The 115,343-nt window shown below is 71.0% G+C and carries 90 protein-coding genes, 3 pseudogenes and 2 riboswitches (1 of these 95 only partly in view); of the genes and pseudogenes, 57 read left to right on the forward strand and 36 right to left on the reverse strand.

Going from position 1 to position 115,343, the window contains the following annotated elements:
• Nucleotides 1–129: 129 nt before the first annotated feature.
• A riboswitch (cyclic di-AMP (ydaO/yuaA leader) is annotated at nt 130–293 on the forward strand.
• A 12-nt stretch (nt 294–305) separates the two neighbouring features.
• Nucleotides 306–1,091: a M23 family metallopeptidase gene (locus ABEA82_RS23325; RefSeq protein WP_345663561.1), complete on the forward strand. Its 786-nt coding sequence runs from the start codon at nt 306–308 to the stop codon at nt 1,089–1,091.
• Between the two features lie 188 nt (nt 1,092–1,279).
• Nucleotides 1,280–1,975, forward strand: coding sequence for a GntR family transcriptional regulator (locus ABEA82_RS23330; protein ID WP_345663562.1), 696 nt, complete (start codon nt 1,280–1,282; stop codon nt 1,973–1,975).
• A 147-nt stretch (nt 1,976–2,122) separates the two neighbouring features.
• Here ABEA82_RS23330 and ABEA82_RS23335 read toward each other — a convergent pair whose 3' ends face one another.
• Nucleotides 2,123–2,404, reverse strand: a complete 282-nt coding sequence (locus ABEA82_RS23335) for an HPr family phosphocarrier protein (RefSeq protein WP_033308341.1) — start codon at nt 2,402–2,404, stop codon at nt 2,123–2,125.
• 177 nt (nt 2,405–2,581) lie between these two features.
• On the opposite strand from ABEA82_RS23335, the gene ABEA82_RS23340 reads away from it, so the two are divergent.
• Genes ABEA82_RS23340 through ABEA82_RS23355 form a run of 4 tightly spaced genes read left to right on the forward strand, consistent with a single transcriptional unit; the run spans nt 2,582 to nt 7,930 of the window.
• Nucleotides 2,582–5,407: a bifunctional acetate--CoA ligase family protein/GNAT family N-acetyltransferase gene (locus tag ABEA82_RS23340; RefSeq protein ID WP_345663563.1), complete on the forward strand. Its 2,826-nt coding sequence runs from the start codon at nt 2,582–2,584 to the stop codon at nt 5,405–5,407.
• Between the two features lie 51 nt (nt 5,408–5,458).
• Nucleotides 5,459–6,046, forward strand: a complete 588-nt coding sequence (locus ABEA82_RS23345; protein ID WP_345663564.1) for a DUF5998 family protein — start codon at nt 5,459–5,461, stop codon at nt 6,044–6,046.
• Nucleotides 6,046–7,242, forward strand: a complete 1,197-nt coding sequence (locus ABEA82_RS23350) for an alkaline phosphatase family protein (protein ID WP_345663565.1) — start codon at nt 6,046–6,048, stop codon at nt 7,240–7,242. The genes ABEA82_RS23345 and ABEA82_RS23350 overlap by 1 nt, the downstream gene beginning before the upstream one ends.
• A gap of 37 nt (nt 7,243–7,279) precedes the next feature.
• Nucleotides 7,280–7,930, forward strand: a complete 651-nt coding sequence (locus tag ABEA82_RS23355; protein ID WP_345663566.1) for a thymidine kinase — start codon at nt 7,280–7,282, stop codon at nt 7,928–7,930.
• Nucleotides 7,931–8,082: 152 nt separating this feature from the next.
• On the opposite strand, the gene ABEA82_RS23360 is transcribed toward ABEA82_RS23355, so the two are convergent.
• From ABEA82_RS23360 to ABEA82_RS23425, 15 genes and pseudogenes are all read right to left on the reverse strand, one after another.
• A complete protein-coding gene (locus tag ABEA82_RS23360; protein ID WP_345663567.1) occupies nt 8,083–9,609 on the reverse strand; it encodes a class I adenylate-forming enzyme family protein in 1,527 nt (508 codons plus the stop codon).
• A 201-nt stretch (nt 9,610–9,810) separates the two neighbouring features.
• A complete protein-coding gene (locus ABEA82_RS23365) occupies nt 9,811–10,281 on the reverse strand; it encodes an ester cyclase (RefSeq protein ID WP_345663568.1) in 471 nt (156 codons plus the stop codon).
• A complete protein-coding gene (locus ABEA82_RS23370; protein ID WP_345663569.1) occupies nt 10,278–11,534 on the reverse strand; it encodes an MFS transporter in 1,257 nt (418 codons plus the stop codon). The genes ABEA82_RS23365 and ABEA82_RS23370 overlap by 4 nt, the downstream gene beginning before the upstream one ends.
• Nucleotides 11,535–11,544: 10 nt before the next feature.
• Nucleotides 11,545–11,988, reverse strand: a complete 444-nt coding sequence (locus ABEA82_RS23375; protein WP_345663570.1) for a 3-aminobutyryl-CoA ammonia lyase — start codon at nt 11,986–11,988, stop codon at nt 11,545–11,547.
• Nucleotides 11,989–11,997: 9 nt separating this feature from the next.
• The gene (locus ABEA82_RS23380) at nt 11,998–12,471 is read right to left on the reverse strand and encodes a holo-ACP synthase (RefSeq protein WP_345663571.1); all 474 of its coding nucleotides are present in this window, start codon (nt 12,469–12,471) and stop codon (nt 11,998–12,000) included.
• 10 nt (nt 12,472–12,481) lie between these two features.
• Nucleotides 12,482–13,324 (reverse strand): hypothetical protein, encoded by an 843-nt coding sequence (locus tag ABEA82_RS23385; protein ID WP_345663572.1) that lies wholly within the window; start codon nt 13,322–13,324, stop codon nt 12,482–12,484.
• A gap of 2 nt (nt 13,325–13,326) precedes the next feature.
• Nucleotides 13,327–13,584 carry an acyl carrier protein gene (locus ABEA82_RS23390; RefSeq protein ID WP_345663573.1) on the reverse strand — a complete coding sequence of 86 codons (258 nt, stop codon included), beginning with the start codon at nt 13,582–13,584 and terminating at the stop codon, nt 13,327–13,329.
• A gap of 47 nt (nt 13,585–13,631) precedes the next feature.
• On the reverse strand, nt 13,632–14,903 hold the full coding sequence (locus tag ABEA82_RS23395) for a type III PLP-dependent enzyme (RefSeq protein WP_345663574.1): 1,272 nt from the start codon (nt 14,901–14,903) through the stop codon (nt 13,632–13,634).
• Entirely contained in the window at nt 14,900–15,898 is a 999-nt protein-coding gene (locus ABEA82_RS23400) for a 3-oxoacyl-ACP synthase III family protein (protein WP_345663575.1), read from the reverse strand. Before ABEA82_RS23400 ends, ABEA82_RS23395 begins: the two co-directional genes overlap by 4 nt.
• Before the next feature lie 26 nt (nt 15,899–15,924).
• On the reverse strand, nt 15,925–16,878 hold the full coding sequence (locus ABEA82_RS23405; RefSeq protein ID WP_345663576.1) for a 3-oxoacyl-ACP synthase III family protein: 954 nt from the start codon (nt 16,876–16,878) through the stop codon (nt 15,925–15,927).
• Nucleotides 16,875–17,624: an alpha/beta fold hydrolase gene (locus tag ABEA82_RS38715; RefSeq protein WP_425588551.1), complete on the reverse strand. Its 750-nt coding sequence runs from the start codon at nt 17,622–17,624 to the stop codon at nt 16,875–16,877. The genes ABEA82_RS23405 and ABEA82_RS38715 overlap by 4 nt, the downstream gene beginning before the upstream one ends.
• 57 nt (nt 17,625–17,681) lie before the next feature.
• A pseudogene (locus ABEA82_RS23410) lies at nt 17,682–23,129 on the reverse strand (SDR family NAD(P)-dependent oxidoreductase); the annotation flags it as partial.
• Nucleotides 23,126–24,139 carry an ester cyclase gene (locus ABEA82_RS23415; protein WP_345663578.1) on the reverse strand — a complete coding sequence of 338 codons (1,014 nt, stop codon included), beginning with the start codon at nt 24,137–24,139 and terminating at the stop codon, nt 23,126–23,128. The gene ABEA82_RS23415 and the pseudogene ABEA82_RS23410, both read right to left, overlap by 4 nt.
• Nucleotides 24,136–25,479 (reverse strand): NAD(P)/FAD-dependent oxidoreductase, encoded by a 1,344-nt coding sequence (locus tag ABEA82_RS23420; protein WP_345663579.1) that lies wholly within the window; start codon nt 25,477–25,479, stop codon nt 24,136–24,138. Before ABEA82_RS23420 ends, ABEA82_RS23415 begins: the two co-directional genes overlap by 4 nt.
• Nucleotides 25,480–25,533: 54 nt before the next feature.
• Entirely contained in the window at nt 25,534–26,526 is a 993-nt protein-coding gene (locus ABEA82_RS23425; RefSeq protein WP_345663580.1) for a beta-ketoacyl-[acyl-carrier-protein] synthase family protein, read from the reverse strand.
• Nucleotides 26,527–26,930: 404 nt separating this feature from the next.
• Here ABEA82_RS23425 and ABEA82_RS23430 point away from each other — a divergent pair, with 404 nt between their 5' ends.
• Nucleotides 26,931–27,527, forward strand: a complete 597-nt coding sequence (locus tag ABEA82_RS23430) for a SigE family RNA polymerase sigma factor (RefSeq protein WP_345663581.1) — start codon at nt 26,931–26,933, stop codon at nt 27,525–27,527.
• 75 nt (nt 27,528–27,602) lie between these two features.
• Here the strand turns inward: ABEA82_RS23430 and ABEA82_RS23435 are convergent, their stop codons facing one another.
• On the reverse strand, nt 27,603–28,406 hold the full coding sequence (locus ABEA82_RS23435) for a VOC family protein (RefSeq protein ID WP_345663901.1): 804 nt from the start codon (nt 28,404–28,406) through the stop codon (nt 27,603–27,605).
• A gap of 250 nt (nt 28,407–28,656) precedes the next feature.
• Here ABEA82_RS23435 and ABEA82_RS23440 point away from each other — a divergent pair, with 250 nt between their 5' ends.
• The gene (locus ABEA82_RS23440; protein ID WP_345663582.1) at nt 28,657–29,508 is read left to right on the forward strand and encodes a sulfurtransferase; all 852 of its coding nucleotides are present in this window, start codon (nt 28,657–28,659) and stop codon (nt 29,506–29,508) included.
• Between the two features lie 79 nt (nt 29,509–29,587).
• Here the strand turns inward: ABEA82_RS23440 and sepH are convergent, their stop codons facing one another.
• From sepH to ABEA82_RS23455, 3 genes are all read right to left on the reverse strand, one after another.
• The gene (gene sepH, locus ABEA82_RS23445; protein ID WP_345663583.1) at nt 29,588–30,622 is read right to left on the reverse strand and encodes a septation protein SepH; all 1,035 of its coding nucleotides are present in this window, start codon (nt 30,620–30,622) and stop codon (nt 29,588–29,590) included.
• Nucleotides 30,623–31,104: 482 nt separating this feature from the next.
• Nucleotides 31,105–32,424, reverse strand: a complete 1,320-nt coding sequence (locus ABEA82_RS23450; RefSeq protein WP_345663584.1) for a D-arabinono-1,4-lactone oxidase — start codon at nt 32,422–32,424, stop codon at nt 31,105–31,107.
• Nucleotides 32,384–33,622 (reverse strand): MFS transporter, encoded by a 1,239-nt coding sequence (locus ABEA82_RS23455; protein WP_345663585.1) that lies wholly within the window; start codon nt 33,620–33,622, stop codon nt 32,384–32,386. The genes ABEA82_RS23450 and ABEA82_RS23455 overlap by 41 nt, the downstream gene beginning before the upstream one ends.
• Before the next feature lie 171 nt (nt 33,623–33,793).
• Between ABEA82_RS23455 and ABEA82_RS23460 the strand changes: the two genes are divergently transcribed.
• Together ABEA82_RS23460 and ABEA82_RS23465 are read left to right on the forward strand one after the other, a co-directional pair.
• Complete coding sequence (locus tag ABEA82_RS23460; RefSeq protein ID WP_345663586.1) at nt 33,794–34,921, forward strand: ferrochelatase; 1,128 nt, start codon at nt 33,794–33,796, stop codon at nt 34,919–34,921.
• A gap of 8 nt (nt 34,922–34,929) precedes the next feature.
• Nucleotides 34,930–35,745, forward strand: coding sequence for an inositol monophosphatase family protein (locus ABEA82_RS23465; RefSeq protein WP_345663587.1), 816 nt, complete (start codon nt 34,930–34,932; stop codon nt 35,743–35,745).
• A 119-nt stretch (nt 35,746–35,864) separates the two neighbouring features.
• Here the strand turns inward: ABEA82_RS23465 and ABEA82_RS23470 are convergent, their stop codons facing one another.
• Nucleotides 35,865–36,038 carry a hypothetical protein gene (locus ABEA82_RS23470; protein ID WP_345663588.1) on the reverse strand — a complete coding sequence of 58 codons (174 nt, stop codon included), beginning with the start codon at nt 36,036–36,038 and terminating at the stop codon, nt 35,865–35,867.
• Nucleotides 36,039–36,444: 406 nt separating this feature from the next.
• Here ABEA82_RS23470 and ABEA82_RS23475 point away from each other — a divergent pair, with 406 nt between their 5' ends.
• The 4 genes from ABEA82_RS23475 (at nt 36,445) to ABEA82_RS23490 (ending at nt 40,026) form a co-directional block, all read left to right on the forward strand.
• The gene (locus ABEA82_RS23475; protein WP_003993508.1) at nt 36,445–37,098 is read left to right on the forward strand and encodes a response regulator transcription factor; all 654 of its coding nucleotides are present in this window, start codon (nt 36,445–36,447) and stop codon (nt 37,096–37,098) included.
• A 4-nt stretch (nt 37,099–37,102) separates the two neighbouring features.
• Entirely contained in the window at nt 37,103–38,335 is a 1,233-nt protein-coding gene (locus tag ABEA82_RS23480; RefSeq protein ID WP_003993509.1) for a sensor histidine kinase, read from the forward strand.
• A 406-nt stretch (nt 38,336–38,741) separates the two neighbouring features.
• Complete coding sequence (locus ABEA82_RS23485; RefSeq protein ID WP_003993510.1) at nt 38,742–39,038, forward strand: DUF4193 domain-containing protein; 297 nt, start codon at nt 38,742–38,744, stop codon at nt 39,036–39,038.
• 13 nt (nt 39,039–39,051) lie between these two features.
• Entirely contained in the window at nt 39,052–40,026 is a 975-nt protein-coding gene (locus ABEA82_RS23490; RefSeq protein WP_345663589.1) for a hypothetical protein, read from the forward strand.
• A gap of 55 nt (nt 40,027–40,081) precedes the next feature.
• Here ABEA82_RS23490 and ABEA82_RS23495 read toward each other — a convergent pair whose 3' ends face one another.
• Nucleotides 40,082–40,540 (reverse strand): DUF3093 domain-containing protein, encoded by a 459-nt coding sequence (locus ABEA82_RS23495; RefSeq protein WP_345663590.1) that lies wholly within the window; start codon nt 40,538–40,540, stop codon nt 40,082–40,084.
• Nucleotides 40,541–40,598: 58 nt separating this feature from the next.
• Between ABEA82_RS23495 and ABEA82_RS23500 the strand changes: the two genes are divergently transcribed.
• The 8 genes from ABEA82_RS23500 (at nt 40,599) to ABEA82_RS23535 (ending at nt 48,589) form a co-directional block, all read left to right on the forward strand.
• Entirely contained in the window at nt 40,599–41,183 is a 585-nt protein-coding gene (locus ABEA82_RS23500) for a PaaI family thioesterase (RefSeq protein ID WP_345663591.1), read from the forward strand.
• Nucleotides 41,184–41,299: 116 nt separating this feature from the next.
• Nucleotides 41,300–41,869, forward strand: a complete 570-nt coding sequence (gene dut, locus ABEA82_RS23505) for a dUTP diphosphatase (RefSeq protein ID WP_345663592.1) — start codon at nt 41,300–41,302, stop codon at nt 41,867–41,869.
• 1 nt (nt 41,870) lies between these two features.
• Nucleotides 41,871–42,623, forward strand: a complete 753-nt coding sequence (locus tag ABEA82_RS23510; RefSeq protein ID WP_003993515.1) for a DUF3710 domain-containing protein — start codon at nt 41,871–41,873, stop codon at nt 42,621–42,623.
• Nucleotides 42,624–42,783: 160 nt separating this feature from the next.
• Complete coding sequence (locus ABEA82_RS23515; protein WP_345663593.1) at nt 42,784–43,959, forward strand: alginate lyase family protein; 1,176 nt, start codon at nt 42,784–42,786, stop codon at nt 43,957–43,959.
• A 131-nt stretch (nt 43,960–44,090) separates the two neighbouring features.
• The gene (locus ABEA82_RS23520) at nt 44,091–46,634 is read left to right on the forward strand and encodes a sensor histidine kinase (RefSeq protein ID WP_345663594.1); all 2,544 of its coding nucleotides are present in this window, start codon (nt 44,091–44,093) and stop codon (nt 46,632–46,634) included.
• Nucleotides 46,631–47,314 carry a response regulator gene (locus ABEA82_RS23525; protein ID WP_345663595.1) on the forward strand — a complete coding sequence of 228 codons (684 nt, stop codon included), beginning with the start codon at nt 46,631–46,633 and terminating at the stop codon, nt 47,312–47,314. The genes ABEA82_RS23520 and ABEA82_RS23525 overlap by 4 nt, the downstream gene beginning before the upstream one ends.
• 144 nt (nt 47,315–47,458) lie before the next feature.
• Nucleotides 47,459–47,857 carry an OB-fold nucleic acid binding domain-containing protein gene (locus ABEA82_RS23530; protein WP_311128109.1) on the forward strand — a complete coding sequence of 133 codons (399 nt, stop codon included), beginning with the start codon at nt 47,459–47,461 and terminating at the stop codon, nt 47,855–47,857.
• 3 nt (nt 47,858–47,860) lie between these two features.
• The gene (locus tag ABEA82_RS23535) at nt 47,861–48,589 is read left to right on the forward strand and encodes a DUF3159 domain-containing protein (RefSeq protein ID WP_345663596.1); all 729 of its coding nucleotides are present in this window, start codon (nt 47,861–47,863) and stop codon (nt 48,587–48,589) included.
• Nucleotides 48,590–48,678: 89 nt separating this feature from the next.
• Here ABEA82_RS23535 and ABEA82_RS23540 read toward each other — a convergent pair whose 3' ends face one another.
• On the reverse strand, nt 48,679–49,356 hold the full coding sequence (locus tag ABEA82_RS23540) for a potassium channel family protein (RefSeq protein WP_345663597.1): 678 nt from the start codon (nt 49,354–49,356) through the stop codon (nt 48,679–48,681).
• Nucleotides 49,356–50,027, reverse strand: a complete 672-nt coding sequence (locus ABEA82_RS23545; RefSeq protein ID WP_003993522.1) for a potassium channel family protein — start codon at nt 50,025–50,027, stop codon at nt 49,356–49,358. The genes ABEA82_RS23540 and ABEA82_RS23545 overlap by 1 nt, the downstream gene beginning before the upstream one ends.
• Nucleotides 50,028–50,276: 249 nt before the next feature.
• Between ABEA82_RS23545 and ABEA82_RS23550 the strand changes: the two genes are divergently transcribed.
• The 3 genes from ABEA82_RS23550 to ABEA82_RS23560 all read left to right on the forward strand — a co-directional run bounded on the left by ABEA82_RS23550 (nt 50,277) and on the right by ABEA82_RS23560 (nt 55,003).
• Complete coding sequence (locus tag ABEA82_RS23550; protein WP_345663598.1) at nt 50,277–51,203, forward strand: PfkB family carbohydrate kinase; 927 nt, start codon at nt 50,277–50,279, stop codon at nt 51,201–51,203.
• A 300-nt stretch (nt 51,204–51,503) separates the two neighbouring features.
• Nucleotides 51,504–53,555 (forward strand): APC family permease, encoded by a 2,052-nt coding sequence (locus ABEA82_RS23555; protein ID WP_345663599.1) that lies wholly within the window; start codon nt 51,504–51,506, stop codon nt 53,553–53,555.
• Nucleotides 53,556–53,674: 119 nt separating this feature from the next.
• A complete protein-coding gene (locus ABEA82_RS23560; protein WP_345663600.1) occupies nt 53,675–55,003 on the forward strand; it encodes a class I SAM-dependent RNA methyltransferase in 1,329 nt (442 codons plus the stop codon).
• Between the two features lie 225 nt (nt 55,004–55,228).
• Here ABEA82_RS23560 and ABEA82_RS23565 read toward each other — a convergent pair whose 3' ends face one another.
• Nucleotides 55,229–55,381: a hypothetical protein gene (locus ABEA82_RS23565; protein ID WP_345663601.1), complete on the reverse strand. Its 153-nt coding sequence runs from the start codon at nt 55,379–55,381 to the stop codon at nt 55,229–55,231.
• 355 nt (nt 55,382–55,736) lie between these two features.
• On the opposite strand from ABEA82_RS23565, the gene ABEA82_RS23570 reads away from it, so the two are divergent.
• Nucleotides 55,737–62,366, forward strand: a complete 6,630-nt coding sequence (locus ABEA82_RS23570) for a DNRLRE domain-containing protein (RefSeq protein WP_345663602.1) — start codon at nt 55,737–55,739, stop codon at nt 62,364–62,366.
• Between the two features lie 89 nt (nt 62,367–62,455).
• Here ABEA82_RS23570 and ABEA82_RS23575 read toward each other — a convergent pair whose 3' ends face one another.
• A complete protein-coding gene (locus ABEA82_RS23575) occupies nt 62,456–62,836 on the reverse strand; it encodes a hypothetical protein (RefSeq protein WP_345663603.1) in 381 nt (126 codons plus the stop codon).
• Between the two features lie 375 nt (nt 62,837–63,211).
• Between ABEA82_RS23575 and ABEA82_RS23580 the strand changes: the two genes are divergently transcribed.
• Nucleotides 63,212–64,039 (forward strand): glycoside hydrolase domain-containing protein, encoded by an 828-nt coding sequence (locus tag ABEA82_RS23580; RefSeq protein WP_345663604.1) that lies wholly within the window; start codon nt 63,212–63,214, stop codon nt 64,037–64,039.
• Nucleotides 64,040–64,482: 443 nt separating this feature from the next.
• Here ABEA82_RS23580 and ABEA82_RS23585 read toward each other — a convergent pair whose 3' ends face one another.
• The gene (locus tag ABEA82_RS23585) at nt 64,483–65,913 is read right to left on the reverse strand and encodes an endo-1,4-beta-xylanase (RefSeq protein ID WP_345663605.1); all 1,431 of its coding nucleotides are present in this window, start codon (nt 65,911–65,913) and stop codon (nt 64,483–64,485) included.
• A 1,020-nt stretch (nt 65,914–66,933) separates the two neighbouring features.
• On the opposite strand from ABEA82_RS23585, the gene ABEA82_RS23590 reads away from it, so the two are divergent.
• The 3 genes from ABEA82_RS23590 to ABEA82_RS23600 all read left to right on the forward strand — a co-directional run bounded on the left by ABEA82_RS23590 (nt 66,934) and on the right by ABEA82_RS23600 (nt 70,409).
• The gene (locus ABEA82_RS23590) at nt 66,934–68,364 is read left to right on the forward strand and encodes a non-reducing end alpha-L-arabinofuranosidase family hydrolase (protein ID WP_345663606.1); all 1,431 of its coding nucleotides are present in this window, start codon (nt 66,934–66,936) and stop codon (nt 68,362–68,364) included.
• Between the two features lie 257 nt (nt 68,365–68,621).
• Nucleotides 68,622–69,410: a tetratricopeptide repeat protein gene (locus ABEA82_RS23595; RefSeq protein ID WP_345663607.1), complete on the forward strand. Its 789-nt coding sequence runs from the start codon at nt 68,622–68,624 to the stop codon at nt 69,408–69,410.
• 423 nt (nt 69,411–69,833) lie between these two features.
• The gene (locus ABEA82_RS23600; protein ID WP_345663608.1) at nt 69,834–70,409 is read left to right on the forward strand and encodes a PadR family transcriptional regulator; all 576 of its coding nucleotides are present in this window, start codon (nt 69,834–69,836) and stop codon (nt 70,407–70,409) included.
• A 110-nt stretch (nt 70,410–70,519) separates the two neighbouring features.
• Here the strand turns inward: ABEA82_RS23600 and ABEA82_RS23605 are convergent, their stop codons facing one another.
• Nucleotides 70,520–71,326 (reverse strand): SGNH/GDSL hydrolase family protein, encoded by an 807-nt coding sequence (locus ABEA82_RS23605; protein WP_345663609.1) that lies wholly within the window; start codon nt 71,324–71,326, stop codon nt 70,520–70,522.
• A gap of 274 nt (nt 71,327–71,600) precedes the next feature.
• On the opposite strand from ABEA82_RS23605, the gene ABEA82_RS23610 reads away from it, so the two are divergent.
• The 23 genes and pseudogenes from ABEA82_RS23610 to ABEA82_RS23720 all read left to right on the forward strand — a co-directional run bounded on the left by ABEA82_RS23610 (nt 71,601) and on the right by ABEA82_RS23720 (nt 101,646).
• Nucleotides 71,601–71,753 (forward strand): hypothetical protein, encoded by a 153-nt coding sequence (locus ABEA82_RS23610; protein WP_345663610.1) that lies wholly within the window; start codon nt 71,601–71,603, stop codon nt 71,751–71,753.
• A gap of 227 nt (nt 71,754–71,980) precedes the next feature.
• On the forward strand, nt 71,981–73,162 hold the full coding sequence (locus ABEA82_RS23615; protein ID WP_345663611.1) for an ROK family transcriptional regulator: 1,182 nt from the start codon (nt 71,981–71,983) through the stop codon (nt 73,160–73,162).
• Between the two features lie 377 nt (nt 73,163–73,539).
• On the forward strand, nt 73,540–75,063 hold the full coding sequence (locus ABEA82_RS23620) for a sugar ABC transporter ATP-binding protein (protein WP_345663612.1): 1,524 nt from the start codon (nt 73,540–73,542) through the stop codon (nt 75,061–75,063).
• Nucleotides 75,060–76,091, forward strand: coding sequence for an ABC transporter permease (locus ABEA82_RS23625; RefSeq protein ID WP_345663613.1), 1,032 nt, complete (start codon nt 75,060–75,062; stop codon nt 76,089–76,091). The genes ABEA82_RS23620 and ABEA82_RS23625 overlap by 4 nt, the downstream gene beginning before the upstream one ends.
• Before the next feature lie 145 nt (nt 76,092–76,236).
• Entirely contained in the window at nt 76,237–77,286 is a 1,050-nt protein-coding gene (locus ABEA82_RS23630; RefSeq protein ID WP_345663614.1) for a substrate-binding domain-containing protein, read from the forward strand.
• Between the two features lie 86 nt (nt 77,287–77,372).
• Nucleotides 77,373–78,587 (forward strand): Gfo/Idh/MocA family protein, encoded by a 1,215-nt coding sequence (locus tag ABEA82_RS23635; protein ID WP_345663615.1) that lies wholly within the window; start codon nt 77,373–77,375, stop codon nt 78,585–78,587.
• A gap of 32 nt (nt 78,588–78,619) precedes the next feature.
• Nucleotides 78,620–79,627, forward strand: coding sequence for a sugar phosphate isomerase/epimerase family protein (locus ABEA82_RS23640; protein WP_345663616.1), 1,008 nt, complete (start codon nt 78,620–78,622; stop codon nt 79,625–79,627).
• A 335-nt stretch (nt 79,628–79,962) separates the two neighbouring features.
• Nucleotides 79,963–80,165 (forward strand): annotated as a pseudogene (locus ABEA82_RS23645) (metabolite traffic protein EboE); the annotation flags it as partial.
• Nucleotides 80,166–80,231: 66 nt separating this feature from the next.
• A pseudogene (locus ABEA82_RS23650) lies at nt 80,232–80,529 on the forward strand (hypothetical protein); the annotation flags it as partial.
• A 53-nt stretch (nt 80,530–80,582) separates the two neighbouring features.
• The gene (locus ABEA82_RS23655; protein WP_345663617.1) at nt 80,583–81,746 is read left to right on the forward strand and encodes a sugar phosphate isomerase/epimerase family protein; all 1,164 of its coding nucleotides are present in this window, start codon (nt 80,583–80,585) and stop codon (nt 81,744–81,746) included.
• A 202-nt stretch (nt 81,747–81,948) separates the two neighbouring features.
• The gene (locus ABEA82_RS23660; protein ID WP_345663618.1) at nt 81,949–84,069 is read left to right on the forward strand and encodes a PQQ-dependent sugar dehydrogenase; all 2,121 of its coding nucleotides are present in this window, start codon (nt 81,949–81,951) and stop codon (nt 84,067–84,069) included.
• A gap of 257 nt (nt 84,070–84,326) precedes the next feature.
• Nucleotides 84,327–85,757, forward strand: a complete 1,431-nt coding sequence (locus ABEA82_RS23665; protein ID WP_345663902.1) for a cytochrome P450 — start codon at nt 84,327–84,329, stop codon at nt 85,755–85,757.
• Nucleotides 85,758–85,854: 97 nt separating this feature from the next.
• Complete coding sequence (locus ABEA82_RS23670; RefSeq protein ID WP_345663619.1) at nt 85,855–86,670, forward strand: SCO4651 family lipoprotein; 816 nt, start codon at nt 85,855–85,857, stop codon at nt 86,668–86,670.
• A gap of 277 nt (nt 86,671–86,947) precedes the next feature.
• Nucleotides 86,948–87,484 (forward strand): CAP domain-containing protein, encoded by a 537-nt coding sequence (locus ABEA82_RS23675; protein WP_345663620.1) that lies wholly within the window; start codon nt 86,948–86,950, stop codon nt 87,482–87,484.
• Nucleotides 87,485–87,632: 148 nt separating this feature from the next.
• Entirely contained in the window at nt 87,633–88,688 is a 1,056-nt protein-coding gene (locus ABEA82_RS23680; RefSeq protein WP_345663621.1) for a beta family protein, read from the forward strand.
• A 166-nt stretch (nt 88,689–88,854) separates the two neighbouring features.
• A complete protein-coding gene (locus tag ABEA82_RS23685; protein WP_345663622.1) occupies nt 88,855–90,789 on the forward strand; it encodes a serine/threonine-protein kinase in 1,935 nt (644 codons plus the stop codon).
• Between the two features lie 48 nt (nt 90,790–90,837).
• Entirely contained in the window at nt 90,838–91,566 is a 729-nt protein-coding gene (locus ABEA82_RS23690) for a hypothetical protein (RefSeq protein WP_345663623.1), read from the forward strand.
• 189 nt (nt 91,567–91,755) lie between these two features.
• Nucleotides 91,756–92,517 carry a Crp/Fnr family transcriptional regulator gene (locus ABEA82_RS23695; RefSeq protein ID WP_345663624.1) on the forward strand — a complete coding sequence of 254 codons (762 nt, stop codon included), beginning with the start codon at nt 91,756–91,758 and terminating at the stop codon, nt 92,515–92,517.
• Between the two features lie 212 nt (nt 92,518–92,729).
• Entirely contained in the window at nt 92,730–93,893 is a 1,164-nt protein-coding gene (locus ABEA82_RS23700) for a TRAFAC clade GTPase domain-containing protein (protein ID WP_345663625.1), read from the forward strand.
• A complete protein-coding gene (locus ABEA82_RS23705; protein ID WP_345663626.1) occupies nt 93,890–94,708 on the forward strand; it encodes a hypothetical protein in 819 nt (272 codons plus the stop codon). The genes ABEA82_RS23700 and ABEA82_RS23705 overlap by 4 nt, the downstream gene beginning before the upstream one ends.
• Nucleotides 94,705–98,337, forward strand: coding sequence for a CHAT domain-containing protein (locus ABEA82_RS23710; protein ID WP_345663627.1), 3,633 nt, complete (start codon nt 94,705–94,707; stop codon nt 98,335–98,337). Before ABEA82_RS23705 ends, ABEA82_RS23710 begins: the two co-directional genes overlap by 4 nt.
• Before the next feature lie 67 nt (nt 98,338–98,404).
• Complete coding sequence (locus ABEA82_RS23715) at nt 98,405–100,291, forward strand: caspase family protein (protein ID WP_345663628.1); 1,887 nt, start codon at nt 98,405–98,407, stop codon at nt 100,289–100,291.
• 86 nt (nt 100,292–100,377) lie between these two features.
• Nucleotides 100,378–101,646, forward strand: a complete 1,269-nt coding sequence (locus tag ABEA82_RS23720; protein WP_345663629.1) for a hypothetical protein — start codon at nt 100,378–100,380, stop codon at nt 101,644–101,646.
• On the opposite strand, the gene thpD is transcribed toward ABEA82_RS23720, so the two are convergent.
• The 4 genes from thpD to ectA are packed head-to-tail and all read right to left on the reverse strand — an operon-like array spanning nt 101,630 to nt 104,742.
• Nucleotides 101,630–102,508, reverse strand: coding sequence for an ectoine hydroxylase (gene thpD, locus ABEA82_RS23725; protein ID WP_345663630.1), 879 nt, complete (start codon nt 102,506–102,508; stop codon nt 101,630–101,632). The genes ABEA82_RS23720 and thpD overlap by 17 nt on opposite strands.
• Nucleotides 102,509–102,525: 17 nt before the next feature.
• On the reverse strand, nt 102,526–102,924 hold the full coding sequence (locus ABEA82_RS23730) for an ectoine synthase (protein WP_345663631.1): 399 nt from the start codon (nt 102,922–102,924) through the stop codon (nt 102,526–102,528).
• A complete protein-coding gene (gene ectB / locus ABEA82_RS23735) occupies nt 102,921–104,189 on the reverse strand; it encodes a diaminobutyrate--2-oxoglutarate transaminase (RefSeq protein WP_345663632.1) in 1,269 nt (422 codons plus the stop codon). Before ectB ends, ABEA82_RS23730 begins: the two co-directional genes overlap by 4 nt.
• A gap of 58 nt (nt 104,190–104,247) precedes the next feature.
• Entirely contained in the window at nt 104,248–104,742 is a 495-nt protein-coding gene (gene ectA, locus ABEA82_RS23740; protein WP_345663633.1) for a diaminobutyrate acetyltransferase, read from the reverse strand.
• A gap of 223 nt (nt 104,743–104,965) precedes the next feature.
• Here ectA and cbiE point away from each other — a divergent pair, with 223 nt between their 5' ends.
• A complete protein-coding gene (gene cbiE, locus ABEA82_RS23745; RefSeq protein WP_345663634.1) occupies nt 104,966–106,327 on the forward strand; it encodes a precorrin-6y C5,15-methyltransferase (decarboxylating) subunit CbiE in 1,362 nt (453 codons plus the stop codon).
• Nucleotides 106,324–107,073 carry a precorrin-4 C(11)-methyltransferase gene (cobM, locus tag ABEA82_RS23750; RefSeq protein WP_345663635.1) on the forward strand — a complete coding sequence of 250 codons (750 nt, stop codon included), beginning with the start codon at nt 106,324–106,326 and terminating at the stop codon, nt 107,071–107,073. Before cbiE ends, cobM begins: the two co-directional genes overlap by 4 nt.
• A gap of 16 nt (nt 107,074–107,089) precedes the next feature.
• On the opposite strand, the gene ABEA82_RS23755 is transcribed toward cobM, so the two are convergent.
• Complete coding sequence (locus ABEA82_RS23755; RefSeq protein WP_345663636.1) at nt 107,090–108,208, reverse strand: cobalt-precorrin-5B (C(1))-methyltransferase; 1,119 nt, start codon at nt 108,206–108,208, stop codon at nt 107,090–107,092.
• Between the two features lie 18 nt (nt 108,209–108,226).
• Between ABEA82_RS23755 and ABEA82_RS23760 the strand changes: the two genes are divergently transcribed.
• On the forward strand, nt 108,227–108,991 hold the full coding sequence (locus ABEA82_RS23760) for a cobalt-precorrin-6A reductase (RefSeq protein WP_345663637.1): 765 nt from the start codon (nt 108,227–108,229) through the stop codon (nt 108,989–108,991).
• Between the two features lie 148 nt (nt 108,992–109,139).
• Here the strand turns inward: ABEA82_RS23760 and ABEA82_RS23765 are convergent, their stop codons facing one another.
• Genes ABEA82_RS23765 through cobG form a run of 3 tightly spaced genes read right to left on the reverse strand, consistent with a single transcriptional unit; the run spans nt 109,140 to nt 112,617 of the window.
• On the reverse strand, nt 109,140–110,666 hold the full coding sequence (locus tag ABEA82_RS23765) for a precorrin-2 C(20)-methyltransferase (RefSeq protein ID WP_345663638.1): 1,527 nt from the start codon (nt 110,664–110,666) through the stop codon (nt 109,140–109,142).
• Nucleotides 110,663–111,334, reverse strand: a complete 672-nt coding sequence (locus ABEA82_RS23770) for a precorrin-8X methylmutase (RefSeq protein WP_345663639.1) — start codon at nt 111,332–111,334, stop codon at nt 110,663–110,665. The genes ABEA82_RS23765 and ABEA82_RS23770 overlap by 4 nt, the downstream gene beginning before the upstream one ends.
• Nucleotides 111,331–112,617: a precorrin-3B synthase gene (gene cobG / locus ABEA82_RS23775; RefSeq protein WP_345663903.1), complete on the reverse strand. Its 1,287-nt coding sequence runs from the start codon at nt 112,615–112,617 to the stop codon at nt 111,331–111,333. Before cobG ends, ABEA82_RS23770 begins: the two co-directional genes overlap by 4 nt.
• Before the next feature lie 100 nt (nt 112,618–112,717).
• Nucleotides 112,718–112,794: riboswitch (cobalamin riboswitch) on the forward strand.
• A 55-nt stretch (nt 112,795–112,849) separates the two neighbouring features.
• Between cobG and cobN the strand changes: the two genes are divergently transcribed.
• Nucleotides 112,850–115,343: the 5' portion of a cobaltochelatase subunit CobN gene (gene cobN, locus ABEA82_RS23780; RefSeq protein WP_345663640.1), read on the forward strand. 1,103 nt of this gene lie beyond the right edge of the window; only the first 2,494 of its 3,597 coding nucleotides appear in the window; it begins with the start codon at nt 112,850–112,852; its stop codon lies beyond the right edge, outside the window.

A 115,343-nucleotide genomic window follows, 5' to 3' on the forward strand; every position in this document is an offset into this window, starting at 1 on the left:
TGGGGTGGGAGTTGCCCGTCTGCCCTGTGGGATGCGCTACAAAAGCTGGGATTCGTTTGGGAATTGAAAGTGGCGCCGCTTAGCGTCATCCGGGCTGTTCGTCAGGCAGTGCGCCGCACCCGCGGCACCGGACAGTCATCGCCGAGTCCCCGTACGGCGCGAGCCAGGGGAGCCGGGGACCCATCGCAGTCCCTGGGGTGAATCGGACGCCCGCGCGCAAGCGAGGGGGTCCGTAGGAGACCTTCCTGCTCCGAACCCGTCAGCTAACCCGGTAGGCGAGAGGGAAGGAAAGGATCAGCCACTTCATGGCGTTCACGCGCGCCACCGGGAAGCACCGGCGTCCCAGCAGGATTCAGCGCGGCACGGCCCGCGCGGCGGGCGTCGCGGCCCTCGCCACCACCGGCGTCATCGGCACCGTGGCGGCTCCGGCCTTCGCGGCCGAGCCCGCCGCCGAGCAGACCGGCCTCACCCCGGTCGTCACCCTCGGCGACACCGTGGCCGCACAGATCGACGCCCAGGCCGCCGCTCAGAAGCAGGCCGCCGAAGAGGCCGCCGCCAAGCAGAAGGCCGAGGAGGCCGCGCGCGAGCGGGCCGCCGAAGCGGCCAAGAAGGCCAAGGCGGCCGCCGAGAAGGCCCGCGAGGCCAAGGAGCGCGCCGCCCGTGAGGCCGAGCGCAAGCGCCTCAACTCCTTCGTGCCCCCGATCTCCGGCTCGTACGTCTCCACCGGCTACCAGGCCAGCAGCGGCCTGTGGTCCTCCGGCAGCCACACCGGCGTCGACTTCCACGCCGCCAGCGGCACCTCCGTCCACGCGGTCGGCATGGGCGAGGTCGTCGAGGCGGGCTGGGGCGGCTCCTACGGCAACCAGATCGTGATCAAGATGAACGACGGCACGTACACCCAGTACGGCCACCTGTCGTCCATCGGCGTCTCGGTCGGCCAGAAGGTCACCCCCGGCCAGCAGATCGCCCTCTCCGGCGCGACCGGCAACGTCACCGGCCCGCATCTGCACTTCGAGGCCCGGACGAGCCCCGAGTACGGCTCGGACATGGACCCCGTCGCCTACCTCCGCTCGCACGGCGTGAACGTCTAGGCGGCGCACCCCTCCGCTTACCGAAGCCCCGGCTCCCCGAGCCGGGGCTTTCGGCGTTTTTGACGGCCGGCTGTCCAAAAAATATCCATGGATTCCGGATCGCCGTCGGAAATTCCCGCTGATTGCAATAGAGTCACGGAACACACGTCGCTCGTCGGCGTTTCACGGGGATTAAGCGGAGGTCGGTCATGCGTATTCCCGCGCACTCGGTGTGCACGGCCATCCGGGACGACATCGTCGCGGGTGTCTACGAGCGCGGCAGCCGGCTGACCGAGGAACTCCTCGCGCGCCGCTACGGCGTCTCGCGCGTCCCCGTCCGGGAGGCCTTGCGGACCCTGGAGGCCGAAGGTTTCGTGGTGACCCGGCGGCACGCGGGCGCCTGTGTCGCCGAACCCACCGAGCAGGAGGCCGCCGACCTGCTGGAGATGCGCACGCTGCTGGAGCCGCTCGGCGCCGCCCGCGCCGCCCAGCGCCGTACCGAGGCCCATCTGAAGGTCCTGCGCGGGCTGGTCCGGCTGGGCCAGGAACGCGCCCGCCGGGGCAACAGCGACGACCTGCGCTCGCTTGGCGGCTGGTTCCACGAGACGCTCGCGCAGGCCTCCGGCAGCCCCGCGCTGACCTCGACGCTCACCCAGCTCCGCCACAAGATCGCCTGGATGTACGCGGTGGAGGCGCCGGCCGGTCCCGTGGAGTCCTGGACCGAACACGGCGCGATCGTGGACGCGGTGGCGCGCGGGGACAGTGAGCGCGCGCGGGCGGTCACGGCGCTGCACACCGAGCGCGCGACGGCCGCGCACCGCCTGCGTTTCGGCTCCGCCGGGGAGCGTGCCGAGCGTGTGAGGAACTCGCAACATCCCGTAAACACGGCGAGCCCGCGGCATTAACACGGAAGCCGTATACAAAGAGCGAGCATTTCGCGGGGGATTATTTCTGCTGCCCGCGGGCAGGAAATCCGGGGAAAAGGCGAAGGGCCCGCCCGATGAAATCGGAGGGGCCCTTCGGAGTGCGCCGGGTCAGGCGCGAAAGAAAACTCAGACGGTCTCGGGAAGCTCCTCGAGACCCTCGGAGACCAGCTTGGCGAGCCGGTCCAGGGCGGCGTCGGCGCCCTCGGCGTCGGAGGCGAGGACGATCTCCTCGCCGCCCTGGGCGCCGAGGCCGAGGACGGCCAGCATGGAGGCCGCGTTGACGGGCTTGCCGTCTGCCTTGGCGATCGTCACCGGGACGCCTGCGGCCGTGGCGGCTCGGACGAAGATGGAAGCGGGGCGGGCGTGGAGGCCCTCGGCCCAGCCGACGTTGACGCGGCGCTCAGCCATGTGTTGCTGCCCTTCGGTTTTCAGGGTTGTCTAGACCAGTTTCCCATATCGTGAAGCTGTGCCGGAGCGGTCCTGGGACCGCCCCGGGGTGCCGTCGGGTCGCGGCCTCGACCCGACTGACGCCCTCCACAGACTGCCTCGCGTCCACTGTCGGACGCTAGCCGTACTCTGGGGCCCATGCAGACCTCGCCGGACCGGCACGAGTATCCCGCCCACTGGGAAGCCGACGTGGTGCTGCGCGACGGTGGTACCGCGCGCATCCGGCCCATCACCGTTGATGACGCCGAGCGCCTGGTCAGCTTCTACGAGCAGGTCTCCGACGAGTCGAAGTACTACCGCTTCTTCGCGCCGTACCCTCGCCTGTCCGCCAAGGACGTCCACCGCTTCACGCACCACGACTTTGTGGACCGGGTGGGACTCGCGGCCACAGTCGGCGGCGAGTTCATCGCCACCGTACGCTACGACCGGATCGGCGCCGACGGAACACCCGCTTCCGCACCCGCCGACGAGGCCGAGGTCGCCTTCCTGGTCCAGGACGCCCACCAGGGGCGCGGCGTCGCCTCCGCCCTCCTCGAACACATCGGCGCCGTCGCCCGGGAGCGCGGTATCCGCCGCTTCGCCGCCGAGGTGCTGCCCGCCAACACCAAGATGATCAAGGTGTTCACGGACGCGGGGTACACCCAGAAACGCAGCTTCGAGGACGGTGTCGTCCGGCTGGAGTTCGACCTCGAACCCACCGACCGCTCCCTCGCCGTGCAGTACGCGCGCGAACAACGCGCCGAGGCGCGCTCCGTGCAGCGGCTGCTGGCGCCCGGCTCGGTCGCCGTCGTCGGCGCCGGGCGCACCCCGGGCGGCGTGGGCCGCAGCGTCCTCGGCAACATCCGCGACGCCGGGTACCGCGGCCGCCTCTACGCGGTGAACAAGGCCCTGCCCGAAGAGCAGAAGGACCTCGACGGAGTGCCCGCGCACCGCTCGGTGCGCGACATCGACGGCCCTGTCGACCTCGCGGTCGTCGCCGTGCCCGCCGAGCACGTCCCCGAGATCGTGACCGAGTGCGGTGAACACGGCGTGCAGGGCCTCGTCGTGGTCTCCGCCGGATACGCCGACAGCGGGCCCGAGGGACGCGAACGCCAGCGCGCCCTCGTGCGGCAGGCGCGCACGTACGGCATGCGGATCATCGGGCCGAACGCCTTCGGCATCATCAACACCTCCCCGCGGGTCCGGCTCAACGCCTCCCTCGCCCCCGAGACGCCCCGGCCGGGCCGGATCGGCCTGTTCGCCCAGTCCGGCGCGATCGGGATCGCCCTGCTGTCCCGGCTGCACCGGCGCGGCGGCGGCGTCACGGGCGTGACCGGCGTCTCCACCTTCGTCTCCTCCGGCAACCGCGCCGACGTCTCCGGCAACGACCTCCTCCAGTACTGGTACGAGGACCCCGACACCGACGTCGTCCTCATGTACCTGGAATCCATCGGCAACCCCCGCAAGTTCACCCGGCTCGCCCGCCGGACGGCCGCGGCGAAACCGCTGGTCGTGGTCCAGGGAGCACGACACGCAGCGGCTCCCCAGGGGCATGCCGTACGGGCGACCCGGCTGCCGCACGCCACCGTCTCGGCGCTGCTGCGGCAGGCCGGTGTCATCCGGGTCGACACCATCACCGACCTGGTGGACGCGGGCCTGCTGCTCGCCCGCCAGCCCCTGCCCGCCGGACCCCGGGTGGCGATCCTCGGCAACTCCGAGTCGCTCGGCCTGCTCACGTACGACGCGTGCCTCGCCGAGGGGCTGCGGCCCCACCCCCCGCTCGACCTGACCACGGAGGCTTCGGCGGCGGACTTCCACGCGGCCCTGTCACGGGCCCTGGCCGACGACTCCTGCGACGCGGTGGTCGTCACCGCCATACCGGCGGTGGGGGAGGGCTCGGTCGCGGACGCGGCCCTCGCCGAGGCGCTGCGTTCGGCCGCGGCCGCGGCTCCGGCCAAACCGGTCCTGGTCGTCCACGTGGAGCTCGGCGGTCTGGCGGAGGCCCTGTCGGCGGCGGCGAGCACGGCACCACAGGCCGTGGCGGACGATCCGCCGCAGAGCAGCCCCCATGCCCCCCTGGTCGCGCCCGATCCGACGCCTGCCGGAGAACCCCCCGAGGGCGCCCGTCTCATCCCGGCCTACCCCGCCGCCGAACGGGCCGTTCGCGCCCTCGGCCAGGCCGTGGCCTACGCGCAGTGGCGGCGCGACGCCGCGGACCCCGGCAGGGTGCCCGAGTACGAGGACATCGACGAGAAGGGCACCGCCACGCTGATCGACGGGCTCCTCGCGCGCGGGAAGGGGTTCACGCTCGGCACGGAAGAGACCTGCGACCTGCTCGGCCACTACGGCATCCACGTCCACCGCGCCCTGCCCGCCCCGAGCCCCGACGCCGCGGCCGAGGCCGCGCGCGGCCTCGGCTACCCCGTGGCCCTCAAGGCCACCGCCCCGCACCTGCGGCACCGCGCCGACCTGGGCGGCGTGCGTCTTGACCTGCTGGACGAGGACCAACTGCGACGGGCCTACGCCGAGTTGACGGAGCAGTTCGGCGCGCCGGAGGAGCTGCGTCCGGTGGTACAGCGGATGGCGCCGCGCGGGGTGGACGTCGTCGTGCGGGCCGTGATCGACCCGGCGGCCGGGGCCGTGCTCTCCTTCGGCCTCGCCGGTGCCGCCTCCCAGCTGCTCGGGGACACGGCCCACCGGCTGATCCCGGTCACCGACAAGGAGGCGACCTCCTTGGTGCGGTCGATCCGCACGGCACCCCTGCTGTTCGGCTGGCGCGGCTCCGCACCCGCCGACACCCGCGCCCTGGAAGAGCTGCTGCTGCGGGTGTCCCGGCTGGTCGACGACCACCCCGAGGTCGTCGCGATCACCCTGGAGCCGGTCGTCGTCGCCTCGCACGGCCTGAGCGTCCTGGGCGCCTCCGTCCGCCTCGCACCACCGCCCGCCCGCGACGACCTCGGCCCGCGGACCCTCCCCGCGTACTGACAGGGGGCGAGCGGTCTCTCGCAGTCAGTGGTCCCCCGTAGGATGGGCGTCATGGCCAAGACCAGTACGACGACCCAGGGGCTGCGGGCGGCGATCGAGCGCAGCGGCTACTACCCGGCCCTCGTGGCCGAGGCGGTGGAGGCCGCCGTGGGCGGCGAGCCCATCCGGTCGTACCTGGTCCACCAGGAGACGACGTTCGACCAGAACGAGGTCCGGCGGCACGTGACGGTGCTCGTCCTCACGGACCACCGCTTCATCGTCAGCCACACCGACGAGCAGGCCGCCGACAGCACCTCCCCGACGCCCTACGCCACGACGTCGACGGAGTCCGTGAAGCTCGGCCGTATCTCGTCGATCGTGGTCAGCCGGGTGGTCGCCAACCCCGAGTCCTACAAGCCGGGCACCCTGCCCCGCGAGGTCGTCCTCACCATCGGCTGGGGCGCCGTCTCCCGTATCGACCTGGAGCCGGCCGCCTGCGGCGACCCCAACTGCGAGGCGGACCACGGCTACACCGGCAACTCGACGGCGGACGACCTCAGCCTGCGCGTCAGCGAGGCCGGGGACGGACCGGAGACCGTGCGCCAGGCGCTCGCCTTCGCGCAGTCCCTCTCCGAGGCGACCGCGGACACCACCCGCTGATGACACAGTCCAACACGGCCTGGGACCACCACCCCGAACCGCTCACCGTCTCCTCCGCGCCGGTCCCCGAGTACGGCAGCGGCTCCCTCGCGGACCTGCTGCCCACACTGGCCGCCGGCGCCGGCGTGCCGGGTATGACCGCCGCGATCCCGGAGCTGACGCCCGCCGACCGGAACTGCGTGTTCCTGATCGACGGCCTCGGCTGGGAGCAGCTCAGGGCGCACCCCGAGGACGCCCCCTTCATGACGTCCCTGCTCGCCACCTCGCGCGGCGGCACCGGGCGTCCGCTCACCGCCGGCTATCCGGCGACCACGGCGACCTCCCTCGCCTCCGTCGGCACCGGCCTGCCGCCCGGCGCGCACGGCCTGCCCGGCTACACCGTGCGCAACCCCGACACCGGCGAGCTGATGAACCAGCTGCGCTGGCAGCCCTGGGCCCCGCCCGGGCCGTGGCAGCCCTACCCGACGGTCTTCCAGCTGGCGCACGAGGCGGGTGTGCACGCCGCGCAGGTGTCGTCCCCGACCTTCCAGAACACCCCGCTGACCAAGGTCGCGCTCAGTGGCGGAACGTTCCTGGGGCGGCTGTCCGGCGAGGACCGCGTCGACCTGGCGGCCGAGCAACTCGCCGCGGGGGACCGCTCCCTCGTCTACACGTACTTCGCCGAGGTCGACGGCGCCGGCCACCGCTACGGCGTCGACTCCGACACCTGGCGCGGCCAGCTCATGTACGCCGACCGCCTGGTCCAGCGCCTCGCCGAGCAACTCCCGCCGCGCAGCGCGCTCTACGTCACCGCCGACCACGGCATGGTCGACGTGCCCTTCGACGAGCAGCACCGCATCGACTTCGACGAGGACTGGGAGCTGAGCGCCGGAGTCGCCCTGCTCGGCGGCGAGGGCCGCGCCCGGCACGTGTACGCGGTGCCCGGTGCCGCGAGCGACGTCCTGACCTGCTGGCGCGAGGTGCTCGGCGAGCAGTTCTGGGTGGCCTCCCGCGACGAGGCCATCGCGGCGGGCTGGTTCGGCCCGCGCATCGACGAACGGGTCTACGGCCGGATCGGCGACGTGGTCGCCGCGGCCCGCGACGACGTCCTGCTCATCGCCTCCGAGCGGGAGCCGAAGGAGTCGGCGATGGTCGGCAACCACGGTTCGATGACCCCTGCCGAGCAGTGGGTGCCCCTGCTCGAAGTACGCTCCTGACGTTCCCGGCCCCCCACCGAAAGGTGCTCAACTCGACATGCCTGAGCTGGTCTTCTTCTCCGGAACCATGGACTGCGGGAAGTCGACGCTGGCGCTCCAGATCGCGCACAACCGGTCGGCGAGGGGACTGCAGGCTCTGATCTTCACCCGGGACGACCGTGCGGGGAAGGGGAAGCTCTCCTCCCGGCTCGGCCTGGTGACCGACGCCATCGAGGCGGCGCCGCTGATGGATCTGTACGGCCATGTCGTCGACCAGATGTCACAGGGCGGCAAGGTCGACTACGTGATCGTGGACGAGGCGCAGTTCCTCGCGCCGGAGCAGATCGACCAGCTGGCCAGGGTCGTGGACGATCTGCATCTCGACGTCTTCGCCTTCGGTATCACCACCGACTTCCGCACGAAGCTCTTCCCGGGCTCCCGGCGGTTGATCGAGCTGGCGGACCGAATAGAGACGCTCCAGGTGGAGGCGATGTGCTGGTGCGGGGCGCGTGCCACGCACAATGCGCGCACGGTCGGCGGCGAGATGGTGGTGGAAGGCGAGCAGGTCGTGGTGGGCGACGTGAGCGGCCCCGCCGCGGAAGTCGGCTACGAGGTACTGTGCCGGCGTCACCATCGTCGCCGTATGACGAGCGCCGCCGCCCGGGCCGGCGCGCTCTCGCCGGATGTCCTGCCCGTCCCGTCCGCCTGATCGCCGCCGGACGGTGTCCGTGCTCGCTACATATTGATCATGTGCGACCTCATGCACCGTCAGGTCCCACTGCTGAGCCGGGGTCAGCTCGCGGCCACGCTCCGAGGACGACGACATCGAAGTATGTGCGCATGATCCGGGCTTCCCTCCGCTCATGCCCTGCCGGGCAGGCCGGAGCGGCCCTCGACGACGGTGAGGAGCTTCTTGCGGTCGACCTTTCCGTTGCCGCTCAGCGGCAGCTCCTCCAGAACGACGCAGCGCCTCGGGACCTTGAACTCCTCGATCTGATCACGCATCCCGCCGAGAACCTGCTCGGCGCTCATCTCCGCGACCACCGCGAGGACGGCAGGCCTCTTGCCGGACGGCGGCAGCACGGCGGCGGAGACCACGCCGGGCACCCGGTGCGCGGCGGCCTCCACCTCGGTGGCGCTGACCCGGAAGCCGCGCTCCTTGTACAGGTCGTCGCGCCGGCCGGAGAAGTACAGATAGCCGTCCTCGTCCAGATGGCCGTAGTCACCGGTGCGCAGTTCGGGGAAGAGACCGTCGCGGCGCGGGAAGCGCTGGGCGTTCAGTTCGGGCCGCCGCCAGTACCCGGCCATCACGTGCGGCCCGCGGACGGCGATCTCGCCGACGACGCCGGCCGGCACGGGCTCGCCGTGGTCGTCGACGATGAGGATCTCGGTGCCGGGCAGCGGAAGTCCGCAGGAACCGGGGCGTTCCAGGTCCCCGTCCGGCGGCATGATGACGGCGCGCTTGCACTCGGTGAGGCCGTACATCACCTGGGCGCGCAGCCCGGGCAGCGCGGCGCGCAGGGCATTGACCGTCTCGGTCGACAGGGCGGCGCCGGTGTTGGTCACCAGCCTGAGCGGCGGGCGCTGGGCCGTGGCCCGCTTCAGCAGCCACACGAGCGACTCGGCGACCGACGGGACAGCGGGCAGGACGGTCGCCTTGCTGTCCAGCAGGCTGCGCAGCAGGGCCGGACCGGCCTCGGCCGCGCCGCCGAGCACCACGTGCGCACCGCTGAGGGCGCCGAGGAAGATCTGGTAGAGGCCGTAGTCGAAGGAGAGCGGCAGCGGGCAGTAGACGACGTCGTCGTCCTGGTACCGCAGGACCTGCTGGATCGCCCGAGCGGCGAAGACGACCTGCTGATGGGTGCTCACCACGGCCTTGGGCAGGGACGTGGTGCCCGAGGTGTAGATCAGGCAGACCGGGTCGACGGCGAGCGGCTCGGGCAGGGCGAGCCGCTCCACGGGGCCGGCCGTGCCGGGCTCGGGGAACGCGATCGGGAGCAGGTCCTCCGGGTCGGCGGCGACGACGCCGCGGTCCCGTGCGGCCTGGCGCGAGGCGGGATCCTCGGCGACGACGAGGCTCGGCTCGCAGTCGTCGAGCACATGCTCCAGCGGAACGCCCCGCACCTGCTCGTGGAGGACGGACCACGGGGCGCCGAGGCGGGATGCCGCGAAGACGAGCGCCGGGACCAGCGGACCCGAGGGCACGGCGACGACCACGCGCCGCCCGCGGCCGACGCCTTGGGCGTGCAGCCACGCGGCCAGCCGGTGACTGGCGTCGCACAGCGCCGCGAACGTCTTGGCGGACTCCTGTCTGCTGACGGCCGGGCGCTCGGGCCAGGCCTGCGCGGCGGCGTCCAGGAGGTGGTGAAGGAGCGTGTTCTCGGACAACTTGCTCAGTTCCCTTCAGGCGACGACTCCCCCGTCGCCATGTCGAATGGCTCGATCGCCCGGATGCGGCACCCGGCCCCCGGTCGTGCCGGGACCGGGGACCGGGACCGGGGGCCGGGACGGCGCGCCGGGACGGCGCGCCGGGGCGGCACACGGCCGTCCCCGGACGCGTCGTCGACGCGACCCGTCGGGTGCGTGAGGTCAGGGCCTCGGCACGGCGCCCAGCTGGGACAGCAGCCCGAGGGCGTCGGACAGCACCCAGTACTCGGCGATCTTGTCGTTCTCGAGACGGACGATGGACATGCCGGAGTAGCGGACGGCGGTCCCCGGAGCGACTGTCGCGGTGGGTGCGCCACCGGCGTAGGTGCCGGTCACGATGTATCCACCGGCGACGAGGTCGCCCTCCCTGAGCGGGCCGGGACGCGTGGTGAAGCGCACGTCGTGCAGCAGTGTGCGGACGGAGGTGACCCAGTCGAGCAGGCCGTCGCGGGTGGTGATGCGCCTGGAGTCGGGGAAGCCGAGGTAGCGGGCCAGTTCGGCGCTGTGCACGGTGAAGTCGTCGGCGATGAACTCCGGCGTGTCGGCGAAGTCCACCTCTCCGTTCCACAGATCGACGAAACGTTCGAAGAGCACCTTGCCCGCGTCGGTCTCCACGGCACGGGTGTCGCTCATGCCTTCGCCCCGGCTTCCGGCGCGGGAGCAGCTCCCGCCACGGCGGCGTCGGCCCGGCCGGCCACCCGGACGCCGACGAGCAGCGGCAGCACGGCGAGCGCGCAGGCACCGCAGATCGCGCCGATCACGGCGAAGGAGACGCCGTTGTCCAGCAGCAGGGCGGCGATGCTGGTCGCCAGCATCATGCCCCCGTACTGGGCGGAGCCGTTGAGCGCCAGCGCGGTGCCGCGCGTCTCCGGCCGCAGCTCGCTCACCAGGGCGCTGAGGGACGGCTGGCCGACGCCGACCGCCGTACCCCACACGATGAAGACGATGAGCACGGGAACGATGTGGTCGCCGATCAGGGCCACGGAGGTCACCCCGGCTGCCGCGACCAGGGCGGCCACCACGATCACGGTGCGCTTGCCCAGCTTGTCCGCGATCCGGCCGCCGAGCAGCGCCCCCGCCATGCTGCCGGCGCCCGAACCCATGATGGCGAGACCGGTCTGGGCCTCGTTGAAGCCGAAACGCTCGGCGTAGAAGATGCCGATGTTGGAGAACATGCCGTACAGCGCGAAGGACCACAGCAAGGTGCAGCCGAGTACGCAGAGCACGGCGGGTGTCGTCACGGCGCGGCCGACCATGCCGAGGTAGACGGCCACCGGGCTCTTGGTGCTCTGCTGCTGTGCCGCCGGCGGCTGTACCGGGGGGATCAGCGCGAGCACCAGGGCGCAGACGAGGACGGCCACCCCGCCGACGGCGAAGAACGCGACGCGCCAGCCCAGGAGATGGGCGAGGTAGGAGCCGAGCGGCACACCGATGACGGTGGAGCTGAGCAGCCCCGCCACCACGATGCCCATGACCTTGCCCCGGCGCTCGAACGGGAAGGTGTCCGCGATCATCGCGTAGACGCTCGGCATGATCATCGCGGCGCCCAGGCCGGCCAGGGCGCGGCAGGCGAGCAGCAGGCTGAACTCGGAGGTGATGCCCGTGAGGGCGTTGCCGAGGGTGAAGGCGACCAGGCCGCCGGTGAGGATCGTGCGCCGGCCCAGCCGGTCCGACATGGCTCCGCACAGGGGGGCCGCGAGGGCGAACAACAGGGCGTAGGCGCTGACGAAGAGACCACCGAGCCGCGCCTCGGTTCCGGTGTCCTCGGCGATGGCCGGCACAAGCGGAACAGTGATCATCGAATCCAGGCCCACCAGGAAGGCGCTGGCCACCGCGACGAGCAGCACCCGGCTGGGCTGTGGGGACGTCTTTGTGGATAAGGACATGACACCTTTCTCACTCTGCTCGGGACATGTCGGCGACCGCCGTCCCCCCGGCACCGGCTGACCGACGCCGCGCGGCGTCACGGGGAACCACGGCGGTGCCCACCGCCCGGCAGACGACCACGGGCTCCCCGAGCAACTCGGCTCGTGTCGTCCCTTGTTCGTAACGGGCGGCAATGTATTTCCATGCCGTGAATTCCACGACGCGCCGGAGTCTACTCCTGCCCACCAGACGTCCGCTCACCTCGATGTAATCACCGACATACACGGGGGCCTTGAATTCGACCTCACTGTAGCCACTGAGCAGACCCTCGTCCCCATCCATTCGGACGGTGATCTCTGTCACAACATCGCCGAACAATTGAAGTATCCGGGCGCCGTCAACAAGATTCCCGCCGTAATGGGCGTCCTTTTGAGCCATTCGCGCGCGCAGTGTCGCGGAAACCGCTTCAGACATACTTCGACCTCACTCCGACCGTCCGCTTGGCACCGACTCGCGCAAGGCGATTTCCTCCAGGACCGTCCGTGCGGTCCTCCTGACGTCACCGGCTCCCGGCGCCGGCTCGTGGTCGCCGCGGCCCAGGGCCACGGCGACCACGTGCTCCCCCTTGTGGGCGATGGACACCGTCAGGTCCGTCAGCCCGATCTCCGCGGCCCTGCGCTGCGCCGCACCGATCAGCCGCACCAGCGGCGCGGACCGTGCCCCACGGGTGACGCAGATGTGCCGGGGCAACAACCCACCGCGGCATCCCGTGCCGAGCACCTTGAGTACCGCCTCCTTGGCCGCGAACCGGCCGGCGAGGAACTCCCGCGCACGCTCCCGGCCGAAACCGTCGGCGAGTGTCAGCTCCTCCGGGGCGTAGGTGTACCGGCGGAACCAGGAGCGGGCTTGGAGACGGTCCAGTTCGCCGAGGCCGAGGACGTCGATCCCGATGCGCATGGTGGCTGCCCTACCCGGCCCGGCCGGGAGCCGAGGGGGAGCGGAACACGGCCAGCTGCCCCTCCTTCGTCAGGGGATCGACGTCGCAGAGGACCACCGTGGCGGCGTCCTGACGCCAGTCCTGCCAGTGACCGGCCAGTTCCAGCCAGACACTCGTGCAGTAGCTGGTGTCCCCGGCGCGGCTGACCCGCGCCCCCGCCGAGTCCACCGAGCCGTCCTGGACCCCCGGGCCGAGCACCAGCAGCGTCCCGGCCGGGTCGGCGGCGGCCAGCTCGGTCAGCCGGGCGGCGGTCTCCTCCGGCGACGCGAACGACTCGACGCCGGACAGGGCCGGTCCGCCCTCCCCGTCCGCCCGGCCCGCGTCGTCGAGGACGAGCAGGACACCGGAGTCGGTCAGATCCCGGGTGTCCACGAGCGGATGAGGGGTCGGCAGGGTGGTCTGCTCCAGGATCGCGAGCACCGCACGTCCCGCCCGCCCCGCGCGCTGGTAGGCGGCGATGATCCGCAGCGCCGTGAACGGGGCCGCCAGACCCTGCTCGGACACGCAGAAACTCTGCGCCGCGCCGCCGAGCAGCATGTTCAGGTGCGAGGCGACAGCGGTGAACGGGTGCACGTCGGGCAGGGCGTGGCTGACGACCACCAGGTCCGCCGGCCCGTCGATCCCGTCCGCCGTGACCAGGTGGTCCACGAGGTCACGGTGGGAGACGTTGGCCCCGTCCAGCAGGCGCTGTTCGTCGACGGTGGAACCGAACGGCTCCACCAGGTCACGGAAGAAGCCGACGATGGACGGATCGTCGTGGTACGGACGGCGGGGCGGGTCGGCGATCGCGGCGGCCGAGCGCAGCACTGACATCGTCACTTTCCCTCGCCGAGCAGTCGCTGCAGGTACGCGGTGAGCGTGCCCACGGTCATGAAGTCGTCCATGTCCAGGGTCTCGGGGTCGACGGCGACGTCCATGCTGTCCTCCAGGGACATGAGCATCTCCATCACCGAGGTCGAGTCCAGGTGCAGGTCCTCGAAGAGCCGCACCTCGGGCGTGAGCCCGCTGACCTCGCGTTCGAGCACCTCGGTGAGCGCGGTCTCGACCGACTCCACGACTGCCGTGTTCTCCATGGGGTTCCATCCTCTTGTCGAAAGCCGAATACGGGGGAGCGGAAACGTCAGAAGGCGATGAGGTGCTGCTTGCCCAGCAGGTCGTCCAGGACGTCCCGGCGGCGGACCAGATGGGCGGTGCCCTGGTGGACCATGACCTCGGCGGGGAACCCGTGGCTGAGGAAGAGCCCGGGGGAGGCCGACGGGCCGTACGCCCCGGAGCGCTCCACCCCGATGAGGTCCCCGGGCCGCACCTCGGGGAGCGCCACCCGCTTGCCGATGACGTCGTTGGGCGTGCAGAGGGGGCCGGTGACCGTGTACGCGCCGGTGGGTTCCGCGTCGTAGCGGCTCAGCGAACGAATCGGGAAGTTCCGCTTGACGAAGCTGCCCACCCCGACGGCGGCCATGTGGTGGTTGGTCCCGCCGTCGGCCACCACGAACCGCTCGCCCATGGACTCCTTGACGTACAGCGCCCGGGTCACGTACGTCCCGCACCTGGCGGTGAGGTAACGGCCGAGCTCGTTGATCAGCCGGCAGTCGGGATGGTCCTTGAGAAATCCCGTGACCGTGGTGTCGATGCCCGCCGCGAGTTCCGGAATATTAAGGTCCGGTTCATTGTCGAAGTACGGTATCCCGAAGCCGCCACCGAAATCGACGATGTCCAGTTCGATTCCGGTCTCGGCGGCGAGGTCCGACGCGACGGCGAGAATCTCGCGGGTGTTGTGGATCAAATCCTCGTGCCGGAGGAAACGCGTACCCATATAGGCGTGGAAACCGATGACCCGGGTGCGCCGCAGCCCCTTCAGCACCCTCGTGGCATTGCGCAGCAGAGCCACGTCGATGCCGAACTGGCGTGGCTTTCCGCCCATCGCCAGCCCCGACCCCTTGGTGTGGAAGTCAGGATTGACCCGCAGCATGACCGGCACATCGGCACGGCCGGCCGCCACGGCGATCTCGTCGACCTCCGCCAGTTCCTCCAGCGACTCGCACACGATGGCGCGCAGCCCCGCGGCCACACACGCCTCGAGCTCCGCGCGGGTCTTGCCGGGCCCCAGGAAGATCGTGTCCCCGGCCGCGATACCGGCTCGCCGCGCCGTCTCCAGCTCGACCAGGGACGACACCTCGGCGCCCGCGCCGAGACTGCCGAGGTAGCCGCAGACACTGATGTTGGGATTGGCTTTGAGCGACAGGTAGATGTCGACAGCGGGATGCGTCAGAGCGCGCAGCTCCTCGTACGTGCGGCGCAGGACGTCCGTGTCGTACACGTACAGCGGCGTGCCGAACTCCTCGGCGAGCGCCGACACCGGCAGCCCCTGCACACGGAACTCGGTGGTGGTCATGCCGCTTCCCTCCCCGCGTCCCGCCGCGTCCCCGCCCCGGCGGCGGACGCCCCATGTGTGATGACCATGGCCGCGAAGGTGGCGCCCAGGCCGACGGTGGCGAAGAGGTAATGCCGTCCCGGCACCAGCCGGCCGGCCTCCCGCAGTGTCGTGTGGTTGAGAAAGACATCCGAGGCGAAGCAGTGTCCGAACCGCTCCACGTTCTCCAGGAACACCTGCTCGCGCGGTATGCCCAGCTCGCTGATGGTCTGCCGCCACGACTGAAGGTTGACGTTGTGCGGGACGACCAGGTCGATGTCCGCGAACCCGAGCCCCGCCTCGGCGACGGCCCGTCGCATCACCGCCGCCAGTTCCGGCGCGTAGACCTTGGAGAAGCGCAGCGCTCTCTCCTCGTCCAGCAGCATCGCGGCCGAGAACTCGCCCAGGGTGCTGGTGGCGTAGGAACGCACCGCGTCGCCCGCCCCGTCGAGCGTGACCAGGCAGGCGGCTCCGGCATCGCCCATGATCGCCACGTCCTCGATGAGCTGGATCTTGGGCGAGAACGCCTGCTCCCCGGTCACGACCAAGGCACAGTCGCCCGGCCCGCCCTCCGCCCGCAGCAGTTCACCGGCCACGTCGACGGCCGCCATCCCACTGGCGCAGTTCTGCTGGCTCAGCCCGAAGGCCTCGGCCCGGTGCAGCCCGAGCCGGTCCCTGATCTCCCGTGCGGGATCGATGTGCGCCGGCGTCACCGCCTGCGTGGTGTGGGCGTACAGCACATGACGGACACGGCTCGCGGTGTCCTCGTCGGCGAGCACGCGGCGGGCCGCCGGCAACACCACGTCGAAAAGGCTCAGTTTCGGGTCGAAGCGGATCTCCTTGAGGCCGTGCACCCGCTGAAAGAGCCGGAGCTTGGTACGGCGCAGCCCCAGCCGGTCCACCAGGTCCTCGATCGGAACCCTCCGCTCGGGCGCGAAGGACGCGATCGCCTCGAGGGTCGTGACTCCCGTGCTCACTGTCGAACTCCTCCCTCCGTTCATGGTCATCGCGGCCCCCGGTAGGTGAGGACGGCGGCGTTGAAGGTGGCGCCCGCGCCGACCGAGGCCATCACGTAGTGCCGACCCTCCGTCAGCCGGCCCTCCTCGCGCAGCGTCGTGTAGTTGACGAAGACGTCGGAGGCGAAGCAGTGGCTGTAACGCGCGACGTTGTCCAGGAAGACGCGCTCGGCCGGGACGTCCAGCTCCGCGATGGTCTGCCGCCACGCCATGAGATTGACGTTGTGCGGGATGATCAGGTCGATGTCGGGCAGTGTGAGTCCGGCCTCGGCGACGGCTTGCCGGACCACCTCCGCGAGCGTCGGAGCGTACGCCTTGCCGAACCGGGCCAGCTCCTCGGCGGGCAGCGAGAGGAGATCCGCGAAGTCGCCGAGAGTGCGGGTGACATGGGACAGGACGGGGTGGCCCGAGCCCTCCACCGCGACCAGGCAGGCGGCCGCGGCCTCACCCATGATCGCGGTGTTGGGAACCAGCCGGACCAGCGGGGAGAAGGACTTCTCCCCGGTCACCACGAGCGCCCGGTCGCGGGGGTCGCCGCCACGCAGCAGCGCGGCGGCGACCTCCAGTGCGCCGAGTCCGGTGGCGCAGTTCTGCTGCGTCATCGAGAACGCCTCGGCGTGACCGAGACCGAGCAGGTCCCGCACCTGGCGCGCGACGTCCGTCGCCGGCGGTGCCACCTGGTGGATGGCCCGGGCGTGAATGACGTACCGCACCCGGTCCGGCTCGGCGAGCCCGGCCACGATCTCCCGGGCCGCCGGGACCACCAGGTCCAGCAAGGACAGTTCCTCGTCGAGCCGCAGTGTGTGCAGTCCGTGCACTCTGCGGAACAGCGCGACCTTCGCGCGGCTCAGACCGAGAGGCCGTGCCATCGCCTCCACCGCGACCGTTCGGTCGGGCATGGCGGACTCGATCCTCTCCAGCGTCAGCAGGGGCCGGGTCATGAGCTCTCCTCGTCCCGGTCCGCGGCGAGGGCCGTGCGCAGCCACTCGTCCACGGCCCGGGCCGTCGTGGCCGCGTGCTCGCCCAGCATGGTGAAGTGGTCACCGGGCACGTCGACGACCGTGTCGGCCAGCGGCCAGCGCGGCCGGTCGTGCGACCCGGAACGCTCCTGCGCCCGCACCAGAACGGTCGGCACCCCGTTGCCCTCGGGGGCCCAGCCGTCGAAGACGCGCAGATAGCCGCCCATCGCGATCAGCCGGTGGTCGTCCATCCAGACGCTGCTCTCCGGAGCCAGCATCTGGTCGGCCACCATGGAGAGGTCGTCCAGGTCCAGAGGGCAGGCGAGGGTGTCGATCAGCACCACCGCCCGGGGCGCCGCGCCCCGCTCCGCCAGCCGCCGTGCCACGGCGTGGGCGATCCAGCCGCCGGTGGACCGGCCGAGGAGCACCAGCCCCCGGTCTCCGGCGAGATCCAGGGCGGCCTGCGCCTGCGCGTCGGCGAGGGCCGTCAGCGAAGCGGGCAGCTCCTCGCCGGGAGAGAAGCCGGGAAGCGGCGGAACTGACACGGCACGGCCCGGGAGAGCGGCGGTGAAGGCGGCGTACTCCTGCGGCCCGGAGATCGCGATCATGGAGGGGAAGCAGACCACCACGGGGCCCTCCTCCGGCCCACTGGCCTTCGGGAAGGCGGCCGGTGCCGCCCCTTCGTCGCGGGACGGGCGCAGCCGGGACGCCGTGACCAGCAGGTCCACCGCGTCCCCGAGCCGGTGCCGCTCGTGGGCGTCGCGGAAGAGGGAGACCAGGGTGTCCCCGCCGTCCTGGCCCGTCGCCGGTGAGCCGGCCGGGACGGCGCCCAGCTGCCCGTCCACGAAGGCGGCCAACTGCTCGGGCGTCGGGTGGTCGAAGACCGCGGTGGCCGGCAGTCGCAGACCGGTGGCCTGGTTCACCGCGTTGCGCAGCTCCAGCGAGGTGAGCGAGTCGAACCCCAGATCCCTGAACGACGTCTCGGCGTCGACTGCGTCGGCACTGTCGTGGCCGAGCACCCCGGCGACAGCGGCCGCCACCGCCTCGGCAACGGCCTTCGACCGCTCCTCTCCGGCGAGCCCGGCCAGCCGGTCGCGCAGCGTCGGGCCGGCAGGGACGCCCGTCGCGGGCGCGGCGGCGGCCGCGGAGCGCCGTGCCGTGCCGCGCACCAGTCCGCGCAGCAGCGGCGGCAGCGCCCGCGCCGAGTCGCGCAGGGACTTGCGGTCCAGCCGCACGGGGACCAGGACGGGCCGTCCGGTCGCGCACGCGGCGTCGAAGAGGGCCGTGCCCTGCTCGGGAGTGATGGCCAGAACCCCGTAGCGCTCCATCCTCTTGAGGTCCGCGGCCCCGAGCGTGCCGGCCATGCCGCCGCTGGGTTGCCACATGCCCCAGGCCAGCGCGGTGGCGGGCAGCCCCCGGGCGACGCGGTGCTGGGCCAGCGCGTCCAGGAAGGTGTTGCCCGCCGCGTAGCTGCCCTGTCCCGGGCTGCCCAGCGTGCCGGCGACCGAGGAGAACAGCACGAACGCCTTCAGGCCGGTGCCCTCGGTGAGTTCGTGCAGGTGCAGGGCCGCGTCCGCCTTGGGGCGCAGGACGGTGTCCAGCCGCTCCGGGGTCAGTGAGGTGACGACCCCGTCGTCGAGAACGCCCGCGGTGTGGACCACGGCTGTCAGCGGATGCTCGGCCGGGACGGCGCGCAGGAGCCCGGCCAGGGCCTCGCGGTCGCTGACGTCGCATGCCGCGACGGTGACGTCCGCTCCCAGTTCTCGCAGCCGTGCGGTCAGTTCGGCGGCTCCGGGCGCGGAAGGTCCCGAGCGGCTGGTGAGCAGCAGCCTGCGGGCGCCGTGCTCGGTCACCAGGTGACGGGCGAGCAGAGCGCCGAGTTCGCCGGTGCCGCCGGTGATCAGCACCGTGCCCTGCCAGGCCGCGGGATCCGGCTCGACGGCCGGCGAGACGGCGGCTCTGACCAGGCGAGGAGTGAGCCATGTGCCGCCCCGCACCGCGAGTTGCGGCTCACCCGAGGCCAGCGCCGCCGCGAGGTCCGGGCCTCGGAGCTGGTCGCCGACGTCACCGTCCTCGTCGAGGTCGACGAGGACGAAACGCTCCGGCGCCTCCGACTGGGCCGACCGGACCAGACCCCACACCGGGGCAGCGGCCAGGTCGGAAACGTCCTCGTCGGGCCGCGCCGCGACGGCCCGGCGGGTGACCAGCACCAGCCGGGACGGAGCCTCGGGCCCCTCGGTCAGCCAGGTCCGCAGCAGGTCGAGCACCTGGCCGGTGGTCTCCCGCAGGGCGCCCGCGAGGTCCGTGCCAAGGGCCCCGGCACAGTGCACGACGGTGTCCTGGGCCATGCCGCTCCCGCCCGCCAGCGCCTCAAGCGCGGCCGCCGGGGTGGTGAAGTGCCGCACCGTGCGCGCCGGGGCGGTGCGGGAAGCCGACGGCAACTCCGTCCAGTCCACCTGGTGGAGTCCGTCGGGAGCGGTCCCGCGGGCGGTGCCGAGCTGCTCGACCGAAGCGGCGCGGGAGACGAACCCCTCGACGGTGATGACCGGGTTGCCCTCCGGGTCCGCGGCCGTCAGCGTGACCGTGTCGGCATCCTGGCGGGTGTAGCGGACTCGCAGCGAGGAGGCTTCGAGCGCGTGCAGCCGCACGCCGTTCCAGGAGAAGGGCAGCCGGCCCGAGGGGGTGCCGTCACGCAGTTCCTCCCACGCCAGGGCGTGGAGGGCCGCATCGAGCAGCGCCGGGTGCAGCCGGAACCGCGCCGCCTCCGCCGCCGGCTCCTCGGCCAGGTCCACCTGTGCGAACAGCTCGTCCCCGCGCCGCCATACGGCGGTCAGGGCCTGGAAGGCGGGACCGTAGGCGAAGCCGGTGTCGGCCAGCCGGTCGTAGAGACCGTCGATGTCCACCTCCACGGCGTCCCGCGGCGGCCATTCGCTGCCGCCGGACTCCGGCGCGGCCTCCTCGGCGCGGGCGAGCCGGCCCGCGGCGTGCAGCGTCCACACCGCCTCGTCGTCCCCGGCCTCGTCGTCGAACCGTGAATGCACCGTCACCGGACGGCGGCCGTCCGGCTCGGGAGCGCCGACGATCAGCTGGAGACGGATGCCCCCTTCCTCCGGCAGGACCATCGGAGCCTGGAGCGTCAGTTCCTCCACCGTCTCGTGCCCGGTGTGGGCACCCGCCAGGTTCGCCAGCTCCAGCAGTGCCGTACCGGGCACCAGAGTCCTGTCGAAGACGACATGGTCGGCGAGCCACGGGTGGGTCCGGCCGGAGAGGCGACCGGTGAAGACCGCCGTGTCCCCGGCGGCCAGAGTGGTGACGGCGCCGAGCAGCGGATGGTCGGCAGCGGTGAGGCCGACGGAGGAGACGTCGCCGGGCGCGTCGGGCTCGTCCAGCCAGTACCGCTGCCGCTGGAAGGCGTAGGTGGGCAGGTCGACACGGCGTGCGCCCAAGCCCTCGAAGAACGCCTCCCAGTCCGCGGAGACACCGCGGACGTGCAGCTCGGCGACGGCCGTGACGAGGGAGTGGGGCTCGGGCCGGTCCCGGCGCAGCAACGGGGTGACCAGGGCGTCGTGTTCGTCGCCGAGGCACTGGCGGGTCATGGCCGAGAGCGTCCCGTCCGGGCCGAGCTCGACGAACGTCCTGACCTTCGCCTCCCGCAGGGTGGCGACCGCGTCGCTGAAGCGCACGGCTTCGCGCACGTGCCGGACCCAGTACTCGGGCCGGCCCAGGGTGTCGGCACCGGCCACCTCTCCGGTGACGTCGGAGACCACGGGGATGACGGGAGCCGCGAACGAAAGCCCCTTCACCACGGCGGCGAAGTCGTCCAGCATGCCGTCCATGTGGGGCGAGTGGAAGGCGTGGCTGACCGTGAGCCGCTTGGTCTTGCGTCCCTGCCGCTCGAAACGCGCGGCGACGGCGGTGACGACGTCCTCGTCACCCGAGATGACGAGCGAGCCGGGGCCGTTGAGCGCGGCCACCGATGCGCGGTCCTCGGCGCCGGCGAGGGCAGCGAGGGCCTCCTCCTCGGTGGCCTGTACGGCGATCATCGCGCCGCCGCCGGGCAGGCTCTGCATGAGCCGCCCGCGGGCCGCGACGAGCTCGGCCGCGTCCGGGAGCGAGAGCACTCCGGCGACATGCGCGGCGGCGATCTCGCCGATGGAGTGGCCGGTGACGAAGTCGGGCCGCACACCCCAGCCTTCGAGCAGCCTGAACAGCGCCACCTCCACGGCGAACAGCGCCGGCTGGGTGTACTCGGTCCGGTCGAGCAGCCCCTCGGCGTCCTCCTCGGCGAAGACGACCTGGCGCAGCGGGCGGGGGAGGTGCTCGTCGAGCGCGTCGCACACCGCGTCCAGCGCCGCGGCGAACGCGGGGTACGCGGCGTACAGTTCGCGTCCCATGCCGAGCCGCTGGCTGCCCTGGCCGGTGAAGAGGAACGCGGTCCGGCCGGCCGCCCGAGCCTGGCCCTGGACGGCGGATGCGGTGGGGGTGCCGTGGGCGACCGCCTCCAGGGCGGAGAGCAGGGTGTCCCGGTCGCCCGCGGTGAGGACGGCGCGGTGCTCCATCGCGGCACGTGAGGTGGCCAGGGAGTAGGCGATGTCGAGGGGGTGCTCCCCGCCCAGGGCCGTCAGCAACTTCCGGGCCTGGGCGCGCAGCGCCTCCGCGCTCCGTCCGGACAGCAGCCAGGGGAGAACGAAGCCCTCGGGCGGCTCCGGGCGCACGGCGGCCTCGGGCGCCGCGCCGGCCGTGTCGGAGGGCGCGGGCTCCTCGAGGATGACGTGGGCGTTGGTGCCGCTGATGCCGAAGCTCGAGACACCCGCCCGGCGCACCCGGTCGGAAGCGGGCCACTCGACCGGCTCGGTGAGCAGCCGGACGTCGCCGGAGGACCAGTCCACGTGCGGGCTCGGCGCGTCCACGTGCAGGGTTCTGGGCAGCCGGCCGTGCTCCATGGCCTTGATCATCTTGATGATGCCGCCGATTCCCGCGGCGGACTGGGTGTGACCCACGTTGGACTTCAGCGAACCGAGCCACAGCGGTCGCCCGTCGCGTCCCTGGCCGTAGGTGGCCAGCAGCGCCTTGGCCTCGATGGGGTCGCCGAGCTTGGTGCCGGTGCCGTGCCCCTCGACCACGTCCACGTCGCTCGCCTTGAGCCCCGCGGCGGCCAGCGCCTCCCGTATCAGCTTCTCCTGGGAAGGACCGTGCGGGGCGGTCAGTCCGTTGCTCGCGCCGTCCTGGTTGACGGCCGAGCCGCGGATCACGGCCAGGACGCGGTGCCCGAAGCGGCGGGCGTCGGACAGGCGCTCCACGATCAGGGAACCGACACCCTCGGCCCAGGAGGTGCCGTTGGCTCCGGCGGCGTACGACTTGGCCCTCCCGTCGACCGCCAGACCGCGCTGCCGGCTGAACTCCGTGAAGGAGAAGGGCGTGGCCATCAGCATCACGCCGCTCACGACCGCCAGGCCGCACTCGCCGCGCCGCAGCGACTGGCCCGCCATGTGCAGGGCCACCAGCGAGGAGGAGCACGCGGTGTTGACGGTCACGGCGGGCCCGTCGAATCCGAAGGAGTACGAGATACGGCCCGACGCGACGCTTCCCGCGCTGCCGACACCGAGGTAGCCGTCGAAGCCCTCGACCGGGGACTTGAGGAAGCGGAGTCCGTATTCGTCGAACATGATGCCGACGAAGACGCCGGTGTCGCTGCCGCGCAGGGTGTCCGGGACGAGCCCGGCGTTCTCGAACGCCTCCCACGTGGTCTCCAGCAGCAGCCGCTGCTGAGGGTCGACGGTGACGGCCTCGCGCGGGGAGATGCCGAAGAACCCGGCGTCGAAGTCGGCCGCGTCGTGCAGGAAGCCGCCCTCGCGGACGTAGCTCTTGCCGATGCTCTCCGGGTCCGGGTCGTACAGGTTCTCCAGATCCCAGCCCCGGTCGGTCGGGAACCCGGTGATCGCGTCGCGGCCCTCGTCCACCAGCCGCCACAGCTCGTCGGGGGTGGTCACATCGCCGGGGAACCGGCAGCTCATGCCGACGATCGCCAACGGCTCGGTGTCCCGTTCCGTGACCTGCCGCAGGCGAGCCTCGACACGGTCGAGTTCGGCGGTCGTGCGCTTGAGGTACTGCAACAACTGCGCCTCGGTGGACGTGTTCTCGTCGGACATGCTCTGCTCGGGCATCCTCAGCTTCTCTTCGCTAGGCACGGGTCGGGTCCGGGAGTCGTGGGGCGAGGGCCGCGGCGGGATCACCCGGCGTCGTCCAGGGGCCGGAGTCTGGTGTCCAGATAGGCCAGCAGTTCCTCGGCGGACGTCGCCTGGACGGGCTTGCCTGCCACGGCCCCCTCCGGCGCGGGCGTGAGCCGGTCCAGCAGGGCGCCGAGCCGTGTGACGAGTTCGGCGCGGAGACGGTCGTCGGCGTCGTCACCGGTGAGTTCGGCGGCGGCGTCCTCCAACCGGTCCAGGGCCGCGGTCAGGGACACGGGCGCGCCTTCGGCGGTCGTGGTGAGCCGGGTCCACAGATGGTCGGCGAGCGCCCGCGGAGTGGGCTGGTCGAAAACCGTCGTCGAGGTCAGCGGGACGCCCGTCAGCTCGTCGAGCAGCTCGCCGAGGACCACGGCGGTCAGGGAGTTGACGCCGAGGGTCAGGAAGCTCTCGTCGCCGGACGCGGTACGCAGCTCCGCGATCTCCGTCGCATCGGCCGCGGCGTCGAGCACCCGCTGCAGAAGCAGTTTGCGCCCGGCGTCCGCCGGCAGCTGCGTGAGCCGCTCGCGCAGTTCCTCCGCCGGGCCGGCCGCCTGCGACGCCGCGGTCGTACCGCCGAGGACGCCGAGCTGGGCGTAGAGGTCGAGCTGGTCGTCCGAGAGCCAGTACTCGGCGATCCGGCCGTCCTCGAAGCGCAGGATGTCCACACCGCGGAAAGTGACACGGGTGCCGGCCGGGGCGGTGGCGGCGGCGGGTCGGCCACCCTGCCAGGTGCCCTCGAACACCCACCGGCCGATGGCGTAGTCGCCGACGATGAACGGGCCCAGCTCGCCGGTGATCCGGGCGTCGTCGTCGAAGGAGGAACGGAAGGCGGCGATCCAGGAGGCGACGGACGGACCGTCGTGGAGGGTCGCGGGGTCCGGCATGCCGTACTGCGGGATGTTGACCCGCATGGTGCGCGACAGGATGGTGTCGGCGATGGCGAAGTCGCCGTTCCACAGCCGGGACCAGGCGTCCCACAGCTCCCGGTGGGTCAGGACGGTGGCCGGCGCGGTCATCGGGCGGCCTCCGTGCTCTCCTGGCGGGCGCCCTCGGGGCCGGTCGCGTGAGTCCCCGCTCCCGGCGCTCCGCCGGACAGGACCCGCAGGGACTCCTCCGACAGGCTCCAGCCGGTGACCTTCTCGGTGCGGGCGACGATCTCGGGGGCCATGTAGTCCTCCACCGTGATCAGGCGGGAGCCGAAGGTGTGGAAGTGCTCCGCCAGTCGGGCATCGCGTGCCGCGCCCTCGAACATGAACGCCTCGATCTCGTTGAACGGGCGCGCCAGTGCGTAGTCGGCGATGAGGTGCTGATGGGCGCCGGTCTCGGTGGCATGCCGTTTCGCGTAGTCGGCGAGCGCGCCGTCGAGCGGGTCGTCCCCGGTGAGCGCCGGGGCGGTGGCCTCGACCAGCCAGGAGGCCGACTGCATGGCCCAGGCGCACCCCACCGCGGAGAGGGGGTCGCTGGTGAGGGCGGCGTCGCCGATCAGGGCGAACCCCGGACCGGAGGGCTGACGGGTGATCAGCGGGTAGTTCACGGTGCCGATGACCTTGGAGATCCGCTCGGCCCTGTCGATCTCGGGGCCCTCCGGCAACGAGCGGACGAAGTCGAGGTAAGCGCCCTCGATGTCCTCGCGGAAGTCGTCGAGCCGCGCTTTGGACAGCACGGCGGCGATGACGGTCACCCCGTCCTCGTTGGGCATCACGTAGGCGTTGTCGGGGTCGAGGTAGTAGACACGTGCGGAGGTGCGGCCCTCGGGGTGGCGGAGCCCGCGGAAGTAGGCGAAGTAGCTGAAGCGATGGTTCTCCGTGGTCTCCGACGGTGCACCGGCCAGGCGCGCGACCGTGGAGTCCTTGCCGTCGGCGCCGACGACGAGCGGTGCCCTCAGGACGAAGGAGCCGTCGGCCGAGGTGCCGGCCACACCGGTGGTCCGGCCGTCCTCCACCAGCAACTCGTTCACGGTGTGACCGAGCCGTAGGTCGACGCCTTCGGTGCCGGCCGCCGTCCGCCGCAACAACGGGTCGAGCGACTGCCGGCGGACGCTGTAACCGTGCGGCAGCACACCGGGGCCGGTCTCGGCCTCCGGCCTGATCCAGCCCCATTTCGTCCAGTAGTCCGCGGAGTTGCGTATGGCGCCGATGCCGTCGAGGGCGTCGGCCAAGCCGAGTTCGGACATCACGGGATAAGCGGAGGCCTGTATGTAGTGGGTGCACAGCACCTTGTGCGCGTCCATGCTGGAACGGCGTTCCAGCAGCGCCACCCTGGCTCCCTGGCGTGCGTACAGAATCGCCGCCGTACAGCCCGCAACACTGGCCCCATTGATGACGACGTCATAATTCTGGGTCTGGTTTTCTGGCACGACTGACCTCTCGTACGTTCTTGGTGAGATACAGAAAGCGAGTTCCCGGGAGGGTCAGACGGCCTGCACCACGGCACACGACCAGGTAAAGCCGCCACCGCCGCCGATCAACACGGCGAATTCACCGGATTCGAGATCCGGTGACGCGGAGACGTGGGCCATATTGGCGAACATGTCGCCTGCCCCCAGATGCCCGCTGCCCTCTCGCTCCCGCAGCGTCTTCCCGGCCACCAGTCCTTCCAGGACGGGCAGATACATCATGTCGAGAACACTGTCACTGAGGCGTGGCAGAGCCACATAGCGGATACGGCCGTCGCTCGGCTCGACAGCTGCCTCGGCGAGCGCCTTCAGAAGGACCGCGCGTACGCACGAGCGCGCCGACTCGGTGAAGGCGGCGATTCCCCCGTGCTCCTCCAGGTAAGCCTTCTTGGGTCTTTTGACATCGATACGGCCACCGCGCCAGAGAGGCGCCGGGCTGAAATCGTCACGACCGCGGTACATCGACTCGTACTGAGCGTCCGTCACGAAGGCGAGCGACTTCAGAACGAGTCCGGAACGGGGCCGCCCCGTATCCAGGCGGCGCAGGAGCGCCGCTGTGCCGGCGTCGCCGTACACCACTCCGTAGTCCGCGGCCCAGCGGTCGAATCCGGGAGGGCAGAAACGGTCCGCGGTGGTGACCAGCGCCACTTGGGGACGTGCGTCCGCGACGAGCTTGTCCACGGCCACGCCGAGCGCCGCGGCACCGGCGTTGGACATCTGCTGGACGCCGAGCGGGAGCGCGGAGCCGGCCCCGACCCGGGCGGCGATGTAGTGGGCGGGCGACCAGAAGTCGTGGCCCTGGTGGTACAGCCAGCCGTGCACCACCAGGCCGACGTCGCTGGGATCGCACGTCGAGGCGTCGAATGCCCGCTCGGCGGCCAGTACCGCCATGTCGGGTGCCGGCGTTTCGGACACCGGGACCGCTGTCAGTCCGAGGTCGCGGCTCTCCTCGGCGGTGATCCTGCCCTCGGCCACCATCGCGGAAGCCGTCTCACGCTCCTTTGGCAACCATGTCGTCACAGCTTCCAGGACAAGAAGTCCTGCGCCTTTCATAAATCTTTCCCCCGTGTAGCTGCATAGAGCGGCTTGGTCGTGCCGCTCCTTTTGCGCGCCGTTTCGCCTGGTCCATGGAACCGCTCACTCATGGAGCGTGCGACGGCGTCCTGCCGATCGCGGTACGCACCCCTGACGGGGCCCCGCTCACTCGCTTCACATCACTTGGTTGCGCGAACCGCGAATCGGTTTACAGCCAACACCCAACAAGCGTAGTGACGTCCGTCACAACCGCCTCCGGCGGGTATTCGAGCCCTCGGGTGAAGCGGATGCGGAATGTCGTCCTTCGCTTTTTCGGGGTCCGCTTTTCGTCGTCGAGGTGGCCGAAACCGGCCCGATGGCGTGGAGTCACCCATGGCATGATGAAGAAGAGTCGGCCCGCCCAAGAGGGTGCGGGCTACGGGGAGACTGGGTTTTCGGAGATGACCTCAGCGCTTATTTCGCGCAGCACGCACGAATCCGATCGATCGACGGCAATCGCCCACCTCTTCGTCACCTATCGGTCACGTCTGATCAAGCTCGCCGTCACGTTGGGTGCGGATGCCGATGCAGAGGACATCGTCGCCGAAGCCTTCTACCAACTCCACAAGAATTGGGATGACTTACGTTCTCCGGAGGCGGCTGCGGGCTACCTCCGTGCGGTGGTGCGAAACCTGGCGCGGATGAGGCTGCGGCGCCTCGTCATCGCCCGTCGCTACGCGGAACCCCGAGTGTGCGAGCCCGTGGTGCAATCGGCCGAACAACAGGCCCTGCTGAATAACGACCAGCGGGCGGTGGTCAAGGCCCTCAGAAGGCTCCCTCGCCGTCAATTCGAGGCGCTGATACTGAAGCACTGGATGAACCTGAAAGAATCGGAAATAGCCGAGACGATGGGTATATCGGTCGGTGCCGTGAAGTCCCATACGTCCAGGGGCATCACAAGGCTCTCCGAGATGCTCGAGACGCGGGTCGCGTGACCTGTCGGCTCCCGCCGGGCGGTCCGCCACCGCTGCCGCGTGACCGCGGCGACGACCCGGGGCGGGAGCCGGCCCTCACCGCCGCCGTTGCAGCAGCGCGAACCGGGCCCCCTCAGGATCCGCCACCGACGCCATCCGGCCATGTGCCGTGTCGTGGACCGGCCTGAGGACATGTCCGCCCAGGTGCACCAGGTGGTCCACGGCGTCGTCGGCATCGGCGACCTGGAAGTACGTCACCCAGTGCGGGCCCCGGTCGCGGGGGAGGGCCTGTCCCAGGCCGTGGATGCCGGCGACGGGTTCACCGCCGCGGTGCAGGGTCACGTAGTCGAAACCGGCGGAGACCACCGCCTCCTCCTCGTAGCCGAACACCGTCCGGTAGAACGTGGCGGCGCTCGCCGACTCGTAGGTCAGCAGCTCGTTCCAGGCGGGTGTGCCGGCCATGCCCGAGACGGCCGTGCCGAGGTGCGCGGCGGCCTGCCGGACGCCGAAGATCGCGCCCGAGGGGTCGGAGCCGATCGCGAGACGGCCGGTGTCGCCGGCGTCCAGCGGGCCCACGGCGATGGTGCCGCCGCGGCTGCGCACCGAGTCGGCGGTCAGGTCCGCGTCGGGGGAGGCGAAGTAGGGCGTCCAGGCGATGGGCAGCCGGCGGTCCGGCGGCAGCAGGCCGATGCCGGCCACCTCGTGCCCGTAGAGCAGCGCGCGTACGTACGGGCCGAGTTGCCGGGGGCCCGGCCGGAACTCCCAGCCGAACAGGGCTCCGTAGAAGTCCTCGGTCGCGGTCAGCCCGTGCACCATCAGGCTCACCCAGCAGGGTGAGCCGGGCGTGTGCCGAGCGGGCGCTTCGCCGTTCGGGGCGGCGAACTCCCGTGCGTCGGTCATCGTCACTCTCTTCTCGGCCTCGCGGAGGCCGTGCTCTCCGCAGCCCTCGTGGGGCCCGTCCTGCGGGGCGGCCATGCCCGGGAGAATGCCCGAGGTGCGGGTGCTGTCCCGTGCGGCGCGCTTGTCGGCACGTGTCGCTCAGCTGTACAGCATGTGCTTGTTCCCGTACGCCACGTGATCGCCCCGGTCCGGCCGAGCAGAGTAGCCGGACATGAACGGCTCGGCCACCCCCGTGCGCGAGGATGGAGCCATGAACGCCACCATCTCCGCATCCGACCTCGCGAACGACCTGGCGGCCGCCGAACCGCCGGTCCTGCTCGACGTCCGCTGGCAGCTCACCGCGGCCAAGGCGGCCGGTGAGCCGCCGTACGACGGCCGGGCCGAGTACGAGTCAGGGCACCTGCCCGGGGCCGTCTTCGTCGACCTCGACCGGGAGTTGGCCTCCCCGCCGGGCGAGGGCGGCCGCCATCCGCTGCCGGACCTCGCACGGTTCGGTGCCGCGATGCGCCGGGCGGGCGTGTCGTCCCGGACGCCGGTGGTCGTCTACGACGGCGGGCAGGGCTGGGCGGCCGCCCGGGCATGGTGGCTGCTGCGCTGGACGGGCCACCCGGACGTGCGAGTCCTCGACGGCGGGTTGCCGGCCTGGCAGGGGCCGTTGGAGAAGACCGTGCCGACACCCGCGGAGGGCGACTTCGTGCCCGAGCCGGGTGCGGCGGGGCTGCTCGACGCCGACGCCGCCGCGGAGTTGGCACGGTCCGGGGTGCTGCTGGACGCGCGGGCGGGGGAGCGGTACCGGGGTGAGGTCGAGCCGATCGATCCGGTGGCGGGGCACATCCCGGGCGCGGTGTCGGCGCCCACCACGCAGAACGTGGGGCCGGACGGCCGCTTCCTGCCCGCCGGGGAACTGCGGGCGCGTTTCGAGGGGCTCGGCGTGACCGAGGGCGCGCGGGTCGGCGTGTACTGCGGGTCGGGTGTCTCCGCGGCCCACGAAATCCTCGCCCTGGCGGTCGCGGGTGTGCCGGCGGAGCTGTACGTGGGGTCGTGGTCGGAGTGGTCCTCGGACCCGGACCGGCCGGTCGCGGTGGGCCCGGATCCCCAGTAGGCAGGCATGAGGAGAGGGCCGCGCCGATGAGGCACGGCCCTCTCCTCGTCGTGCGGCCGGTGTCCACGCCGTGACCCGGCTACTCCTGCTTCTTGCGCCGCGTCCCGAACACGATCTCGTCCCAGCTCGGGACGGCGGCTCTGCGGCCCGGCCGGACACCGTCGGCCTCGGCCTGCCGGTCCGTGGATCCGATGAGACGGTCGCGGTGGCTCCCGACGGAACGCGGCATGAGCACGTCCGCGTAGGCGGAACCGGCCGAGGCCGCGGGGGCCGGAGGCTCCTCCGCCTCGGGCTCGGCGACGGACTCCTCCTCGGGCTCCGCCGCCGGGAGTTCCGGTACCACCAGGTCGCCGCGGAAGCTCGGCACCGCCTCCAGCAGACTGGTCAGCGAGTCCCGCTCACCCGTGGTCTCCTCGGCCGGTTCGGACGCCTGGGCCGGCAGGCTGGGCCGCTCCCGGTCGGCGGGACGGTCCAGTGGCCGGTCGCGTGGCAGCCGGGCGATCCGCGGGACGAACGGGAAGCTGGGCTCGGGCGCGGACAGGTCGTCGGACTCGCCGATGAGCATGCGCGCCTCGTCGTCGACGGCCTGGACGAGCCGCCGGGGCGGATCGTACGTCCAGCTCGCCGAGTGCGGCTCACCCGCGACGCGGTAGACCAGCAGGACCTCCCACGTGCCGTCGTCGCGACGCCACGAGTCCCACTGCACGGTGTCCTTGTCGACGCCGCGGATCAGCAGTCGCTCCTGCACGGCCTCGCCCAGGGGCGGACCGGAGTTCTCACCGGGGCGGCGGACCGGGGTCTTGCGGGCGCGCTCGGCCATGAACGCACGCTCGGCGAGCACCGGGCCCTCGAAACGGCGCACCCGGTCGACGGGGATGCCGGCGAGCTGCGCGACCTCTTCCGCCGTCGCGCCGGCTCGTATACGCGCCTGGATGTCGCGGGGGCGGAGATGGCTCTCCACCTCGATCTCGATCTGGCCGAGGCGGGGACGGTCGCCGCGCACGGCGGCGCGGAGCCGTTCGTCGATGGGAAGCGTGTACTCCGTGCTGTCCGCAGCCTTCAGCACCAGCCGTGTGCCGTCATTCGAGACGGCCACGACACGCAGTTCGGGCATGGGGACCTCCCGGGTGGTGCCTGCCGACGTCACGTGCGTCGCTGCTTCCGCTAGTCGAGTGTGGCCTGCCCGGGTGCAGCCTGCCACAACCTTGCCGAGTTGCCCGGCGTGTCGGGCACGGGCCCTGGATCGCCGTTATGGCACGGTTACCTATTCGCAACGCTAAGTGACGAACTCTGTCACCCTGTGCAACTAGCCCCCTCCCGGCGGTCCTTAAAGGCCCCGTACACCCTGATGGGAGACCGGACCCAGGGCTCGCCACAGTACTCCATTTGGGCCACGTGCGTGGATTGGCGCGCCGTCCAACTTCTGGCAAGGGCGGCGAATTGGCCGCCCCCTGCCCCCTTTCCGTGATCTTGAACGTGGGGAAGTTCACGTAATCACCAGAAACGGAATCTAGGGGTGCAAGCGGAGCGGCCGCGGAACCCACTCCGGGTGCGAGCGGGAGTGAAGACCCCCGAAGTGCGCCCCCGGTGCGTCGCCTACGCCCCCAGAACCCGCCGCACGTAGTCGTTCTGGAACCGCCGATCAGGGTCGAGGCGGTCCCGCAGCGCCGTGAACTCGGCGAAGCGCGGATACACCCGGGAGAAGTACTCGGCGTCCCGGGTGTGGACCTTCCCCCAGTGCGGGCGCCCCTCATGGGCCGTGAAGATGCGTTCGGCCGCGGTGAAGTACCGCTGGTACGGCGTGCCCCGGAACATGTGGACGGCGATGTACGCGCTGTCGCGGCCGGAGGCGGTGGACAGCGTGATGTCGTCGGCCGGCGCGGTGCGTACCTCCACCGGGAAGCTGACCTTCAGGCCGGAGCGCTCCACCATCGTCCTCAGCTCGCGCAGCGTCTCGACGACGGCGGCGCGCGGTACGGCGTACTCCATCTCCACGAAACGCACCCGGCGCGGCGACGTGAAGACCTTGTAGGGGACGTCGGTGTACGTCCGCGCGGACAGGGCCTTGCTGGAGATCTGCGCGATCGCGGGGATCGTGGCGGGCACCGCCCGGCCGACCCAGTTGGCCACCTGGAAGACCCCGTTGGAGAGGAACTCGTCCTCGAACCAGCTCTGGAGCTGTGGCACCGGCTTCTCCGGGCCCGCGCTGCGGTTGTTGCGCTTGGTGTTGGTGTTGCCGGTGTGCGGGAACCAGTAGAACTCGAAGTGCTCGTTCTCGGTCCACAGTTCCTCGAACTCCGCGAGGACCCTGTCGAACGGCATCGGCTCCTCACGGGCCGTCAGCAGGAAGAGCGGCTCGACGGCGAAGGTGATCGCCGTGACGACGCCCAGGGCGCCGAGGCCGATCCGGGCGGCCGCGAAGACCTCCGGATTCTCCTTCTCGGAGCACGTGAGGACCGAGCCGTCGGCGGTGACCAGCTCAAGGCCCTTGATCTGGGCGGCGATCGAACCGGAGTCGCGTCCCGTGCCGTGCGTACCGGTGCTGGTGGCCCCGGAGACCGTCTGCTCCATGATGTCGCCCATGTTCGTCAGCGACAGCCCCTCACGCGCGAGGGCCACGTTGAGCCTCTTGAGCGGGGTGCCGGCCTCCACCGTGACGGTCATGGCGTCGCGATCGATGCCGCGTATGCCGGTCAGCAGCTGAGGACGGATCAACACGCCGTCCGTCGCGGCTATGGAGGTGAAGGAATGCCCGCTGCCGACGGCCTTCACCCTGAGGCCGTCCTCGGCGGCCCGCCGCACGGCGGCGGCCAGCTCGTCGACGGATGCCGGGGTGACCTCCCGCGCGGGACGCGCGGAGACGTTGCCGCCCCAGTTACGCCACGTGCCGTTCTTTCCGTTCGCCGTGCTGCTCAACGGAGCCTCCCCGACCCGGCGCCGGCCGCTCGAGCCGACGACACCCCAGGAAACCCACCGCGACCGCGACGGCACCGGCCACGGCCGGAACCCCGTACCCGGCGCGCGCCCCGGCCGCGTCGATCACCCAGCCGGCCGCGGAGGAGCCGAGTGCGACCCCGACCGCCAGTCCCGTGCTCACCCAGGTCATGCCCTCGGTGAGCTGCGCGCGTGGTACGTGCTCCTCGATGAGGGACATCGTCGTGATCATCGTCGGAGCGATGGACAGACCCGCAACGAACAGCGCCACGGCCAGAAACGGCAAGTTCCCGACCAGTAGGAGGGGGATCATACTCACGGCCATGGCACACACGCCCAGCAGCCACCGACGTTCCGGCGCACCGGCGAAGTGCATCAGGCCGAAGACCATCCCCGCGACGCAGGAGCCCGCCGCGTACAGGGCGAGGACGACGCTCGCCGCGGCCTTGTGCCCCTCTTCCTCGGCGAAGGCCACGGTGACCACGTCGACCGCCCCGAAGATCGCCCCCGTCGCCACGAAGGTGGCCACCAGGACCTGAAGGCCCCGCGAGCGCAACGCCGTACCGCCGTCCTGCCGCTCGCGCGGGTGCGGCGCGGGCTCGGTGGCGCGCTGCGCGGTCAGCCAGAAGACGCCGGCCGCCAGGAAGCAGGCGGCCAGCAGCGGACCGGCCTCGGGGAACCACGCCGTGGACAGGCCGATGGAGATGATCGGCCCGAAGACGAAGCAGACCTCGTCCACCACGGACTCGAAGGAGTACGCGGTGTGCAGCCGCGGGGTGCCCCGGTACAGGGCCGCCCAGCGGGCCCGGACCATCGCTCCGACGCTCGGGACGCAGCCGATGCCGACGCACGCCGCGAACAGCACCCAGTCCGGCCACCGGTAGTGCGCCGCGCACAGCAGGACGGCCGCGGCGGTCAGCGCGATCAGCGTCGCCGGCCGCAGCACCCGCCGCTGCCCGTACCGGTCCACCAGGCGCGAGACCTGCGGTCCGGCCAGCCCCGCGGACAGCGCGATGGTGGCCGACAGGGCGCCGGCCAGGCCGTACCGGCCGGTGAGCTGGGAGACCATCGTGACCACGCCGATGCCCATCATCGACAGGGGCATCCGGCCGAGGAAGCCCGCGGCGGAGAAGCCCTTGGTGCCGGGGGCGGCGAACAGGGCGCGGTAGGGGCTGGGCAACAGGGACTCCGAAAAGCTCAGTAAGCGGCGAACGCAGTCGACACAGCTTACGGCCCGGTCATGCCGCCGTACACCGGTCCGGGCCAGTCCCGCATCGCCGCCCGACCGGGCCGCGCCGAGGTGTCACCCCGGCGTTTCCCGGCTGTCGGTGCGGGGTGGCAGGATCGACTCATGCCAGACGCGCGCGACGCCAGCCCCTACGACGCCCTGCTCCTGCTCTCCTTCGGCGGCCCGGAAGGCCCGGACGACGTGGTCCCGTTCCTGGAGAACGTGACGCGCGGGCGCGGCATCCCCAAGGAACGCCTCAAGGAAGTCGGGCAGCACTACTTCCTGTTCGGCGGGGTCAGCCCCATCAACGACCAGAACCGCGCCCTGCTGGACGCCCTGCGCAAGGACTTCGCCGAGCACGGCCTGGACCTGCCGGTCTACTGGGGCAACCGCAACTGGGCGCCGTACCTGACGGACACGCTGCGCGAGATGGTCCGCGACGGCCGCCGCCGCGTCCTGGTCCTCGCCACCAGCGCCTACGCCTCCTACTCGGGCTGCCGCCAGTACCGCGAGAACCTCGCAGACGCGCTGGCCGCCCTGGAGGCCGAGGGCCTGGAGCCGCCGAAGATCGACAAGCTGCGGCACTACTTCAACCACCCGGGCTTCCTGGAGCCCATGATCGACGGGGTGATCCGCTCCCTCGCCGAGCTCGACGACGACGTCCGGGACGGGGCGCACATCGCCTTCTCGACGCACTCCATCCCGACGGCCTCCGCCGACACCTCCGGAACCGTCGAGGACCACGGCGACGGCGGCGCGTACGTCAGGCAGCACCTGGACGTGGCGAAGCTGATCGCGGAGGCCGTCCGGGAGCGCACCGGCGTCGACCACCCCTGGCAGCTCGTGTACCAGTCCCGCTCGGGCGCCCCGCACATCCCGTGGCTGGAGCCGGACATCTGCGACCACCTGGAGGAGCGGCACGCGGCGGGCGTCCCGGCCGTGGTGATCGCGCCCATCGGCTTCGTCTCCGACCACATGGAGGTCCTCTACGACCTCGACACGGAGGCGAAGGCCAAGGCCGGGGAGCTGGGACTGCCGATGCGCCGCTCGGCCACCGTCGGCGCCGACCCCCGGTTCGCCGCGGCGGTCCGCGAGCTCGTCCTGGAGCGCGCCGCCGTCGAGCGCGGGCAGGAGGTCACGCCGTGCGCCCTGGGGGCCCTCGGGGCGAGCCACCACCTCTGCCCGGTCGGCTGCTGCCCGGCCCGCGCCCCCCGGCCCGCCGCAGCCGGCGCCGACAGCCCCTACGCGTGAGGAGCCCCGTGACCGACCCCCTGCACACCGAACTGCTCGAACTCGCCCAGGAGGCCGCCCGGCGTGCGGGCGCGCTGCTGCGGGACGGGCGCCCGGCCGACCTGGCGGTCGCCGCGACCAAGTCCAGCCCCATCGACGTCGTCACGGAGATGGACATCGCGGCGGAGAAACTGATCACCGGTCTGATCGCCGAGCACCGCCCCGACGACGGCATCCTCGGTGAGGAGGGCGCCGCCACGGAGGGCACGAGCGGCGTCCGCTGGGTGATCGACCCGCTCGACGGCACGGTGAACTACCTGTACGGGCTGCCCACCTGGTCCGTCTCCGTCGCCGCCGAGCAGGACGGCGAGACCGTCGTCGGGGTCGTCACGGCCCCCATGCGCGGCGAGACGTTCCACGCCGTGCTCGGCGGCGGTGCCTGGGCCACGGGGGCCTGGGACGGCGAGCGGAGGCTGGCCTGCCGCCCCGCGCCGCCCCTGGACCAGGCACTGGTCTCGACGGGCTTCAACTACGTCGCCGAGGTCCGCGCCCACCAGGCCGACGTCGCCCAGCGGCTGATCCCGCTGCTGCGTGACATCCGGCGCGGCGGCTCGGCCGCGGTCGACCTGTGCGACCTGGCGGCGGGGCGCCTCGACGGCTACTACGAGCGCGGTCTGCACGCCTGGGACCTCGCGGCGGGCGACCTGATCGCCCGTGAGGCGGGCGCGCTGACCGGTGGACGCCCCGGAGAGCGACCGTCGGGCGATCTCACGGTCGCGGGGACCCCGGGCGTCTTCGAGCCCCTCCAGCGCCTCCTGGAGGACTTCGGCGCCTGGCACGACTGAGAGCGGCCCGGCCGTCGTACGAGGGCCGACGACACGCTGAACACCGCGTGAACACGGCCGTAGGACGACGAAGCGGGCCCCGGCGCTGGATTCGCCGGGGCCCGCTCCGTACAGCTTCGTCAGACGCTCGTCGCGCCGACCTCCACACCGTGCTCGGCGGCGAGGCGGCGCAGGTCGTCGAGCTCGCCCTGCTCCACCTCGACGAGGAAGTCGTCGCCCTCGTCGCGAGCCCGGGACAGATCGGACTCGGTCGTCCTTATGCGCTGCAGAAGTCCTGCGGTGAATGCGTCCATGCTGCGCCCCCTCGTCCAGGGTCGTGGGTCGATGGCACGGGGGTGTGCCGTTCGGAAGGGACGATCACGTCTCCGGTGGATGCCCAGCGCCGCTCAGCTGGGCGGCGACGGTGCCGGACACCCACGCCCGCTCCGCGGACAAGCGGCTTGATGCGCACCGCATGGTGGTGCGGTACCAGCAGAGTGTGATCGTGGGATGTAAAGCCGTCCTCCCCAAGCTCCCTTCCGTGGAAACCTAACCGGGGGAGAAAATCTCTTATTCCCTCTCGGGTCCGGCCCCCTCACCTGCCTTACCTCCGACTTATGGCCGAAAAGGGCAGGATGGAGAGCAACACACCACGGAAGACCCCTGCCCGCATGCGCCCGTGAAAGGCCGTGCGGGCGGACATCAGGAAGGACCAGTGACGTGCGCGTACTCGTCGTCGAGGACGAGCAACTGCTCGCCGATGCGGTGGCCACCGGACTGCGCCGGGAGGCCATGGCCGTCGACGTCGTGTACGACGGTGCGGCCGCCCTGGAGCGCATCGGCGTCAACGACTACGACGTGGTCGTCCTCGACCGCGACCTCCCGCTCGTGCACGGCGACGACGTCTGCCGCAAGATCGTCGAGCTCGGCATGCCCACGCGCGTGCTGATGCTCACGGCGTCCGGCGACGTCAGCGACCGGGTCGAGGGGCTGGAGATCGGCGCCGACGACTATCTGCCCAAGCCGTTCGCGTTCAGCGAGCTCATCGCCCGTGTGCGCGCCCTCGGCCGGCGCACCAGCGTGCCCCTGCCGCCCGTCCTGGAGCGCGCCGGGATCAAGCTCGACCCCAACCGCCGCGAGGTCTTCCGCGACGGCAAGGAGGTCCAGCTCGCACCCAAGGAGTTCGCCGTCCTCGAAGTGCTGATGCGCAGCGAGGGCGCCGTCGTCTCCGCTGAGCAGCTGCTGGAGAAGGCCTGGGACGAGAACACCGACCCGTTCACCAACGTCGTGCGCGTGACGGTCATGACCCTGCGCCGCAAGCTCGGCGAGCCGCCCGTGATCGTCACCGTCCCCGGCTCCGGCTACCGGATCTGATCCCATGGCAGCGACACCCGCGCCTCCGCAGGCGCCCCCGAAGCCCACCTGGGACCCCAGGAGGCCCGTGCCGCCCTTCCCCTGGCTGCGCCCGACCATCCGGATACGGCTCACCCTGCTCTACGGCGGCATGTTCCTGATCGCCGGCATCCTGCTGCTGTCGATCATCTACCTGCTGGCCGCGCAGGCGCTGAACGTGGGCAGCGAGCTGCCGTTCAAGATCGTCGAGGGCAAGGTCACCAGCGACATCTGCAACCTGCCCGACCAGGCCTCGCCCAGCGAGTTCAACAACGCGATGAACCAGTGCGTCAACGATCAGCGCCAGCACGCCCTGGACAGCCTGCTCAGCCGCTCGCTCCTGGCCCTGCTGGGCCTGGCGGTCATCGCCTTCGCCTTCGGCTACGCCATGGCCGGCCGCGTCCTGTCCCCGCTGGGCCGGATCACCCGCACCGCGCGCACGGTGGCGGGCTCCGACCTGTCCCGCCGGATCGAGCTGGACGGCCCGGACGACGAGCTGAAGGAGCTGGCGGACACCTTCGACGACATGCTGGAGCGGCTCCAACGCGCCTTCACGGCCCAGCAGCGCTTCGTCGGCAACGCCTCGCACGAGCTGAGAACGCCGCTGGCGATCAACCGCACCCTCCTCGAAGTGCACCTGTCCGACCCGAACGCGCCCGTGGAGCTCCAGCAGCTCGGCAAGACGCTGCTGGCCACCAACGAGCGCAGCGAGCAGCTCGTCGAGGGCCTGCTGCTGCTCGCCCGCAGCGACAACCAGATCGTCGAGCGGGGCCCGGTGGACCTGGCAGAAGTGGCCTCGCAGGCCATCGACCAGGTGCACGGCGAGGCCGAGGCCAAGGGCGTGCGGATCCGCGGCGAGCAGAAGCCCGCGGTCGTCCAGGGCAACGGGGTGCTGCTGGAGCGCATCGCGCTCAACCTCGTCCAGAACGCCGTGCGCTACAACGTGGCCGAGGACGGCTGGGTCGAGGTCACCACCGAGGTCCAGCACGGCCACGCGGTCCTGGTCGTCTCGAACACGGGCCCGGTCGTGCCGGCGTACGAGATCGACAACCTCTTCGAGCCGTTCCGGAGGCTGCGCACGGAGCGGACGGGGAGCGACAAGGGTGTGGGGCTGGGCCTGTCCATCGTCCGGTCCGTGGCCCGGGCGCACGGCGGGCACATCTACGCCCAGCCGCGCGAGGGAGGTGGGCTCGTCATGCGGGTCACGCTGCCCATCTGAGATCATGGCGCCGATCAACTCGGCGGCACACGGGGATGTTCGCTTTGCGCGGAATTTCTGAGACCTCCCCGCATGCATGCCGTGTGTGATCGATCACAGAGACGCCTTTCCGGCCATCTACGCTCCGTGATCATGCACCCTGTCGGAAAGCCGGGAAAATCCCGGTTTTCGGGGGTCTTGATCACGGGAAGTACACGGTGAGACGCCTTTGGTGTGCGACATTCGGACCGTGTACGGTCCCCATCGCCATCCAAGCCGATCACTCGTGAGGAGTCCGGTTGGGTGTCGATTGAGTAACAGACCTTGATGTGAGGCAAAATCTCCGCCTCAGGTCGGGCACAAGTCCGGCCTCTCACGCGTTACGTGCGCTGGAGACACCGCAGACACCCAGAGGGGGAGAGCGACCATGGCAACCGATTACGACACTCCACGCAAGACCGACGACGACGTCGACTCGGACAGCCTCGAAGAGCTGAAGGCCCGCAGGAACGACAAGTCGGCCTCCGCAGTGGACGTCGACGAGTTCGAGGCCGCCGAAGGCCTCGAACTGCCCGGCGCCGATCTCTCGAACGAGGAGCTCGCCGTCCGGGTGCTCCCGAAGCAGCAGGACGAGTTCACCTGCATGAGCTGCTTCCTGGTGCACCACCGCAGCCAGCTGGCCCGGGAGAAGAACGGTCAGCCGATCTGCCGCGACTGCGACTGAGGACGGGTCGGCCGTGACTGGCTCGACCCCTCCCTGGAAGCGCCGCTTCTCCAAGCGGAAAGCGGACGAAGGGCCGGCGGACGGCCCGTGGCAAGGCGCGCGTGACGACGAGCGAGGCTCCACCGGTACGGGGGCGGCCTCGCTCGAACCGGCAGCGGACCGGGCTGACCTCCCGGCGTCCGTGGACGTCCCCGCACCCGTCGAGAGGCGGACGGCGGGGACGTTCCGGGAACGGGCCCGAGAAGGTGCCCGCAAGGGCTCGGTACGGGCGCGGGCCACGCTCGCGTACCTCGCCGACCGCATCATCGAACTGGCCCCGCGGGTCCCCGTACGGGACCTGGCGACCCTCCGCAGGCAGTTCCCGGGCCTGGGTCCTGAAGAGCTCGCGGACAAGCTCGTCGCGGGCGCGGCGGCGGCGACCGCGACGGTCGGAGCCGGTGTCGGCGCGGCGGCGATGCTCCCCGTGCCACCCGCGATGCCGACGGAACTCGCCGCCGAGGTCACCGGCGTCGCCGCGATCGAGCTGAAGCTGATCGCCGAGCTCCACGAGGTCTACGGCGTACGGCCGCCGGGCAACCTCAAGCAGCGCAGCACCGCGTACCTCGACTCCTGGTCGGGGGAGCGCGGGATCGACGCGACCAAGCCGTCCACCGTGAGCACGGCGCTGAACAGCCGCATGAAGCGCGACCTGCGTCAGCGGATCATGAAGCGGATGGTCCGCAACATGCCGAACCTGATCCCCTTCCTGGTGGGCGCAGCCGTCGGTGCGGCCATGAACCGCAGCGAGACCAGAAAGCTCGCCACCCGGATCCGCGAGGACCTGCGCCGGATTCAGGTGCCCTGGGAGGCCCTCGAGGCCCTTCCCGCCCTGGAACGCCCTGCGGACGCCCTGGAGATGGGCAAGATCACACACGACCCTCTGGGCCGCCACGACCGCGACAAGCGCGGCGGCGAGCGCGGCAAGCGAGACGACGGCGACGGCCGCTGAGCCCGGCTGCCGCCCGAAGGGCGCCGGATGCCGGGTGACGCCCCGCGCACATGTGCTACGCGGCCTTCGCCGCCTCCAGTGCCTCGGCCAGACGCTCCGGCTCGCGCGTGGACAGGTACAGGTACGGAGTCGGGTCCTCCGGGTCCGTGACCTTCACGCGCAGGGCCGTGGGGATGTAGGCGCGCAGCAGCAGGAAGGCGCGCGGATCGGCCTTGTGGGTGCGCCAGGCGCGCGCCTCCTCGGCGTCCAGCACCTCCGCGTCGCCCAGTGCCGCCACCGGGATCTTGGCCTCGCCCGCGATCAGGGAATCGCCGACCACACGGATGCGGATCGAGCCGTACGAGCTCGCCGCGACGGCCGCGACCGCGGTGCCGCCGGCCAGCCCGCCGAGCATCGGCAGCGTGCCGAACGGAAGCAGGATCAAGGCCATGGAGACGCCGACGAGGAACGAGATCAGCCACCAGGACCGCGGAGCGGTCAGGCGTTCTTCGTAAGGGGCGGCGGAGAGCTGCATGGAGCCAAGCTTGACACGGTGTCCGGAACGGGCCGACGCGCGGGTAAGGTCTCCGGCTGTGAGTCGTACTTCCGCAGCTCTTCAGCCGCCGGCCGACGCCGTGCCGCCGGTGCGACATCCGGACGCTCCCGCGCCCGGTGAGCTCCTCGGTGCGCACTACGGCCAGTGTTTCGGCTGTGGCGGCGACCAGCCGCACGGACTGCATCTGGAGGCACGGGCGGGCGAGGGCGTGTCGCTCACCGCCGAGTTCACCGTGCAGCCCGCCCACCAGGGCGCCCCGGGCCTCGCGCACGGCGGAGTGCTCGCCACCGCCCTGGACGAGACCCTCGGCTCGCTGAACTGGCTGCTGCGCACGATCGCCGTGACCGGACGGCTCGAGACCGACTTCGTCCGGCCCGTGCCCGTGGGCACCACGCTGTACCTGGAGGCCGAGGTGACGGCGGTGGCCGGGCGGAAGATCTTCTCGTCCGCCACCGGACGCGTCGGCGGCCCGGACGGGCCCGTCGCCCTCCGCGCCGACGCGCTGTTCGTCGAGGTGAAGGTCGACCACTTCGTCGACCACGGCCGCCAGGAGGAGATCCAGGCCGCCATGAACGACCCCGATCAGCTCCGGCGCGCCCGCGCCTTCGAGGTGAATCCGTGAGTCCGGAAGGCCGCTTGAGCTCCATGGCCCCCATGAATCCCACGAAGAACCTCACGACTCGCATGACTCCCACGACCCCGACAACCCCCACGAGCACCGTGAGCCCGGAAGCCCCCATGACTCCCACCAGCCCCGTGAGCCGTCAGCCGGTGGACGTGCTGATCCGGCGCGTCGACCCCGACGTCCCGCTTCCCTCCTACGCGCACCCCGGTGACGCGGGAGCCGATCTGCGCACCACCGAGGCGTGCCAACTGGCGCCGGGCGAGCGGGCCGTGCTGCCCACGGGAGTGTCTGTGGCGCTGCCTGAGGGGTACGCGGCCTTCGTGCACCCGCGGTCCGGTCTCGCCGCCCGCTGCGGCGTCGCCCTGGTGAATGCCCCGGGGACGGTTGATGCCGGGTACCGTGGGGAGATCAAGGTGATCGTGGTGAATCTCGACCCGCGCGAGGCCGTGCGGTTCGAGCGCTTCGACCGGATTGCCCAACTGGTAGTCCAGCAGGTCGAGAGGGTCCGCTTCCAGGAGGTGGCGGAGCTTCCCGACTCCACGCGGGCCGAGGGGGGCTTCGGGTCCACCGGAGGCCACGCCGTGGTGGACGGGACGAGCGGCACAAGCGGTCAGGCCGCCCTGGGCGGTCAGGCGGGTGGGAATCGATACGCTTCGGTCGTATCCGACCGGGAAGGACAGTGACGTGTTCGGACGTCGCAAGAAGAGGGATGCCGCCGAGGACGCGGCCGGCGAGGCCGAGCAGGTCGTCGACGGTGTCGACAGTGAGGCAGGCGGCCAGGGCGAGCGCCTGAGGCTCGAGCCGGCGCCGCGGCCCGACGGGCCCTGGGACAGCTCCGAGGTCCACGACCCGGCCGAGGGCAGGGTCGACCTGGGCGGTCTGTTCGTGCCGGGCGTCGACGGCATGGAGTTGCGCGTCGAGGTGGCGGGCGACGCGATCGTGGCGGCGACGGTCGTGCTGCAGGACAGCGCGATCCAGCTCCAGGGCTTCGCCGCGCCCAAGCGCGAGGGCATCTGGGGCGAGGTGCGCGAGGAGATCGGCACCGGCATCACCCAGCAGGGCGGCATCGTCGACGAGGTCGAGGGGCCGCTGGGCTGGGAGCTGCGCGCCCAGGTGCCGGTGCAGCTGCCGGACGGTACCGGCGGCTTCCAGGTCGTACGGTTCGTCGGTGTGGACGGCCCCCGCTGGTTCCTGCGCGGGGTCATCTCGGGTCAGGGCGCGGTGCAGCCGCAGGCCGCCGGGCTGCTCGAGCAGATCTTCCGGGACACGGTCGTGGTCCGCGGCGAGGGCCCGATGGCGCCCCGCGACCCGATCGTCCTGAAGCTGCCGAACGACGCTCAGATGGTCCCCGAGGGCGTCCAGCAGGAGGAGGGCTCCCGTTTCGCCGGCGGAATGGGCCAGCTCCAGCGCGGACCTGAGATCACCGAGGTCCGCTGAGCGTTCGTCAGAGACATCAGGGCCGCATCCCCCAGGGGTGCGGCCCTTTCTCATGCGTGGAGCCTTGACGGGGCATTGGTCTGTACCTACCGTCTCCGTCCAACGCGTCTGTTCATAAAGGCGCTTCACGTTCACGTACGAGAACGGAAGGCCCCACGTCATGCGCAGAACCGCATTATGCGCGGCCGCGGCCGCCCTCGTCGCCGGTGCACTCGCCTGGCCCGCCGACGCCGCGCCGAGCGCCCCTGGCACCTTCGTCCACCCCGGTGTCACCGTCTCCGAGGCGCAGCTCGACTTCGCCCGCTCCAAGGTCAACTCCGGCGCCCAGCCCTGGAAGGGCGCCTACGACCGGATGATGGAGAGCGAGTACGCCGACCTGAACCGCACGCCCCGTCCCCGGGCCGTCGTCGAGTGCGGTTCGTACTCCAGCCCCAACCTCGGCTGTACCGACGAACGCGAGGACGCGATCGCCGCCTACACCCAGGCCCTCGCCTGGTACGTCACCCGCGACGAACGGCACGCCCGCAAGGCCATCGAGCTGATGGACGCCTGGTCCGCCGTGATCAGGGACCACACCAACAGCAACGCACCCCTGCAGACCGGCTGGGCCGGCTCCTCCTGGCCCAAGGCCGCCGAGATCATCAAGTACACGTACAACGGGAACTGGGCGAATTCCGGCCGCTTCGCCACCATGCTCCGCACCGTCTACCTGCCCGAGATCATCAACGGCTCGAACTCCAACGGCAACTGGGAGCTGTCGATGATGGAGGCCGCCGTCGGCATCTCCGTCTTCTTGGAGGACAAGACGTCGTACGACAAGGCCATGGCGAAGTTCCGCACGCGCACGGCCGCCTATGTCTACCTGGAGTCCGACGGCGCGCTGCCGAAGACCGTGCCGAGTCAGAACCTCAACACCCGGGACAAGATCGTCAAGTACTGGCAGGGCCAGTCGACCTTCGTCAACGGACTCAGCCAGGAGACCTGCCGGGACTTCACCCACACCGGCTACGGCCTCTCGGCCATCTCCCACGTGGCCGAGACCAGCCGGATCCAGGGACAGGACCTCTACGGCACCGACGTGGGCGAGCGACTGCGGCACGGGCTCGGCCTCCACGCCAAGTACCAACTGGGCGCGGCCGTCCCTGACTGGCTGTGCGGCGGCTCCCTCAAGCTCGGGCTCGGACCGGTCTCCGAGGTGGGCCACAACGCCTTGGCCAACCGTCTCGGACACGCCATGACCAACACCGAGACGCTGACCCTGCGGGGCCGCCCCGCCGGCAGCAACAACCTCTTCGTCGCCTGGGAGACCCTCACCCACGGCGACAATCCCGCGTGAGCCTCTGAGCGGCCGGGCGCGTCAGGGTTCCGTCAAAGACGGCCCCGCTCCCGCGCCCGGCACCCGTCTGCCGTAATCGCCGGCCGTAAGGTCGACGCTGCGCGGACGGCAGACCGGAAGACAATGAGGCCATGGGACGCGGCAAGCTTCGGATCTACCTCGGTGCGGCACCGGGCGTCGGAAAGACGTACGCGATGCTCTCCGAGGCACACCGCCGCGTCGAACGGGGCACGGACTGCGTGGTGGCCTTCGTCGAACACCACGACCGGCCGCGCACCGAGGTGATGCTGCACGGTCTGGAGCAGGTCACGCGCAAGTGGCTGGAGTACCGCGGCGGCCTCTTCCCCGAGATGGACCTCGACGCCGTCCTCGCCCGCCGCCCGCATGTCGCCCTGGTCGACGAACTCGCCCACACGAACATCCCCGGATCCCGCAACGCCAAGCGCTGGCAGGACGTGGAGGAGCTGCTGGCCGCCGGCGTCGACGTGATCTCGACCGTCAACATCCAGCACCTGGAGTCGCTGGGCGACGTCGTCGAGTCGATCACCGGAGTGCGACAGCAAGAGACCGTCCCCGACGAGGTGGTACGGCGTGCCGACCAGGTCGAACTGGTGGACATGTCGCCGGAGGCGCTGCGGCGGCGGATGGCGCACGGCAACATCTACCAGCCCGACAAGGTCGACGCGGCCCTGTCGAACTACTTCCGGCCCGGCAACCTGACCGCCCTGCGCGAGCTGGCCCTGCTGTGGGTGGCCGACCGGGTCGACGCCTACCTCACCCAGTACCGCAGCGAGCACCGGGTCTCGGCGATCTGGGGCTCGCGCGAGCGGATCGTGGTCGGGCTGACCGGCGGCCCGGAGGGCCGGACGCTGATCCGCCGGGGCGCGCGGCTGGCCGAGAAGGGCGCCGGGGGCGAGGTGCTGGCCGTCTACATATCCCGCAGCGACGGACTGACCTCCGCCTCGCCCAAGGAACTGGCCGTGCAGCGGACCCTGGTCGAGGACCTCGGCGGCACCTTCCACCACGTCGTCGGCGACGACATACCGGCGGCCCTGCTCGACTTCGCCCGCGGGGTCAACGCCACCCAGATCGTGCTGGGCTCCTCGCGGCGGAAGGCCTGGCAGTACGTCTTCGGACCCGGTGTCGGGGCGACGGTCGCCCGGGAGTCCGGGCCCGACCTCGACGTGCACATCGTCACCCACGAGGAGGTCGCCAAGGGCCGCGGGCTGCCGGTCGCCCGGGACGCGCGCCTGGGACGGTCCCGGCGGGTGTGGGGCTGGCTGGTCGGTGTCGCCGGCCCACCGGCCCTCGCGGCGCTGCTCAGCGCCGTCGACCTCGGCCTCGCCAACGACATGCTGCTCTTCCTGGCGCTGACGGTGGCGGCGGCCCTGCTCGGCGGGCTCTTCCCGGCGCTGGCCTCGGCGGCGGTGGGGTCCCTGCTGCTGAACTACTTCTACACACCGCCCCTGCACCGGTGGACCATCGCCGACCCGAAGAACATCGTCGCCATCGTGATCTTCGTGGCCGTCGGAGCGGCGGTGGCCTCCGTGGTGGACCTCGCCGCCCGCCGCACCCACCAGGCGGCCCGGCTGCGGGCCGAGTCCGAGATCCTGTCCTTCCTCGCCGGCAGCGTGCTGCGGGGCGAGACCGGCCTGGAGGACCTGCTGGAACGGGTCCGGGAGACGTTCGGCATGGAGTCGGCGGCCCTGCTGGAGCGGGCGAGCGACGTCGCGCCGTGGACCTGCGCCGGCCGCGTGGGCCAGGGGCGCCCCGTCGACCGGCCCGACGAGGCGGACGTGGACGTGCCGGTCGGTGACCACATGGCGCTGGCGCTGACCGGCCGCGTCCTGCCCGCCGAGGACCGCAGGGTGCTGGCCGCCTTCGCCGCCCAGGCCGCCGTCGTCCTGGACCGCCGCCGGCTCCAGGAGGAGGCCGACCGGGCCCGCGCGCTCGCCGAGGGCAACCGCATCCGTACGGCGCTGCTGGCCGCCGTCAGCCATGATCTGCGCACCCCGCTCGCCGGGATCAAGGCGGCGGTGTCCTCCCTGCGCTCCGAGGACGTCGAGTGGTCCGAGGAGGACCGGGCGGAGTTGCTGGAGGGCATCGAGGACGGCGCCGACCGTCTCGACCACCTCGTCGGGAACCTCCTCGACATGTCGCGGCTCCAGACCGGCACCGTCACCCCGCTGATCCGCGAGATCGACCTCGACGAGGTGGTGCCGATGGCGCTCGGCGGCGTGCCCGAGGGCAGCGTCGACCTGGACGTCCCGGAGACCCTGCCGATGGTCCGGGTGGACCCCGGACTGCTGGAGCGGGCGATGGCCAACCTCGTCGAGAACGCCGTCAAGTACAGTCCGGCCGGCGCGCCCGTGCTGGTCGCCGCCAGCGCGCTCGCCGACCGGGTCGAGGTACGGGTGGTCGATCGGGGGCCGGGCGTCCCCGACGAGGCCAAGGGCCGCATATTCGAGCCTTTCCAGCGCTACGGCGACGCCCCGCGTGGCGCCGGAGTGGGCCTGGGTCTCGCGGTGGCGCGCGGCTTCGCGGAGGCCATGAGCGGCACGCTCGACGCCGAGGACACGCCCGGCGGCGGGCTCACCATGGTCCTCACCCTCCGCGCGGCGGAAACGCACCCGGAGCCCTTCCACACAGCGGAACCCGAAAGGCAGGCCTCATGACCCGTGTGCTGGTGGTCGACGACGAGCCGCAGATCGTGCGCGCCCTCGTGATCAACCTCAAGGCACGCAAGTACGAGGTCGACGCCGCCCACGACGGCGCCACAGCCCTCCAGCTCGCCGCCGCCCGCCACCCCGACGTGGTCGTCCTCGACCTGGGCCTGCCCGACATGGACGGCGTCGACGTGATCAGGGGCCTGCGCGGCTGGACCCGGGTGCCGATCCTGGTGCTCTCCGCACGGCACTCCTCCGACGAGAAGGTCGAGGCCCTGGACGCGGGCGCCGACGACTACGTCACCAAGCCGTTCGGCATGGACGAGCTGCTCGCCCGGCTCCGGGCCGCCGTGCGCAGGGCCGAGCCGGGCGGGGGCGGTGAGGACGACGTGGTGGTGGAGACCGACGGGTTCACCGTCGACCTGGCCGCGAAGAAGGTCGTCCGCGCAGGCAAGGACGTACGGCTGACGCCCACCGAGTGGCACCTGCTGGAGGTCCTCGTCCGCAACGGAGGGCGCCTCGTCGGGCAGAAGCAGCTGCTCCAGGAGGTGTGGGGGCCGTCCTACGGGACGGAGACGAACTATCTGCGCGTGTACATGGCACAGCTGAGGCGGAAGCTGGAGGCGGATCCCTCACATCCGAAGCACTTCATCACGGAGCCGGGGATGGGGTATCGCTTCGAGAAGTGAGTGCTGCGGCGCGCGGCCGGGGGCCCGGGGGTCGGCCCCCGGGGGGTGCGGTATCACGGAGCCGGGGATGGGCCATCGCTTCGAGAAGCAGGGCGCGCGCTGCGAGGTTACGGGGTTGTCGGCAGGCCCCGGTACGCTTCAGACATGAGTGCTGTTCCTCGTTCGCAGAAGTCGGCGGGGCGGTTCCGGCGCATGCTCGACCGGCTCTCCTCGTCGCAGGAGGACCTGGAGTCCGAGGAGCTGCGCGAGGACACCGAGACCACCGGCTGTATCCGGATCGGCGACTGCCAGGACCGGCAGATAGTGACGGTAACTGGTACCTTGCGCACGGTCACGCTGCGGCCGCGCGCCGGAGTCCCGGCCCTGGAGGCCGAGCTGTTCGACGGCTCCGCCGCGCTGGACGTGGTGTGGCTCGGCAGGCGCTCCATCGTCGGGATAGAGCCGGGGCGCAAACTGATCGCATCGGGCCGGATCTCGATGAGCCGGGGCCGCCGTGTGTTGTTCAATCCCAAGTACGAACTGAGACCCCTCGGACGGGAGTAGCCGGTGACGTCGCTCGACAAGCCGACCGAAGAGACATCTGCGGACGACGCCCGGGCGGTGACCGAGGCCGCCCTCTTCGAGGCGTTCGGCGGCCTGCGGGGCATGATCGAGACGGTGCTGCCCGGCCTGCTCTTCGTCACCATCTACACGATCAACAAGGATCTGCACCTGTCGGCGATCGCGGCGCTGGCCGTGTCGCTGGTGCTGGTCGTGGTCCGGCTGGTGACGAAGGACACCGTCAAGCACGCCTTCAGCGGTGTCTTCGGTGTGGCCTTCGGCGTCGTCTTCGCGATGATGACCGGCAACGCCAAGGACTTCTACCTGCCCGGCATGCTGTACACGCTGGGCCTGGCCCTCGCGTACATCATCACCACCCTGTGCGGTGTCCCGCTGATCGGGTTGATCCTCGGCCCGGTCTTCAAGGAGAACCTCTCCTGGCGCACCCGGAACCCGGGCCGCAAGAAGGCGTACGCGAAGGCCAGTTACGCCTGGGGCGCGATCCTGCTCGCCAAGTGCGCGATCCTCTTCCCGCTGTACTGGTGGGCCGACACCACACAGCTCGGGTGGGTCCTGATCGCCCTGAAGATCCCGCCGTTCCTGCTCGCCGTGTGGCTGACGTGGGTGTTCCTGGCGAAGGCGCCCGCGCCCATCGACGTGTTCGCGGAGATGGAGGCCGAGGAGAAGGCTGCGGAGGAGCGGGAACGGGAGGCCGCTGCCCGGTCCGCCGAGTAGGTACGTGGCGTCGGTGCCGTGATGTAGCAGAGAAGGGGCGTCCTGAGTGCTCAGGACGCCCCTTCCGCGTGCTCCCCGCAGGGCCCCGCTCAGCTCGCCGCGCTGTCCCGCCGTACCGACAGCAGGTCCTCCAGCTGCTCCTCACGCGCCTGCGCGGCCACGAAGAGCAGCTCGTCGCCGGCCTCCAGGGAGTCCTCCCGGGAGGGCGTCAGGACGCGGGTGCCGCGGATGATCGTGACCAGGGACGTGTCCTGCGGCCACTCGACATCGCCGACCTGTGTGCCGGCCAGGGCGGACTCCTCCGGCAGGGTCAGCTCGACCAGGTTGGCGTCGCCGTGGCTGAAGCGGAGCAGGCGCACCAGGTCGCCGACGCTCACCGCCTCCTCGACCAGGGCCGACATCAGACGCGGCGTGGAGACGGCGACGTCCACGCCCCAGGACTCGTTGAACAGCCACTCGTTCTTCGGGTTGTTCACCCGGGCGACCACACGCGGGACGCCGTACTCCGTCTTCGCGAGGAGCGAGACGACCAGGTTCACCTTGTCGTCGCCGGTCGCGGCGATGACGACGTTGCAGCGCTGGAGCGCCGCCTCGTCCAGGGACGTGATCTCGCAGGCGTCGGCGAGCAGCCACTCGGCCTGCGGGACGCGTTCGACCGAGATGGCGGTCGGCGCCTTGTCGATGAGCAGGACCTCGTGGCCGTTCTCCAGCAGCTCGCCCGCGATCGAGCGGCCGACCGCGCCGGCTCCGGCAATGGCGACCCTCATCAGTGACCGCCCTCCTCTTCGGGACCCTTGGCGAACGCCGCCTCGACCGTGTCGACCTCGTCGGTGCGCATCATCACGTGCACCAGGTCGCCCTCCTGCAACACCGTCTGCGAGGTGGGCAGGACCGCCTCTCCGAGCCGGGTCAGGAACGCCACGCGTACACCGGTCTCCTCCTGGATCCGGCTGATCTTGTGGCCGACCCACGCGGTGGAGGTGTGCACCTCGGCGAGCTGGACACCACCGGTCGGGTCGCGCCACAGCGGCTCGGCGCCGGAGGGGAGCAGACGGCGCAGCATCTGGTCGGCCGTCCAGCGGACGGTCGCGACGGTCGGGATGCCCAGGCGCTGGTAGACCTCGGCGCGGCGGGGGTCGTAGATGCGGGCGGCGACGTTCTCGATGCCGAACATCTCGCGGGCCACGCGCGCGGCGATGATGTTGGAGTTGTCACCGCTGGAGACGGCGGCGAAGGCGCCGGCCTCCTCGATGCCCGCCTCGCGCAGGGTGTCCTGGTCGAAGCCGACCCCGGTCACCCGGCGACCGCCGAAGGACGACCCCAGGCGGCGGAAGGCGGTCGGGTCCTGGTCCACCACGGCGACCGTGTGGCCCTGTTGCTCCAGGTTCTGGGCCAGGGCGGACCCCACCCTTCCGCAACCCATGATGACAATATGCATCGCGTCACACCGCGCTTCCTGCAGGCCCTCTGGCCTTCATGACTGTCGTGCTCATGTCTCTCTTTCGGCTCGCCGGGCACCACGTCGCGGCCTGGGTGCGGGCCGCCATGCACCATCATGCCGGTGGAAACAGGCCATGATGCCCCTCGGGGGCCGGTGCCGCGTTCGACTGCCCGACTCCAACGTATCGGCAAAGTCGCGGGGGTTGCCGAGGGCCCTGCCGGGGCGCCCCCGGGGGAGGAACTCGCCATGAGTACCGAGATCGACGTTCTCGTGCTGGGCGGCGCGGGCGTGGACACGATCGTGCACGTGCCCGAGCTGCCCGTGCCGTTCGCGGACAGCCACATGATCCGGCCAGGGATCGTGACGCGGGCGGGCCAGAGCGGTGACTTCGTCGCCCTCGGGACCAGCGCGCTGGGGCTGCGCACCCACCACCTCGACATGCTGGGCGACGACCCCGAGGGCGACCTGGTCCGCGCCCTGCACCGCGACCACGGCATCGCCCTCACCGCCGTCCCGCAGCCGCTCGGCACCAAACGCGCGGTCAACCTCGTCGCCCCCGACGGCAGACGGCTGTCCCTGTACGACGCCACACGCGCCGCCGACACGGACCGGCTGCCCGAGGCCACGGTGCGCGAGCTGGCCGCCGCCAGCAGGCACGCCCACGTCGTCATCACCCAGCCGTGTGCCCAGGCACTGCCCGTCCTGCGCGAGGCAGGCGTCACGATCTCGACCGACCTGCACGACTGGGACGGGTCCAACCCCTACCACGAGCCCTTCGCCCTCCAGGCCGACCTGGTCTTCCTGTCCAGCACGGCGCTGGCCGACCCGGAGCGGACCATGCGGCGGATCGCCGAGCGGGGCAGGGCCCGGGCGGTCGTGGCCACCGCCGGGGCGGCCGGGGCGTACCTGCTGGCCGACGGCGACCTGACCCACGTACCCGCCGCCCCGCCGCCGGCGCCGGTGGTCGACTCCAACGGCGCGGGCGACGCCTTCGCGGCCGCGTTCCTGCACGCCTGGCTCAACTCCCAGCCGCCCCACCGCTGCGCCCGCTTCGGGACGGTGGCGGGCGCGTACGCCTGCACGATCCCCTCGACACGGACGGGCGGCATCGGACGGGAGGAGCTGGAGGCCCGGGTGGCAGAGCTGGAGCGCTCCCCGGAGCGGACCGGCTAGCGGGCGCCCGGGGAGACGTGCTTGCGGCGGCTGATGCTGCGGATGCTCGCCGCCGTCAGGAATCCGAGGGCGATGAGGGTGGCCGCGGCGCCGATCAGTTCTGCGGTCGGGTGCATGGGACCTCCAGGGGGCGGCAACGGCCGGGAGACGGACAGGGCTTAGTCATATAGGCATGAGAAGCGGGTGACCTGCGCAATCCGCAGCCGCAGCCGCCTCTGAATTCACTCGGAGAGCAGACGGAACACCGATGAGGGGTGGCGGGTGGTCGAGCCCGCAATCGAACGCTTACGATCCTCTGTTGTGTCCAAACTGACCGACGTGCCCAAACGGATCCTGATCGGGCGCGCACTGCGCAGTGACCGGCTGGGTGAAACGCTCCTGCCGAAGCGCATCGCACTCCCCGTCTTCGCCTCCGACCCGTTGTCCTCCGTGGCGTACGCGCCAGGCGAGGTCCTGCTGGTCCTGTCGATCGCGGGCGTGACGGCCTACCACTTCAGCCCCTGGATCGCCGTCGCGGTCGTCGTGCTGATGTTCACGGTGGTGGCCTCGTACCGGCAGAACGTGCACGCCTATCCCAGCGGCGGCGGCGACTACGAGGTGGCGAACACCAACCTCGGGCCCAAGGCGGGTCTGACGGTCGCGAGCGCGCTGCTCGTCGACTACGTCCTCACCGTCGCCGTGTCGATCTCCTCCGGCATCGAGAACCTCGGCTCCGCGATCCCGTTCGTCGTCGAGAACAAGGTGGCCTGCGCGATCGGCGTGATCGTGCTGCTCACACTGATGAACCTGCGCGGTGTGCGCGAGTCGGGCACGCTGTTCGCGATCCCCACGTACATCTTCGTCGCAGGCGTCTTCACCATGATCGTCTGGGGCGCCTTCCGCGGGCTGGTCCTGGACGACACCATGCGGGCACCGACGGCGGACTACGTCATCAAGCCCGAACACCAGGGCCTCGCGGGCTTCGCACTGGTCTTCCTGCTGCTGCGCGCCTTCTCCTCCGGCTGTGCCGCCCTCACCGGCGTCGAGGCCATCTCCAACGGCGTCCCGGCCTTCCGCAAGCCCAAGTCGAAGAACGCCGCGACCACCCTCGCGATGATGGGCCTGCTGGCCGTCACCATGTTCTGCGGCATCATCGCGCTGGCCGCCGCGACCGACGTCCGTATGGCCGAGAACCCGGCCAAGGACCTCGTCCACGACGGCGTCCCGCTCGGCCCGGGCTACGTCCAGAACCCGGTGATCTCCCAGGTCGCCGAGGCCGTCTTCGGCAAGGGCAGCTTCCTGTTCATCGTCCTGGCCGCGGCCACCGCGCTGGTGCTGTTCCTCGCCGCGAACACCGCCTACAACGGCTTCCCGCTGCTCGGCTCGATCCTCGCCCAGGACCGTTACCTGCCGCGCCAGCTGCACACCCGCGGCGACCGGCTGGCCTTCTCCAACGGCATCGTGCTCCTCGCGGGCGCCGCGGGACTGCTGGTCGGGATCTACGGAGCGGACTCCACCCGCCTGATCCAGCTCTACATCGTCGGCGTGTTCGTGTCCTTCACCCTCAGCCAGACCGGCATGGTCCGCCACTGGAACCGCCACCTGGCCACCGAGACCGACCAGGCCAAGCGCCGCCACATGGTCCGCTCGCGTGCCATCAACGCCTTCGGCGCCTTCTTCACCGGCCTCGTGCTCGTCGTCGTCCTGCTCACCAAGTTCACGCACGGCGCCTGGGTCGCCCTGCTCGGCATGGTGATCTTCTACGCCACGATGACGGCCATCCGTAAGCACTACGACCGGGTCGCCGCCGAGATCGCCGCCCCCGAGGGCCCGACCGACGACCTCGTACGCCCCTCGCGGGTCCGCTCGGTCGTGCTGATCTCCAAGATCCACCGCCCGACGCTGCGCGCCCTGGCCTACGCCAAGCTGATGCGCTCGGACTCGCTGGAGGCGCTGAGCGTCAACGTCGACCCGGCGGAGACCAAGGCCCTGCGCGAGGAGTGGGAGCGGCGCGGCATCGACGTACCGCTGAAGGTCCTCGACTCGCCCTACCGCGAGATCACGCGGCCGATCATCGAGTACGTCAAGAGCCTCCGCAAGGAGTCCCCGCGCGACGCGGTGTCCGTGATCATCCCGGAGTACGTGGTCGGCCACTGGTACGAGCACCTGCTGCACAACCAGAGCGCCCTCCGGCTGAAGGGCCGGCTGCTGTTCACCCCGGGGATCATGGTGACGTCCGTGCCGTACCAGCTCCAGTCCTCCGAGGCGGCCAAGCGGCGGGCCCGCAGGCAGCAGGACTGGAACGCCCCCGGTGCGGTACGGCGTGGTCCGGCGCAGGAGCGGCCGAAGGAGTCCTCGGAGCCGAAGCCCTGAGGCGACGGCTCGGGAAGCGCTGGTGAAAGGGCCGGGCGGCAGCCACGTAGACTGGTGGGCTGTTGTCCGGCTGTTCCCGTTCGGCCCTTCCCCCTCACGCGTTATGGAGTCACCCCGCCATGCAGGCAGAACCGAAGAAGTCGCTGGTGGGGGAGGAGTACGAGGTCGAGGTCGGCCCCGTCGCCCACGGCGGCCACTGCATCGCCCGCACCTCCGAGGGCCAGGTGCTGTTCGTCCGGCACGCGCTGCCCGGTGAGCGGGTCGTGGCCCGGGTGACGGAGGGCGAGGAGGGCGCGCGGTTCCTGCGCGCGGACGCGGTGAAGGTGCTGGACGCCTCCAAGGACCGCATCGACGTGCCCTGCCCGTTCGCCGGCCCCGGCCGCTGCGGCGGCTGCGACTGGCAGCACGCCAAGCCGGGTGCGCAGCGCCGCCTGAAGGCCGACGTCATCGCCGAGCAGCTCCAGCGCCTCGCCGGGCTCACGCCCGAGGAGGCCGGCTGGGACGGCACGGTGCTGCCCGCCGAGGGCGACAAGGTGCCCGCGGGCCAGGTCCCCGCATGGCGTACCCGCGTCCAGTACGCGGTCACGGCCGACGGCCGCGCGGGTCTGCGCCGGCACCGCTCGCACGAGGTGGAGCCGATCGACCACTGCATGATCGCCGCGGAGGGCGTCAGCGAACTGGGCATCGAGAAGCGGGTCTGGACCGGCATGGACTCCGTCGAGGCGATCGCGGCGACGGGCTCCCAGGACCGCCAGGTGGTCCTGACGCCGAAGCCGGGCGCGCGCCTCCCGCTGGTCGAACTGGACCGCCCGGTGTCGGTCCTGCGCGTGGACGAGCGCTCCGGCGGCGTCCACCGCGTCCACGGCCGCCCGTTCGTCCGCGAGCGCGCGGACGGCCGCACCTACAGGGTGGGAGGCGGCGGCTTCTGGCAGGTCCACCCGAAGTCGGCGGACACCCTGGTGACAGCGGTCATGCAGGGCCTGCTGCCCCGCAAGGGCGACATGGCCCTCGACCTCTACTGCGGCGTCGGCCTCTTCGCCGGAGCCCTCGCCGACCGGGTCGGCGACCAGGGCGCGGTCCTCGGCATCGAGTCCGGCAAGCGGGCGGTGGAGGACGCGCGGCACAATCTCGCCGAGTTCGACCGCGTGCGTATCGAACAGGGCAAGGTCGAGAGCGTGCTGCCGCGCACGGGCATCACGGAGGTCGACCTGATCGTGCTCGACCCGCCGCGGGCGGGGGCGGGCCGGAAGACGGTGGAGCACCTGGCGTCGCTGGGGGCCCGGCGGATCGCGTACGTGGCATGCGATCCGGCTGCGCTGGCGCGGGACTTGGGGTACTTCCGGGACGGGGGGTACCGGGTGCGGACGCTTCGGGCGTTCGATCTGTTTCCGATGACGCATCATGTGGAGTGCGTGGCGATTCTGGAGCCTGCGGCGAGGGGGCTCTGACCTGCGGTTTTCGTAGGTTTCTCAGGCGAGGCCGGGCGCGCTCGACCTGTTTCCCGCGCTGACCTCGTTACTCTGTGTCGGCTGGGAGGCGCTCTTCGCCGGCACCGGAGCCCGCCGTGTCCCGCTGCCTACGTACGCCTTCCACCACCAGCGGTACTGGGTCGACGCGCTCACGTCCGGGAGCCGCGACGCCGGCGGCTTCGGTCTGGACAGCACCGACCCCCCTCATCGGCGCGGCACTGTTCCCAGGAAGGCTGCACGGCGGTCGGCGAACTGGTCGTCGGCACGCCGCTGGTGCTGCCACGCACCGGTGCCCTGCACCTCCAGGTCCGCGTCGGCGAACCGGATACCACCGGCCGCCGGCTCCTCACCGTCCACGCCTGAGCAGCCGCATCTGGACGGCCGACTCCGGAGCTCACACGCCCCTCACTCACTCGTGACAGCAACAAAAGGGCAACAACGACCTGAATCCGAAGGGAAGAAGGCGGATTTGTATCACAAATTGATGTTGTTATGAGGGTTCTGGCGCTGAAAAATGGCCGAGTCATGCCAAGTTGCCCGGTTGAGCACCTTTTGGATCTCTGTACGGTCACCCAGGCACTTCACAGGAAGTGCACAGATGTGATCAAGAGACCGAGGAATCATGGCGATTCACAGTCCCACGCCGGAGGAGCGGGGACGGCTCTGGTCAGGGGAAAGTCTGCGTTGCATAGCGGGCAGCCTCACCCTGGCGTTGACCGTCACCCTGCTCGACGGCGCGACCGCCGCCGCGGCGCCGCGCTCCCAGGCGCCGTCCGCGCCGAAGAAGCCGGCCGTCACCCAAGCAGCGGACTTACCGTCAGCCCGCGTCGCGGCCCGCCTGTCGGGCAAACGCGTCGAAGCGCTGTCCGAGCGGACCGAGACCTCCACGACCTGGGTGAACAAGGACGGCAGCCTCACCACCGAGTTCGCGGCCGGGCCGGTCCGCTTCGAGCGGGACGGCAAGTGGGTCGACGTCGACGTGGAACTGCGCGAATCCGGCTCAGGTGTGGAGCCGGTCGCGCACCCGGAGGGACTGCGGCTCGCGGGCAGGAAAGGTACGCCCGCGACATCACTGACGGCCGCGCGCGAGGCCAAGGCCACCGACCTCGTGACGCTCGGCGAGGGTGACCAGCGGATCACCCTGCAGTGGAAGGGCGGGCTGCCGAAGCCGAAGCTCGACGGGACGCGGGCGGAGTACGTCGACGCCGTGCCCGGTGCGGACGTGGTCGTCGAGGCGACACGCACCGGCTTCGAGCAGTACGTGGAGCTCAGGCGGCGCCCCGCCGGCGACGGCTACTCCTACACGCTGCCGCTGAAGGCCAAGGGGCTGAAGGCGAAGCAACTGAAGGACGGCAGCGTCCGATTCACCGACCGAAAGAACAAGACGCGGGCCGTCATGCCCGCTCCGGTGATGTGGGACGCCACCGTCGACGAGCGCTCCGGGGAGCACACCCGCAAGGCCAGGGTCGGCCTGAAGGTCGTACAGAAGGGCTCGTCCGTCGACCTGGTCGTCACCCCGGACGCGAAGTTCCTCGCCGACCCGGACACCAAGTACCCGGTCACCGTCGACCCGTCGACGTCCTCGCTGTCCAACGTCTTCGACACCTACGTCCAGCAGGGCGAGACCGTCGACTGGTCCAACGACACCGAACTGGACTTCGGCAACCCCGGCACGAAGAACGCCGACGGCACGCCGCGCACCGCGCAGTCGTTCATCTCCTGGAACACCACGCCGCTTCAGGACGCGCTGGTCCTGGACGCCAAGCTGAGTCTGTGGGACTTCCACTCGGGCAACACCGACTGCAAGCCCTACCCCTGGGAGGTGTGGTCCTCCGGCGCCGCGTCCACCTCCAGCCGCTGGTCCAGCCGTCCCACGATGACGGCGAAGAAGGCCACCTCCACCGAGACCCGCGGCAACCCGGGCTGCAGCACACAGCCGGACGGCTGGATCAACGCCGACGTCACCACGCTGATGCAGGAGTGGGCCTCGGCCAAGGCCACCCGCGGCCACATGGGGCTGCGCGCCTCCGACGAGTCGGCGACCGCCCAGTGGAAGCGGGTCAACTCCGCGAACGCCGCCTCGAACCCGCCGAAGCTGGTGGTGAACTACAACTACCGGCCGCGCACGGGCACCAAACAGGAGGCCGGCCCGCCGTACTTCTCCTACAGCGGCGCCTACGTGGTGAACACCACCACACCCACTCTGCGCGACACCTTCGTCGACGCCGACGGTGACAAGGTCAACGGCACCTTCCAGATCTTCGACAACGCCACCAACACCCAGGTCGGCGACGTCATCGTGTCCAAGTACGTGCCCTCCGGGCAGGTCGCCTCGGTGACCGTCCCGTCCGGTGTGCTGGCCAACGGCAAGACGTACAAGTTCCGCACCTCGCCCTACGACGGCTCCCACTACAACAACGGCTGGTCGGCCTGGAAGACCTTCACCGTCGACACCACCGCCCCCTCCGCCCCCACCTCCGTCACGTCCACGGACTACCCGACGACCGCGTGGGTGAAGGGCGCCGGACAGGCCGGCACGTTCACCGTCACCCCCAAGGGCACCGACCACAACTGGCTCGAGTGGTCGCTGGACGGCATGACCTGGACCAAGGTCGCCACCGGCGGCTCCACCGCCGCCAAGGCCATCGGCATCACCCCGCCCAAGGACGGAACCCACACCCTTCAGGTCCGCCAGGTCGACAAGGGCGACAACAAGTCCGAGGCCGTCGACTACACCTTCCACGCCGGCCCGGGCGGCTTCGTCCGGCCCGACGAGGGGGAGCGCACCGCCCGGCGCCTGCCGCTCGTCGCGGAGGCCGACGGTTCGAAGTACGACAAGGTGTCGTTCTCCTGGCGCCGCTCCGAGGCCGACGCGTGGGTGCGGATCCCTGCGGGTGACGTCACTTCGTCCGGCACTGCGCTGACCGCCTGGCCGGTGGCTCTCACGGCCGGCCGGAACGATCAGCTGGTATGGGACGCGACTACCACGGTCGACCCGGACGGCACCGTCCAGATCAAGGCCGACTTCACCGGGCCCGACAGCGCGTCGGGCAGTACGCAGCCGCTGTCCGTGGTCGTCGACCGCAACGCCTCCGGGGCCGCGACCGACGAGATCGGCCCCGGTTCGCTGAACCTGCTGACCGGTGACTACAGCCTGTCCGCCACCGACACCTCGCACTTCGACCTGTCGGTGACCCGCACCGCGTCCTCCCGGAGGCCGGACGCCGGGGAACAGCAGACCGGCCAGGTGGCCATCTTCGGCAAGGAGTGGGTGTCGGGTACGGCCGCCGAGGCCACCGACTCCGACTACTCGCACCTGCGGAGAATTTCCGACACGGCCGTGGCCGTGGTGGACCTCGAGGGTGAGGAGATCTCCTTCACCGCGAACGCCGCGAAGACCGGCTGGATACCGGAGCCCGGCTCGGAGGAGCTGACGCTCAAGGGCAGTGTGAGCAGCACCTTCACACTCTCCGACACCGAGGGCACGGTCACCGAGTTCACCAAGCCGGATCCGGCCGCGACGACCTGGCAGGTCTCCAGCGCGCTGATGGACGGCCTGGCGCAGACCTCCACGACCGTGGTCTCCGAGACGGTGAACGTCGCCGGCAAGACGCTGGCCCGGCCCAAGCGGGTCATCGCGCCGACGTCGGCCGTGTCCGCCGCGACCTGCACAGCCACCCCGGCCACCAAGGGCTGCCGCGCGCTGGAGTTCGTGTACGCGAGCACCACCACCGCGAGCGCCTCCACGCTCGGCGACTTCACCGGCCAGGTCAAGGAGATCCGTCTCTGGTCGACCGACCCCGGCGCGGCATCGGCGACGTCCAAGGTCGTGCAGACCTACCGGTACGACGAAGCCGGCCGGCTGACCGAGACGTGGAACCCGCTGATCAGCCCCGCGCTCAAGACGCAGTACGCCTACGACACCGCGGGCCGTGTCACCCAGGTCACCCCGCCGGGTCAGCTTCCGTGGACGTTCACCTACGGCAAGGCCGGCTCCGGCAGCGCGGCCGGTGACGGCATGCTGCTGAAGGCGTCGCGGCCGGCGCTGCGGCAGGGCACCCTCGACGTGGTCGAAGGGACCGCCGCGACCAGTGTCGTCTACGACGTTCCGCTGACCGGCACCGACGCCCCCTACAAGATGGGCGCCGCCGATGTGAAGGCATGGGGCCAGTCGGACGCCCCGACCGACGCGACGGCCGTGTTCCCCGCCGACGCCGTCCCGGCGTCGAACGCGGGCAGCGGCCTGACCGCCACGTCCTACAACCGCGCGGACGTCACGTACATGGGTGTCTCGGGCCGCGCGGTGAACGCCGCGACGCCCGGCGGGCACATCACGACGACCGAGTACGACCGCTTCGGCAACACCGTCCGTGAGCTGACGGCGGCCAACCGGGCCGTGGCGCTCGGCACGACCGCCGCGGACCGCGCCATGCAGGCCGAACTGGGCATCGCCTCCCTGGCCTCGTCCGAGCGCGCCGACCTGCTCACCGCCAAGTCCGTCTACAACGACAACGGCACACGTGAGCTGGAGGAGTTCGGCCCGCTGCGGCGCGTCGACCTGACCGCGGACCTGAAGTCCGGCACGACCACCCTGGTGGCGGCCGGGTCGCCGGTCACCGCCCGCAGCTGGACGGTCAACGAGTACGACGCGGGCCGGCCGACCGACGGCACCGCCAAGGTGAAGGACCAGGTCACCAAGGTCACCACCGGCGCCCAGGTCCGTGAGCACCCCGGTGTGCACGGCGAGACCAGGGTCGTGCAGACCACGTACGACTGGGCCAAGGGCCTGCCGGAGAAGTCGGTCCAGGACCCGGGCGGCCTCGCGATCACCACCACGACCGAGTACGACGCGCTGGGCCGTGTGGCGAAGACCTACAACACGGGCAGCACAGGCGCCGACGCGGGCACCGTGGTGACCACGTACTGGTCCGCGACCGGCACCGGCACGTGCGCCGGCCGCCCGGAGTGGGCCGACCTGGTGTGCTCCACCGGACCCGGTGGCGCCATCACCGGCGGCGGCAGCAACCCGGCGCAACTCCCCACGACGAGCACCCAGTACGACTGGTGGGGCAACGCCACGGTCGGAACCGACACCGCCAACGGCGTCACGCGGACCACGACCACCAGCTACGACGCGGCGGGCCGCCCCGAGACCGTGAAGGTCACCGGCGGCACCGGCCAAGCCGTCCCGGAGACCACCACCGAGTACGACCCGGCCACCGGGCAGGAGATCCGCACGACATCGCCGACCGGCGGCACCATCACGCAGGTCTACGACAAGCTCGGCCGAGCCGCCTCGTACACGGACGCCGACGGCGGCAAGACCACGACCGAATACGACGCGCTGGACCGCCCGGTCAAGGTCAGCGACACCGCCCCGTCCACCGTCACCTTCACCTACGACCACACCGCCGAGCCGCGCGGCCTGGCCACGAAGGCGACGGACTCCGTCGCGGGTGTCTTCCAGGCGACGTACGACGCGGACGGCTCGGTCGCAACGGAGAAGCTGCCCGGCGGCTACACCCTCACCCAGACCGAGGACACCACCGGCGCTCCGGTCGACCGCACGTACACCCGCGACAGCGACGGCACCGTGGTGATGTCCGACGCCGTCACCGAGTCCGTGCAGGGCCAGACGACCAGCCACGCCGGCTGGTCGGACCAGACCTACCGCTACGACGCCGCCGGCCGCCTCACCCAGGTCGACGACACGGTGGAGACGGTCTGCACCCGGCGCGACTACGGCTACGACAAGCACGCCAACCGCACGTCCCTGACCACGGCCGCAGCGGCGCCCGGTCTGGACTGCCCCACCTCCGGAGGAAGCAGCAAGACCTCGACGTTCGACAGCGCCGACCGCATCACCGACTCGGGCTACGTCTACGACGCCTTCGGCCGCACCAGCGCCCTGCCGGGCGGCGTGAGCGTCGGCTACTACACCAACGATCTCGCCTACCAGCAGACCAGCGGCACCAAGCGGCAGACCTGGACCCTCGACGCGGCACTGCGCTTCCGCGCGTGGACGGTGGAGACCAACAGCGGCGGGACCTGGTCGCCCACCGAGAACAAGCTCAACCACTACGACGGCGACAACGACAATCCGCGCTGGATCGTCGAGAACACCGCCACCGGTGCCCTGACCCGCAACGTGGACTCCCTGTCCGGCAACCTCGGCGCGGTCACCAGCGCCACCGGTGACACGGTGCTCCAGTTCACCGACATCCACGGCGACGTGGCGCTCCAGCTCCCGCTCAACGCGGGCGAGGCGCCGGTCGTCCTCGACACCGACGAGTACGGCAACCCGCGCGACCGTCAGCAGGCCGTGCGCTACGGCTGGCTGGGCGGAAAACAGCGCTCCAGCGAGACAGTGGCCGGCTACACCCTCATGGGCGTACGCCAGTACAACCCCGCCACCGGCCGCTTCCTGTCGGTCGACCCCCAGCACGGCGGCAACGCCAACGCCTACGAGTACTGCTCGGCCGACCCGGTCAACTGCTTCGACCTCGACGGCAAATGGGGCTGGAAGAAGATCTTCAAAAGGGCCAAACGCTGGGCCTGGCGCAACAAGTGGGACATCGCGCTCACCGCGGCGGGCTTCATCCCCGGCCTCGGTACCGCCGCGTGGGGCTACCGCGCCTACCGCGGCTACCGCGCCCTGCGAGCAGCCCGCACCATCGCCCGCAGCTGCCGCCGGAACTCCTTCCTGCCCGAGACGCCGGTCGTGATGGCCGACGGCAGCACCAAGCCGATCAGCCAGGTGGAGGTCGGAGACCTGGTCCAGGCGGTGGACGAGATCACCGGTGAGACCACGATCTCCCCGGTGTCAGACGTGATCACTGGTCACGGCACCAAGGACCTCGTCACCTTGTCCGTGGATGCGGACGGCGACGGCACGTCGAAGAAGATCACAGCGACCGCCAACCACCCGTTCTTCGTCCAGGGCCGCGGATGGCTCGACGCGGTCCAGCTGAACCCGGGCTCAAGCCTGTCCGGCCCCAGCGGGACCGCGCCGATGGTCACGGCCACCAGCCGCACGCAGGCGGTGCGCACCGTCTTCAACCTGACCGTCGTCGGCACCCACACCTATTACGTGGTGGCTGACGGACAGTCCGCGCTCGTCCACAACTGCGCCCGGTACATCCCCAAGAAGCGCAATGTACTGAACTGGTGGCATCCCACCCGGTTCAGCAGCAAGGGTGCCGCGATCCGCCACGCCAAGCAGGTAGCGCGAACCGGAGGCCGCTGCCGATACCGGGGCCCCTGCGGCTCCGGCAACCACGTGCATGTCGACTTCATCAACCGATTCGGACGGATCTTCCGCACGAATCACTACCGCTGGTGAACGCCGCGGCTATGAAGCGAAAGGAGTGACATGAAGCTCGGGGCGGTCAGCATCTGCCGACCGCCCCGACTCATGCCGTCCCTATGGCCTCAGCAGAATTCCTCGACGTACAGCAGGACACGGCCGTCCTCGGAGCGAAAGTCGAACGCCTGGTACCTCCCCGACCCGGATGCGTTCAGCTCGTCCTTGATCAGGGTCCATGCCTCCTCGCGCACGTCGGCCGGCACGGGCCGCAGCACCTCTCCGGCGCCCTCCCCGACGATCATCTCGTCCGCGCCGCTCACCAGTCGCCTGATCAGCCGAGCGTCCAGAGGGCCCCTGCTCTTCCGCCACAGACAGCCCTGCTGGTCGACGAGTTCGCCCGCGCTCGCGGGGGAGAGCTGACCGGTGGCCGGATCAGACCCTTCCCCGTGCTCCAAAGAGGCCGTCACCTCGGCGAAACTCTTGTCGGACGTTCGCTTTTTCGGCATGGGTCCAGTCTGTCAGCAGAACCGTCTGCCGACGACCTGGTCGGGGGAGGGGCCACCAGTGAACAAGCCGAGGTGATGTCCGGACAGGACGTCGCGCCCAAGAGGGCTGTCGACGTCATGGAGCGGGTACGTGTCGCCGCGGCGCGCTACTCCGACGCGACCTCGGTGACGGCTCAGTACCAGCAGACGCCGAGCGCGTCAGCACAGCAGCGGCGGCTTGGATAGAGTACGGGAGCGCTCCGACTGCCGGAGCTCGACCGCGCCGCAACAGAACACGCCGAGCGCCGCAGCCTCACCCTACGGTGTACCGCCGCGTTCGCGAGCCTTCCGCCGGCGCACGTATGCGGCCGGGGCCGCGATCCGAATGGGGTGGGGATGTCCAGTCACAGGCTGTCCAGGAGAGGCCGTTACATCGCGTGGGCCACGACAGGCGTCGTCGTGGTCGCCGGCGCCGGGATCGCGGCGCAGACCTCCATGGCCGCCACGAGCTGGCCTGCGCAGAAGACGTACACGGGTCGGGCCTTCGACACCTGCACGGCGCCCTCCCTCGCCGCGATGAAGGCGTGGAAGACCGGCTTCTACGGGGCCGCCGCGGTTTACATCGGCGGCAAGAACCGCGGCTGCGCCCAGCCCAACCTCACCGCGTCCTGGGTAAAGTCGGTCAGCGCCGCCGGATGGAAGCTCATCCCGCTCTACGTCGGCGCCCAGCCGCCCTGCCAGACCAGCAGAAACCCGGAGAGGTTCACCGCCACCACGGCAGCCGCCCTCGGCAAGAGCAACGCCGAGGACGCCGTCGCCAAGGCATCCGCACTCGGCATGAAGCCCGGCAGCCCCATCTACCTCAACATGGAGTCGTACGACATCACGAACAAAGCGTGCAACGACGCCACCCTGACGTACGTGCGCTCCTTCACCAAGACCCTGCGAGCCAAGACCTACCGCGCCGGGCTCTACGGATTCAGCAGTTCCAGCGCCAAGGCCATCGCCACGGCCACCGACCGGACCGACCTGCCCGGCAACCTCTGGTACGCGCTGTGGAACAACAAGAACACCACCACCGCCGACTGGCCCTGGGATCCCAAGCTCTACACCAACCACAGCCGCGCGCACCAGTACATGGTCAACAGCAAGGAGACCCGCGGCGGCCACACCATCACCGTCGACCGCAACGCCTGGGACGCCCCGGTGGCCATCACCGGATAGGGCCGGGTCGGCCGTGACACCCGGGCACCAAGGCGTCCGGGAGTCCTACTGGATCGGTGGGACGCTCACCAGCGTCCGCGCGGTCCGTCACCGGTGTGATGTGCCGGTTTGGTGTCAAGCACGCCAGCACCGGGTGTCGTTCCAAGCCGGAGCAGCGGTGGGAGACCGAGGGCGTGTGTCTGGTGTCCGAAGCGAGCGAAGGCGGATCTCCGGGTGAGTTGGTTGCCGCAGTCTGCTCAGCCCTGAGCAGGACGGACTCTCGGCCACGGTGTTCACCCTCGCCACCTCGGCGGGCGCCGGATGCACCGCGGCGAGCATCCCGATCGCGAGGTCGCCGCCACCACGGCGGCGACCCGGGCCCATCGACGATGTACTTACGGAGGGGTGGGGGAAGCCGCACCGTGGGCTGTCACGGCTTCCCCCTTCGTTTGTGGCAGGCCCCCTCAGGTACGGGTCCAGTGTTGGTTGTTGCCGTTCGAGCAGGAGTAGAGCTGGATCAGGGTGCCGTTGGCGGTGCCGCCTGAGACGGCGTCGAGGCAGAGGCCGGACTGGACACCGACGATGGATCCGTCGGAGGTGAGGCGCCATTTCTGGTTGTCGCCGCCCCAGCAGCTGTAGATCTGGACTTTGGAACCATTGCCTGTGCCGGCGGCGTCAAGGCACTTGTTGCCGTAGACCATGAGCTCGCCGGCGTCGGTGTACGTCCACTGCTGGTTGGTGCCGCTGTGGCAGTCCCACAGCTGGAGCTGTGTGCCGTCGGTGGTGCCGGCTCCGGGCACGTCCAGGCAACGGCCCGAACCGACGCCCTTGATCTGTCCGCCATCCGCAGGGGGCGTCGTGGAGCCGCCGTTGAGTGCGTTGAGGACGGCGGTGTAGGCGGGCTTCTTGCTGCCGTTGCCGTTGAACAGCAGCGGTGTCTGCTCCGAGCGCCAGGAGTCGGTGTCGCGCACACCCCAGACGGTGATGCCGAGGCAGCGCGGGACGGCCAGGCAGTCGTTGGTCACGTTGGCGTAGCTCGTGGCCGAGGCGCCCTGGATGTCGAGTTCGGTGATCGCCACATCGACGCCGAGCGCCGCGAAGCTCTGCAGGGTGGTGCGGAAGTTGCTGTTGTACGGGCTGTCGTTGTTGAAGTGCGACTGGAAGCCGACGCAGTCGATCGGCACGCCGCGCTGCTTGAAGTCCCGGACCATGGCGTACACGCCCTGGGTTTTGGCCCAGGTCCAGTTCTCGATGTTGTAGTCGTTGTAGCAGAGCTTGGCGGCCGGGTCGGCGGCGCGCGCGGTGCGGAAGGCGACCTCGATCCAGTCGTTGCCCGTGCGTTGCAGGTTGGAGTCCCGCCGGCCTCCCGAATTGCCGTCGGCGAAGGCCTCGTTCACGACGTCCCACTGGGCGATCTTGCCCTTGTAGTGGGCCATCACGCCGTTGATGTGGTCGATCATCGCCTGGCGCAGTGTGCTGCCGCTGAGGCTCTGCATCCAGCCGGGCTGCTGGGAGTGCCAGGCCAGTGTGTGGCCGCGCACCTTCTTGCCGTTCTGTACCGCCCAGTTGTAGACGCGGTCGCCGGCGCTGAAGTTGAACTGGCCCCGCTGCGGCTCGGTCGCATCGATCTTCATCTCGTTCTCGGGCGTCACCGAGTTGAACTCGCGGCCCGCGATCGTCGTGTACGCCGAGTCGCCCAGCCTGCCCGAGGCGATGGCGGTGCCGAAGTAGCGGCCGCTCTGTGCCGCCGCGGCGCCAAGCGTGTTCTCGGCGGCGTCTGCGGTCGGCGGTGCGGCCAGTGCGGTGACCGCACCGAGGACGCCGACGACCAGCGCCAGCAGCAGGCCGCGGATCTTCCGGCGGGTAACGGATCTGGGAAGGGCATACCAGCCCATGACTGTGCCTCCGAGGTAGAAATCGCTGATCGACTGAAGCGCACGGGCTGCGTCGTCCGGCCCCGTCCGGCAGACGGACGGGGCGGGTCGGAGCCCGGGCAGCACGGAATCACCGGACATCGCAGTCATTGGGACCGGGATGATGCCAACCGGCACGGGCGCCGCACCCGGTCGGCCGTCGGTAGACGTACGGCGGGCGGCGGGCGTGTTCCACGTCTCGGCACAGGCATGGGGTACTCCATCGCGGCTCAGCCGGGGGACCGTCACACGGCATCGCATACCTCTCCGACTGCGGGAAGAGCCAGGATGCGCTGGTGCGAATCTCACCGGAACGGAACGGGGTGGGCAGGCGATGTGGTGCGCGGGTCTGCCGTGCAGCTGGTGACCTGCCGTGCAGCATGGATTGCCCAGACAGGGATGATTGAGGCGTGACCGTGGATCGTCAATACTCTCCGCCGAAGAAATTTCCGATTGGTGGACGAAACTTTCGGTCATCCGGCAAGCGGACGGTGGCCCCCGGTGCTGGCGTCGGCGGCGTGCGGAAACTTCGGTGTCGCGGACGTTGAAGGCAGGGTCGACCGAGTGTGTGCGTCGTCCGCACATCGCTCTGTGCCGGGGTCAAGTCGCATACGAGCCAGCCATTTGACGGTGTGGCGCACGCTGGTCGGCTGCGGTGGTGCGAATGTTTCGGCGCTAGTGGCGATACATGCGAGAGGTGTTGACGCCGTTCACCGGTTCTCTATGATTCGGGTTGCTCGACGCCTTGACTTTTGTTCGACATGGCGAACGTTCTGAGCCGCTCCATCGCACGGTAGGGCCATGCCGGGCAGCAGCGCCTGAAGTCGGAATCACAACGACCATGCCGCATGCGTATGCCATGGATTCGTATGTCATGGCCCCGCCAGTTGTCGCCGTCCGCCCTGGTGCTCGCGGACTGCTGCACACCGCACCACGCCGACAGGCCGGCCAGCCTCTGACGAGGCCAACCGGAACCGCCTGGTCAAGATCTAGGGAGTATCCATGCGCAGAGGAAGTTCCGGCCGCAGGCATCCGTCTGTGGTGCTCGCCGCCGTGGTTGCGGCCCTGGCGGCGCTGGCGGCGATACTTGTCGCCGCCCCGGCTCAGGCGGCTTCCAGCGGCGCCTTGCGCGGTGTTGGTTCCGGCCGGTGTCTCGATGTGCCGGGCGCCAGCCAGACCGACGGCACGTATCTGCAGATCTATGACTGCTGGGACGGGGCCAACCAGCAGTGGACGTCGACGGACAGCAACCAGCTGACCGTGTATGGCAACAAGTGCCTGGATGTTCCGGGCCACGCCACGGCGGCCGGTACCCGGGTGCAGATCTGGACCTGCTCCGGCGGTGCGAACCAGCAGTGGCGGGTGAACTCCGACGGCACGGTCGTCGGCGTGGAGTCCGGGCTGTGCCTGGAGGTTGCGGGCTCCGGTACGGCCAACGGCACAGCGGCGCAGATCTGGACGTGCAACGGGGGCAGCAACCAGAAGTGGACCGGCCTGTCCGGGACGACCCCGCCGGGGGACGGCACGTGTCCTCTGCCGTCGACGTACCGGTGGACGTCGACGGGTGCGCTGGCGCAGCCGGCGAACGGATGGGTCTCGCTGAAGGACTTCACCAACGTGACGTACCAGGGCAAGCACCTCGTCTACGCGTCGAACGTGTCGGGATCGTCGTACGGCTCGATGACGTTCCGCCCCTTCACGAACTGGTCGGACATGGCGTCGGCCGGCCAGGCCGGCATGAACCAGGCCGCGGTGGCGCCCACGCTGTTCTACTTCGCGCCGAAGAACATCTGGGTGCTGGCCTACCAGTGGGGCCAGTGGCCCTTCGTCTACCGCACGTCGAGCGACCCCACCAACCCCAACGGCTGGTCCGCGCCGCAGCCGCTGTTCACCGGCAGCATCTCCGGCTCCGGCACCGGCCCGATCGACCAGACCCTGATCGCCGACGGTCAGAACATGTACCTGTTCTTCGCCGGCGACAACGGCAAGATCTACCGGGCGAGCATGCCGATCGGAAACTTCCCGGGCAACTTCGGCTCGTCGTACACGACGGTCATGAGCGACACGGAGAAGAACCTGTTCGAGGCGCCGCAGGTGTACAAGGTCCAGGGCCGGAACCAGTACCTCATGATCGTCGAGGCGCGGGGTGCGACGGAGCAGCGCTTCTTCCGCTCGTTCACGGCCTCCAGCCTGAACGGGCCGTGGACCCCGCAGGCCGCCACCGAAAGCAACCCCTTCGCCGGCAAGGCCAACAGCGGTGCCACCTGGACCAACGACATCAGCCACGGTGACCTGGTCCGCAACAACCCCGACCAGACCATGACCATCGACCCCTGCAACCTGCAGTTCCTCTACCAGGGCAAGTCCCCCTCCGCGAGCGGCCCCTACGACCAACTGCCCTGGCGGCCGGCCGTCCTCACCCTGCAGCGCTGAACCGGCCTGTGTACCTCGCCGACGGCCGGCCTCACCCAGATCGGGCCGGCCGTCGCCTTTGCCACCATGAATCAGCGCCGAGGAAGCCGATGAACCGCTGACGAGCGCCGAGCCGGACACGGTGCTCTGAGATGAAGCCTCAGAACGCCAGGGCTGCCAACTGTCTCCTTGCATCTTCGCCGAGCAGCCTGCGCGGCATCCGTATGCTCCCGGTCATGAGATTCTTACGACGGCGTGGCCGAAGCGATGCCCAACGAATGGCGGGGACGCCTGTGGGTGAGGCCAAAGCCCTTTACGAAGCCAGGCGTTATGCCGAGGCGGAGGCCGAAGCCCGCGCCGTGGCCCGATCGCGGCCACGCGACGACGAGTACGCAGCCGTGGCGCTGAACATCGCCGCGCTCGCGACGGGCGCCCAAGGCCGCCACGCCGAGGCACTCGCCACCTACGACGAAGCGTTGCCTGCCTTCAGCAGGATATTTGGAGCCGATCACTGGCTGACCCTGAAGCTGCGCTCGGACCGCGCCCAGCAGATGACCTCGCTCGGCCAGTACACCGAGTGCGAGGCAGAATGCGCGGCCGTCGCCGAGGCCGCAGGCCGCGGTACCGGCCCGGAGATGGCATTCCTGGCAGCGGCCGCCCGCAACGGGCTGGTCTTCGCCCTCAATGCGCAGGGCCGCCACCAGGAGGCCGAAGCACTCGCCCGCGAGGCCCTGGCCGCCCACCGCGTACGTGACCGGGGGTCCGTCGTCCTGCGACTCGGCCTGGCTCGCAGCCTCAACGGCCAGGCCCGCCACGAAGAGGCCCTCACCGAGGCACAGGGCGCCGAAAAGCTGTACCGCGCTCTGCCCGACGACCAGCGCCATCCAGATACGGGCGCCGTCGAACTGGCCTTTGCCAATGCCCTGTTGGGGTTGCGCCGCGCTCCCGATGCCCGTCGCAAGGCTGCAGCCGCTCATGATGCCTGCCTGGCGTCCTTCGGCCCGGACCACAGCCGCACCGTCGAAGCGCGAACGCTGCTCGAGCGCATCGACGCCACTCGACCGTAAGCGCAGCGCCCCCGCTCGGGGCGCGTCACAGGCGCTCCCTGGGCAGCTCATCCAGCTGTCGCAACGCGCCGGACCTCGCTCGTCCGGACCCGGGTCGACGGCACATTTCGCCGGGCGGGTTAACCGGCCGGCCCCACCCACTGCTGAGGCTGTCCCTGGTCGCCGCCCTGGCCGCCGCGGTTCGGCTCCGCGGACTCGGAGGAGCTCCACGGTCTCCGCCGCGCTCCCGGCCGCACGGTCGGTGGGGTGGCGGATGAGTACTGAGGCGGGCGGATGCGACCGCCTCAGTACTCTCGATCGACGCCGTGCTCCTGCTCGACTGAGGGCACCCGATCGGGTGGACGCCGGGACTCGGCAGGCGCCATGACGGTCATTCGTCTTGGTCACTCCGTTGATTAATCACAGTGGTGCTAGCGTGGGCCCATGGCTTTGCGGAACGCGGTGATGGCCGCGCTATTGGAGGGCGAGGCGTCCGGCTACGACCTCGCGAAGGCGTTTGACGCGTCGGTCGCCAACTTCTGGATGTCGACACCCCAGCAGCTCTACCGGGAGCTGGAGCGCATGGAGGTGGAAGGGCTGGTCGCTGCTCGTGTCATCGAGCAGGAGCGCCGACCCAACAAGCGACTGTTCTCACTGACGGAGGCCGGACGGGAGGCCGTGCGCGCCTACACCGCCGAGCCGTTGGGCAAACCTTCGGTGATCCGGGACGAGTTGCTGGTCAAGGTGCAGTGCCTGGACGCCGGCGACATCGAGGCGGTCCGAGCGGCCATCAGCGAACGCATGGAGTGGGCCACCGCCAAGCTCGCCCGCTACGAACGACTCCGCCAGCGCCTGCTCGACGGGCGCTCGGAGGAGGCGTACTTCGCCGAGGCCGAGCGCATCGGCCCGTATCTCACCCTGCTGCGTGGCATGGCGTTCGAGCGGGAGAACCTCCAGTGGGGGGACATGGCGCTGCGCAGGCTCGACCAGCGCAGGGCCGCCCTTCAGGCCGACGGCTAGCTCGCCTGTTGGCCACCGATGGGACTGGTCAACGGAGTGACTGAGCGGGCCTACGCCTTGCCTACGCCTCGACAGGCTGCGGCTCGGCGTCGTCGTCGCAGGCCGGGGCCTCACACGGCCGACGGGGCGTCCCCGGCGGGTGAGCTCACCGGAAGAAGGGTGGGCCGCTTGGCCTGGCGGCCGTCACCGGAGGAGCGGCCGCGCAGGCGGCGGACGAGCCAGGGGCCGAGGAAGGTGCCGGCCCAGCGCAGTTCGGCGGCCGCGACCCGCCGGGCCGAGGCCCGTGGCCCGTCGACCGGCAGGGGCAGCGTCCAGTGGTCGTCGGTGCCGGGCAGGCCGAGCGTGTGGGCGACGGCTGCCGCGATACGGGCGTGCCCGAGCGGGCTGGCGTGCAACCGGTCGGTGCTCCACAGCCGCGGGTCGGTCGCCACCGCGTGCGCGGCCGTCTCCGCCACCAGGACGCCGTGGCGCCCGGCGGCCGCCCGGATGCGCTCATTGAGCGCGAGCACCCGGTTGCCGATCGGGCGGGCCAGCGGCGTGATCCGCCCGACGTCGGGAAACATGAGCGTCGCCACCGTGGCGCCCTGCGCGGTCAGAGCGGCGAACATCGCCTCCAGATGGCCGACCACCTCGTCGAGGCCGCAGCTCGGACGCAGCACATCGTTGACCCCGGCCACCACGGTGGCGAGATCGGGCCGCATCGCGAGCGCCGGGGCGAGCTGCTCGGCGCGCACCTGACCGGCCTTGCGGCCGCGCACGGCGAGATTGGCGTAGAGCAGGCCAGGGCTGGTCCGCGCGACCTCCGCGGCGAGCCGGTCCGCCCATCCCCGGAGGCCGTGGGTGTCGTCGCCGTCACCGAGGCCCTCGGAATGGCTGTCGCCGAGGGCGACGTAGCGCAGATACGCACTGTTCGGCATGGGCCGACCGCCTCTCGCATGCTGCTGGTGAAGTGGCAACCAGCCGTCGATAGCAAACTAAGCACCTAGGTGCATTGTTGACTATGAAGATAGCTTTGAGTGCTTCACCCCGCAAAATCGATCACTTCAGTGCCCGCCGCAGCCGATCAGCCTGCCCGGCTGCCCGTCAGGCCGAGATCGGCCGAGGCCTCGTCGTCAGGCCCGCCATCACCAGCGCGTGCCTGCGTGCGCGGTCGGCGGCCGGGCGGCTGCTGGGGATGGAGCCGAAGAGGAGGTGGAGGTCGGCGACGGCGACGTCGGGATGGATGTCACCGTCGGCTTCTCCGGCCTCGATCAGTCGGGCCAGGGCCGCATTGGCCCGGTCGAAGGCGTCGGGCTGGACGCCCCGGTGCCGAGGGTCTCGGCGGCGGCCTTGACGGCTGAGTGATCAAACAGCCCGCTTCGGCCGTTCCGGAGCAGCGCTCTCGGAGCCACCCATTTCGACTTTGTCCTGTGTGTGGAAAAAGAAGCTCTGATTCGGGCGCAAGTACTTCCCACTCTGGAAAATCGTTGTTACGTTCCTCTCCGACAGGCTGACAGCGCAGTCGGCGCCTCGGCGGAGACAGGCACCAGGCCTCAGCCGTGGGTGAGAGGAGGGGAGGGATCGTGAGACGGATGACCGCTCGACCTGAGAACGCGCATCAGGCGCGGCTGCTTCGTCTACTGCGTGACAACGGGTCCAACTCTCGTGCCCAGATGGGTGATCTGGTGGACCTGTCCCGTTCGAAGCTGGCGGTCGAAGTGGACAGGCTGCTGGAGTCGGGGCTGGTTGTCGCGGACGGGCTGGCCCCGTCCCGGGGCGGCCGGCGGTCGCACAACATCCGGCTCGCGCCGACACTGCGTTTCCTCGGTGTCGACATCGGTGCCACGTCGATCGATGTCGCCGTGACGAACGCGGAGTTGGAGGTCCTGGGGCATCTGAATCAACCGATGGATGTCCGGGAGGGGCCGGTGGCGGTCTTCGAGCACGTGCTGTCGATGGCTGCCAAGCTGAAGGCCTCCGGTATCGCGGAGGGCTTCGACGGCGCCGGTATCGGCGTCCCGGGCCCCGTCCGCTTTCCCGAGGGTGTGCCGGTGGCTCCGCCGATCATGCCGGGCTGGGACGGGTTCCCGGTGCGGGAGGCGCTCAGCCAGGAACTGGGCTGTCCGGTCATGGTCGACAACGACGTGAACCTGATGGCGATGGGGGAGCAGCACGCGGGCGTCGCACGCTCCGTGGGCGACTTCCTGTGCGTCAAGATCGGTACCGGCATCGGCTGCGGCATCGTCGTCGGCGGTGAGGTCTACCGGGGGACGACCGGCAGTGCCGGCGACATCGGTCATATTCAGGTGGAACCGGGAGGTCGCGCGTGTGCGTGCGGCAACCGGGGCTGCCTGGAAGCCCACTTCAGCGGTGCCGCGCTGGCCGGGGACGCGGAGCAGGCCGCACGTGAGGGCCGGTCGGCGCAGCTCGCTGCGCGGCTCGAGGCGGCCGGGCGTCTGACGGCCGAGGACGTGTCGGCTGCCGCGGCGGCCGGGGACGCGGTGGCTCTGGAGCTGATCCGGGAGGGCGGAATGCGTCTGGGGCAGGTCATCGCCGGTCTTGTCAGTTTCTTCAATCCGGGGCTGGTGGTGATCGGCGGCGGTGTGACCGGGCTCGGGCACACGTTGCTGGCCAGTGTCCGGACCCAGGTGTACCGGCAGTCGTTGCCGCTGGCCACGGGCAACCTGCCGATCGTGCTGGGCGAGTTGGGACCGGCCGCCGGAGCCATCGGCGCGGCCCGGCTCATCAGCGACCACGTCTTCTCACCGGCCTGACCGCTGCCGCCCTCGTCGGCAACGGACCACCACTCGGCCCACTGCGACCCTGTGGCGCCCTACAACCAAGCGCCACTGCAACCAGGCGCCACTGCAACCGCAATGGCGATGCTGCACCCATCACGCCTCGGCAACCCCATGGGCCCTCGCAACACCCGTAGAGCCGCCGCAACACTCACTTCACCGCCGTGACCACACCGCATGAAGCGTCGGCGGCCGTCACCACCGCATGGTTGCCGGGCCATCAGGCCTGCCCTGCCCTTTTCAGCCCCTACGCCCCAGCGCACACGACGCCAGGGGATCTCCAGAGCCGCCTCCCTGAACCACCCCGCCCAGCCCTGCCCGCTCACGGCCCGCATCCGCCGAGGGGAATCCTCATGGCACCACAACCACCCCTGCTCACCATGTCCGGTATCACCAAGTCGTTCCCGGGCGTTCGCGCCCTGGACGGCGTGGATCTCGAGGTCCAGGCCGGTGAGGTCCATTGCCTGCTCGGCCAGAACGGGGCCGGCAAGTCCACGCTCATCAAAGTGCTCGCCGGAGCCCACCAGCCGGACAGCGGCGAGATCACCTGGCGCGGTGAGCGCGTGACCCTGGGGTCGCCGGTCGCCGCCATGCGTCTCGGCATCGCCACCATCTACCAGGAACTCGACCTGATCGAGGGGCTGTCCGTCGCGGAGAACGTCTTCCTCGGGCACGAACCCACCTCCGCCGGGTTCGTCGTGCGCGGCTCTGCCGCCCGTACGGCGACCGCCGAGTTGCTGAAACGTCTGGGGCACTCGGAGATCGATCCGACGACGCTCGTCGGAGATCTGTCCGCGGCGCAGCAGCAGATCGTCTCGATGGCCCGCGCGCTGTCCCACGAGGTTCGGTTGATCGTGATGGACGAGCCGTCGGCGGCGCTCGACCCGGAAGAGGTGGACAACCTTTTCAGGATCGTCAGCGATCTGACGGCGGACGGGGTGGCCGTCATCTACATCTCCCACCGCCTTGAGGAGATCCGGCGCATCGGCGACCGGGTCACGGTCCTGAAGGAGGGCCGGTCGGTCGCGGGCGGGCTGCCCGCCGAGTCGACGCCGACCGATGAGGTCGTGGCCCTGATGACCGGGCGGAATGTGGAGTACGTCTTCCCCGAGCGCCCCGAGGCCGGGTTCGCCGCAGGGAAAGATCCGGTGCTGACGGTCGAAGGGCTGACCCGGCGAGGGGAGTTCGCCCCCGTCGATCTGGAGCTGCGGCCCGGCGAGATCGTCGGTCTGGCCGGGCTCGTCGGGTCCGGGCGCAGCGAGATCCTGGAGACGATCTACGGGGCTCGCAAGCCCGACGAAGGCCGTGTCCTCGTCGACGGCACACCCCTGCGTCCTGGAAGCGTCCGCGCCGCCGTACGCGCCGGCATCGGCCTCGCGCCCGAGGAACGCAAGGCGCAGGGCCTGCTGATGCTGGAGTCCGTCAGCAGCAACGTCTCGGTCTCCACCCTGTCCCGGTTCGCTCGCGGGGGCTGGCTCGACCGGCGTGCCGAGCGAGCCGCGGCCCACCAGGCGGTTCGGGAACTGTCCCTTCGGCCGGACAATCCCGATGCCGCGATCAGGACCCTGTCCGGCGGTAACCAGCAGAAGGCGGTGCTCGCACGGTGGCTGTTGCGAGGCTGCAAGGTGCTGCTGCTGGACGAGCCGACCAGGGGTGTCGACATCGGCGCCCGGGCGGAGCTTTACGCGGTGATTCGCCGGCTGGCCGACGAGGGCCTGGCGGTACTGCTCGTGTCCAGTGAGGTGCCCGAAGTGCTGGGGCTCGCCGACCGGGTGCTGGTGCTCCGTGAAGGCAGCGTCGTGCACACGGCGGACGCCCGGGAGCTCGACGAGCACCGTGTTCTTGATCTTGTGATGGAAGGGAGCATGACGCCATGACGCAGCCGGCCACTGCGGCGCAGCAGGAAGCGCCGACGTCCGCCGCCAAGTCCGCGGGGGAGAAGGAGAGTTCGCGCCGAACCGGACTGCGGTGGGATGTGCGCACTCTGTCCCTGCTCGGAGTACTCGCCGTCCTCGTCGTGGTCGGTGGGATCACCGCACCAAACCAGTTCCTGGCGACGAGCAATCTGCAGCTCGTCCTCACTCAGGCGTCCGTGATCGGCGTCGTCACCGTCGGTATGACGTTCGTCATCACCAGCGGCGGGATCGACCTGTCGGTCGGGGCGATGGTGGCGCTCGCCTCGGTGTGGGCGACGACCGTGGCCACGCAGGAGTTCGGCTTCGCGGGCATCCTCTTCACCGCGGTGATCGTCGGTGTGGGCTGTGGTCTCGTCAACGGTCTGCTGATCGCCTACGGCAGGATGGTGCCGTTCATCGCGACGCTGGCCATGCTCGCCTCCGCCCGGGGCCTGGCGTTGCAGATCACGGACGGCAGCACCCAGGTCGTGACCGTCCCGTCGGTGCTCGATCTCGGTGCCAGGGACTCCTACATCCTCGGCATCCCGCCCCTCGTCCTGATCTTCGCCGCTGTCACCGTCATCGGCTGGCTGCTGCTGAACCGCACCACCTTCGGCCGCCGCACCGTCGCGGTCGGCGGCAACGCGGAAGCGGCACGCCTCGCCGGCATCGACGTCCGCCGCCAGCGTCTGTACCTGTATCTGCTGTCCGGACTGTGCTGCGGTATCGCCGCGTTCATGCTGATCGTGCTCGCCGGCTCGGGTCAGAACACCAACGGCAACCTCTACGAGCTGGACGCCATCGCCGCGGCGATCATCGGCGGCACCCTGCTCAGCGGCGGTCGCGGCACCATCATCGGCTCCGTCCTCGGTGTCCTGGTCTTCACCACGATCACCAACATCTTCGCCCTGAACAACCTCGAGACCGCTGTCCAGCAGATCGCGAAGGGCGCCATCATCGTCGCCGCCGTCCTGGTCCAGCGCCGCTCGATGCGCGGCGGGGACGCCTGACGCCGTGCATCGCCGCCTGACGCCGTGCATCGCCGCCGGACGGCGGCCCTGACACCGCCGGACGGCGGCCCCTGACACCGCCGTCCGGGCACCCCCCAACATCCTCCATCTGACGCACACCGCCCAGTCGAAGGGGCCATCCGCCATGGCACGAACCCCCGCCACCAGCCGCAGATCACTCCTGTTCGGCACCGCAGCCGTCTCCGCCGGCGCGCTGCTGACGGCCTGCACCAGCAATGAGCCCACGAACCAGGGGAAGGCCGCGGACAACGCCGCCCCGGTCGCGGACGACAAGCCGGGCAAGCCTGTCACCATCGGCTTCGCCGGCCCCCAGGCCGACCACGGCTGGCTCAACGCCATCAACGACAACGCCAAGTCGCGAGCGAAGAAATACTCCGACGTCACGCTGGAGATCACCGAGGGGTCCAACGACACCGCCCAGCAGATCGGCCAGATCCAGACGCTGATCAACAAGAAGGTCGACGTCCTGGTGGTGCTGCCGGCCGACGGCAAGGCGCTCACCCAGGTCGGCCTGCAGGCCATGAAAGCGGGTATCCCCGTCGTCAACCTGGACCGCGTGTTCGCCTCCCAGCAGGCGTACCGCTGCTGGATCGGCGGCGACAACTACGGCATGGGACTCAACGCCGGCCACTACATCGGCGAACAGCTCAAGGGCAAGAAGAACGCCAAGGTCGTCGAACTCGCCGGCCTCGACAACCTCGAACTGACCCAGCAGCGCACCAAGGGCTTCGACGACGCCCTGAAGAACTACCCGAACATCAAGAAGGTGGCCCGCCAGGCGGCCGACTTCACGGTCGAGTCCGGCCAGGCCAAGATGGCTCAGCTGCTCCAGGCCCAGTCGAAGTTCGACGCGCTGTGGAACCACGACGACGACCAGGGCGTGGGCGCGCTGCGCGCCATCGACCAGGCCGGCCGGGACGACTTCCTGATGGTCGGCGGCGCGGGTGCCAAGTCCGCGATGGACGCCATCAAGGCCGGCAACAGCGTGCTCAAGGCGACCGTCCTGTACCCGCCGACGATGGCCGCCTCCGCCATCGATCTCGCCCGGGCGCTCGGCCAGGGCAAGGGCGTCGGCGGCCTCGCCGAGTTCGAGATCCCGTCTTCGCTGACCCTCTACTCGGCCGTGGTCACCAAGGACAACGTCGACCAGTACCTGCCGACCGGCTTCATCTGACCGGGCCGGGCAGTGCGGTGACCCGTCGCCGCGTGCCCCGCGAACACAGCGATGAGTCAGTGACACTCCGACGAGGAGCAATCCGTATGGAACAGAGGGACAGTGGGACCGCACCGCAGGCACTCGGCGTGGGCATGGTCGGTTACTCGTTCATGGGTGCCGCGCACTCACAAGGGTGGCGCACCGTAGGGCACGTGTTCGACCTGCCGCTGCGGCCGGTCCTGGCCGCGATCGCCGGCCGCGACGCGCACGCCGTACGGGCGGCGGCCGACAAGCACGGCTGGGCCGCGGCGGAGACCGACTGGCGCGCCCTCATAGCCCGCGACGACGTGCAACTCGTCGACATCTGCACACCGGGCGACAGCCATGCGGAGATCGCCATCGCGGCGCTGGAGGCGGGCAAGCACGTCCTGTGCGAGAAGCCTCTGGCCAATTCGGTCGCCGAGGCGGAGGCCATGGTCGCCGCCGCCGAAGCGGCGCGCTCGCGCGGCCAGTTGGCCATGGTGGGCTTCAACTACCGGCGCGTGCCCGCCCTCGCTTACGCCCGCAGGCTCATCGCCGACGGGAGGCTCGGCACGTTGCGCCACGTACGCGTCAGCTACCTCCAGGACTGGCTGGTCGACCCCGACTTCCCGCTGACGTGGCGGCTGCAACGGGAGCACGCGGGGTCGGGGGCGCTCGGCGACCTCGGCGCGCACATCGTCGACCTCGCCCAGTACCTGGCGGGTGAGGTGCTGGTCGGGGTCTCCGCCCAGATGGAGACCTTCGTCAAGGAACGCCCCCGCCTCGACGGTGCGTCCTCCGGCCTGGCCGCGTCCGGCGCCACTCGACGCGGGCCGGTGACGGTCGACGACGCGGCCGTCTTCACCGGCCGGCTCGCCTCGGGGGCGCTCGCCACGTTCGAGGCGACCCGGATGGCGGCGGGGCGCAAGAACGCCCTGAGGCTGGAGGTGAACGGCGAGTCCGGTTCACTCGCGTTCGACCTGGAGCGGCTCAACGAGCTGTCCTTCCACGACCATCGGGAGCCCGCCGCCACGGCGGGGTTCCGCAGGATCGTCGTCACCGAGCCCGAGCACCCGTACCTGGAGGGCTGGTGGCCGCCGGGCCACGCGCTCGGCTACGAGCACACCTTCGCCCACCAGGCCCGCGACCTCGTCGAGGCCATCGCGTCCGGCACCGACCCGAGGCCGTCGTTCGCCGACGGTCTACAGGTGCAGCGGGTGCTCGGCGCGGTGGAGGAGAGCGCGCAGAAGAACTCCGTCTACACCCCTGTCCAGGCCGTCGAGGCCGAAGTCCGGTAGAGATCCGGCAAGAAACCCCGCTCGGAGGCACGATGCCACGCCCGTTCACCCTGTTCACCGGTCAGTGGGCCGATCTGCCGTTGGAGGAGGTCTGCCGGCGGGCCGCCGACTTCGGCTACGACGGCCTCGAACTCGCCTGCTGGGGCGACCACTTCGAGGTCGACAAGGCCTTGGCCGATCCGTCCTACCTGGCCGGCCGGCACGCCCTGCTGGAGAAGTACGGCCTGAAGTGCTGGGCGATCTCCAACCACCTCGCCGGTCAGGCCGTCTGTGACAACCCCATCGACGAACGGCACCAGGGCATCCTGCCCGCCCGGATCTGGGGCGACGGGGAGCCGGAGGGCGTACGCCGACGGGCAGCGGCCGAGATCCAGGACACGGCGCGGGCCGCGGCCGCCTTCGGTGTCGACACGGTCGTCGGTTTCACCGGTTCGTCGATCTGGCATCTGGTGGCGATGTTCCCGCCGGTGCCGGAGCGGATGATCGAGCGCGGTTACGAGGACTTCGCGGAGCGCTGGAACCCTATCCTGGACGTCTTCGACGCCGAGGGCGTCCGCTTCGCCCACGAGGTCCATCCGAGCGAGATCGCCTACGACTACTGGACCACCAAACGCGCGTTGGAGGCGGTGGACAACCGCCCGGCCTTCGGGCTCAACTTCGACCCCAGCCACTTCGTCTGGCAGGACCTGGACCCGGTCGGTTTCCTCTACGACTTCCGGGACCGGATCTACCACGTCGACTGCAAGGAGGCCCGCAAGCGTCTGGACGGGCGCAACGGGCGGCTCGGCTCCCATCTGCCCTGGGGTGACCCGCGGCGCGGCTGGGACTTCGTCTCCGCCGGGCACGGCGACGTCCCCTGGGAGGACGTGTTCCGGATGCTGCGCTCCATCGGCTACGACGGGCCGATCTCCGTGGAGTGGGAGGACGCCGGCATGGACCGGCTGAAAGGCGCGCCGGAAGCACTCGCCCATCTGAAGCGGTTCGACTTCGACCCGCCTTCGGCGTCCTTCGACGCCGCCTTCGGAGCCGGAGACAACTAGACGCTCCGCTGCGGGAGGCGCGACCTGCCGCCGGCGAACCGTAGCCGCCCGCCGCCGCCGACCTGTTGAGAGCCCATCAGGCCAGTGCTCGAGGCCGAGAGCCTGCCTGCTGGGCTGGTCCGGGATGCCCGAACACGACTTTGTCCTGCCCTAGGAAGAAGTTCGCGCATTCGTTGCGCAAGGGGTTCCGGTCAAGGACGAACGCGGCTACGGTCCTTCTCGAACAGGCACCACACAGTGGTTCGAGACTGACGGCGTGTTCAAGTCACACGGTGCGCCGCCCGTTTGACCGGCCTACGGAGGAAGGCCCTCCACAGCGCAGGGCCAAGACCCTCGCGGTACCGCGCTTCCCGCATCAGACCCGCACCCTCATCGCCGCCGGACTGCGCGGCATCGACGACCTCGGCGAGGCGCCGGCCGGCATGCCCTGCCCGGCGACGCACCCTGGCGCGCCCACTTCCACGTCCCCGGCATCGCCGCTGAACTGACCCTCGCCCGTGACCTGTTGACGGACATCGGCCTGAAGGAGCCGGCATGAGCCCCCGCCCCACTCCAGTCCTGGCGCTTCAGTCGACCTTCCTCACCGGCGCGCTCCTCGCCCGGCCCCGCCGAGCCGTTCATGGATCCCGAGAACCCTTACGTGCGGCCAAGGCTGCCCATGCGGCCAAGGCTGCCCGTGCGGCCAATGTGGCCAAGGCGGTGGCCCGCACGTAGCCCCGCACGCGCTGTCGGCTCGCCGTCGTAGCCCCTGACGCTCACCCGTACGCGGCAGCCACGGCCGCCTCCCCACGAGCGACGAAGAAGGTCCGCTCGTCCTGGTCTCCACCCCCCGCGCAGTATCCGGCCGCGCAGCGGCCACCGAGGTGAAGTCCCTGCTCCTGCGGCTCGCCGGCCCCTCCTGAGGCCGTAGCCGTCGGGCACCCGCAGCACTGCGACAACGAAAGAGAGAACCACTGTGACCGCGTTCAACGACGAAGCCGTCACCGGCGACTCCCTGCGCCGTGCACTCGGCGTCAGCCGCCGCCGTTTCCTCAGCACCTGCACGGCCGCCACCGCCGCGGCGGTGGCGGCCCCGGTCTTCGGTGCCGCGCCCGCTCTGGCGCAGGACGGAGCGGAAGCCGCCGGCCATGACGGTGGGCGTTCCGCTCTGGTCCCGCCGCACAAGCGCGGCATCATCCTCTACACCGTGCGTGACGCGGTCGGCCGCGACCCGCTGGCCTCCGATCTGCCCTCCGGTTTCCGTGAGGTGTTCAAGCAGCTGTCGCGCTTCGGCTACCGCCAGGTGGAGTTCGCCGGCTACGGCCAGCACGCGGGCGCGCCCGGCGGCGCCGATCTGGGCACCGTCCAGGGCGCGAAGCTGCTGCGCTCCTGGCTCGACGAGTACGGCCTGCGGGCGCAGGGCAGCCACGGCTTCATCCCCCCGTCCTGGCCGCTGACCCCGTCCGACCTGGACACCTTCAAGCGCTTCCTGGAGATCGCCAACATCCTCGGCATGGAGCACATGGGGACCGGCGCCGACCCCACCAACACCCCCTACCGGGCCGACTGGGACGTCGCCGCGCAGAAGTGGAACACCCTGGGCGCCATCGCCCGCCGTGAAGGCATCAAGCTCTACACCCACAACCACGACAGTGCCTACGACTTCCTGCTCGACGGCGGCCCGCTCGACGCCCAGGGCCGGCCGACCCGCAGCTCCGGTATCCGGAAGCTGGAGTACTTCCTGAAGGTGACGGACCGCAAGAGCGTCTATCTGGAGCTGGACGTCTTCTGGGCGCACGTGGCCCAGTACAAGTTCCACACGTACACCGCCCACGACGGCTCGCAGCGTGAGAGTGTCTTCGACCCGGCCGGACTCGTGGTCCGCAACACCAACCGCTTCCCGCTCTTCCACGCCAAGGACGGCGTGGTCAATCCGCAGAGCGGCCTGGGCTACGACATGGTGCCGTTCGGCACGGGCGACATCGACTACCGGAGGTTCTTCACCCGGGTGGGTGCGAAGAACTACCACAACCCGATGGTCGAGCAGGACACCGCACCGAGCGCGAGCGTTCCCGGTCAGTCCCTGGAGTACGCCCGGATCGGCTACGACAACCTCGCAGCTCTGCGCGCCCGTAGCTGACGCGACGTCATGCGCGATGCCTGCTCGGCGACTTGGCGCCGGGCGGGCACCGGGCGTGCCCGAAAAGACATGACATACAAGGGCGAACTTTCTTTGAAAAGATTGGAACTTTGTCCTTGACGAGTTGAAAGTGGCCGCTCTAGCGTCCAACTCACGCATCTCGCCTGGCTTTTCACCCGCTGGCCGGACAAAGGAGTTCTGAGTGCGCAACAGACAGATCGTCACCCTCGTGGGGGCGGCTGCGCTGGCCGGAGCCGTCGGGCTCCTGCCCCTCTCCGTAGCCCAAGCCGCCCCAGCAGACCCCGTGCCGCCGGCCTCGTCGGACTTCCAGAAGGTCACCCTCAACGACCGCCCGGGCGAGCCCATGGCCCTCGCCGTCCTGCCCGACCGGCGGGTGCTGCACACGGCGCGTACCGGAGAGGTCCGCATCCACGACCCCAAGAGCGGCGTGAACTTCCTCGCCGCCGACATGAAGAAGAGCCCCGCCGGGCTCTACCAGCACGACGAAGAAGGCGTGCAGGGCATCGCCGTCGACCCCGGCTTCGCCAAGAACCACTGGGTCTACCTCTACTACTCGCCCCGCCTCGACACCCCCATGGACGACCCGGCCACCCCGGGCGTCAACGAAGGGGACGCACCGCAGTCCGGCAAGGCCGAGGACTTCGCCAAGTACAAGGGCGTCACACGGCTGTCCCGGTTCAAGCTCGCGGGCAACAAGCTCGACTACGCCACCGAGCAGAAGATCATCGACGTACCGGCCGACCGCGGCCTCTGCTGCCACGTCGGCGGAAAGATCGACTTCGACAACAAGGGCAACCTGTTCCTGTCGACCGGCGACGACACCAACCCGTTCTCCTCCGACGGCTACGCCCCGCTCGACGACCGGCCCGACCGCAACCCGGCCTACGACGCGCGGCGCACCGCGGGCAACACCAACGACCTGCGCGGCAAGGTCCTGCGCATCAAGGCCAAGCGCAACGGCGGCTACGTCATACCGGACGGCAACCTCTTCGCGCCGGGCACCCCGAAGACCCGCCCGGAGATCTACGCCATGGGTCTGCGCAACCCGTTCCGCTTCGGAGTGGACGACAAGACGGGCGAGGTCTACGTCGGCGACTACTCACCCGACGCCAAAAGCGCCGCCCCCGACCGCGGCCCCGCCGGCCAGGGGCGCTGGATGGTCATCGACCGCCCCGCCAACTACGGCTGGCCGTTCTGCGTGACTCAGGACATGCCGTACCAGGACTACGACTTCGCCACCAAGACCTCCAGCGGTGCGTTCGACTGCGCCAAGCCGGTCAACGACTCGCGCCACAACACCGGCCGGAGCGTGCTGCCCCCGGTCACGGACGCGGAGATCGTCTACGGCTACGACGCCTCCCCGACGTTCCCCGAACTCGGCACGGGCGGCATCGGCCCCATGGGCGGCCCGGCGTACAGCTACGACCCGCGGAACAAGGCCCAGAACCGCTGGCCCCAGTACTTCGACGGCAAGCCGCTCTTCTACGAGTGGACCCGCGACCAGATGAAGGCCATCACTCTCGGCAAGAAGAACGAGGTCCAGAAGATCGAGGACGCGATCCCCTCGATCAAGACGGACGGCCCGATCGACGCCGAATTCGGCCCGGACGGCGCCCTGTACGTCCTCGAGTACGGCACCGGGTACTTCGCGGAACTGCCCGAGGCCCAGCTCTCCCGCATCGACTTCACCCGGGGCAACCGCACCCCTGAGCCCAAGGTCGCCGCGGACGTGGTCAACGGCACCAGCCCGCTGACGGTCCAGTTCTCCAGCGCCGGCACGAAGGACGCCGACGGTGACGCCCTGCGCTACGCATGGGACTTCGACGCCGACGGCACGGTCGACTCCAGGGAGGCGAACCCGAAGCACACGTTCACCAAGAACGGCGTCTACGACGCCACGCTGAAGGTCACCGACAGCACCGGGCGCTCGGCCTCCGCGTCCGTTCCCGTCGTCGTCGGCAACAAGGCACCGGTCGTCTCGCTCACCACCGACCCGGCCCCGCACGGCGGCACCCCGTTCCACTGGGGTGACACGGTCACCTGGCAGGTCACCGTCACCGACGATCAGCCGGTGGACTGCGCGAAGGTCAGCGTCTCGTTCATCCTCGGCCACGACACGCACGGCCACCCGCTGTCGACGAGCAACGGCTGCTCCGGATCGTTCAAGACGTTCGTGGACGGCGGTCACTCCGGTTCGGACAATCTGAAGGCGGTCTTCAACGCCACCTACACGGACACGCCCCCGGACGGCCTGCCGTCCCTCTCGGGCAGCGCCGAGGTCGCACTGACCCCGGCCGACTGACCGGCAGGGGGACACCGTGGCGGGGCGCCACCTGGGCTGCCCCGCTGCCGTGGCACTGCGACCCGATACCCAGACGTCCACAGGCGTGACACACCTGGGGTGAGGGACGTAGCCCCTGCGGGCCTCACGGTTCTACGGCCGTGAGGCCCGCAGCGTTTCGCCGCGCGGGCAGGTGAACCGGCGACGCGGAACCGGCCGCCGCCGTTCACCGTCGTCAGATTCGCCTCAGCGTGGCCGACACCACGCCTGCGGCGAGCATGCCGCCGGTCACCCCATGGGCAGTGATCAGGGGTCATCCTCGTGGAAGGACTGTCGTGACCGCTGAGCCTCCCCCCATACCCAGGGCCGCGGGTTCCCTGCCGTTCCTGGGTCACATGATTCCGCTCATCCGCGACAACCTCGGTTTCATCGCCTCCCTCCGCCGCGACTACGGACCTGTCGTCGAGATCACCCTCCAGCCCGGCACCCGAACCGTCATCGTCCAGGACCCTGAACTCATCCAGGTCATGCTGAAGGACCTCAGCCCCCACCTCGACAAAGGGCGCTTCTTCGAGAAGATGGGCCAGCTCCTCGGCGACTCCGTCGTCACCGCCGCCGGGAGAGTGCACCGCGACAAACGCCATCAACTGCAGCCCGCTTTCGCCCGTGACGAGATCGCCCGCTACGTCGACAAAATGCGCGACGAGGTCACCGCGGCCGTCGACAACTGGAAGCCGGGCCAGGCCTTCGACGTGCGGGAGGCAATGGTCAAGCTCTCCCTCGACATGCTCGCGAAGACCGTGCTGTCCGACAGTCTCGACGACAGCGCCTTTCGCCGCGTGCGCCAGGACCTGTCGGTCGTCATGGCCGGCGTCGGTGCCCGCGTCATGATGCCCGACTGGGTCGAGAAACTGCCTCTGCCCGCCAACCGTCGCTTCAACAGGGCCCGGGACGCCGTACGCGCCACCATCGAGGACGCCGTCGACAGGTTGCAAGCCGAACGAGACGCCACGGGCGGCGACCACGGCGCCGACGACATGCTGTCCATGCTCCTGCGCGCGAACATGACCAGGCATCAGATCTGCTCCGAGATTCTCACCCTGGCGGTGGCCGGTACCGAAACCACCGCGTCCGTGCTCTCCTGGACCCTCTACGAGCTCACCCGCCACCCCGACATCGAGGCCCGCGTCCTTGCCGAGCTCGACGAGGTCCTGGCCGGCCGCCCGGTCACCTTCGAAGACGTCGTCAGGACCAAGGGCGAGGCCCGCCTGCCGTACCTACAGCGCGTCCTCGACGAAGTGCTGCGGCTTCACCACACCGGCCTCCTGGTGACTCGGCGCACCCTCGCCGAGACCCGCCTGGGGGAGTGGACGCTGCCCGCAGGCACCGAACTCGCTTACTGCCAGCACGCCCTGCACCGCGATCCGGACCTCTTTCCCGACCCGCTGTCCTTCAACCCCGACCGCTGGCTGGACACGGAGCAGCCGCCGCCCTCCGGTGCCTACCTGCCCTTCGGTCACGGCAAGCACAAGTGCATCGGTGACTTCTACGCACGCGCCGAGCTGATCACTGCCGTCGCCACGATCCTGCGGCGCAGGCGCTTCGATCTGGCCCCCGGCCAGACGGTTCGGCCGGTAGGAGGGGCGACGGTGCGGCCGGGGAAGATGGTGATGACCGTCCAGCCGCGAGAGGCGCCCGCCCGCGCCTGACACCTCGTCGACGCACGTTCCAAAGCCGAAACTCTCGGACTTCGTCACCGGTTTCGTGTGAAGATCTACTGGCCCTGTCGGGCTCCATCCTGCCGTAGTGACGATTCCCGGAGAGCCCATGCACCGTGCCCACGTCCTTTCCGCTGCTGTCCTCCTGCTCTGCACCGCCTGTTCCGGTGGCGCGGACACGGACTCGGGGGAGAGCGCGGAGAAGGCCGTGGATCACGGGGCGGTCGTGCGTGCCGCGATAGAGAAGACGAGCGCGGGCAGCGCGCGACTGGACGAGAAGGTCGAGCTGCGGTCCGCCGACAGTCCCAGGACGTACGTGTTCGCGATGTCCGGCGCCTTCGACCTGGCGGGTGACCGGGGCCGGCTCACGGTGGAGCTCGAGGACAGTGGCATGGACCCTGTCGAGGAGGTCTTCGTCGACGACACCGTCTACGTGCGGGGCTCGCGGACGGTGGGCGAGGGCGAGTGGGCCTCGGCCGACCGGAGCGAGGCACTGACCCGGTATTTCCTGCGGGCGCCGCTGAACGACCCCGAGCACCTGCTCCGCCAGGTGAAGGCAATGCGGCAGGTGTCGAACGAGGGCAAGGAGCAGGTGAACGGCGTCCCTGCGGTGCACTACCGGGGCACGATCGACCACGCCACCGCGACGCTCCGGATGACGACGCAGACGCGGAAGGGGCTGGACGAGCTGCGCAAGAGGCTGGGTGACGACATGCCCGTCTACGCGGACGTATGGGTCGATGGCAAGGGGCGCGCCGTCCAGGCCCGGCTGTCCTGCTTCGGCGGTTTGAAGGCCATGACGACGATGACGCTGTCGGACTTCGGGACGCCGGTGAAGGCCGAGGAGCCGCCGGCCGAGCAGGTCGTCCCCGTGACGGCGGGCGAGGATGTCCTGCTGGCCTGAGCAGGAATTGGGCGAGCCTGGCGCGGGTCTACGTGAAGGACATCGCCGGGAGCGGCCCGGGCCCTGAGAAGGCGACCGATTGCTGCGTTCCGTGGCCGCGAAGCTCGGGCCCCGTCACGCCCATCTGCCCTCAAACGTTGGTGCGTCCGTGTGACATGGGCCTTGCTCTGCGCGTCGGTGTCCGGTCGGCGTGGGAACACTGCGGCCGACGGGTCGCTCGGCCCGGTGTGCCGCCGAGAGAGGTGCCAACGTGAATCGCCTGATGATGAGGGCTGCCGTGCTTGCGGCCACCGCCATGTTCGGACTGGTCTCTCCCCTGCCCGCCGCCGGGGCCGCGGAGCCCCTCCAGGGAGGCCGGTCACACCAGGTCGCACCGCGCCCCGCGTACCGCCCGGACATCGACTACATCACGTGTGAGATCAACAAGGAGCGGGCCGCCCAGGGCCTGCCGGCGCTTCGGATCTCCGAGCGCGCGTCAGACGTGGCGAGGAGTCACGCGGCCGACATGAACAAGATGGGGCGGCTCAGCTTCGTCGGCAGCGACGGCAGGAACACGCGGGACCGGCTCAACGATGCCGGCCTCTTCTCCTCGTACTACAGGGAGCATCTGCTCTACGGCTACAACCACGACGGATGGTTCGTGGACAAGGCCACCGACCCGGCCCCGGAGAACGGGTTCTACAAGCGGCTGATGAGCCGGGACGTCGTGGTCATCAGCCTGGGCTACGACAGCCTGTACTGGGACGTGCTCCTCCTGGGTCCGCACCGCCGTTTGGTGACCAGGGCCGCCGCCTGCGGTGGGAGCGCCGGCTGATCCGAGAGGTCGCACGAACCCCCGGCTTCGCCGCCCTGCCTCACCACATCGGCCGTGCAGGCCGAAATCGCTCTCTTTTCAAGCGCGTCGAGGCGAACGGACCCTGGTGGAAAGGGTTGCGCACGGACGGTGCCGAGGGGGAGCCGCGATGTCCGGACCGCTCTATGTTCCCGTTCTGCCGACGCGGCCACACGCGGTCGGGGCCTGCCGGCGATTATGGCCGGACGTCCGTGCCGCGATCCGGCCGCTGTGGAACCTGCCACCACTGCCTGGAGCGGCCCCGGAGACGCTGACCACGCTGGTCGGCAAGTACGTCGATCCGGTGAGCGCCGCGAGCCGCCACGGCGGATGGATCGACGCTCCCTTCGGTGAGGACGCCCAGACCGCCGCCCTTGCCGAAGCGCTCTCCGTCTACTGCGAGTGGGGGCGGCTGCTGCCGGTCACCGGACCGGAGCGGACCGAGGCGCAGCAGGCGGCGGCTGTGGAGACGGCTCGGCGCTGTCTGCGCGGACTGGGGGTCCGGGTGCGGGTCACGGGCGAGTGGGACGGCCACCTGGGGGAGCACGTCCGGGATCTGCTGGCCCGAACCGGTCCTGAGGTGCCCGTGGATCTGCTGCTCGACATGGGTGCGGTCCTCGATGGCCGGCCTGACGCCGGCAAGGAGGCGCTGCGTGCCCTCGACGCGTTGATGCCCTTGGCGGTCTGGCGGAGCGCCGCTCTGCTCGGAGGGGGCTTTCCCCGCGTCACCGCCGACATGCTGGAGGACGGATCGGGTGAGTGGTCGCGGGCGGAGTGGCGCATGTGGCACGAGGTGCGCGCGACGGGCAGTGCGTATGCTCCGTTGCTCGGTTACGGCGACTACGGGGTGCAGCCCTCGAGTGCCCTGGCACAGGCCCCGGCACCCGGGAGGAAGGGCGGGCCGCCCTGGGGTGTGCTCCGCTACACCACCGACAGCTCGTATCTCCTGTTCAAGGTGCGGACCCGGGGATCCGACCGGATCGCCGTCAACCGCAGTGCGGCCCGCCGGATCATCGAGCTGCCCGAGTTCCGGGGAGCGGGGGCCGGACAGGGCGAGGAATGGCTGAGTGACTGTGCCAACGGTCCGCTCTCGACCAGTGAGGGTGTGGGTGGCCCTGCGGAGTGGCTGCGGGCGGGAAACCTCCAGCACATGACGTACGTCGTGCGGAGCTTGCCCGGCGGTTGAAGGGAACAAGAGGAAACTGTCGTCACTGTTCCTTGAATCAACGTCAGTATTGACGGTTGCAGAACTGTGAAATTTCCTGGTGTATTGGATCTTTTTCCGCTGGAAGAATTTCCCTTCGGTTGCCTCGTCGGAGGAGCCTCAGTGCAATTGAACACCAGGGGGAAATGTGGCAGGAGCGACTGGTCGCGACGGGTGGAAAGTCGAACGGGATTGCGATTCATGGACCGTTCCCGGATATGTCGACCTCAAGAAACTGGGTAAAGGTGGGAACGGGCGGGTGGTGATCGCCCGTCACACCGCGACCAGCCGGAACGTCGCGATCAAGTACCTCAATGAGGAACTGTGCTCGAAGACGGAATTTCGCACTGCCTTGCGAAACGAGGCCCGGCTTCTCAGTGGTCTGACATCGCCTCATGTGACGCGACTGTACGAGTACGTCGAAGCCGAGCAGGGCGCGGCGATCGTCATGGAACTGGTCTACGGCGCCGCACTCCGCGCGCTGCTGGAGAAAGAGGGGCCCACGCACCCCGAGGCCGCACTCGTCGTACTGAAAGGCTCCCTGCGCGGGCTGGCCGCCGCGCACGGTGTCGGCGTCGTGCACCGCGACTTCAAGCCCGAGAACGTGCTGGTGAACTGGGACGGCCAGACCAAGCTGGTCGACTTCGGGATCTCCGCGCGCACCGGCGACCGCCACAACCTCTGCGGCACCTGTGCGTACATGCCCCCGGAGCAGTGGAAGACGGAGGCCGCCACCCCGGCCGGTGATGTGTACGCGGCGACCGCCACCCTCTACGAGTGCCTGACCGGTGTGCGCCCGTTCGAAGGGCCGGAACCACTCGACTTCCTGCGCCAGCACGTCGAGGAACCGGTGCGGATGGACCGGGTGCCGGAAGAGGTACGCGGTCTGGTCCTGCACGGCATGGCCAAGGACCCGGCGCTCCGTCCCGCGACCGCTCTCGACTTCCTGCGGGAACTGGAGTGGGTGGCCGAGAACGCGTACGGAGCCGACTGGGAGGAGCGTGGTCAGAGCCGGTTGGCCGCGGTGGCGGCGGCCCTCGTGCCGCTGGCGATCTCACGCCTGGACGCCCGCCTGGTGGGCTCCTCGGCCGAACTGGCCCACACCGTGCTGACCGCACGGCGCCGCAAGCGGCTGCGCAGGCGGGGTGATGTGCTCACCGGCGCGGCCGCCGTGGCGGTGGCGGGGCTGCTGAGCGTGATGCCCAACGGCTGGGCGGGCGGGGCCGAAGCGCACGCCGGTGCTCACACCGAGGCCGTCACCAAGGTCGACGCGGGGAAGGGCACCGGCTCGTCGAACGAGACCTCGTCGAACGAGACGCGGGGCAGTGGGCGTGACCACACGCCCGGGGCGGTCGCGGACTCCGACAAGGCGGGCACAACGGATGCCCGAGGCGGCGACGGTCAGCGAGAGGGTGGTGACGGCAACGCACCCACCGATGGTGGCACCCGCTCCGACTCGGACTCCGGCGGCGCGGCCGGGAACCCTGGCACGGACGGCCGGACTCGGGCGGGTGATACCGGCCCCGAGACGGAGAGCACTGGCGTGGAGAGCGACACCGACCCCCGCGACACCGACCCCCGCGACACCGACGCCCGCGGCACCGACCCCAGCCGCATCGGACCCAGCGATACTGCATCCCCCAAGGACGAAATCCCCGACAAGCCGGGTGGCGAGCCGGACGGCGAGGTCCCCGATGAGGGCATGGGACCCGGCACAGGCCCCACAGGCCAGCCCGGCTCCGGCCAGGACGGCACCGGCACCGGCACTGGAGGGGACACACAGCGGCCGGGACACGGTCACTCGAACGCGGGCACCGGCGACGGTGTGCCCGGGTCAGCGGGCGGTCCCGGGACCGGCAAGGGGACCGGCCCGGAGGATGACACCAGCCCCAGTCCCAGCCAAGGCACCGGTGCGCCCGGCAGCTCGACCCTTGGCTCCGGCACGCTGACGACCAACGCCACCAGCCAGAACAGCACCGACTCCGGCACCCCCGTCGGCGGCAGCGGCTCGGGTTCCGGAGGGACACCGGCGGTGACTCCGCGGCAAGGGTCTCCGGCGGCCGTGGAGGGTGAGCCCGGCTGATACCGGCCCATGTGAGTCTCTGAGAGCGAGCCGAACGGAGGGGCGAGGATGACGGACCACGGCGAACGCCCGGTGGTGCCGTGGGAGTTACCGGAGCCGGGCCTGCAGCCGACCCTGCAGGACCCGGATGTGCAACCGACCATCAGAGACGTCGTCGACGCCACCTATGTTCCGACCGCCCTCGACGCCCACTGGACCAGTACCGAGCCAGAGCCAGAGCCAGAGCGAGAGCCCGCGCCCGAGCCAGAGCCCGAGCCAAAGCCCGCGCCCGAGTCCGAAGTCCTGCACTTCGGACCGGGCGTCCCGCCCCTGGGGCTGACGGACACCGCCGTCGACGTCTGGCGCGGCACGGGGGAGCGCGGGAGCCGGAACGCTCCCCACGGCCGACCGCGCCGGCTGCGCAGATACGGCCTGGCGGCGGCCGTCCTGGTCGTCGTGCTGGCCTGGCTGCTCTGGCAACGGCAGACGGGGGACCTGCGGATCACCCAGGTGACGGCGCAGACCGGCAGCGTCCTCGGATGCGACGGAACGGCCGAGGTGGTCGCGGTGGTGAGCACCAACGGGGCGGCCGGCGCGTTCACCTACGAGTGGAACCGCAGTGACGGCACCTCCTCGGGTCCGCGCGAAGAGCGGTTGGGCAAGGGGCAGGAGGAGACGCGTCTGCGCCTGCTGTGGACCTTCCACGGCAAGGGCACGAGCAAGGCGACAGCGTGGCTGGTCATCACGTCCCCCAGCCGGCACACGGCGTCCGCGTCCTTCGCGTACACCTGCCGCTGATCCCGGGGGTGGGGAGGCGAGGAATGTCGTGACGTCGTCGGATTTCGCGTTTCCGGCCAGGAATCGGTCGGCCTCGGAACGATGGGAAACAGAACGGCAATCATTTGATAGGTAAGTTCACATCTTGTGTCGTATGTCCCTCTGGCTGGATAAAATCCATGCAGACGGGACATCTGCGAGGGGGACGGTGTGCCCAGTGTGTGGGAGCCGAGCGGGGAGCGCGGGCCCGCCAGGCGTCAGGCGCAGACCGCGTACCCGCGAGGCACGCTGTTGTGGGAGCTGGACCAAGTCGCCGAGGCGCACGGGGTGTCCGCCGACCAGGCGCGGTCGGCCCTGTTGCAGGCCGGCACCGCGCGCAGCTACGAGGCCGGCGAGATCATGCTGCTCGAAGGTGCCACGGACACGTTCGTGCTCCTGTTGCTGAACGGCTTCGCCAAGGTGGCGACGGCCGATGACCAGGGCGCGACCTCCCTGGTGGACATCCGTGCCGCAGGTGACGTCATGGGAGAGACCGCGGCCTTCGACAACGAACCCCGTTCGGCCACGGTCACGGCAGCCGAACGGCTGTTCGTGCGGCGCATATCGCAGGAGGAGTGGCTGGGTTGGCTCGCCCGGCACCAGGCCGCCGGGCTGGCCGTCAGCCGGAGTCTGGCCCATCGCAGTCGTACCGCGGTGCGTCGCCGCACCGAGTTCACGCGCGGTCCTGTCATCGCCCGTCTGTGCCGTGCCGTACTGGATCTGACGGAGCAGTACGGAGCCCGGACACCGGACGGTGTGTCGGTCCGGCCCGGGCTGACGCATGCGGAGTGGGGCGAGTTCATCGGAGCCCGGGAGCGGCGTGTGCAGCATGCGCTGGGGGAGTTGAGAGCCTCGCGCGCCGTCAGCTACGGACGCTGCCGCCTCACCGTCCACTCGGTTCCCGTACTGCGGAGAATCGCCGCCGCTCACTGACCGCGCGGCCCGGCCGGCGGCGTCTCCGCTGCGAGCACCTGGCCGAAACGTTTTCTTGGCCGACCTTGGCCCGAACCCGCACTGCGACCGGTTCGGACGGTCGTCGGACGGCTTCACTACAGGCCAGGAGTACGGGGGAGCGTCACGCACGGTTCGCCGTATTCGCTTGTGTGTCAGGCGAGACCACCATGTGAAGCGCTGCGAGGCACTGCATGCCGACCATTCCCGTCACCGTGCTCGGCCCCGCCGAGTCCGGCAAGACCGTCTATCTCGCCAGTCTGTTCCGCAGACTCGCGATCCCGCGACCGGACCTGGGCTTCCACGTCCAGCTGCCACCAGACCAGTCGACCAGGCTGAACAGGATCTACCAGCAGATCACGAGCCCCGACGCCTGGCCGGACCCCCAGCGCCGGCACGACATATCGGAGTGGGAGTTCACCTGCTCCGTCCGCACCGCGCGCAACGAGACCTACAGCCCCTTCTCCATCACCTACCTGGACTACTCCGGCGAGCACCTCACCGAACCGGACGGGCGGGTGGAGGCAGGCAACCGGGTCCTCACCCGGATCCAGGAGTCCGAGTTCCTCCTCGTCCTGCTGGACGGTGTCAAGGTGCTGCGCTTCCTGGACGGGGACCTCACGCTGATGGAGGATCTCGTCGCCGTCTTCAGCCACATGCTGAAGAGCCGGGGCATCGTGCATTTCGTCATCACCAAGTGGGACGTCCTCGTGGCCGAGGGACACACGGTGCAGGGCGTCAAAGACCGCCTCTTGCGGCACCCGGACTTCAGGGACACGGTGGAGACCCAGCTGCGGACTCCGGGCAGCGCCAAGGGAGTGCGTTTCATCCCCGTCAGTTCCGTCGGGCTGGACTTCGCGGCTCTCGGTCCGGACGGCACAACCATGGTCAAGAAGGGCGGATTCCCCACGCCGTTGCACGTGGAGATTCCCTTCATGGCCGTGCTGATGGACCTCTTCGAGGCCCAGTTGAGGGAGATGGAGCGGCACGCGCCCCCCGAATCCCAGCAGATCCAGCGGGGCAACCAGCGGCTTGCGTGGACGCGGATGGTCAAGGACAGGGTGCCGCTCGTACGGACGCTGCTGAACACGGTCGCCACGAGATCACCCGTGATGCGGTTGGTGCGGGACCACATGGCCGACGCCTTTCTCCAGTTCGTGGAGACACAGGTGACCGCCTACGGCGACCGGGTCGAACAGGACATCAAGCAGCTGCGTGATCGCATGCTGCGGGCCACCTCCGAGAAGGAGGCGCTCGCCGGTCTGGTCGCACTGTTCCACGCCAAGCTCGCCGAGTTCGAGGCCGAGCATCCGGGCTCGCGCTTCATCAGGGAGGAATCGTCGTGGACCACGGCATGAAGCACTCCTCATTCGTCCAGGTATGGCCGTTCGCCGTCACGCGGTCCGTGAAGACCGGCTTCCGGATCGTGGCCGCGCCTGACTTCCTCGTGGACGAGCACAGGCACTCCCTGCTCCACGACGTGACGGCCGGCGACCCCACGGAGGACGCGGTCTACCGACGTGAGTACCGGGAAGGCGGGTCGGAGTCGCTGTTCCTGCTGTACCGGGTCGTCTACCTCAAGGCCGCCGACGTGGGCCAGGACGGCGAGTACGCGATGAGCGGACCCCGGCGCACCCCCCTGATCGAAGGGGTCGTCTGCACGACGCCGCCCGGAGCGCCCGCCACCCAGGACCTCTTCGCCGAGGTGCACCGCCGATGCCGAGCGGACGTACGGGCGTTCTTCGAAGCCGACACCACCAGCCACCCGGTGAGCCCCTGCCCGTCGTTCGACGCACCGGAGACCGGCGAGACCCTGCGGGTCGTGACCCTCGACCCGTACCTCACGGGGCCCTCCCCCTCGGAAGGGAGCACTGTCACGGCCCACCCGGGCCGTCGACCATCGCGCATCAGGCGAATCGCCCGAGCATTCCTGTCCGCTGTCCTGTCGGCCCTCGGTCTGCGCACTGCTCGACAGGCTGCTGACGCTGGGGGCTCCGTACCTGGAGAGGGCGGAAAGAATCCTGTATCTCCTGAGCAGACTCGCGGCGGGGGAAGCGGCGGGAGAACAGGGACGGGACGTCCCACGACAGGCAGGCCCCGGCGGTTGGCGCGAGCCGCCGGAGCGATCCTGCTGACCGTCCTGGTGCTGATGGTCATCAGGAAGCTCAAGTGACCTACGAAGGCCGGCACACGGCGGACGGCATCCGTCTGCTCGTCCAGCTCCTCATGACCGATCTGCGGGGCGTGGATCCCGTCACCGTCAGGCCGGAGCGCTGGGCCGAGCCCGTGCGGGGCTGGCTGACCGCGGGGGCCGCCCTGGCCGCCGGCGAGCCCAAGCGGGCGCTGGCCGTACTCGACGACCCCGAACCCGAGGAGACCTACGACGACCTGGTGACGCGAACCCTGCGGACCGCGGCCACCGCCATGGACGTCAACTGGGGTCCCGGCGGCGCCGTCGGCTGGGCCCTGCCGGCCCAGGGCGAGGCGGCGCTGCTGAAGGCCATGGACGGAACGCACGCCCGCCTGACCATCCTCGCCCGAGACCCCGGCCTGCGGCTCGCCGCCTTCCTGGCGGCCCGATACCTCCCCGACCTGCTGGTCGCCCGCGCCGTCCTGATGGCCGGGGAGACTCTCGCCGCTCAGCCTCCCGAGGTGATCGCGGCGGTCGGTGGGGCGGGAGAAGTGGGCGAGGCCGTGCGGTGGTTCGACGAGGTGCCGCGCGAGATCGCCGAGGGCGGCCTCGTCGGCCCGGTCGCCTACCACGTGCTGGTCGCGGGAGACGTGCGGGCACGGGCCGGAGACCGGCGCCGGGGTGAGGCGTTGCGTCGGGAAGCGCTGCGGCTCGTGCCCGGAGACCCGGCCTTCGCCGCCCTGTCGTCGCTGCTGGCCGGTGACGAGGAGCTCGGGACGCCCGGCGCGGCGGAACGCTGTCTGCCCCTCCCCGCAGCACGGAAGACACTCGACCGAGCCGCGAAGCACTACGCCGCCGCGGACGCGCTGTTCCGGGACGCCGGCGCGGCGCGCGGGCGGGCAGCGGCTGCGCTGCGCCTGGCGCACGTGGCACGGCTGCGGCGGAAGACCGGCGACCGCACCGCATGCGTCGACCGGGCGCTGACGCTGGCCGCGGACGCCGGTGACCAGGCGTGCGTGGCGCTGCTCAAGGTGCACCGCATGCTGGACGCCGTGGCGGACGGCAGGCCGTCGTCCGGGCAGGACGTGGAGGAGGTCCGCCGCTGGGCGTCGACCGTGGGCAGCGGTTCCTGGCTCCGGGGCTTGGCGCACCTCGTCGCCGCGCGGGCCGGCGACTGGACCCGGCAGGGGCACATCGTCCGCGGCCGGGAGGCGGGCGACCTGGCACAGTTGCTCGTGGAGAGGGTCGCAGCGGCTGACGTGACAGGGCCCGTCCCCACAGCCGTCCGCGTGACGGCGGGGCCGATGACCGGCTCGCCGGGGGCGTATCACGACGCCCGCCACCGGCTGGCCTCTCTCGTCCTCGCCGACCTCGATCTCCGCAACCGGGAGCGGCAGTTGCGGGACATGTACCCGGAGGATGCCGACGGGCCGGCCACGCGGCCCGCCCCCGTGATCAACGCCTGGCTGTCCACGGCCCTCGCAGCCGAACTCTTCCTCAACGAGGCGGTGGGACTGGGCGACCCCGACCTCGTCGCCGCCGCACGGCCCCGGCTTGCACGGGTGATCGGTCTCGGAGAGCGACTGCGGTGCGGGCAGGGGGCAGACACCGCCGCGGCGCAGGCCCTGCGCGATCCCCTGGAGGGGTTGCACGCCGGACTGCTCTCAGCCCATGCCGTCGAGAAACTGCACCGGCTGCGTCGGTTCAGGACGGCAGGTCTGCGGGCCCCGGCGGAACGCGCCGCCCGGGAGGCGGAGGCGCTGATCGAGCGTGGCGCACCGCCTTCCTTCGCGCGCTGTGCGCTCCTGGTGGAACTGGGCCGCTTGGAGGAAGCGCGGGCGGAGGCCGACGGGCTGGAGGCACACGGGGCGCTCACGGCACAGCAGTCGGCGGCGCTCCGGATACGCCTTCGACAGCCGGAACGGGCGGCCGTGGCGGAGCGGCGCATCGGTGCGGACGGCGCGGAGCCGGTGAAGCCCTGGGAGAGGCCCGCGATCGCGGCGGAGGCGTCGCTCGCCCTCGGCGACCCACGGCGCGCCGCCGAGCGGGCTCTGGAGGCGGTCACCGTCTACGAGGAACACCGGTCGAGGATGGGGCGGGACACCCTGCGGGCCGCGTCGGCCGACGACCCCGCGGTGGCCCGTGCCTATCACACAGCCGTGCTGTCCCAGTGGGAGCTGCCCGGTGGGAAAAACATGGCCTTCGCCACCGCGGAGCGCGCCCGCTCCGGCTTCCTCGAGGCCGTGCACGCCCTCGACAGCACCGCCGGGCAGCCTGCCGCGCGACGAGCCGTGCGGGGCTGGCTCCAGGCGGAGGCACGCTGGGCCGCGCGGTTCGAGGAGTCGGCAGCCGCCCTGCGGGGCGGCGTCCCGGAGGGCGCCGCGCCGCAGGAGCGGGAGTCGGCGGACGCGGCCGACGAGCGTTCCGTGCGGCGTCGCCTTACCGAGGCCGAACAGGCCCTCGGCGCGGCCGAGAGCGAAGTGCGCAGAGTCGCCCCGGCCGCCCTCACCGTCCGGCGGGCACCCGGCTCGGTGCCCGACGCCGACGCCGTGGCCCGCGCGCTGCCACCGGACACCGTGCTCCTCCAGTACCACCTCCTCGACCAGGACCTGATCAGCTGGGCGGTGACCCGCGAAGGGCTGCTCGCCGACCGCAGTCAGTGGTCGGCGGACGACCTGGTGGCGACGGCCCGCCGCTTCCACACCGCCTGTGCGTCGGGCACCGACGTGACGGAGGCGGGACAGGTGCTCTCCGACGTCCTGCTCGGCTTCTGCGCACCTCTGCTGTCCCGCTGCCGCAGGATCGTGGTCGTGCCGCCCGCGCGGCTCGGCCTGGTGCCGTTTCACGCGCTGCCCGTGGGCGGTGCGGTCCTCGGCCTGACCCACGACGTTTCCTACCTGCCCGCCGTCTCCCTCCTCACCCGGCCCGGCCCCCGCGCACCGGAGCCTGACTGGAGGGAGGCCGCGGCGCTGCTGGTCGGCGCGCCGGCCACCGCGCCGGAGCGGGGCCTGGCGCCTCTGCCCGGCACCCTGACCGAGGTCGCCACCGTCGAACGGATGCTCCCTCGCTGCCGCGTGCTGACCGGGCCGGACGCCGACCGGGAGAGGGCCCTTGAGCAGGCCGCCGACTGCTCCGTACTGCACCTGGCGACCCATGGCGACGTCCGGGAGCTGACTCCCTATCTCAGCCGCCTGGCGCTCGCCGGCCAGGACCACCTCGGCATCGACGACCTGCTGAGCCCCGAGCTCACCCCCGAACTCCTCGTGCTGTCCGCCTGCGAAACCGGACGCGGCACCGCCACGGCGGGTGGTGACGTGCTCGGGCTGACCCGCACGGCCGTCGTCAGCGGGGCCCGGCACGCTGTGGTGTCGCTCTGGCCGGTCGACGACGTGACGGGGTGTCTGGTGATCACACGGATGTACCGGCACCTGACCTCGGCCGACCGCCCGCCGGTGGGAACCGCACTGGCCCGCGCCCAGCGCGAGGTCCTCAGGGCATCCCCCGACGAGCGGACGGAGGAGTACGCCCGGCTTGCCGAAAGCGCCGACCTGGTCGCGGATCCCCCCGGCCGCCGGGTACGGGCCCGCGACAGCGGCCCCCGCCCCGTTCCCGAGGGAACCGACCGGCACCACCCGTTCCACTGGGCGCCTTTCATCCACGTGGGCACCTGAGGAGTGCCCGTCGCCGACGGCAGCTCAGGGCCCCGGCAGTTCGCAGCGGAAAGGACGGACGACCAGCGTGACGAGGCGAGCCCTGCTGATCGGTGCCCAGACCTACGACCTGACCGGCGTGGCCGAGGACGTGACCGTCATGGAACGGCTGCTGACCGACCGTGGCTTCACGGACCTGCGCGTCTGCCGCGAGCCCGGCGAGACGGGCTACCACGGCATGGACGAGGCGTTGACGAGACTGGCCCAGGAGACACGGACGGGCGATGCGGTCGTCGTCTACTACTCCGGTCACGGTGCGCTGATTCCCCTGCCCGGAGCCCTGCGCGAGTGCCACCCCGGACGACCCGCCTACCTCCAGTACCTGGTGCCCAGCGACCACGAAGCCGGTACCGCCACCGACTTCCGCGGCTATCTGGCCGAGGAACTCACCGCGGCGCTGCGGCGTCTGACGGCGGCCACCCCGAACGTCACCTGCATCCTCGACTGCTGCCACTCCGGCGGGATGGTTCGCTCTCCGGGGGAATGGCGGATCAAGTCCGTGAGGTGTGACGTACCCGTCGAGGCAGGGGTGGCCAGGTCGGTCGCCCTCGCCACCCCTGCGCGCCCGGCCGATCCGGACGTCGTGCGGCTGGTCGCGTGCCAACGGCTGGGCGTCGCGTACGAGAACGAGCGGCAGGGCCTGTTCACCGCCGCTCTGGCGCGGGTGCTGGAGGACTTCCGCAACCGTCCCGTCCCCTGGTCGGTGCTGATCACCCGGATCCGCGACCGCGTCCGGCTGTCGGAGGCGCTCCAACGGCCCGACGCGGGCGGACCGTCAGGACGGCTGCCGTTCTCGCTCGATGCGCCGCCGCAGCCCGAGCGGCTGCCGCTGCGGGCACACGGCGGCGAACTGCGCGTGCGCGGGGGCGCCTTGTTCGGCCTGCGGGCCCTGGACCGCGTGCGGCTGGTGTTCCCCGCTGACGGAACGCGGCCCGGCAGCGAGGCGGAGGCGCAGGTGACGGCGGTCGACGCGACCGACGCCCTGCTCGACCCGCCGCCCGAAGCGTCCGCGTCCCCGCTGCCCTCCGGCTCGTACGCGGTCCCGGTGCGGGTCCACACGCGTTCCCACGTACGCATCGACGTGGGCGGGCCCTTGGCCGACGCCCTGCGCGGGCGGCTCGCGTCGTCCCCCCGTCTGGTGGAGGCCGACGGCGGCAGCGACATTCTGGGCCTGGTCCGAGCGCGCGGAGGGAGGTTCGAAGTGGCCGACAGGAAAGGGCTGGCCTACCGACGTCCGGAATACATGCCCGGCCTGGCGGAACCACCGTCCTCCGCGGTCCGGAAGATCGTCGAACTGCTGGAGACGATCTCGCGGGGCGAGCGGCTGCGCGGGCTCGCGGACCCAGGGCCGGACGGTTGCGCCGCGGAGGACCTGCGGGCCCGGATGGAGGTCGAGACGACTCCGGACAGCCTCGACTTCCGCGAGTTCCGGCCCGGTGACGTGCTGCGGACCGGGGACCGCTACCGGATCTCCGTCGCCGGCCGCACCCGCACACCCCTGTACGTCTGGCTGCTGGGCGTGGGGCTGAGCGGCCGCACCTCATTGGTGACCCACGACCAGCCCAGCGGCATCGCCATGGAGCCGGACACCGGGCACGACGGCGGGTTCGGAGACCGTCCCGGGCCGGTGGAGGTCCGGTGGCGGTCCGGGCCGGTGGAGGTCTGGTGGCCGCAGGACGTACCGGCCGTGGGCAGCCGTCCGGAGAGCGTGCTGCTGCTGGTCGGCGACCGGCAACTGGACCTGAGCGCGCTGGGCGGTGCCGCACGCCACCACCGGTCGGAGCCCGCCGCGTTGAGCGCGTTGCTGGACGAGGTGTGCGAAGGCGTCCGGGACTCACGCCTGTCGATCACCGCGAAGGAGCTGCGGTACCGGGTGTTCGACTGGCACACCACCGTTGAGCCGCCGTCATCGTGAGGCGCGGACGACAGCCGAGGAACGAGGGGACGGAACGGCCAGTGGACGCAGACACGCCTCGACGACACGACGCTTCCCCCGGCCAGGTGCCGCATGACCTGCTGGCCACCGCCGAGCTGGTGGCCGGCGGTGCCCTGAGATCCAGGGACCGGATGTGGCGCGCGGGCGTCGCACTCGGCCGCCCCCTGGCATACGCGCTTCCCACCACCGGAGCGGGTTCCCCTCCGATGGCCGGCGCGGCGACGCTGCTGCTGTGTTTCCCGTTCGACCTGGAGGAGATGCCGGCCGGGTGCGGCTACCGGAAGATCGAGCTGGCGGTCACCTTCGACGACGAGAGCCTGAGGGCCCTGGACCTGCAACCCGGAGCCGGGTGGGCCGGGCCCGACGGAGCGCGGGTGACCGCGTTCGGGCTCGGCCGCAACCGCCTGCGCTGGACGTTCGAAGCGCCGCGGACCGGTGGAACGCTGTCTCCTGACGGGCGCTGGGCCCAAGCCGTCCTCGCGTCACCGGCACCGCTCACGGACGTGTCCGGCCGCGTCCAGGTACGAGGGGTGATAGAGCACCCGCTGCTGAGCGGGACGCGGGCGGAGGGCGAGGTGCGGACACGCGACGAGGTGCCCTTTTCCCTGACACGTGCGGACGTCTGGGCCGCGGCGCCCCTCGCGGGGCGGACACCGCGGCCGGGCGCCTGGGCACTCACCGGCCACGAGAGCATCGGTCCACCCGGCGAGCGACTGCCCCCAGGGCGACAGCACCTGTGCCTGGCGGTCGACATCGAGAAGTACAGCACCCGCGGTAACGCGGACATGATCCGGCTACAGCGCTCGCTGCTGCGCGTCATGCGCGCGGCCTGCGCCCGGGCGGCAGTCGACTGGGACGCCTGCGGCCGACAGGCCCAGGGGGACGGCTATCTGCTGGTACTGCCGCCGGAAACCGACGACACCCGTGCGGTCCCCCACCTGCTGGACGGTCTCGCCGGCGCCCTGGCCGCGGTGAACCGTGAGCCGCACGGGGGCACCCGGTCGCCTCTGCGCACCCGCATGCGGGCGGCCTTCCACCACGGAATCGTCCACGAGGGGGACAGCGGCTACGCGGGCTCGGCGGTCGTGGAGCTCTTCCGCATGCTGGACGCCGACCCCCTGCGAGCACTCCTGGCCGACGACCAGTCCACCGACCTCGTGGTCGCCTTCTCCGACCGGACCTACCAGGACCTGGTGCCGCAGGGGTACGAGGGCCTGTCGCCCGTCGGGTTCAAGCGCACCGACATCAGGGTCAAACAGTTCGCGGGGGTGGCCTGGATCCGCTCACACGGGCACGCCGGCCCCCCTCCTCCCGACCTCACCGCACCGGTCTGAAGTCCCGCGCTCCTATGAACTCCGGTCGCCGGACCGGGGCCGCGAACGGTTCCACCGCCGTGTTCTCCACGCTGTTGAAGACGATGAAGACGTTGCTGCGCGGGTACGGCGTGATGTTGTCGCCCGAACCGTGCATGCAGTTGCAGTCGAACCAGGTCGCCGACCCCGCCGCGCCGGTGAACAGGCGGATGCCGTGCTCGTCGGCGAAGCGGGTCAGCGCCTCGTCGGACGGCGTGCCGGCGTCCTGCATCTGGAGGGACTTCTTGTAGTTGTCCCTCGGTGTCCGGCCGGCGCAGCCGACGAACGTCCGGTGCGAGCCCGGCATGATCATGAGTCCGCCGTTGGTGTCGTGGTTCTCGGTCAGCGCGATCGAGACCGACACCGTGCGCATCCGCGGCAGGCCGTCCTCGGCGTGCCAGGTCTCGAAGTCCGAGTGCCAGTAGAACCCCGAAGCTCCGAAGCCGGGCTTGACGTTGATCCGGGACTGGTGGACGTACACGTCGGAGCCGAGGATGCGGCGGGCGGTGCCTGCCACGCGTTCGTCGCGGACCAGGTTCGCGAAGACCTCACTGATCTTGTGCACCTCGAACACCGACCGGACTTCCTGTGTCCTGGGTTCGACGATGCGGCGTTCGTCGGCGCGGAGCCTCGGGTCGTGGAGCAGCCGGTCGAGTTCGGTGCGGTACGTCTCGGTCTCGTCGTCGGTCAGCAGGTGGCCGTCGGTCAGGAAGCCGTCGCGTTCGTACGACTCCAGACCGGGGGAGGGCGGTCCCCAGACGACCGGGTCCCTGCGGGGTGTGATGACCTCCGCGGGGCCCCGGGTGGGGTACAGGTCCTGGACGGCCGTGGTGGTCGCGGTCATTGGCCGGTCCCCTTCCGTCAGGCGTTGGGTTCGGGGGGCGGGTAGCTGCCGTTCTCGTCGTGGTCCTCCCACCCGGTGACCGGGGGGTTGAAGACGCACACGCAGCGAAAGTCCGTCTTGGGGCGGAGCGTGTGCCGCTCGTGGCCGTCGAGCAGGTACATCGTGCCGGGTTTGATCCAGTGGGTCTCGCCCGTCTCCTCGTCGGTGAGTTCGGCCTCGCCCGCGACGCACAGCACGGCCTCGACGTGATGCGCGTACCACATCGACGTCTCCGTGCCCGCGTACAGCACGGTCTCGTGCAGCGAGAAGCCGGCCTTGTCCCGGGCGAGCAGGAGGCGCCTGCTCTCCCAGGTACCGGAAGCGGCCCTCACATGGCGCTCGGTGTTCTCGATCTCGCTCAGTGACCGGACTATCACGTCGTCTCCCGTACCGACCGGGCGAGGATTCGCAGCCCCTCGTCCAGCTCCTCCGGAGGGATGGTGAGGGCCGGCAGCAGCTTGACGACCTCGTCCTCGGGCCCGGACGTCTCGACCAGCAGGCCGAGTTCGAAGGCACGGCGGGCCACGGCCGACGCGCGCTGCTTCTCGGCGAACTCGATCCCCCACACCAGCCCGCGTCCGCGGACGGCGGCGCCGAGCCCGGGGTGCTCCTCGCGGATCGTGTGCAGCGCCTGCTCGACCTGTTCCCCGCGTGCGATGGTCTGCTTCTCCATCCGGTTGTCGGTCCAGTACGTCTCGAGCGCGGCGGTCGCGGTGACGAAGGCGTGGTTGTTGCCGCGGAAGGTGCCGTTGTGCTCACCCGGTTCCCACACGTCCAGGCCGGGCTCGAACAGGCACAGCGACATCGGCAGGCCGTAGCCGCTGATGGACTTCGACAGCGTGACGATGTCCGGTGTGATGCCGGCCTCCTCGAAGGAGAAGAAGGCCCCGGTGCGTCCGCAGCCCATCTGGATGTCGTCCACGATGAGCAGCATGTCGTGCCGGTGACAGAGATCGGCCAGCTCCCTCAGCCACTCGCCCCGGGCCACGTTGACGCCGCCCTCGCCCTGCACCGTCTCGACGATCACCGCGGCGGGCTTGTTCAGGCCCGAGCCCTGGTCGTCGAGCAGCCGCTCGAACCACAGGAAGTCCGGGACCTGGTCGTCGAGGTAGTGGTCGAACGGCATGGGGGTGCCGTGCACCAGCGGCACGCCGGCGCCGGCCCGCTTGACGACGTTGCCGGTGACGGCCAGCGCACCCAGGGACATGCCGTGGAACGCGTTGGTGAAGGAGACGATGGCCTCGCGCCCCTTCACCTTGCGGGCCAGCTTCAGTGCGGCCTCGACGGCGTTGGTGCCGGCCGGGCCCGGGAACATCACCTTGTACGGCAGTTCGCGCGGGAGCAGCACCAGATTCCGGAAGGTCTCCAGGAACGCGCGCTTCGCGGTGGTGGCCATGTCGAGGCCGTGGGTGATTCCGTCGGCCTCGATGTAGTCGAGGAGGGCCCGCTTGAGAGCGGGGTCGTTGTGGCCGTAGTTGAGCGATCCGGCACCCGCGAAGAAGTCGATGTAGGTGCGGTCGCGCTCGTCGCGAAGGCGGCTTCCCCGCGCGTGCACGAAGACGGTGGGCCACCCTCGACAGTAGCTGCGTACCTCGGATTCGAGGCTTTCGAATACGCTCAGATCCGGCTGCCTTTTCGTCATGACACTCCTAGGTGCGGGAAGAGCCCGAGCACCGGCACGTTCGCTGCGACGCCGAATTTCAGCGCAGTGGTCCGATGCGGTACAGGTACTCGGGCTCGTGGGCCTCGGGAAACAACTCCGCGGGAAAGAGGAGTTCGCGTTTCAGCGGTGCCCTGTGTCGTTCGGCGAAGGAGAGGAACAGCTGTTGGGAGGCGGTGTTGTCCGGGCTGATGGTCGTCTCCAACCGGTGGAGGACGCTCTGCGCACGCAGTCGGCCGGTGAGATGGTCGAGCATGGCGCCGGCGAGGCCCCGTCCGCGGTCGGCCCCGGTGACGGCGATCTGCCAGATGACGAGCACGTCGGGCCGGTCGGGGCGGCGGTAGCCGGTGGTGAAACCCTTCGGTGCGCCGTTTCCGTCACGGGCCACCGCGGAAGTGTGTGCGAAATCGCGGAACCACAGCAGGTAACTGTACGGAGAGTTGACGTCGAGTTCTGCGGATTCGCGGGCGATACGCCAGACAGCCGGACCGTCCGCGATGGTTGGTTCCCCGATGTATTCCGTCAGTGTCGTCATACGGAGCACCTTTGTTCCACGGTCACCGGGTGTTACCGAATTCCCGGGGCGTGTGCGACTACTCATGTTACGTGGGTGGTCCCGACTCGGCCACGGGACCAGTACTTGAAACCCCAACGGTGCTCGGGGAGGGGGCGGCGACGGCCCACCCGAGCGAGGATGCGCTGGTCACCGCCCAGTAGAGTGCGCCTCTGTCCGTCCCCGAAAGCCGAGGTACCGCGCAGTGACGCCCGCACCCCCCGCACCGACCGCCACCGTGACCGTCGTCGGGATCGGGGCCGACGGCTGGGCGGGGCTGCCCGGTGCCTCCCGTGCCGCGCTGAGCGAGGCCGAGGTCCTGATCGGGGGCGCGCGCCAGCTGGATCTGCTGCCGCCGGAGTGCACCGGACAGCGCGTCGCCTGGCCGTCGCCGCTGCGCCCCGCCGTCCCCGGCCTGCTCGCCGCGCACGCCGGCCGCCGGATCGCCGTGCTGGCCAGCGGGGACCCCATGTTCTACGGCATCGGACGCGCCCTCGCCGAGGAGACGGACGCCCTGCGCGTCCTGCCGCACCCCTCCTCGGTCTCCTACGCCGCCGCCCGGCTCGGCTGGCCCCTGGAGGACGTGGAGGTCGTCACCCTCGTCGGCCGGCCCGCCGCCCGCCTCGCCGCCGCCCTGCACCACGGCCGGCGCCTCCTCGTCCTCAGCGCGGACGCCACCACCCCCGGCGAGGTCGCCGCCCTGTTGCGGGACCGGGGCTTCGGTCCCAGCCGGATGCGGGTCCTGGAGCAACTGGGCGGCGAGCAGGAACACGCCACCGCCGAGTCCACCGCCGACGACTGGCCGCACCCGCCCGGCGACCCCCTCAACATCGTCGCCGTCGAATGCCGCCGCGCCCCCGGCGCCGTGCGGCTCGGCGCCGTGCCCGGGCTGCCGGACGAGGCGTACGAGCACGACGGCCAGCTCACCAAGCGGCACGTCCGCGCCGCCACCCTCGGGGTCCTCGCGCCCGCACCCGGTGAGCTGCTGTGGGACATCGGCGGTGGCTCCGGATCCATCGCCGTCGAGTGGATGCGCACCCACCCCTCGTGCCGCGCGGTCACCGTGGAGCGCGATCCGGCGCGCGCCGAACGGATCACGCGCAACGCGGACCGGCTCGGCGTGCCCGGCCTGCGGGTCGTCACCGGTGCCGCCCCCGCCGTCCTCGCCGAGCTCCCGCCCCCCGACGCGGTGTTCGTGGGCGGCGGACTCACCGCGCCCGGCCTCCTGGACGCGTGCTGGGAGGCGCTGCCCGACGGGGGGCGGCTGGTCGCCAACACCGTGACGCTGGAGTCCGAGGCGCTGCTCGCCGACGCCCACCGGCGCCACGGCGGCGAGCTGGTGCGGCTCGCGGTGGCGCACGCCGTGCCGGTGGGGGGCTTCACCGGGTGGCGGCAGGCGATGCCGGTGACCCAGTGGGCCGTGCGGAAAGCCCTGGGTACCTCAGGACACGAGACCTCAGAACACGAGTTCCCAGGACCCGACACCTCAGGACCCGACACCTCGGGACCCGACACCTCAGGACCCGAGACCTCGGGCCACGACACCCTTTCGGGAGCAGACAGATGACCGTGTACTTCATCGGGGCCGGCCCCGGTGCCGCCGACCTGATCACGGTGCGCGGTGCCCGCACGCTCGCCGCCTGCCGGGTCTGCCTGTACGCCGGCAGCCTGGTCCCGCGCGAACTGCTCGCCGAATGCCCACCGGACGCCCGGCTGGTGGACACCGCGCAGCTCGACCTGGACCAGATCACCGCCGAACTGCTGCGCGCCCACGAGGAGGGACACGACGTGGCCCGGCTGCACTCCGGGGACCCGTCCGTGTTCAGCGCGGTGGCCGAGCAGATGCGGCGGCTGGACGCGGCCGGGGTGCCCTACGAGGTCGTCCCGGGCGTCCCGGCGTTCGCCGCCGCGGCGGCCTCCCTGAAACGGGAGCTGACCGTGCCGACCGTCGGCCAGAGCGTGATCCTCACCCGCGTCGCCAACCGGGCCACCCCCATGCCCGAGGGCGAGGACCTCGCCACGCTCGGCCGCAGCGGCGCGCTGATCGTGCTGCACCTGGCCGCCAAGTACGCGGACCGCGTGGTCGAGGAGCTCCTCCCGCACTACGGCGCCGACTGTCCCGCCGCGGTCGTGGCCTACGCCTCCCGCCCCGACGAGATCGTCATCCGCGGCACGCTGGAGGAGATCGCCGGGAAGGTGAAGGAGGCCGGTGTGCTGCGCACCGCCGTGATCATGGTGGGGCGGACGCTGGGAGCGGAGCAGTTCCGGGACAGTCACCTGTACTCGCCGGAGCGGGAACGCCACGTGTGCTGAGCACGGTGAGCGGCCGTCAGGCCACCGTGCTGCGCCCCACCACCGTCCCCGCCCGGTCGATGCAGATCACGTCGACCGCCACCGGTGCCCCCCGCAGCACGGCCAGGGCCTCGTCGCGGGCGGTGGTGGCGACCAGGTCGCCGAGCGGTACCCCGGCCGCGATGCAGGACTGGAGCGCGGCGAGGCCGGTGTTGGCCTCGGCCACCTGGGCGGCCAGGGCCTCGTCCGCGCCGCCGCGCCGGGCCAGTTCGGCGAGGAAGCCCTTGTCGACCTGGGAGCGGGCGGAGTGCAGGTCGAGGTGGCCGGCGGCGAGCTTGGAGAGTTTGGCGAAGCCGCCGCAGACGGTCAGGCGGTCGACGGGGTGGCGGCGGATGTACTTCAGCACCGCGCCCGCGAAGTCGCCCATGTCGAGCAGGGCGTCCTCGGGCAGGCCGTACTCGGCGACGACCGTCTTCTCCGACGTCGACCCGGTGCAGCCGGCGACATGCGTACGGCCCGCCGCCCGGGCCACGTCCACGCCCCGCCGGATCGAGTCGATCCAGGCCGAGCAGGAGTACGGGACGACGATGCCGGTCGTGCCCAGGATGGAGAGGCCGCCCAGGATGCCGAGCCGGGGGTTCCAGGTGGAGCGGGCGATCTCCTCGCCGTGGTCCACGGAGACGGTGATCTCGACGTCCCCGGTGCCGCCGTGCCGGGCGGCGACCTCGGCGACGTGGTCGCCCATCATGCGGCGGGGGACGGGGTTGACGGCCGCTTCGCCGACGGGCAGGGGCAGGCCGGGGCGGGTGATCGTGCCGACCCCGGGCCCCGCCCTGAAGACGACCCCGGCCCCGGCGGGCAGCGGCCGTACCGTGGCCCGGACCAGGGCCCCGTGGGTGACGTCCGGATCGTCGCCCGCGTCCTTCACGATCCCCGCCATCGCGTGCCCGTCGCCCAGTTCCTCGGCGGCCAGCGCGAACGACGGCGTCTGGCCCTTCGGCAGGGTGATGGTCACCGGGTCGGGAAACTCGCCGGTCAGCAGGGCGGTGTACGCCGCCGTCGTGGCCGCCGTCGCACACGCGCCGGTGGTCCAGCCGGGCCGCAGGCCGGTGTGCTCCAACTGGGCCCTGCGGCCGCCCTTCACTTCGCTGCTCATGAACGGACCTGGACTTCCATGCACGTACTGATCCTCGGTGGCACCTCGGAGGCCCGCCGTCTCGCCGAACTCCTGCACGCGACACCCGGGGTGACCCCGACCAGCTCCCTCGCGGGGCGGGTGGCCAGTCCGCGGCTGCCGCCGGGTGAGGTGCGGGTGGGCGGTTTCGGCGGGGTGGAGGGGCTGACCGCCTGGCTGCGTGAGCACCGGGTGGACGTGCTCATCGATGCCACCCACCCTTTCGCCGGGACGATCAGTTTCCACGCGGCGCGGGCCGCCGCCACCGCCCATGTTCCCCTGCTCGCCCTGCGGCGCCCCGGCTGGGTCCCCGTCGAGGGTGACGACTGGCACGACGCCGGCTCCCTGGAGGAGGCCGCGCGGCTGCTGCCCGGGCTCGGCCGGCGGGTGTTCCTCACCACCGGACGGATGGGCCTGGCCGCGTTCGCCGCGCTGGACGAGCTGTGGTTCCTCGTACGGTCGGTGGACGCGCCCGAGGCTCCGCACCCGGCCCGGATGGAGGTGCTGCTGGACCGCGGCCCGTTCACGCTCGACGGAGAGCGCGAGCTGCTCCGCCGCCACCGTATCGACGTCGTGGTGACCAAGGACAGCGGCGGAACGGCCACGGCGCCGAAACTGACGGCAGCCCGGGAGGCCGGGCTGCCGGTACTCGTGGTCCGCCGGCCCCCCGTCCCCGAGGGCGTCCCGGTCGTCTCCGACCCGGAGGCGGCGGCCCGTTGGATCACCAAGCGCCTCCCCCAGGGCGACTCCCCGACCACCAGCTGAAAAACGCCCCCGCGGGGGCGGGGCGGTCTTCTCGCGGTCCTGCGTCGCAACACACTGGGTCCCCAGGAGACCGTTTTGGGCTCGGCCTCGGGACACCGGCGCGGGCCGCGCGGTCTTCTCGCGGGCCCGCGTCGTCCCCCCCGGGTTCTCAGGAGGTCCCGTCGGGCTCCGTTTCCGGGTAGCGGCGGGGGGTCCAGGTGATCTCCTCGTCGTTCCCGCGGCGTACCGCCCGGGTCTGGGAGGAGCCGACCAGGAGGATCGTGCGCATGTCGACCTCGGACGGGTCCAGGTCGGACAGCCGTACGATCCGCACGCGTTCGCCGGTTCCGCCGACGTCCCGGGCCACCACGACCGGGGTGTCGGGCGCCCGGTGCTCCAGCAGCAGCTCGCGTGCCTTGCCCACCTGCCAGGTGCGGCTGCGTGAGCCCGGGTTGTACAGGGCCAGCACCAGGTCCGCCGAGGCGGCGGAGCGCAGCCGCTCGGCGATGACCTCCCACGGCTTGAGCCGGTCGGAGAGGGAGAGGACGGCGTAGTCGTGCCCGAGCGGGGCGCCCGCGCGGGCCGCTGCCGCGTTGGCGGCGGTCACGCCCGGCAGCACCCGCACCGGCACATCCGCGTACTCCTTCTGGGAGGCGACCTCCAGCACGGCCGTCGCCATGGCGAAGACGCCCGGGTCGCCGCCGGAGACGACCGCCACCCGCCGCCCGCGCCGGGCCAGTTCCAGGGCGAACTCGGCGCGCTCCGACTCGACCCGGTTGTCCGAGCCGTGCCGTGTCTGCCCGGGACGCTCCGGCACCCGGTCGAGGTAGGTCGTGTAGCCGACCAGGTCGTCGGCGGCGGCCAGCGCACCCCGGGTCTCGGGCGTCAGCCACAGCGGACCGGCCGGCCCGGTCCCGACCACGACGACCTCGCCCCGCTCCGGCGTGCGAGGCCGCTCGGCGTCCACCTGGCTGGGCAGCACGGCCACCGAGAAGTACGGCACCGACTCGGCGTCCACGTCCGCCAGTTCGGCGAGCCGCTCCCCGGCCATGGTGGCCCGCTCGACGTACCGGGCCTCGCCCAGCCGCCCCGACTCGGCGAACGCGCTCCGCACCTTGGTGAAGGTCCGCCCCAGCTTCATCACCACGGCGGCGTCCGTCGAGGCGAGCCGTGCGGTCAGCTCCTCCTCGGGCAGGGTGCCCGGCAGGATGGTGAGCACCTCCTCGCCCTCGGCGAGCGGCGTGCCCAGCCGCGCGGCCGCGGCGGACACGGACGTGACGCCCGGGATCACTTCGGTGTCGTAGCGGTCGGCGAGCCGCTTGTGCATGTGCATGTAGGAGCCGTAGAACAGCGGATCGCCCTCGGCGAGGACCGCGACCGTCCGCCCCGCGTCCAGGTGCGCGGCGAGCCGGGCCGACGCCTCGGCGTAGAACTCCTCCATCGCGCCCTTGTAGCCGCCGGGATGGTCGGTGGTCTCGGTCGTGACCGGGTAGACCAGCCGCTCCTCGATGTGGTCTGCACGGATGTGCTTCGCCGCGATCGAGCGGGCGATGGAACGGCCGTGCCGGGCGCTGTGGTACGCGATCACATCCGCCTCGGCGATGACCTCGACGGCCCGTACGGTCATCAGGGACGGGTCGCCCGGGCCGAGCCCGACCCCGTACAGCCGCCCCGCGCTGGACTGCTCGCCGCTCACTCTTCCTCACTCGCGATCGCGTTGAGCGCGGCGGCGGCGATGGCGCTGCCCCCGCGACGGCCGCGTACGACCAGGTGCTCCAGGCCGGACGGATGCGCCGCCAGGGCGTCCTTGGACTCGGCGGCCCCGACGAAGCCGACCGGGACGCCGATGACGGCGGCCGGCCGGGGAGCCCCCTCCTCGATCATCTCCAGCAGCCGGAACAGGGCGGTGGGCGCGTTGCCGACGGCGACCACCGAGCCCTCCAGCCGGTCCCGCCACAGCTCCAGCGCGGCGGCGCTGCGCGTGGTGCCGAGCCGCGCCGCCAGTGCGGGCACGGACGGGTCGGAGAGGGTGCAGAGCACGTCGTTGCCGGCGGGCAGCCGCTTGCGGGTCACCCCGCTGGCCACCATCTGCACGTCGGTGAAGATGGGCGCACCGGAGCGCAGGGCCTCCCGGGCACGGGCCACGACGGCCGGTGAGTAGGACAGGTCCCGTACGAGGTCGACCATCCCGCAGGCGTGGATCATCCGGACCGCTACCTGGCTGACGTCGGCGGGCAGGGCGGCGAGGTCCGCCTCCGCGCGGATGGTGGCGAAGGACTGGCGGTAGATCGCCGGGCCGTCCTTCTCGTAGTCGTACGTGGTCACGGTGGTCTTCACACTGCTCTCGGTCGTCATACGGCTCATGAGGTGATCGCCGCCAGGGCGGTGGCGAGTCGGGCGGGGTCGTCCATCGAGGTGGTCCGGGGTTCCTGGCCGCTCACGGCGGTGGAGAGTCGGTAGCCGCCTCCCTCAGCGGCGACCACGTCGACGCGGTCGCCCCGGGGGTGCCCGCAGCGGCGTTCGCACCCGGACCAGTACAGGGGCAGGCCGTGCGGCTCGACCGCGCCGAGGGCCCCGGCCGCGTCGGTCCGTACGTCGGCCCGCGACTTGGCGCATCCGGGCCTGCCGATGCAGGCGCCCACGCGCAGCCAGGGGGAGTCGGGGTCGGTGACGAGGCCGGCGGCGGCGAGGCGGGAGAGGGACTCGGCCGTGGGAGCCCCCTGTGTGGGAAGAACCACACCGCGCCACGGCGTCAGACGCAGCTCATCCGCGGCGATATGGGTCAGTTCGCGCCATTGGCGCACCGTGAGCCGTCCCAGCGGTACGTGCACCGAGAGGCTGGAGGAGAGGGCCCCGGGGAGCGGGCCGTCCGCGCGGCCGGTCTCACGGGCCCGCGGCTCGTGACGGATGCCCTCGGCCGTCAGACGCCGGCCGACCGCGTCGAGCAACTCCTCCGCCGGGCGGTCGAGTTCCTCGACGCGCCAGACGCGCGCCCCGCTCGTCCGCGCCGCCTCCAGGAAGGTCTCCGCCGCCACCAGCGCGGCCCGCGCCGCCTCCTCGGCACGGACGTGCAGCGCCTCACCGGCTGCCCCCAGGCCGAGTTGCGCGCCGCCGTCCGCCGTCGCCCGGACCGTCACGTCGGCGTCGAGCCCGGTCACGTCACCGCGTCCGTCGTCGAGCGCGAACAGGAAACGCCCCGACAGGTCCCGCGCCGCCTCGCTCGCGCACAGCGCCGCGTCGAGGGCCGTCAGCCAGGGCCGTACGTCCAGCACGCCCCGCCCGTCGAGACCCGACAACGGCGAGGCCACGATGTTGCGCACCCGCTCGTGCCCGTGCGACGGCAGCAGCCCGGCCGCGTCCAGCAGCCCGGTCAACTCGCCGCCGCAGCCGTCCGCCAGGCCCCGCAGCTGCACGTTTCCGCGCGAGGTCAGGTGCAGGTCGCCGTCGCCCAGCCGCTCCGCCGCGTCGGCGAGCGCCGCCGCCTGCCGAACGGTCAGCACACCGCCGGGTATCCGGACCCGGGCCAGCGCGCCGTCGTCCGCCGCGTGCAGCCGCAGCGTCCCCGGGCAGGCGTCACCGCGGTCCCGGGAGACCGCCGTGGCCAGGGGCGATGAAGGGAGGGCAGGCGTGGACATGGCGGCGAGCATACCTACCATCACACCCGCTGTACGCCCCGCCCTTTTCACGTGCCCCTTACTATGATCGCGGCGGATCATCCGGTCCGCCGACGCCACGACGGCGACAGGGGAGGAAGCCCGGTGCGAGTCCGGCGCGGTCCCGCCACTGTGAGCCCGGCCCTCACCGGCCGGGCGAGCCAGGAACTCCCGCCGTCCTCCCACCGCCCGGGGCGCGGACACCCCGAGGAAGGCCAGACGCCGCATGATCCTTCTCCTGTCGACGTCCGACACCGACCTGCTCAGCGCACGCGCGGCGGCCGGCCCGGTCTCGTACCGCTTCGCCAACCCGGCCCGTCTCGCCCTTGACGACCTCCCCGGTCTGCTCGAGGGTGCCGACCTGGTCGTCGTACGCCTCCTCGGTGGCGTCCGGGCCTGGCAGGAGGGCCTCGACCTGCTCCTCGCCGACGGCCGCCCGGTCGTCGTCCTCACCGGCGAACAGGCCCCGGACGCCCAGCTGATGGCCGCCTCCACCGTCCCGGTCGGCATCGCCGCCGAGGCGCACGCCTATCTCGCCCACGGCGGCCCGGCCAACCTGGAGCAGCTCGCCCGCTTCCTCTCCGACACGGTCCTGCTGACCGGCCACGGCTTCGAGGCACCCGCGCCCGCGCCCACCTGGGGCCCGCTGGAGCGCACGGCCCGCGAGGACGCCGACGGACCGACCGTCGCCGTGCTCTACTACCGGGCCCACCACATGAGCGGCAACACGGCCTTCGTAGGCGCCCTGTGCGACGCGATCGAGGAGGCGGGCGGCAGGCCCCTGCCGCTGTACGTCGCCTCCCTGCGCGCCCCCGAGCCCGAGCTGATCGAGGAACTCCGCGCCGCCGACGCCATCGTCACCACCGTGCTCGCCGCGGGCGGCACCAAGCCCGCCGAGGCGTCGGCCGGCGGCGACGACGAGTCCTGGGACGCCGGCGCGCTCACCGCGTTGGACGTCCCGATCCTCCAGGCCCTGTGCCTCACGGGTTCGCGCACCGCCTGGGAGGAGAACGACGAGGGCGTCTCCCCGCTCGACGCGGCCAGCCAGATCGCCGTCCCCGAGTTCGACGGCCGCCTCATCACCGTCCCGTTCTCCTTCAAGGAGATCGACGAGGACGGCCTCCCGGCCTACGTCGCCGACCCCGAGCGCGCGGCCCGCGTCGCCGGTATCGCCGTACGCCACGCGCGACTTCGGCACATCCCGCCCGCCGCCAAGCGCTTGGCGCTGGTCCTCTCCGCCTACCCGACGAAGCACTCCCGCATCGGCAACGCGGTCGGCCTCGACACCCCCGCGAGCGCGGTGGCCCTCCTGCGCCGGCTGCGCGGCGAGGGCTACGACTTCGGAACGGACACCGAGGTGCCGGGCCTGGCCTCCGGTGACGGCGACGAGCTGATCCGCGCGCTGATCGAGGCCGGCGGCCACGACCAGGACTGGCTCACCGAGGAGCAGCTGGCCCGCAACCCCATCCGCATTCCGGCCGCCGACTACCGCCGCTGGTACGCCACGCTCCCCGAGGAGCTGCGCACGGCGGTGGAGGAGAAGTGGGGCCCGGCGCCCGGCGAGATGTTCGTCGACCGCAGCCGCAACCCGGAGGGCGACATCGTCCTCGCGGCCCTGCGCTTCGGCAACCTGCTGATCCTCATCCAGCCCCCGCGCGGCTTCGGCGAGAACCCCATCGCGATCTACCACGACCCGGACCTGCCGCCCTCCCACCACTACCTGGCCGCCTACCGCTGGATCGCCGCGGCCGCCGAGGACGGCGGGTTCGGCGCGGACGCGATGATCCACCTGGGCAAGCACGGCAACCTGGAGTGGCTGCCCGGCAAGAACGCGGGCCTGTCCGCCGCCTGCGGCCCGGACGCCGCACTCGGCGACCTCCCCCTGATCTACCCCTTCCTGGTCAACGACCCCGGCGAGGGCACCCAGGCCAAGCGCCGCGTCCACGCCACGCTCGTCGACCACCTCGTCCCGCCGATGGCCCGCGCCGACTCCTACGGCGACATCGCGCGCCTGGAGCAACTCCTCGACGAGTACGCCCAGATCTCCGCCATGGACCCGGCGAAGCTCCCCGCGATCCGCGCCCAGATCTGGACCCTCATCCAGGCCGCCCGGCTCGACCACGACCTCGGTATGGAGGACCGCCCCGACGACGACGGGTTCGACGACTTCCTCCTGCACGTCGACGGCTGGCTCTGCGAGGTCAAGGACGCCCAGATCCGCGACGGTCTGCACGTCCTCGGCAACCCGCCGCAGGGGGAGGACCGCGTCAACCTCGTCCTCGCCATCCTGCGCGCCCGCCAGATCTGGGGCGGCGCGACGGCCCTGCCCGGCCTGCGCGAGGCCCTCGGTCTGGACGAGTCCGCGGCGACCCGTACGACGGCCGACGAGGCGGAGGACAAGGCCCGCGCGCTCGTCCAGGCGATGGAGGACGCGGGCTGGGACCCGGCCGCCGTGCCCACGGAGCACGGCGAACAGGTCGCGGCCGTCCTCGAGTTCGCCGCCCGCGAGGTCGTCCCGCGCCTGTCGGCGACCACGAACGAACTCGACCACGCGGTCCACGCCCTGGCCGGCGGCTTCGTCCCGGCGGGCCCCTCCGGATCCCCGCTCCGCGGCCTGGTCAACGTCCTGCCGACCGGCCGCAACTTCTACTCCGTCGACCCCAAGGCCGTCCCCTCCCGCCTCGCCTGGGAGACCGGCCAGGCGCTCGCGGACTCCCTCC

The organism is Streptomyces venetus, assembly GCF_039540295.1.
GTDB classification, from domain to species: domain Bacteria; phylum Actinomycetota; class Actinomycetes; order Streptomycetales; family Streptomycetaceae; genus Streptomyces; species Streptomyces venetus.

Bases quoted from the DNA above. Each gene is read 5' to 3' on its own strand.
- dut (WP_345663592.1), top strand. From the start codon at position 41,300: ATGACTCCCACCAGCCCCGTGAGCCGTCAGCCGGTGGACGTGCTGATC.
- ABEA82_RS23350 (WP_345663565.1), top strand. From the start codon at position 6,046: ATGACACAGTCCAACACGGCCTGGGACCACCACCCCGAACCGCTCACC.
- ABEA82_RS23625 (WP_345663613.1), top strand. From the start codon at position 75,060: ATGACGCAGCCGGCCACTGCGGCGCAGCAGGAAGCGCCGACGTCCGCC.
- ABEA82_RS23440 (WP_345663582.1), top strand. From the start codon at position 28,657: ATGAACGCCACCATCTCCGCATCCGACCTCGCGAACGACCTGGCGGCC.
- ABEA82_RS23700 (WP_345663625.1), top strand. From the start codon at position 92,730: ATGCCGACCATTCCCGTCACCGTGCTCGGCCCCGCCGAGTCCGGCAAG.
- ABEA82_RS23480 (WP_003993509.1), top strand. From the start codon at position 37,103: ATGGCAGCGACACCCGCGCCTCCGCAGGCGCCCCCGAAGCCCACCTGG.
- ABEA82_RS23340 (WP_345663563.1), top strand. From the start codon at position 2,582: ATGCAGACCTCGCCGGACCGGCACGAGTATCCCGCCCACTGGGAAGCC.
- ABEA82_RS23755 (WP_345663636.1), bottom strand. From the start codon at position 108,208: ATGAGCAGCGAAGTGAAGGGCGGCCGCAGGGCCCAGTTGGAGCACACC.
- thpD (WP_345663630.1), bottom strand. From the start codon at position 102,508: ATGACCGCGACCACCACGGCCGTCCAGGACCTGTACCCCACCCGGGGC.
- ABEA82_RS23640 (WP_345663616.1), top strand. From the start codon at position 78,620: ATGCCACGCCCGTTCACCCTGTTCACCGGTCAGTGGGCCGATCTGCCG.
- ABEA82_RS23550 (WP_345663598.1), top strand. From the start codon at position 50,277: ATGAGTACCGAGATCGACGTTCTCGTGCTGGGCGGCGCGGGCGTGGAC.
- ABEA82_RS23545 (WP_003993522.1), bottom strand. From the start codon at position 50,027: ATGCATATTGTCATCATGGGTTGCGGAAGGGTGGGGTCCGCCCTGGCC.
- ABEA82_RS23620 (WP_345663612.1), top strand. From the start codon at position 73,540: ATGGCACCACAACCACCCCTGCTCACCATGTCCGGTATCACCAAGTCG.
- ABEA82_RS23690 (WP_345663623.1), top strand. From the start codon at position 90,838: ATGACGGACCACGGCGAACGCCCGGTGGTGCCGTGGGAGTTACCGGAG.
- ABEA82_RS23395 (WP_345663574.1), bottom strand. From the start codon at position 14,903: ATGACCACCACCGAGTTCCGTGTGCAGGGGCTGCCGGTGTCGGCGCTC.
- ABEA82_RS23520 (WP_345663594.1), top strand. From the start codon at position 44,091: ATGGGACGCGGCAAGCTTCGGATCTACCTCGGTGCGGCACCGGGCGTC.
- ABEA82_RS23335 (WP_033308341.1), bottom strand. From the start codon at position 2,404: ATGGCTGAGCGCCGCGTCAACGTCGGCTGGGCCGAGGGCCTCCACGCC.
- ABEA82_RS23435 (WP_345663901.1), bottom strand. From the start codon at position 28,406: ATGACCGACGCACGGGAGTTCGCCGCCCCGAACGGCGAAGCGCCCGCT.
- ABEA82_RS23365 (WP_345663568.1), bottom strand. From the start codon at position 10,281: ATGAGCGACACCCGTGCCGTGGAGACCGACGCGGGCAAGGTGCTCTTC.
- ABEA82_RS23525 (WP_345663595.1), top strand. From the start codon at position 46,631: ATGACCCGTGTGCTGGTGGTCGACGACGAGCCGCAGATCGTGCGCGCC.
- ABEA82_RS23355 (WP_345663566.1), top strand. From the start codon at position 7,280: ATGCCTGAGCTGGTCTTCTTCTCCGGAACCATGGACTGCGGGAAGTCG.
- ABEA82_RS23560 (WP_345663600.1), top strand. From the start codon at position 53,675: ATGCAGGCAGAACCGAAGAAGTCGCTGGTGGGGGAGGAGTACGAGGTC.
- ABEA82_RS23665 (WP_345663902.1), top strand. From the start codon at position 84,327: ATGCCGCCGGTCACCCCATGGGCAGTGATCAGGGGTCATCCTCGTGGA.
- ectA (WP_345663633.1), bottom strand. From the start codon at position 104,742: ATGACGACACTGACGGAATACATCGGGGAACCAACCATCGCGGACGGT.
- ABEA82_RS23770 (WP_345663639.1), bottom strand. From the start codon at position 111,334: ATGAGCCGTATGACGACCGAGAGCAGTGTGAAGACCACCGTGACCACG.
- ABEA82_RS23590 (WP_345663606.1), top strand. From the start codon at position 66,934: ATGCGCAGAGGAAGTTCCGGCCGCAGGCATCCGTCTGTGGTGCTCGCC.
- ABEA82_RS23585 (WP_345663605.1), bottom strand. From the start codon at position 65,913: ATGGGCTGGTATGCCCTTCCCAGATCCGTTACCCGCCGGAAGATCCGC.
- ABEA82_RS23370 (WP_345663569.1), bottom strand. From the start codon at position 11,534: ATGTCCTTATCCACAAAGACGTCCCCACAGCCCAGCCGGGTGCTGCTC.
- ABEA82_RS23760 (WP_345663637.1), top strand. From the start codon at position 108,227: ATGCACGTACTGATCCTCGGTGGCACCTCGGAGGCCCGCCGTCTCGCC.
- ABEA82_RS23405 (WP_345663576.1), bottom strand. From the start codon at position 16,878: ATGACCCGGCCCCTGCTGACGCTGGAGAGGATCGAGTCCGCCATGCCC.
- ABEA82_RS23485 (WP_003993510.1), top strand. From the start codon at position 38,742: ATGGCAACCGATTACGACACTCCACGCAAGACCGACGACGACGTCGAC.
- ABEA82_RS23470 (WP_345663588.1), bottom strand. From the start codon at position 36,038: ATGGACGCATTCACCGCAGGACTTCTGCAGCGCATAAGGACGACCGAG.
- ABEA82_RS23575 (WP_345663603.1), bottom strand. From the start codon at position 62,836: ATGCCGAAAAAGCGAACGTCCGACAAGAGTTTCGCCGAGGTGACGGCC.
- ABEA82_RS23540 (WP_345663597.1), bottom strand. From the start codon at position 49,356: ATGAGGGTCGCCATTGCCGGAGCCGGCGCGGTCGGCCGCTCGATCGCG.
- ABEA82_RS23615 (WP_345663611.1), top strand. From the start codon at position 71,981: ATGACCGCTCGACCTGAGAACGCGCATCAGGCGCGGCTGCTTCGTCTA.
- ABEA82_RS23515 (WP_345663593.1), top strand. From the start codon at position 42,784: ATGCGCAGAACCGCATTATGCGCGGCCGCGGCCGCCCTCGTCGCCGGT.
- ABEA82_RS23375 (WP_345663570.1), bottom strand. From the start codon at position 11,988: ATGTCTGAAGCGGTTTCCGCGACACTGCGCGCGCGAATGGCTCAAAAG.
- ABEA82_RS23580 (WP_345663604.1), top strand. From the start codon at position 63,212: ATGTCCAGTCACAGGCTGTCCAGGAGAGGCCGTTACATCGCGTGGGCC.
- cobG (WP_345663903.1), bottom strand. From the start codon at position 112,617: ATGCTCGCCGCCATGTCCACGCCTGCCCTCCCTTCATCGCCCCTGGCC.
- ABEA82_RS23530 (WP_311128109.1), top strand. From the start codon at position 47,459: ATGAGTGCTGTTCCTCGTTCGCAGAAGTCGGCGGGGCGGTTCCGGCGC.
- ABEA82_RS23330 (WP_345663562.1), top strand. From the start codon at position 1,280: ATGCGTATTCCCGCGCACTCGGTGTGCACGGCCATCCGGGACGACATC.
- ABEA82_RS23600 (WP_345663608.1), top strand. From the start codon at position 69,834: ATGGCTTTGCGGAACGCGGTGATGGCCGCGCTATTGGAGGGCGAGGCG.
- ABEA82_RS23390 (WP_345663573.1), bottom strand. From the start codon at position 13,584: ATGGAGAACACGGCAGTCGTGGAGTCGGTCGAGACCGCGCTCACCGAG.
- ABEA82_RS23705 (WP_345663626.1), top strand. From the start codon at position 93,890: ATGAAGCACTCCTCATTCGTCCAGGTATGGCCGTTCGCCGTCACGCGG.
- sepH (WP_345663583.1), bottom strand. From the start codon at position 30,622: ATGCCCGAACTGCGTGTCGTGGCCGTCTCGAATGACGGCACACGGCTG.
- cobM (WP_345663635.1), top strand. From the start codon at position 106,324: ATGACCGTGTACTTCATCGGGGCCGGCCCCGGTGCCGCCGACCTGATC.
- ABEA82_RS23460 (WP_345663586.1), top strand. From the start codon at position 33,794: ATGCCAGACGCGCGCGACGCCAGCCCCTACGACGCCCTGCTCCTGCTC.
- ABEA82_RS23680 (WP_345663621.1), top strand. From the start codon at position 87,633: ATGTCCGGACCGCTCTATGTTCCCGTTCTGCCGACGCGGCCACACGCG.
- ABEA82_RS23605 (WP_345663609.1), bottom strand. From the start codon at position 71,326: ATGCCGAACAGTGCGTATCTGCGCTACGTCGCCCTCGGCGACAGCCAT.
- ABEA82_RS23595 (WP_345663607.1), top strand. From the start codon at position 68,622: ATGGCGGGGACGCCTGTGGGTGAGGCCAAAGCCCTTTACGAAGCCAGG.
- ABEA82_RS23635 (WP_345663615.1), top strand. From the start codon at position 77,373: ATGGAACAGAGGGACAGTGGGACCGCACCGCAGGCACTCGGCGTGGGC.
- ABEA82_RS23385 (WP_345663572.1), bottom strand. From the start codon at position 13,324: ATGTCAGTGCTGCGCTCGGCCGCCGCGATCGCCGACCCGCCCCGCCGT.
- ABEA82_RS23325 (WP_345663561.1), top strand. From the start codon at position 306: ATGGCGTTCACGCGCGCCACCGGGAAGCACCGGCGTCCCAGCAGGATT.
- ABEA82_RS23380 (WP_345663571.1), bottom strand. From the start codon at position 12,471: ATGCGCATCGGGATCGACGTCCTCGGCCTCGGCGAACTGGACCGTCTC.
- ABEA82_RS23630 (WP_345663614.1), top strand. From the start codon at position 76,237: ATGGCACGAACCCCCGCCACCAGCCGCAGATCACTCCTGTTCGGCACC.
- ABEA82_RS23495 (WP_345663590.1), bottom strand. From the start codon at position 40,540: ATGCAGCTCTCCGCCGCCCCTTACGAAGAACGCCTGACCGCTCCGCGG.
- ABEA82_RS23345 (WP_345663564.1), top strand. From the start codon at position 5,459: ATGGCCAAGACCAGTACGACGACCCAGGGGCTGCGGGCGGCGATCGAG.
- ABEA82_RS23430 (WP_345663581.1), top strand. From the start codon at position 26,931: ATGATGAAGAAGAGTCGGCCCGCCCAAGAGGGTGCGGGCTACGGGGAG.
- ABEA82_RS23415 (WP_345663578.1), bottom strand. From the start codon at position 24,139: ATGACCGCGCCGGCCACCGTCCTGACCCACCGGGAGCTGTGGGACGCC.
- ectB (WP_345663632.1), bottom strand. From the start codon at position 104,189: ATGACGAAAAGGCAGCCGGATCTGAGCGTATTCGAAAGCCTCGAATCC.